The organism is Hydrocarboniphaga sp. FW305-C-57 (assembly GCF_058783045.1).
In genome coordinates, this window is sequence record NZ_JBYSYG010000006.1 from 1 (window position 1) to 113644 (window position 113644).

At 65.3% G+C, this 113644-nt stretch carries 104 protein-coding genes and 4 tRNA genes (1 of these 108 cut by a window edge); 78 read left to right on the forward strand and 30 right to left on the reverse strand.

The window, feature by feature from the left end:
* Window positions 1-385 (forward strand): hypothetical protein (locus AC3WUM_RS13265; protein WP_492410800.1); only part of this gene is annotated, 385 nt, incomplete at its 5' end.
* A 104-nt stretch (window positions 386-489) separates the two neighbouring features.
* Here the strand turns inward: AC3WUM_RS13265 and AC3WUM_RS13270 are convergent.
* Window positions 490-565 (reverse strand) — tRNA-Glu (locus tag AC3WUM_RS13270).
* Between the two features lie 85 nt (window positions 566-650).
* Here AC3WUM_RS13270 and pcnB point away from each other — a divergent pair.
* The 9 genes from pcnB (at window position 651) to AC3WUM_RS13315 (ending at window position 8712) form a co-directional block, all read left to right on the forward strand.
* Window positions 651-2012 carry a polynucleotide adenylyltransferase PcnB gene (pcnB, locus tag AC3WUM_RS13275; RefSeq protein ID WP_492410801.1) on the forward strand — a complete coding sequence of 454 codons (1362 nt, stop codon included), beginning with the start codon at window positions 651-653 and terminating at the stop codon, window positions 2010-2012.
* Between the two features lie 35 nt (window positions 2013-2047).
* Window positions 2048-2530 (forward strand): 2-amino-4-hydroxy-6-hydroxymethyldihydropteridine diphosphokinase, encoded by a 483-nt coding sequence (folK, locus tag AC3WUM_RS13280; protein ID WP_492410802.1) that lies wholly within the window; start codon window positions 2048-2050, stop codon window positions 2528-2530.
* 66 nt (window positions 2531-2596) lie between these two features.
* A complete protein-coding gene (panB, locus tag AC3WUM_RS13285; RefSeq protein WP_492410803.1) occupies window positions 2597-3415 on the forward strand; it encodes a 3-methyl-2-oxobutanoate hydroxymethyltransferase in 819 nt (272 codons plus the stop codon).
* Window positions 3412-4263 carry a pantoate--beta-alanine ligase gene (panC, locus tag AC3WUM_RS13290; RefSeq protein ID WP_492410804.1) on the forward strand — a complete coding sequence of 284 codons (852 nt, stop codon included), beginning with the start codon at window positions 3412-3414 and terminating at the stop codon, window positions 4261-4263. The genes panB and panC overlap by 4 nt, the downstream gene beginning before the upstream one ends.
* A 258-nt stretch (window positions 4264-4521) precedes the next feature.
* On the forward strand, window positions 4522-4902 hold the full coding sequence (gene panD / locus AC3WUM_RS13295; RefSeq protein ID WP_040455684.1) for an aspartate 1-decarboxylase: 381 nt from the start codon (window positions 4522-4524) through the stop codon (window positions 4900-4902).
* A 35-nt stretch (window positions 4903-4937) separates the two neighbouring features.
* Window positions 4938-5552 carry a TIGR02466 family protein gene (locus AC3WUM_RS13300; protein WP_492410805.1) on the forward strand — a complete coding sequence of 205 codons (615 nt, stop codon included), beginning with the start codon at window positions 4938-4940 and terminating at the stop codon, window positions 5550-5552.
* 47 nt (window positions 5553-5599) lie between these two features.
* Window positions 5600-7222, forward strand: a complete 1623-nt coding sequence (pgi, locus tag AC3WUM_RS13305) for a glucose-6-phosphate isomerase (RefSeq protein WP_492410806.1) — start codon at window positions 5600-5602, stop codon at window positions 7220-7222.
* Window positions 7223-7302: 80 nt separating this feature from the next.
* Window positions 7303-7689: a PA2779 family protein gene (locus AC3WUM_RS13310; RefSeq protein ID WP_492410807.1), complete on the forward strand. Its 387-nt coding sequence runs from the start codon at window positions 7303-7305 to the stop codon at window positions 7687-7689.
* 78 nt (window positions 7690-7767) lie between these two features.
* Window positions 7768-8712, forward strand: a complete 945-nt coding sequence (locus AC3WUM_RS13315) for a PA2778 family cysteine peptidase (protein WP_492410808.1) — start codon at window positions 7768-7770, stop codon at window positions 8710-8712.
* Here the strand turns inward: AC3WUM_RS13315 and queG are convergent.
* Entirely contained in the window at window positions 8709-9785 is a 1077-nt protein-coding gene (gene queG, locus AC3WUM_RS13320) for a tRNA epoxyqueuosine(34) reductase QueG (protein WP_492410809.1), read from the reverse strand. The two genes, AC3WUM_RS13315 and queG, sit on opposite strands and share 4 nt — an antisense overlap.
* On the opposite strand from queG, the gene AC3WUM_RS13325 reads away from it, so the two are divergent.
* The 14 genes from AC3WUM_RS13325 (at window position 9784) to AC3WUM_RS13390 (ending at window position 24980) form a co-directional block, all read left to right on the forward strand.
* On the forward strand, window positions 9784-11319 hold the full coding sequence (locus AC3WUM_RS13325) for an NAD(P)H-hydrate dehydratase (RefSeq protein ID WP_492410810.1): 1536 nt from the start codon (window positions 9784-9786) through the stop codon (window positions 11317-11319). The two genes, queG and AC3WUM_RS13325, sit on opposite strands and share 2 nt — an antisense overlap.
* Window positions 11319-11813: a tRNA (adenosine(37)-N6)-threonylcarbamoyltransferase complex ATPase subunit type 1 TsaE gene (tsaE, locus tag AC3WUM_RS13330; protein WP_492410811.1), complete on the forward strand. Its 495-nt coding sequence runs from the start codon at window positions 11319-11321 to the stop codon at window positions 11811-11813. Before AC3WUM_RS13325 ends, tsaE begins: the two co-directional genes overlap by 1 nt.
* Window positions 11814-11909: 96 nt before the next feature.
* A complete protein-coding gene (locus tag AC3WUM_RS13335; protein WP_492410812.1) occupies window positions 11910-13211 on the forward strand; it encodes an N-acetylmuramoyl-L-alanine amidase in 1302 nt (433 codons plus the stop codon).
* 84 nt (window positions 13212-13295) lie between these two features.
* Window positions 13296-15152 carry a DNA mismatch repair endonuclease MutL gene (gene mutL / locus AC3WUM_RS13340; RefSeq protein WP_492410813.1) on the forward strand — a complete coding sequence of 619 codons (1857 nt, stop codon included), beginning with the start codon at window positions 13296-13298 and terminating at the stop codon, window positions 15150-15152.
* Window positions 15153-15200: 48 nt separating this feature from the next.
* Complete coding sequence (locus tag AC3WUM_RS13345; protein WP_492410814.1) at window positions 15201-16394, forward strand: YjgN family protein; 1194 nt, start codon at window positions 15201-15203, stop codon at window positions 16392-16394.
* Complete coding sequence (locus AC3WUM_RS13350) at window positions 16391-17500, forward strand: M48 family metallopeptidase (protein ID WP_492410815.1); 1110 nt, start codon at window positions 16391-16393, stop codon at window positions 17498-17500. The genes AC3WUM_RS13345 and AC3WUM_RS13350 overlap by 4 nt, the downstream gene beginning before the upstream one ends.
* An 8-nt stretch (window positions 17501-17508) precedes the next feature.
* Window positions 17509-18441 (forward strand): tRNA (adenosine(37)-N6)-dimethylallyltransferase MiaA, encoded by a 933-nt coding sequence (gene miaA, locus AC3WUM_RS13355; protein WP_492410816.1) that lies wholly within the window; start codon window positions 17509-17511, stop codon window positions 18439-18441.
* Window positions 18442-18522: 81 nt separating this feature from the next.
* Window positions 18523-18783 carry an RNA chaperone Hfq gene (gene hfq, locus AC3WUM_RS13360; RefSeq protein WP_007187603.1) on the forward strand — a complete coding sequence of 87 codons (261 nt, stop codon included), beginning with the start codon at window positions 18523-18525 and terminating at the stop codon, window positions 18781-18783.
* A 26-nt stretch (window positions 18784-18809) separates the two neighbouring features.
* A complete protein-coding gene (hflX, locus tag AC3WUM_RS13365) occupies window positions 18810-20141 on the forward strand; it encodes a ribosome rescue GTPase HflX (protein WP_492411089.1) in 1332 nt (443 codons plus the stop codon).
* A 149-nt stretch (window positions 20142-20290) separates the two neighbouring features.
* Window positions 20291-21427: an FtsH protease activity modulator HflK gene (hflK, locus tag AC3WUM_RS13370; RefSeq protein WP_492410817.1), complete on the forward strand. Its 1137-nt coding sequence runs from the start codon at window positions 20291-20293 to the stop codon at window positions 21425-21427.
* Window positions 21427-22296 (forward strand): protease modulator HflC, encoded by an 870-nt coding sequence (gene hflC / locus AC3WUM_RS13375; RefSeq protein ID WP_492410818.1) that lies wholly within the window; start codon window positions 21427-21429, stop codon window positions 22294-22296. The genes hflK and hflC overlap by 1 nt, the downstream gene beginning before the upstream one ends.
* 33 nt (window positions 22297-22329) lie before the next feature.
* Window positions 22330-22533 (forward strand): DUF2065 domain-containing protein, encoded by a 204-nt coding sequence (locus AC3WUM_RS13380; RefSeq protein ID WP_492410819.1) that lies wholly within the window; start codon window positions 22330-22332, stop codon window positions 22531-22533.
* Window positions 22534-22642: 109 nt separating this feature from the next.
* Window positions 22643-23623 carry an ATP phosphoribosyltransferase regulatory subunit gene (locus tag AC3WUM_RS13385; protein ID WP_492410820.1) on the forward strand — a complete coding sequence of 327 codons (981 nt, stop codon included), beginning with the start codon at window positions 22643-22645 and terminating at the stop codon, window positions 23621-23623.
* 64 nt (window positions 23624-23687) lie between these two features.
* Window positions 23688-24980 (forward strand): adenylosuccinate synthase, encoded by a 1293-nt coding sequence (locus tag AC3WUM_RS13390; protein ID WP_492410821.1) that lies wholly within the window; start codon window positions 23688-23690, stop codon window positions 24978-24980.
* Window positions 24981-24995: 15 nt separating this feature from the next.
* On the opposite strand, the gene AC3WUM_RS13395 is transcribed toward AC3WUM_RS13390, so the two are convergent.
* Window positions 24996-26258 (reverse strand): transglutaminase-like domain-containing protein, encoded by a 1263-nt coding sequence (locus AC3WUM_RS13395; protein ID WP_492410822.1) that lies wholly within the window; start codon window positions 26256-26258, stop codon window positions 24996-24998.
* A 174-nt stretch (window positions 26259-26432) separates the two neighbouring features.
* A tRNA-Leu gene (locus AC3WUM_RS13400) sits at window positions 26433-26517 on the reverse strand.
* 75 nt (window positions 26518-26592) lie between these two features.
* Between AC3WUM_RS13400 and rnr the strand changes: the two genes are divergently transcribed.
* The 8 genes from rnr to alr all read left to right on the forward strand — a co-directional run bounded on the left by rnr (window position 26593) and on the right by alr (window position 34266).
* The gene (gene rnr, locus AC3WUM_RS13405; protein ID WP_492410823.1) at window positions 26593-28932 is read left to right on the forward strand and encodes a ribonuclease R; all 2340 of its coding nucleotides are present in this window, start codon (window positions 26593-26595) and stop codon (window positions 28930-28932) included.
* Window positions 28929-29633, forward strand: coding sequence for a YiaD family glycine zipper/OmpA-like lipoprotein (locus AC3WUM_RS13410; protein ID WP_492410824.1), 705 nt, complete (start codon window positions 28929-28931; stop codon window positions 29631-29633). The genes rnr and AC3WUM_RS13410 overlap by 4 nt, the downstream gene beginning before the upstream one ends.
* 71 nt (window positions 29634-29704) lie before the next feature.
* Complete coding sequence (gene rlmB, locus AC3WUM_RS13415; protein ID WP_492410825.1) at window positions 29705-30445, forward strand: 23S rRNA (guanosine(2251)-2'-O)-methyltransferase RlmB; 741 nt, start codon at window positions 29705-29707, stop codon at window positions 30443-30445.
* A gap of 152 nt (window positions 30446-30597) precedes the next feature.
* A complete protein-coding gene (rpsF, locus tag AC3WUM_RS13420; protein WP_007187592.1) occupies window positions 30598-31011 on the forward strand; it encodes a 30S ribosomal protein S6 in 414 nt (137 codons plus the stop codon).
* On the forward strand, window positions 31011-31277 hold the full coding sequence (gene rpsR, locus AC3WUM_RS13425) for a 30S ribosomal protein S18 (protein ID WP_007187591.1): 267 nt from the start codon (window positions 31011-31013) through the stop codon (window positions 31275-31277). Before rpsF ends, rpsR begins: the two co-directional genes overlap by 1 nt.
* Before the next feature lie 14 nt (window positions 31278-31291).
* Window positions 31292-31744: a 50S ribosomal protein L9 gene (gene rplI, locus AC3WUM_RS13430; RefSeq protein WP_492410826.1), complete on the forward strand. Its 453-nt coding sequence runs from the start codon at window positions 31292-31294 to the stop codon at window positions 31742-31744.
* Between the two features lie 81 nt (window positions 31745-31825).
* Window positions 31826-33178, forward strand: a complete 1353-nt coding sequence (gene dnaB, locus AC3WUM_RS13435) for a replicative DNA helicase (protein ID WP_492410827.1) — start codon at window positions 31826-31828, stop codon at window positions 33176-33178.
* Entirely contained in the window at window positions 33175-34266 is a 1092-nt protein-coding gene (gene alr / locus AC3WUM_RS13440) for an alanine racemase (RefSeq protein ID WP_492410828.1), read from the forward strand. Before dnaB ends, alr begins: the two co-directional genes overlap by 4 nt.
* Window positions 34267-34281: 15 nt before the next feature.
* Here the strand turns inward: alr and AC3WUM_RS13445 are convergent, their stop codons facing one another.
* Window positions 34282-35103 (reverse strand): Stp1/IreP family PP2C-type Ser/Thr phosphatase, encoded by an 822-nt coding sequence (locus AC3WUM_RS13445; protein ID WP_492410829.1) that lies wholly within the window; start codon window positions 35101-35103, stop codon window positions 34282-34284.
* Window positions 35104-35283: 180 nt separating this feature from the next.
* Here AC3WUM_RS13445 and radA point away from each other — a divergent pair, with 180 nt between their 5' ends.
* Window positions 35284-36651: a DNA repair protein RadA gene (gene radA / locus AC3WUM_RS13450; protein ID WP_492410830.1), complete on the forward strand. Its 1368-nt coding sequence runs from the start codon at window positions 35284-35286 to the stop codon at window positions 36649-36651.
* A gap of 61 nt (window positions 36652-36712) precedes the next feature.
* Here the strand turns inward: radA and AC3WUM_RS13455 are convergent, their stop codons facing one another.
* From AC3WUM_RS13455 to AC3WUM_RS13470, 4 genes are all read right to left on the reverse strand, one after another.
* Complete coding sequence (locus tag AC3WUM_RS13455) at window positions 36713-37045, reverse strand: hypothetical protein (RefSeq protein ID WP_492410831.1); 333 nt, start codon at window positions 37043-37045, stop codon at window positions 36713-36715.
* 31 nt (window positions 37046-37076) lie between these two features.
* Window positions 37077-38528 carry a PhoH family protein gene (locus tag AC3WUM_RS13460; protein ID WP_492410832.1) on the reverse strand — a complete coding sequence of 484 codons (1452 nt, stop codon included), beginning with the start codon at window positions 38526-38528 and terminating at the stop codon, window positions 37077-37079.
* A gap of 99 nt (window positions 38529-38627) precedes the next feature.
* Window positions 38628-39095 carry a peroxiredoxin gene (locus tag AC3WUM_RS13465; protein ID WP_492410833.1) on the reverse strand — a complete coding sequence of 156 codons (468 nt, stop codon included), beginning with the start codon at window positions 39093-39095 and terminating at the stop codon, window positions 38628-38630.
* 38 nt (window positions 39096-39133) lie between these two features.
* The gene (locus AC3WUM_RS13470; protein WP_492410834.1) at window positions 39134-39673 is read right to left on the reverse strand and encodes a glycine cleavage system transcriptional repressor; all 540 of its coding nucleotides are present in this window, start codon (window positions 39671-39673) and stop codon (window positions 39134-39136) included.
* Between the two features lie 205 nt (window positions 39674-39878).
* On the opposite strand from AC3WUM_RS13470, the gene dapA reads away from it, so the two are divergent.
* The 7 genes from dapA to AC3WUM_RS13505 all read left to right on the forward strand — a co-directional run bounded on the left by dapA (window position 39879) and on the right by AC3WUM_RS13505 (window position 46962).
* Window positions 39879-40760 (forward strand): 4-hydroxy-tetrahydrodipicolinate synthase, encoded by an 882-nt coding sequence (gene dapA, locus AC3WUM_RS13475; protein ID WP_492410835.1) that lies wholly within the window; start codon window positions 39879-39881, stop codon window positions 40758-40760.
* Window positions 40757-41071 (forward strand): hypothetical protein, encoded by a 315-nt coding sequence (locus tag AC3WUM_RS13480; RefSeq protein ID WP_492410836.1) that lies wholly within the window; start codon window positions 40757-40759, stop codon window positions 41069-41071. Before dapA ends, AC3WUM_RS13480 begins: the two co-directional genes overlap by 4 nt.
* Window positions 41072-41144: 73 nt before the next feature.
* Window positions 41145-41236 (forward strand) — tRNA-Ser (locus tag AC3WUM_RS13485).
* Window positions 41237-41315: 79 nt separating this feature from the next.
* Window positions 41316-41392: transfer RNA gene (locus AC3WUM_RS13490), tRNA-Arg, on the forward strand.
* Between the two features lie 186 nt (window positions 41393-41578).
* Window positions 41579-41824, forward strand: a complete 246-nt coding sequence (locus AC3WUM_RS13495; protein ID WP_492410837.1) for a hypothetical protein — start codon at window positions 41579-41581, stop codon at window positions 41822-41824.
* Between the two features lie 158 nt (window positions 41825-41982).
* Complete coding sequence (locus tag AC3WUM_RS13500; RefSeq protein WP_492410838.1) at window positions 41983-44802, forward strand: SLBB domain-containing protein; 2820 nt, start codon at window positions 41983-41985, stop codon at window positions 44800-44802.
* Between the two features lie 6 nt (window positions 44803-44808).
* Window positions 44809-46962 carry a YjbH domain-containing protein gene (locus AC3WUM_RS13505; RefSeq protein WP_492410839.1) on the forward strand — a complete coding sequence of 718 codons (2154 nt, stop codon included), beginning with the start codon at window positions 44809-44811 and terminating at the stop codon, window positions 46960-46962.
* A gap of 18 nt (window positions 46963-46980) precedes the next feature.
* On the opposite strand, the gene AC3WUM_RS13510 is transcribed toward AC3WUM_RS13505, so the two are convergent.
* The gene (locus AC3WUM_RS13510; protein WP_492410840.1) at window positions 46981-47661 is read right to left on the reverse strand and encodes a YjbF family lipoprotein; all 681 of its coding nucleotides are present in this window, start codon (window positions 47659-47661) and stop codon (window positions 46981-46983) included.
* A 193-nt stretch (window positions 47662-47854) separates the two neighbouring features.
* On the opposite strand from AC3WUM_RS13510, the gene AC3WUM_RS13515 reads away from it, so the two are divergent.
* Together AC3WUM_RS13515 and AC3WUM_RS13520 are read left to right on the forward strand one after the other, a co-directional pair.
* Window positions 47855-48643 carry an SDR family oxidoreductase gene (locus AC3WUM_RS13515; RefSeq protein ID WP_492410841.1) on the forward strand — a complete coding sequence of 263 codons (789 nt, stop codon included), beginning with the start codon at window positions 47855-47857 and terminating at the stop codon, window positions 48641-48643.
* A gap of 2 nt (window positions 48644-48645) precedes the next feature.
* Entirely contained in the window at window positions 48646-49560 is a 915-nt protein-coding gene (locus tag AC3WUM_RS13520; RefSeq protein WP_492410842.1) for a 5'-nucleotidase, read from the forward strand.
* A 3-nt stretch (window positions 49561-49563) separates the two neighbouring features.
* Here AC3WUM_RS13520 and AC3WUM_RS13525 read toward each other — a convergent pair whose 3' ends face one another.
* The 5 genes from AC3WUM_RS13525 to map form a co-directional block, all read right to left on the reverse strand.
* The gene (locus tag AC3WUM_RS13525) at window positions 49564-50559 is read right to left on the reverse strand and encodes a YheT family hydrolase (protein WP_492410844.1); all 996 of its coding nucleotides are present in this window, start codon (window positions 50557-50559) and stop codon (window positions 49564-49566) included.
* Window positions 50559-51704, reverse strand: coding sequence for a succinyl-diaminopimelate desuccinylase (gene dapE, locus AC3WUM_RS13530; RefSeq protein WP_492411090.1), 1146 nt, complete (start codon window positions 51702-51704; stop codon window positions 50559-50561). The genes AC3WUM_RS13525 and dapE overlap by 1 nt, the downstream gene beginning before the upstream one ends.
* Window positions 51705-51715: 11 nt before the next feature.
* Window positions 51716-52531, reverse strand: a complete 816-nt coding sequence (gene dapD, locus AC3WUM_RS13535; protein ID WP_492411091.1) for a 2,3,4,5-tetrahydropyridine-2,6-dicarboxylate N-succinyltransferase — start codon at window positions 52529-52531, stop codon at window positions 51716-51718.
* 18 nt (window positions 52532-52549) lie between these two features.
* Window positions 52550-55234 carry a [protein-PII] uridylyltransferase gene (gene glnD / locus AC3WUM_RS13540; RefSeq protein WP_492410845.1) on the reverse strand — a complete coding sequence of 895 codons (2685 nt, stop codon included), beginning with the start codon at window positions 55232-55234 and terminating at the stop codon, window positions 52550-52552.
* A 116-nt stretch (window positions 55235-55350) separates the two neighbouring features.
* Complete coding sequence (map, locus tag AC3WUM_RS13545; protein WP_492410846.1) at window positions 55351-56160, reverse strand: type I methionyl aminopeptidase; 810 nt, start codon at window positions 56158-56160, stop codon at window positions 55351-55353.
* 181 nt (window positions 56161-56341) lie between these two features.
* Between map and rpsB the strand changes: the two genes are divergently transcribed.
* The 13 genes from rpsB to lpxA all read left to right on the forward strand — a co-directional run bounded on the left by rpsB (window position 56342) and on the right by lpxA (window position 69046).
* Window positions 56342-57151 carry a 30S ribosomal protein S2 gene (gene rpsB / locus AC3WUM_RS13550; RefSeq protein WP_492410847.1) on the forward strand — a complete coding sequence of 270 codons (810 nt, stop codon included), beginning with the start codon at window positions 56342-56344 and terminating at the stop codon, window positions 57149-57151.
* 98 nt (window positions 57152-57249) lie between these two features.
* Window positions 57250-58155, forward strand: a complete 906-nt coding sequence (tsf, locus tag AC3WUM_RS13555) for a translation elongation factor Ts (protein ID WP_492410848.1) — start codon at window positions 57250-57252, stop codon at window positions 58153-58155.
* A gap of 115 nt (window positions 58156-58270) precedes the next feature.
* Complete coding sequence (gene pyrH / locus AC3WUM_RS13560) at window positions 58271-58993, forward strand: UMP kinase (protein WP_492410849.1); 723 nt, start codon at window positions 58271-58273, stop codon at window positions 58991-58993.
* Window positions 58994-59003: 10 nt separating this feature from the next.
* Complete coding sequence (gene frr / locus AC3WUM_RS13565; RefSeq protein WP_492410850.1) at window positions 59004-59561, forward strand: ribosome recycling factor; 558 nt, start codon at window positions 59004-59006, stop codon at window positions 59559-59561.
* 55 nt (window positions 59562-59616) lie between these two features.
* Window positions 59617-60336, forward strand: a complete 720-nt coding sequence (uppS, locus tag AC3WUM_RS13570; protein WP_492410851.1) for a polyprenyl diphosphate synthase — start codon at window positions 59617-59619, stop codon at window positions 60334-60336.
* Between the two features lie 58 nt (window positions 60337-60394).
* Window positions 60395-61231, forward strand: coding sequence for a phosphatidate cytidylyltransferase (locus AC3WUM_RS13575; protein WP_492410852.1), 837 nt, complete (start codon window positions 60395-60397; stop codon window positions 61229-61231).
* Window positions 61231-62436: a 1-deoxy-D-xylulose-5-phosphate reductoisomerase gene (locus tag AC3WUM_RS13580; RefSeq protein WP_492410853.1), complete on the forward strand. Its 1206-nt coding sequence runs from the start codon at window positions 61231-61233 to the stop codon at window positions 62434-62436. Before AC3WUM_RS13575 ends, AC3WUM_RS13580 begins: the two co-directional genes overlap by 1 nt.
* The gene (gene rseP, locus AC3WUM_RS13585; RefSeq protein WP_492410854.1) at window positions 62429-63781 is read left to right on the forward strand and encodes an RIP metalloprotease RseP; all 1353 of its coding nucleotides are present in this window, start codon (window positions 62429-62431) and stop codon (window positions 63779-63781) included. Before AC3WUM_RS13580 ends, rseP begins: the two co-directional genes overlap by 8 nt.
* A 31-nt stretch (window positions 63782-63812) precedes the next feature.
* Window positions 63813-66119: an outer membrane protein assembly factor BamA gene (bamA, locus tag AC3WUM_RS13590; protein ID WP_492410856.1), complete on the forward strand. Its 2307-nt coding sequence runs from the start codon at window positions 63813-63815 to the stop codon at window positions 66117-66119.
* A gap of 64 nt (window positions 66120-66183) precedes the next feature.
* Window positions 66184-66693 (forward strand): OmpH/Skp family outer membrane protein, encoded by a 510-nt coding sequence (locus AC3WUM_RS13595; protein ID WP_492410857.1) that lies wholly within the window; start codon window positions 66184-66186, stop codon window positions 66691-66693.
* A gap of 9 nt (window positions 66694-66702) precedes the next feature.
* Window positions 66703-67758: a UDP-3-O-(3-hydroxymyristoyl)glucosamine N-acyltransferase gene (gene lpxD / locus AC3WUM_RS13600; protein WP_492410858.1), complete on the forward strand. Its 1056-nt coding sequence runs from the start codon at window positions 66703-66705 to the stop codon at window positions 67756-67758.
* Entirely contained in the window at window positions 67736-68218 is a 483-nt protein-coding gene (fabZ, locus tag AC3WUM_RS13605) for a 3-hydroxyacyl-ACP dehydratase FabZ (RefSeq protein WP_492410859.1), read from the forward strand. Before lpxD ends, fabZ begins: the two co-directional genes overlap by 23 nt.
* 18 nt (window positions 68219-68236) lie before the next feature.
* Entirely contained in the window at window positions 68237-69046 is an 810-nt protein-coding gene (lpxA, locus tag AC3WUM_RS13610; RefSeq protein ID WP_492410861.1) for an acyl-ACP--UDP-N-acetylglucosamine O-acyltransferase, read from the forward strand.
* A gap of 177 nt (window positions 69047-69223) precedes the next feature.
* On the opposite strand, the gene AC3WUM_RS13615 is transcribed toward lpxA, so the two are convergent.
* On the reverse strand, window positions 69224-71989 hold the full coding sequence (locus AC3WUM_RS13615; RefSeq protein ID WP_492410862.1) for a TonB-dependent receptor: 2766 nt from the start codon (window positions 71987-71989) through the stop codon (window positions 69224-69226).
* A 233-nt stretch (window positions 71990-72222) separates the two neighbouring features.
* Between AC3WUM_RS13615 and lpxB the strand changes: the two genes are divergently transcribed.
* The 4 genes from lpxB (at window position 72223) to AC3WUM_RS13635 (ending at window position 78854) form a co-directional block, all read left to right on the forward strand.
* A complete protein-coding gene (gene lpxB / locus AC3WUM_RS13620) occupies window positions 72223-73419 on the forward strand; it encodes a lipid-A-disaccharide synthase (RefSeq protein ID WP_492410863.1) in 1197 nt (398 codons plus the stop codon).
* Between the two features lie 65 nt (window positions 73420-73484).
* Window positions 73485-74171 (forward strand): ribonuclease HII, encoded by a 687-nt coding sequence (rnhB, locus tag AC3WUM_RS13625; protein WP_492410864.1) that lies wholly within the window; start codon window positions 73485-73487, stop codon window positions 74169-74171.
* Window positions 74168-77752 (forward strand): DNA polymerase III subunit alpha, encoded by a 3585-nt coding sequence (gene dnaE / locus AC3WUM_RS13630; protein ID WP_492410866.1) that lies wholly within the window; start codon window positions 74168-74170, stop codon window positions 77750-77752. Before rnhB ends, dnaE begins: the two co-directional genes overlap by 4 nt.
* A 139-nt stretch (window positions 77753-77891) precedes the next feature.
* Window positions 77892-78854, forward strand: coding sequence for an acetyl-CoA carboxylase carboxyltransferase subunit alpha (locus AC3WUM_RS13635; protein WP_492410867.1), 963 nt, complete (start codon window positions 77892-77894; stop codon window positions 78852-78854).
* Window positions 78855-78922: 68 nt separating this feature from the next.
* Here the strand turns inward: AC3WUM_RS13635 and AC3WUM_RS13640 are convergent, their stop codons facing one another.
* On the reverse strand, window positions 78923-79375 hold the full coding sequence (locus AC3WUM_RS13640) for a thioredoxin family protein (RefSeq protein ID WP_492410868.1): 453 nt from the start codon (window positions 79373-79375) through the stop codon (window positions 78923-78925).
* Window positions 79376-79484: 109 nt separating this feature from the next.
* On the opposite strand from AC3WUM_RS13640, the gene tilS reads away from it, so the two are divergent.
* From tilS to pyrG, 3 genes are all read left to right on the forward strand, one after another.
* Window positions 79485-80729, forward strand: a complete 1245-nt coding sequence (gene tilS, locus AC3WUM_RS13645; protein ID WP_492410869.1) for a tRNA lysidine(34) synthetase TilS — start codon at window positions 79485-79487, stop codon at window positions 80727-80729.
* Window positions 80730-80759: 30 nt separating this feature from the next.
* Window positions 80760-82394, forward strand: coding sequence for a 3-(methylthio)propionyl-CoA ligase (locus AC3WUM_RS13650; protein ID WP_492410870.1), 1635 nt, complete (start codon window positions 80760-80762; stop codon window positions 82392-82394).
* Window positions 82395-82487: 93 nt separating this feature from the next.
* Window positions 82488-84146 carry a CTP synthase gene (gene pyrG, locus AC3WUM_RS13655; protein WP_492410871.1) on the forward strand — a complete coding sequence of 553 codons (1659 nt, stop codon included), beginning with the start codon at window positions 82488-82490 and terminating at the stop codon, window positions 84144-84146.
* Window positions 84147-84297: 151 nt separating this feature from the next.
* On the opposite strand, the gene AC3WUM_RS13660 is transcribed toward pyrG, so the two are convergent.
* From AC3WUM_RS13660 to AC3WUM_RS13670, 3 genes are all read right to left on the reverse strand, one after another.
* A complete protein-coding gene (locus tag AC3WUM_RS13660; protein ID WP_492410872.1) occupies window positions 84298-86301 on the reverse strand; it encodes a prolipoprotein diacylglyceryl transferase in 2004 nt (667 codons plus the stop codon).
* Window positions 86298-87956 carry a hypothetical protein gene (locus AC3WUM_RS13665; protein WP_492410873.1) on the reverse strand — a complete coding sequence of 553 codons (1659 nt, stop codon included), beginning with the start codon at window positions 87954-87956 and terminating at the stop codon, window positions 86298-86300. The genes AC3WUM_RS13660 and AC3WUM_RS13665 overlap by 4 nt, the downstream gene beginning before the upstream one ends.
* Before the next feature lie 426 nt (window positions 87957-88382).
* Window positions 88383-91277 carry a M4 family metallopeptidase gene (locus tag AC3WUM_RS13670; RefSeq protein ID WP_492410875.1) on the reverse strand — a complete coding sequence of 965 codons (2895 nt, stop codon included), beginning with the start codon at window positions 91275-91277 and terminating at the stop codon, window positions 88383-88385.
* Between the two features lie 260 nt (window positions 91278-91537).
* Between AC3WUM_RS13670 and eno the strand changes: the two genes are divergently transcribed.
* The 5 genes from eno (at window position 91538) to AC3WUM_RS13695 (ending at window position 95102) form a co-directional block, all read left to right on the forward strand.
* Window positions 91538-92824 (forward strand): phosphopyruvate hydratase, encoded by a 1287-nt coding sequence (gene eno, locus AC3WUM_RS13675; protein WP_492410876.1) that lies wholly within the window; start codon window positions 91538-91540, stop codon window positions 92822-92824.
* A gap of 12 nt (window positions 92825-92836) precedes the next feature.
* Window positions 92837-93112, forward strand: a complete 276-nt coding sequence (locus AC3WUM_RS13680; protein ID WP_492410878.1) for a septum formation initiator family protein — start codon at window positions 92837-92839, stop codon at window positions 93110-93112.
* A gap of 15 nt (window positions 93113-93127) precedes the next feature.
* On the forward strand, window positions 93128-93844 hold the full coding sequence (gene ispD / locus AC3WUM_RS13685; RefSeq protein ID WP_492410879.1) for a 2-C-methyl-D-erythritol 4-phosphate cytidylyltransferase: 717 nt from the start codon (window positions 93128-93130) through the stop codon (window positions 93842-93844).
* Window positions 93845-93863: 19 nt separating this feature from the next.
* Window positions 93864-94349, forward strand: a complete 486-nt coding sequence (gene ispF / locus AC3WUM_RS13690; RefSeq protein WP_492410880.1) for a 2-C-methyl-D-erythritol 2,4-cyclodiphosphate synthase — start codon at window positions 93864-93866, stop codon at window positions 94347-94349.
* Window positions 94350-94442: 93 nt separating this feature from the next.
* Window positions 94443-95102 (forward strand): TetR/AcrR family transcriptional regulator, encoded by a 660-nt coding sequence (locus AC3WUM_RS13695; RefSeq protein WP_492410881.1) that lies wholly within the window; start codon window positions 94443-94445, stop codon window positions 95100-95102.
* On the opposite strand, the gene AC3WUM_RS13700 is transcribed toward AC3WUM_RS13695, so the two are convergent.
* Window positions 95078-95614: a Smr/MutS family protein gene (locus tag AC3WUM_RS13700; protein WP_492410882.1), complete on the reverse strand. Its 537-nt coding sequence runs from the start codon at window positions 95612-95614 to the stop codon at window positions 95078-95080. The two genes, AC3WUM_RS13695 and AC3WUM_RS13700, sit on opposite strands and share 25 nt — an antisense overlap.
* A gap of 94 nt (window positions 95615-95708) precedes the next feature.
* Here AC3WUM_RS13700 and surE point away from each other — a divergent pair, with 94 nt between their 5' ends.
* The 6 genes from surE (at window position 95709) to murI (ending at window position 101423) form a co-directional block, all read left to right on the forward strand.
* Window positions 95709-96455, forward strand: coding sequence for a 5'/3'-nucleotidase SurE (surE, locus tag AC3WUM_RS13705; protein WP_492410883.1), 747 nt, complete (start codon window positions 95709-95711; stop codon window positions 96453-96455).
* Window positions 96456-96505: 50 nt separating this feature from the next.
* Entirely contained in the window at window positions 96506-97132 is a 627-nt protein-coding gene (locus tag AC3WUM_RS13710) for a protein-L-isoaspartate(D-aspartate) O-methyltransferase (protein WP_492410884.1), read from the forward strand.
* Complete coding sequence (locus AC3WUM_RS13715; RefSeq protein WP_492410885.1) at window positions 97132-97740, forward strand: DedA family protein; 609 nt, start codon at window positions 97132-97134, stop codon at window positions 97738-97740. Before AC3WUM_RS13710 ends, AC3WUM_RS13715 begins: the two co-directional genes overlap by 1 nt.
* Window positions 97740-98666 carry a peptidoglycan DD-metalloendopeptidase family protein gene (locus AC3WUM_RS13720; RefSeq protein WP_492410886.1) on the forward strand — a complete coding sequence of 309 codons (927 nt, stop codon included), beginning with the start codon at window positions 97740-97742 and terminating at the stop codon, window positions 98664-98666. The genes AC3WUM_RS13715 and AC3WUM_RS13720 overlap by 1 nt, the downstream gene beginning before the upstream one ends.
* A 65-nt stretch (window positions 98667-98731) precedes the next feature.
* On the forward strand, window positions 98732-100621 hold the full coding sequence (sppA, locus tag AC3WUM_RS13725) for a signal peptide peptidase SppA (protein ID WP_492410887.1): 1890 nt from the start codon (window positions 98732-98734) through the stop codon (window positions 100619-100621).
* A gap of 7 nt (window positions 100622-100628) precedes the next feature.
* On the forward strand, window positions 100629-101423 hold the full coding sequence (gene murI / locus AC3WUM_RS13730) for a glutamate racemase (RefSeq protein WP_492410888.1): 795 nt from the start codon (window positions 100629-100631) through the stop codon (window positions 101421-101423).
* A gap of 7 nt (window positions 101424-101430) precedes the next feature.
* On the opposite strand, the gene nadC is transcribed toward murI, so the two are convergent.
* The 7 genes from nadC to AC3WUM_RS13765 all read right to left on the reverse strand — a co-directional run bounded on the left by nadC (window position 101431) and on the right by AC3WUM_RS13765 (window position 107029).
* Complete coding sequence (gene nadC / locus AC3WUM_RS13735; RefSeq protein WP_492410889.1) at window positions 101431-102303, reverse strand: carboxylating nicotinate-nucleotide diphosphorylase; 873 nt, start codon at window positions 102301-102303, stop codon at window positions 101431-101433.
* 110 nt (window positions 102304-102413) lie between these two features.
* Window positions 102414-103217 (reverse strand): EAL domain-containing protein, encoded by an 804-nt coding sequence (locus tag AC3WUM_RS13740; protein ID WP_492410890.1) that lies wholly within the window; start codon window positions 103215-103217, stop codon window positions 102414-102416.
* Window positions 103218-103272: 55 nt separating this feature from the next.
* Window positions 103273-103680 (reverse strand): hypothetical protein, encoded by a 408-nt coding sequence (locus tag AC3WUM_RS13745; RefSeq protein ID WP_492410891.1) that lies wholly within the window; start codon window positions 103678-103680, stop codon window positions 103273-103275.
* Entirely contained in the window at window positions 103677-104306 is a 630-nt protein-coding gene (locus AC3WUM_RS13750; protein ID WP_492410892.1) for an acyl-homoserine-lactone synthase, read from the reverse strand. Before AC3WUM_RS13750 ends, AC3WUM_RS13745 begins: the two co-directional genes overlap by 4 nt.
* Before the next feature lie 200 nt (window positions 104307-104506).
* On the reverse strand, window positions 104507-105292 hold the full coding sequence (locus tag AC3WUM_RS13755; protein ID WP_492410893.1) for an autoinducer binding domain-containing protein: 786 nt from the start codon (window positions 105290-105292) through the stop codon (window positions 104507-104509).
* Between the two features lie 94 nt (window positions 105293-105386).
* The gene (gene argF, locus AC3WUM_RS13760) at window positions 105387-106310 is read right to left on the reverse strand and encodes an ornithine carbamoyltransferase (RefSeq protein ID WP_492410894.1); all 924 of its coding nucleotides are present in this window, start codon (window positions 106308-106310) and stop codon (window positions 105387-105389) included.
* 143 nt (window positions 106311-106453) lie between these two features.
* Window positions 106454-107029: a superoxide dismutase gene (locus AC3WUM_RS13765; protein WP_492410895.1), complete on the reverse strand. Its 576-nt coding sequence runs from the start codon at window positions 107027-107029 to the stop codon at window positions 106454-106456.
* A 291-nt stretch (window positions 107030-107320) separates the two neighbouring features.
* Here AC3WUM_RS13765 and grxD point away from each other — a divergent pair, with 291 nt between their 5' ends.
* From grxD to AC3WUM_RS13790, 5 genes are all read left to right on the forward strand, one after another.
* On the forward strand, window positions 107321-107647 hold the full coding sequence (grxD, locus tag AC3WUM_RS13770; RefSeq protein WP_492410896.1) for a Grx4 family monothiol glutaredoxin: 327 nt from the start codon (window positions 107321-107323) through the stop codon (window positions 107645-107647).
* A gap of 101 nt (window positions 107648-107748) precedes the next feature.
* On the forward strand, window positions 107749-108516 hold the full coding sequence (locus AC3WUM_RS13775; RefSeq protein WP_492410897.1) for a competence/damage-inducible protein A: 768 nt from the start codon (window positions 107749-107751) through the stop codon (window positions 108514-108516).
* 138 nt (window positions 108517-108654) lie between these two features.
* Window positions 108655-109110, forward strand: a complete 456-nt coding sequence (locus AC3WUM_RS13780) for a response regulator (RefSeq protein WP_492410898.1) — start codon at window positions 108655-108657, stop codon at window positions 109108-109110.
* Entirely contained in the window at window positions 109107-110852 is a 1746-nt protein-coding gene (locus AC3WUM_RS13785; RefSeq protein WP_492410899.1) for a putative bifunctional diguanylate cyclase/phosphodiesterase, read from the forward strand. The genes AC3WUM_RS13780 and AC3WUM_RS13785 overlap by 4 nt, the downstream gene beginning before the upstream one ends.
* A gap of 94 nt (window positions 110853-110946) precedes the next feature.
* Window positions 110947-112140, forward strand: a complete 1194-nt coding sequence (locus AC3WUM_RS13790; protein ID WP_492410900.1) for a sensor histidine kinase — start codon at window positions 110947-110949, stop codon at window positions 112138-112140.
* A gap of 7 nt (window positions 112141-112147) precedes the next feature.
* Here the strand turns inward: AC3WUM_RS13790 and AC3WUM_RS13795 are convergent, their stop codons facing one another.
* Window positions 112148-112801 (reverse strand): ribonuclease T2 family protein, encoded by a 654-nt coding sequence (locus AC3WUM_RS13795; RefSeq protein ID WP_492410901.1) that lies wholly within the window; start codon window positions 112799-112801, stop codon window positions 112148-112150.
* A 6-nt stretch (window positions 112802-112807) separates the two neighbouring features.
* Window positions 112808-113644 carry the 3' portion of a phosphoenolpyruvate synthase gene (ppsA, locus tag AC3WUM_RS13800; protein ID WP_492410902.1) on the reverse strand. Its footprint extends 1539 nt past the window's final position, so only the last 837 of its 2376 coding nucleotides appear in the window; its start codon lies off the right edge, out of view; the stop codon is at window positions 112808-112810.

Genomic DNA, 113644 nt, shown 5'->3' on the forward strand with positions numbered 1-113644 from the left:
CTCAGCGCCGATGATAGTGTGGCTAGACCATGCGAGAGTAGGTCACTGCCAGGCTCTTAATCCAAACCCCCTCCGGGTTCCCCGGTGGGGGTTTCTTCTTTTGCGCCTCAGTTTCGTGGTCGATAACAGATGCAGTTGCCTGCATACTGGATCGGACGAAATCCCGCTTTCAATTCTCCGAGCGGAATTGCGCATCGCTGCATCCCACGCCCTGATCGTCGCGTATACGACTGCACCGACCAGACGAGACGTTCAGATGTTATTGCTCACAGGCAATTTGATGCGATTGGTACTTTCGCCTGAGGGCGAAGATATTCGCCTAGGACTCGCAGGATTCCTCGGGGGGCTTGCGATGGCCTTCTTCATCGGCTTGGAACTGCTCTGAGCCCAACGCCAAGAACGCTCGGACAATGAGCGCTTGTTTTGTCGATCGAGTTCTTAGTGATAAGCGCTGAGTAACGCGCCTGACAGCCATCCGCAGACGTGGGATGGCGCTCCTACCGGGATTCGAACCCGGGTTTAAGCCTTGAGAGGGCTCCGTCCTAGGCCTCTAGACGATAGGAGCACAGCTGAGAGTCGCGTATTATACGGATACCTAGACGCCATTCAACGCGCCTCCCTAAAGTATTTCTGCAACGGATTTTGTTCGCTTGACCTTGCCCAGACGCATTCTCCGCGCCGAGCATCCGGTGTCCCGCTCGATGATTTCCAGCGGCACTCTCAAGACGCTCTACACACTCAAGGACGCTGGCTACGAAGCCTATATGGTGGGTGGCGGCGTGCGTGATCTGCTTGCCGGCATCGAACCCAAGGACTTCGATGTCGCAACGAACGCCCATCCCGAACAGGTCAAGCCGCTGTTCCGCTCGTGCCGCCTCGTTGGTCGTCGCTTCGTGATTTGCCACGTGCGCTTTGGCGACGAGATCGTCGAAACGACGACGTTCCGCGGTCCGATAACCGATTTGCACAAGCGCGACGAAACGGGTCGCATTCTGTCGGACAACGAATACGGCACGCTCGAGCAGGACGCGCTTCGCCGCGACTTCACGATCAACGCGCTGTATTACGACATCCGCGATTTCTCGATCGTCGATTTCACGAGCGGCATCGAGGATATGAAGCAGGGCGTGATTCGCCTGATCGGCGATCCCGAGCTGCGTTACCGCGAGGACCCGGTGCGGATGCTGCGCGCCATTCGTATCGCGAACAAACTTCGCTTCCGCATCGATGAAGCGACTGCGGCGCCGATCGCACGTCTGGCTCCGTTGCTCAAGGAAATCCCGGCGGCACGTCTGTTCGACGAAGTACTCAAGCTGCTGCTTTCGCGCGAAGCCGAAGACAATCTGTATGGCTTGCGCGTCTATGGACTATTTCGCCAGTTGTTCCCGGCGCTCGATCGGTTGCTGAGCCAGCCGGACAAGCTCAAGTTCGTCAACGCCGCGCTGCGCAACACCGCAGATCGTATCGACAAGGATCTGCCGGTCAGCCCCGCGTTCTTGTATGCGTCTTTGCTGTGGCCCGCGGTTGAAGCGCGAGCCAAGGAGATTCGACTCGAACAGGCGTGCGAATCCGTGCCTGCGATTCAGCAGGCTGGAGACGAAATCATCGCGCGCACGATCGCTTGCGTTGCGATACCCAAGCGTTTTTCGTTGCCGATGCGCGATATCTGGGATTTGCAGCCGCGCTTCGAGCAGACCACGTCGAATCGCGCTCGGCGCCTGATGACGCATCCGAAGTTTCGGGCGGCGTACGATTTCCTGCTCGTTCGCGCCGAGAGCTCCGGCGATGCGGCACTCAAAGAGCTCGCGCACTGGTGGACCGAGGCGCAGAAAGGCGGCGATCTGCCGCCGGTGCCGGCGGAAGAGGCGATCGAAGCGGCGAGTGACGGTAGCGCCATGCCGGAGCGCAAGAAGCGCCGTCGCCGTGGCGGCCGCAATCGGCGCTCGGGCACTTCGAATGGCGAGCACGCCGACTCCACGTCCGGAGCCGACATGGCGCCGGATGCAGGCTGATCGCCAGCGGCATCGCGAAGACAGCGGATCGGGTCATGCCCAAGGCATACATCGGGCTCGGCAGTAATCTCGACGATCCGGCGCGGCAGGTCTTGTCTGCTCTGCAGGCGATTTCGACGCTGGACGGCGTGAGGCTGCTGCAGCGTTCCAGGCTGTATCGCACGCCGCCGATGGGCCCGGCCGATCAGCCCGATTACTGCAACGCGGTTTGCGTCGCCGATATTCAGATCGAACCCGGTGAACTCATGCAGTCGCTGCTCGCGATCGAACTGCAGGCGGGACGGGTGCGCGGCCTTCAGCACTGGGGGCCGCGACGCATCGATCTCGATTTGCTGCACGTCGACGGTGTCGAACTCGATACACCCAAGCTCAAGCTGCCGCATCCGGGTATCGCCAAGCGCAACTTCGTCGTCGTTCCGCTGGCCGAAGTCGCGCCGGATCTCGTGATTCCGGGACTCGGCCGCATCGCGCAGGCCGCACGCGATATCGACACGGCCGATCTCACGGATTGGAACTGAGGATTTGAATTAGCTCTGCGGGCGTCTTTGCTATAGTCGCCGCGCCAAAACTACCGCGTGCGCACCATGGAGCCGATCAAGCCCGTCAACATCGCCGAATTGCGCGCCATGCGGGCCCGCAACGAGAAGATCGCCTCGCTGACGTGCTACGACGCGAGCTTCGCTTTGATCGAAGATCGCGCCGGCGTCGACATGATTCTGATCGGCGATTCACTCGGCATGGTCATGCACGGCGGCAACACGACGACACCGGTCACGGTGAGCGATATCGTGTATCACTCGCGCTGTGTCGCTCCGCATCTGAAGCGCGCGTTTCTCGTCGCGGACCTGCCGTTTCTTTCATATGCGACGCTCGATCGCGCACTCGATTCGTCGATGCGGCTCATGCAGGAAGGCGGCGCCAAGATGGTCAAGCTCGAGGGCGGTCGCGAGCAGGCGAGCATCGTCGAGTATCTCGCCGTGCGCGGCGTTCCGGTGTGTGCGCATCTGGGTTTGCAGCCGCAGTTCGTGCACAAGATGGGCGCGTTCAAAGTGCAGGGACGCGACGACGCCGCAGCCGAAGCGATGATCCACGATGCGCACGTACTCGCCGAAGCCGGCGCCGACCTGTTGCTGCTCGAATGCATTCCGGCCGAACTCGGACGCCGCATCACCGAAGCCAGCCCGGTGCCGGTCATCGGCATTGGCGCCGGCGCGAACGTCGACGGCCAGATTCTGGTGCTGCAGGACATCCTGAACATTTCGCCGCTGGTCACCCTGGGCCGCCGGCCGCGCTTCGTGAAGAACTACATGCAGGGCGGCGTCGACATCGAGGGCGCGATCCGCCATTACGTCGGTGAAGTGAAGAGCGCCGCCTATCCGGCACCGGAGCATTGCTTCGGATGAAGACGGTTCACACCGTTGCGGAGCTGCGTCGCGAGATCGCGCAGTGGCGCAGGAACGGCGAGCGCCTGGCCTTCGTGCCGACGATGGGCAACCTGCATGCGGGTCATCTCGAACTCGTCGCACGCGCGCGCAGCGAAGCCGATCGCGTCGTCGCGAGCGTGTTCGTGAATCCGCTGCAGTTCGGTCCCAACGAAGATTTCGATCGCTATCCACGCACGCTGCCGGACGATCGCATCAAGCTCGAAGCCGCCGGCTGCGATCTGCTGTTCGCCCCGAGCGTCGATGAAATGTATCCGCACGGCCGCAACGGCATTGCACGAGTCAGCGTGCCGGGACTCTCCGAAATGCTGGAAGGGCAGTTCCGCCCGGGCTTTTTCGAAGGCGTGGCGACCGTCGTGAGCATCCTGTTCCATCAGGTGCAGCCCGATGTCGCCGTGTTCGGTCGCAAGGACTATCAGCAGTATCTCGTCGTGCGACGCATGGCGGCCGAGCTGCACATGCCGATCACCGTGCTGGCCAATCCGACGCAGCGCGAGCCGGACGGCCTGGCGATGTCGTCGCGCAATCAGTACCTGAGCGGCGACGAGCGCAAGCTGGCGCCCGGTCTTTATCGCGCGCTCAGCGCGGTCGCTCAGCGGCTGCGTTCGGGCGAGCGCGATTTCGAGGCATTGGAGCGTGAAGCCAGCGGCGTGCTCGATCGCCAGGGCTTCAGGACGCAGTATCTGGTCATCCGCGATCCCGAGAGCCTGGGCCCGGCCAAGCCGGACGGCGCCGGCTGGGTGGTGCTCGTCGCCGCCTACCTGGGCCGGACCCGACTCATCGATAACCTGGAAGTGCCTGCTGCATAAGCGCTTTTTGCCTGCGCTCCGGGGGCGGCATGTCGATATGACCGAATGGTTGCCGATCGGGGTCGCGATGGTTAAACTCGCGCGCATCCGACACGCTAGAGTTCCTTTTCGTACATAAGAGGCCGTACGAGGAACCCACGGTTAATGTCAGAACGGGTGTCTGTCTTTTTGGGCCGCCCGCCTTTGCCGAAAACTTGATGTCCGGGTGCATGTCTTGGTGGGCCACCCGGAATCGCTAGCCAGTTGGACTATCCAGCCATGCAACTGACCATGCTCAAGTGCAAGCTCCATCGTGCGCGTGTTACGCATGCCGAGCTTGATTACGACGGTTCCTGCGCCATCGATTCCCGTCTGCTCGATCTCGCCGGCATCCTCGAATTCGAACAGATCCAGATCTACAACATCAACAACGGCGAACGATTCACCACCTACGCCATTCGCGCCGAAGCCGGCTCCGGCATCATCTCGGTCAATGGCGCCGCCGCCCACAAGGCCCGCGTCGGTGACCGCGTGATCATTTGCGCCTACTCCGAAATGGAAGAAGGCGCCGCCCGCGCGTTCAAGCCGCGCCTGGTCTACTGCGACGAAACCAACCGCGTCGTTCGCACCGCCAACACCATTCCGGTCCAAGCGGCTTGAAGCGAGCTTCCGCCGGCCCGAGAGTTTCTCGGGCCGTGCAGCCCTGGTTCCCCACCCTGATCTACAGCGCCCCGCTGGCCGCCGCCGGCGGGGTTTCGACGTTGAATCGCGAGCTGCTGCGCGAAGTCTCGCAGCTTCGCGAGTTCGATCAGGCCGGGCAGAAGTGGTCGCTCAGGAATTATCCGGGCGGCTACACGAGCTACGGCTCGCTCGATCGCCTGCATCAGTTTTCGTCGACCTTCGATGACCTGCGTCGCCGAATCGATCGTCACGTGCAGCGCTATGCGCGCGAGCTGCGCTGGGATCTGCGCGGAAGTGCGCTGACGATGAGCGATTGCTGGCTCAACGTGATGCCGCGCGGCACCGCTCATTCGTTCCATCTGCACCCTCAGTCGGTCGTCAGCGGAACGTACTACCTCAAGGTTCCGAAAGGGGCGCCTGGGCTCAAGTTCGAAGATCCGCGGCTTGCGCACATGATGGCCGCACCGGGTCGTCTGCCGGATGCAGGGCCCCAGCATCGCTCCCACATCGAATATCCGGCCGCCGCCGGCCAGCTGATCCTGTTTGAAAGCTGGCTGCGCCACGAAGTGGCCACGAATCTCGCGGCGTCCGAGCGAATCAGCGTCAGTTTCAATTACCACTGGGGTTGATTGGCCGCTAAGCTTGGGTTCGATCTCCAAGCACTCTGATAGGCCCCATGCACTCGCCCATTTCCAGTCCAGCGTGGTCCGAACTGGCTCTGCTCGCCGACGCTGCCCGTTCCCGCTCGCTGTCGTCCCTGTTCGCGGCCGATCCGAATCGCGCAAAGGCCCTGGTGATCGAGGCCTGCGGACTGTACTTCGACTATTCGAAGCAGCCGGTCGATCAGGCCATCGTCGATGCACTGCTGGCCCTGGCGAACGAGCGCGACGTCTCCGGCTGGATCGCGCGCATGTTCGCGGGCGAGCACATCAATCACACCGAGAATCGCGCGGTTCTGCATACGGCGCTGCGCGCTCCGCGCTCGGAGGCGCTCGTCGTCGATGGTCAGAACGTGAGCGCCGACGTGCACCGCGTGCTCGATCGCATGGCGGCTTTCGCGGAGTCGGTGCGCGAAGGCAGCTATCGCAGCGCGACCGGCGAAACCTTCACCGATGTCGTCAACATCGGCATCGGCGGCTCCGACCTCGGGCCGCGCATGGTCAACGAGACGCTGATCGATTTCACCGACGGCCCGAATATCCACTACGTCGCCAACGTCGATGGAGCCCAGCTTGAAGCCGTGCTCAAGACGCTGGAGCCGGCGCAAACGCTGTTCATCGTGACATCGAAGACGTTCACGACGCTCGAGACGATGGCCAATGCGAATGCGGCCAAGCGCTGGCTCACGGTGGCGCTCGGCGACAGCGCGGTGGCGCATCACTTCGTCGCGGTGTCGACCAATACCGCCGAAGTGCGTCGCTTCGGTATTTCGGCCGATTGCACCTTCGAATTCTGGGATTGGGTCGGCGGCCGTTATTCGGTGTGGTCCGCGGTCGGTCTCGCGCTCATGATCGCGCTCGGGCCGGAACGTTTCCGCGCCTGGCTCAATGGCGCGAATGCGATGGATCGCCACTTCCGCGATACACCGCTGCAGTCGAACCTGCCCGTGATGATGGCGCTGATCGCGGTCTGGAATCGCAACTTTCTCGGCACCGCGACGCAGGTCGTCGCCGCCTATGCGCAGAAGCTCGAGCGCTTCGTGGCTTGGCTGCAGCAGCTCGAGATGGAATCGAACGGCAAGAGCGTGCATCGCGACGGCAGCGCCTTGCAGGCTCACAGCACGCCCGCGCTCTGGGGTGATGTCGGAACCAACGGCCAGCATGCGTTCTTCCAGATGCTGCACCAGGGCAGCGAAGTGCATCCGGTCGATTTCATCCTGCCCGTGCTCGGCACCCATCCGTGGCCCGAGCAGCAGCGCATGCTCGTCGCGAACTGCCTTGCGCAGAGCGCGGCGCTCATGCGCGGCAAGACTGCCGATGAAGTGCGCCAGGAGTTGCAGGGCCAGTTCGCAGGCGAGGCGCTCGAAGCGGCCATTCCGCATCGCGTGTTCCCGGGCAATCGTCCGAGTAGCACGCTGCTGATGCCGCAGATCGATCCGTATCACCTCGGCGCCTTGATGGCGCTCTACGAACATCGCACCTTCGTGCTGGCCATCCTGTGGGACATCAACGCCTTCGATCAGTGGGGCGTGGAGCTCGGCAAGAAGCTCGCGCAAACGGTCATGAAGGCGATGGATGGGCAGGCCGTCGAGCTCGATCCGTCCACGGCCGAGCTGCTCAGAAAGGTCTCGGCATACTGAGCCGGGAGGCTGTCTGAATCCGTTCAGGTTCCGGCGGTAGCATCGCGGGGTGTCATCCATACTTTTACAAGGGAGCCTCCATGCGTAGACAAAAAACTTTCCTGAGTGGCCTGCTGGTGGCCGCGATGCTGTCGGTGACCTCCTGGATGCCGGCGCATGCGGCGATGGTGACGACCGAGCAGATGGTGTCGGTGCAGACCGAGCAGACGCGTGATGCGCAGCTCGCGCAGGTTCAGGGCTTTCTCGCTCGCGCCGACGTCAAGCAGCAGCTCGAGGCACTCGGCGTGGCGTCCGAGCTCGCCGACCAGCGCGTCGCGGCCCTGAGCGATGCCGAGCTGCAGCAGCTGTCGAAGACCATCGGCGAGCAGCCGGCCGGCGGCGACGTGATCGTGGTGCTCGGCGTGATTTTCGTCGTGCTGATCGTGCTCGAGCTGCTCGGCGTGACGCACGTGTTCTCGCGCTTCTGACGCTTGCAAGCTTTGCTGACTCGCAGTGAAGCCGAACGGCGGGCCGCAAGGTCCGCCGTTTCGTTTGCGCGGCTCCTGGTGCTGGCGCTGCTCTCGTCGCTGAGCGCCTGCGCGCTGCCGTCCTTGCAAAAGGCGCAGCTCAAGCCGGTGGTCGCGCAGCCGGTCATGGAGCTCACGCAAACGCCGTTTTTCCCGCAGGAAATCCATCAATGCGGCCCCGCAGCGCTCGCGACCGTGCTCAACGCCGATGGCGTTGCGGTCACGCCCGAAGCGCTCGCCGATCAGGTCTACATTCCGGGCCGAGAAGGCAGCTTGCAGGCCGAGTTGATTTCGGCGAGCCGGCGCAACGGGCGCATGGCGGTGCGGCTCGCGCCGTCGACCGAAACGCTGCTGCAGACCATCGCCGATGGCCGGCCGGTGCTGATGCTGCAGAACCTCGGACTCAAGTCGATGCCGGCCTGGCATTACGCAGTGCTGATCGGCTGGAACGGCCCTAAAAACGAGCTGATCCTGCGATCGGGACGAGAGCAGCGGCAGCGCCTTTCGCCGGCGCGCTTCCTGCAGACCTGGGAGCTCGCGGATCGCTGGGCCGTGGTGATCGCCGATCCTTCGCAGCCTCCGCCCGCGACGGTCACGTCGGCCGACTGGATCGCGGCGGCTGCGCCGTTCGAATCGATCGGCCAGATCGCGCGTGCCGAGCAGGCTTATGCATCAGCGACGCAACGCTGGCCGCAGGAGCCGCTCGGTTGGACCGCACTCGCGAATGCGCGTTATGCGCAGCAGAATCTCGAAGGCGCCGAGCAGGCGCTCGAAGCGGCGGTCGCGATCAAGCCCGAGGCGGCGGCGCTCAACAATCTCGCGCAAGTGCGGATCGAGCGCGGCTGCGGCGCCGCTGCGCTCGCGGCGCTCGATCGCATCGAATCGATACCAGCGGCGCTGCAATCCGCGATCGACGATACGCGCGCGCAGGCGCGCAAGCTCGGTGCGGATCGCAAGGACCATTGCAGCGCTGCTGCGCCTTAGCTCACCTCGGCGTCCCGCAGCTGGCGATCGAGCGCCCAGCGCACATGCTCGCGCACGGTTTCGTCTTCGTCGTCGAGGCGCGCACGCAGCGAGGTGACGGCAGCTTCGCTACGCGGAGCATTTCCAAGCGCGATCGCGAGATTGCGTTTCCATCGCGAATAACCCGCACGCCGCAAGGCCATGCCTTCGGTCTTCCGCAGCCACTCGTGTTCGCTCCAGGCGAACAGCTCGACGAGCTTGGGGGCGTCGAGCCCGTTGCGCGCCGCGAAATCGGGCTCCTCGCTAATGCGCGCGTAGCGGTTCCACGGACACACGAGCTGGCAGTCGTCGCAGCCGAAGATGCGATTGCCCATCAGCGGCCGCAGTTCTTCGGGAATGCTGCCGTGATGCTCGATCGTCAGATACGAAATGCAGCGCCGCGCGTCGAGTTGCCGAGGTCCGATGAAGGCCTGTGTCGGGCAGATCTTGAGACAGGCGCTGCAGCGTCCGCAGCGGTCTTCCGCCTCGCCTCGCGTGGAAACTGGCAGCGGTAGATCGGTGTAGATCTCGCCGAGAAAAAACAGCGAGCCGGCCTCGGCGTTGAGCACCAGCGTGTTCTTGCCGATCCAGCCGAGGCCCGCGTTGCGCGCGAGCGCTTTCTCGAAGGCTGGCGCGCTGTCGGTCAGCACGCGATAGCCGTGCGGCCCGATGTCGGCTTCGATGCGGCGGCCTAGCCTGAGCAGGCGCGCGCGCATGGTGCGGTGATAATCGCGGCCCAATGCATAGCGCGCGATGTACGCGGCCTCGCCGTCTTCGAGCACGCTGCGTGGATCGATGCCGGGCGGTTTGTAATCCATGCGCAGGCTGATCACGCTGAGCGTACCGGGACGCAGCTTCGCAGGATCGGCGCGCAGCTGAGCATCGCGGCCCATGTAGGCCATGCCGCCGTTGCGGCCCTCGGCGACCCAGCGCTGCAGATGCGCGAGGTCTTCGTCGAGCTGCAGATGCGCGACCTCCGCATCGGCGAAGCCGAGTTCGAGCGCCCACTGCCGGATGCGGGCGACGAAGTCGGTCGGGATGGCGGCGGCTATCATGGTTGCAGACGAGGCGACGACGAAGGGTTCAAGCAAGGTGATGGCGGTGCGCGATCTTCCATTGTATTCGGCGGCGCAAACGCGCGAGCTCGATCGCCGGGCGATCAAAGGCCTGCCGATCGCGGGCTACGCGCTCATGTGCCGCGCGGCGGCTGCGGCCTGGGACGAGTTGCGCTGGCGGCGCCCGAACGTGCGGCGCATCGACATCGTCTGCGGGCCCGGCAACAACGGCGGTGACGGCTACGTGCTCGCGCGTCTGGCGCAGGCCGATGGCGCCTGCGTGCGCGTCTGGTCGCTCGGCCAGCCGCAGGCCGGAACCGAAGCCGCGCAGGCGTTCGGCGATTGGTCTGCGGCCGGCTCGACGCAGCCCTACGAGCGAGGCTGCCTGCGCGAGGCGACCGTCGTCGTCGACGCGATCTACGGCACTGGCTTGTCGCGTGCGCCATCCGGACTCGCGGCCGAGGCCATCGAAGAAATTCGCGCCTTGTCGGGCCGAGCCTTCGTGCTCGCGATCGATCTTCCGAGCGGACTGTCGGCCGATACCGGGCAGCCGCTCGGGGCCGTCGTCAAGGCCGATCTGAGCGTGAGCTTCATCGGCCGCAAGCTTGGGCTCTACACCGGCGCCGGGCCGGAGCTTTGCGGCGAGAAAGTGTTCTGCGATCTCGGCGTGCCGCATGACGCAGGCGTCGAGCCGCTCGCCACGCTGCTCGACGCATCCTCGCTCGCGATGCGCCTGCCGAAGCGGGCGCGCACAGCGCACAAGGGCAGTTCGGGTTTCGTCACGCTGGCCGGCGGCGACGAAGGTTTTACCGGCGCGATCCTGATGGCGACGCGTTCCGCGCTGCGCGCGGGAGCCGGCATGGTGACCGTGGCGACGCGCGGCACCCATGCGGCCGTGCTCGCGGCGGCGCAGCCTGAAGCGATGTTCCGGCCGACCGCATCGGCCGACGACTTCGTCGCCCGCATCGACAAGGCCAAGGTCGTCGCGATCGGCCCGGGACTCGGCCAGGGCGATTGGGGCAGGGCGCTCTGGCGCGCCGCGCTGCGCAGCGACAAGCCGCTGGTCGTCGACGCCGACGCGCTGAACCTGCTCGCCGCCGAACCGCAGTCCTGCGATCGCCGCGCCGCGCCATGGATACTGACGCCGCATCCGGGCGAAGCCTCGCGACTGCTCGGCTGCATGGTCGCCGAAGTCGAGGCCGACCGCATCGCTGCGGTGCGTGAACTCGCGCGGCGCTACGGCGGAACCGTGGTGCTCAAGGGCGCCGGAACGCTGGTGTGCGGGCAGCGGCTCGTGGTCTGTCCTTACGGCAATCCGGGCATGGCCGTCGGCGGCATGGGCGACGTGCTCACGGGCATCATCGCGGCCTTCGTCGCGCAAGGGCTCGAACTCGAGGCGGCCGCGCAAACCGGCGTGATGGTGCATGCGCTCGCCGGCGATGCCGCCGCCGAGGTGGGCGAGCGCGGCCTGTTGCCGAGCGACCTGATCGAGCGGCTGCGGCCGATCGTCAATCCGAAGCCGGAGGCGAACTGATGGCCGGGCATCGTCTGGATTTGCGGCTGCACCTGGCCGATTCCGCGGCCTCCGAAGCCTTCGGTGCGCGGCTCGCAGCGGCTTTGCGCGAGGCGGATGGCGGCGTGATCTACCTGATCGGCACGCTCGGCGCCGGCAAGACCACGATCGCACGGGCGCTGTTGCGCCATCTCGGCGTCACCGGCGCGATCAAGAGCCCGACCTACACGCTCATGGAGCCCTACGAGGTCGCCGGCCGCCGGCTGCTGCACATGGATTTCTATCGCATCGAGGCGGCCGACCTCGAGCAGCTCGGGCTCGACGATTACCCCACCGACAGCACGCTCTGGCTCGTCGAATGGCCCGAGAAAGTCGCCGGCGCGCTGCCGCCGGCCGATCTCGAACTGCATCTGATGGCCGAAGCCGAAGGCCGCAGCCTGCTTCTCAAGGCGCCCGACAACGCGAAAAAGTGGGTCGATACGCTGTCAGCTGCGATTCATCGAGACTCCACCTGAGAAATGTCGTGTATCTGACTGGTTCTTAAGGATAAGAATCTTGCTTTGAATAAAAACTCAGGCTATCTTCGCCACCATCTGTAGGCGGGGTCTGCCATGCGCGCTCTCATTCTGGGTTTTCTGGTCCTGTGTTCGTTCTGCGCGAGCGCGACGGATCTGCGCGACCTGCGCGTCTGGGATGGGCCCGAAAGCACCCGCGTGGTGTTCGATCTCAGCGGCGCCACGAGCCACAAGGTTTTCACGCTCTCGAACCCCGATCGCATCGTCATCGACATCGCCGGCATCGGCGAATCGGGCATCAAGGTCGCCAACAAGGCCACCGGCAGGGGCGTGGTCAAGACGGTCCGTTCGGGCCCGCGCGATGGCGCCTTGCGCGTAGTGCTCGACGTCTCCGAGCCGGTGACCCCCAAGAGCTTCGCGATGGCGCCGACGGAGCAGTACGGCGATCGCCTGATCGTCGATCTCTACGGCCGCACGCCGACGCTCGATGAACTCGTCGAGGCCACCGCCGGCACGAAAGCCGAGACCAAGGCCGAGGCTAAAGCCGAGATCCGGGTCGAGGCCGATCCGAAGTCCGAGCCGAAGCTCAAGGTCGCGCCGACGATCAAGTTCGCCGAGAAGCCCATCATCATCGCGGTCGACGCCGGCCACGGTGGCGAAGATCCGGGCGCGATCAGCAAGCGTGGCTTGCAGGAAAAGGATGTCGCCCTGTCGATCGCGCGCAAGCTCGCCGCGCAGATCAATGCGCAGCCCGGCATGAAGGCCGTGCTGACGCGCGACGGCGATTACTACATCGGCTTGCGCGAGCGCACGGTCAAGGCACGCAAAGCCCAGGCCGACATGTTCGTGTCGGTGCACTGCAATGCGTACAAGGACACGAGCCTGCGCGGTAGCGCGGTGTACGTGCTGTCGAATCGCGGCGCGACCAGCGAACACGCGCGCTGGCTCGCGCACAAGGAGAACTCGGCCGATCTGGTCGGCGGCCTCGAACTCGGCGGGCGTGACAACGAACTCGCCGCGGTGCTGATCGACCTGTCGCAGGCCTCGTCGATGGAGGCGAGCTTCGACGTCGGCGCCCGGTTGCTCAAGTCGCTCGGCGGCATCAACACGCTGCAGAAGGCCGAGGTGCAGCAGGCCGGCTTCATGGTGCTCAAGTCGCCGGACATTCCGTCGGTGCTCGTCGAAACCGCTTTCATCACCAACGAGCAGGACGAGAAGCTGCTGCGCGACCGCGCCTATCACGACAAGATCGCGCGCTCGCTGCTTGAAGGCATCCAGGGCTATTTCAAGAGCTATCGCCCGCAGCAGCAGATCGTCGAGGAGACGCCGCGCCTGCAGAAGGTGAAGACCTCCAGTACCGACGGTTTCGGCGGCGAACAGCTGGCCGCGTTGCGCTAGACAGCTCGCGGCCCAGGCGCCGCTCGGCCGGCCGGCGCCGCATCCCGTATCCTTGGCGGCCTGGCTTTTCGTCCAAGTGCCGCCGTGGCTATCCCCGCTGTTTCGATCCGCGTTCTGTCCGATGTGCTCGTCAACCAGATCAAGGCGGGCGAGGTCATCGAACGCCCCGCCGCCGTCGTCAAGGAGCTCGTCGAGAACAGCCTCGATGCCGGTGCGCGCCGCATCGAAGTGGAAGTGGAGCAGGGTGGCCTCGGCCTGCTGCGCATCCGCGACGACGGCCACGGCATTGCGCGCGACGAGCTGATCCTCGCGCTCGAGCGCCATGCGACGAGCAAGATCAGCAGTCTCGACGATCTCGAAGCGGTCGGCAGCCTCGGTTTTCGCGGCGAAGCGCTCGCGAGCGTGCTGTCGGTTTCGCGCCTGAGCCTCGCGTCGAAGCAGGCCGATGCGGAGCATGGCTGGATGCTCTCCGGCGACGGGGCGCTCGCGAGCCGCGAGCCGCAGCCTTCGGCGCAGCAGCAGGGCACCTGCATCGAAGTGCGCGACCTGTTCTTCAACACGCCGGCGCGCCGCAAATTCCTCAAGGCCGAGGCGACCGAGTTCCGCCATATCGATCTGGCGCTGCGCCGGCTCGCGCTCGCGCGCTTCGACGTCGCCTTGAGCTGGAAGCACAACGGTCGCCGCGTTGCCGAGCTGCGGCCCTGCCTGAGCGAGGCGGGCTTCGAAGACCGCGTGCGCGAAGTCTGCGGTGACGAGTTCACCGACAACGCCTTGTTCCTCGACGAGACGCGGCTCGGCACGCGGCTGTGGGGCTGGGTGGCGCTGCCGACGTTCTCGCGGCCGCTGCCGGACTTGCAGTATCTGTACGTCAACGGCCGCGCGGTGCGCGATCGCCTGCTCGGCGGCGCGCTGCGCCGCGCTTTCGCCGACGTGCTGCATTCGACGCGCTATCCGGCTTTCGTGCTCAACGTCGAGATCGATCCGCGCGGCGTCGACGTCAACGTGCATCCGCAGAAGACCGAAGTGCGATTCCGCGATTCGGCGCGTGTGCACGATCTGCTGTTCGGCGCGGTGCATCAGGCCTTGCGCAAAGTGCGCCCCGACCCTGAGCAGCATCATCGCGTGGCGATGGCCGAGCCGTCGGCGTCCGCGGCGCCGCAGCGTCCGGAGCTGCAGACGCAGACCCGCATGGCCTACGAGCCCCGATCGGCGCCGGCCTCGTGGGTGGTGCAGGAGCGTTCGGTCGAATCGACGGGCTGGCCGTTGATCAAATCCGCCGAGCCGCAAACCCGCGTCGAGCCGCAGACGGCAGCGCAGGCGATCGCCGCCGAGCTTCGCACGCAGGCGCCGCCACCGACCGAGCAGCCGCTCGGCCAGGCCGTCGCGCAGCTGCACGGCATCTTCATCCTCGCGCAGAACGAGCACGGCCTGGTGATCGTCGATGCGCATGCGGCGCACGAGCGCGTGCTCTACGAAAAGCTCAAGGCCCAGCTCGCGCAGGGCGCCCTGCCGTCCCAGCAGCTGCTCGTTCCGGTGGTGCTGCAAATGCCGGAGGATCAGGCCGACCGCATCGAGGAACGTCGCGATGGCCTGAGCCGTTTCGGGCTCGTGGTGGATCGCGTGAGTCCGACGTCGGTGGCCTTGCGTGCGGTTCCGCCGTTGCTCGCGAGCGGCGATCTCGAAGCGCTGCTGCGCGATCTCGTCGACGACGAGGCACAGGGCCACGTCGAAGAAGTGCTCAACGCCCAGGAACGCGTGATGGCCGACATGGCCTGCAAGGCCGCGATCAAGGCGCATCGCGTGCTGACGCTGCCCGAGATGAATGCGCTGCTGCGCGACATGGAGCGCACCGAATTCGCGAGCCAGTGCAACCACGGACGGCCGACCTGGGTGCAGCTCACTTCTCAGGAACTCGATCGCCTGTTCCTTCGCGGCCGCTGAGTCGCCGATTAGACTAGGGCGGCCATCCGCCCCAGAGCCCCTTTTCGAATGGAAACCGATCCGAGCCTCGTGTCCGAGGCGCCGCAGCCCGCCGCTGCCGAGAGCCCGCAGCGTTTTCGCTTCACGGGCAGCGGCGGCGAGTACTTCCGCATCTGGATCGTGAACCTGCTGCTGACGATCCTCACGCTCGGCATCTACTCGGCCTGGGCCAAGGTGCGGCGGCTGCAGTATTTCTACCGACACACCGAAGTCGCCGGATCGAGCTTCGACTATCACGGCAGCCCACTGTCGATTCTGGTCGGCCGCGCGGTGGCCTTCGTGCTGCTGATCGCCTACAACGCATCGGGGAAGATTTCGTTCACCGCGACGTTCATCGCGCTCGCGGTGATGGTCGTGGTGCTGCCCTGGCTGCTGCGCAATTCGTTCCGCTTCCGCCTGCGCTATTCGAGCTATCGCGGCCTGCGGTTCTCGTTCAAGGCCAGCAATGCGCAGGCTTACGCCACCTTCGTGCCCTACGGCTTTTTCGCCTTGCTGTTCCTCGGGCTGACGGCTTGGGTATTCGGCGGGCAGATGCCGACCGATCCCGAGGGATCGATGGACCCGCAGAAGGCCCGCATCTTCCTCGGCCTCATGGCGACGGCCGGCGTGGCTTACGCGCTCGTGATTCCGCTGCTGCATCAGCGGCTCAAGCGCTTCCAGCATGGCAACGCCTGGTTCGGCCTCACGCCGTTTTCGTTCGACGCCAAGGCTGGCCGCTTCTATTCGATCTATGCGTTGACCGGGCTGATCTGGATGGGCTCCGCACTGGCCGTCGGCCTCATCGTGGCCACCGCGGCGGGCATCGGCGGCCTGTTCGGCGATGAGGTCCCGGCGGTGCCCCGGGGCCTGCTGATGCTGATCTCGCTGGGTTCTCTGGCGTTGCTCGCCATCGCGGGCGCCTACTTTTCGGCGCGCATCGCCAACCTGGTCTGGAACGCGACGCGCCTCGGCGAGCATCGCTTCGAAAGCCGGCTGCGCGTGCTGCCGCTCATGTGGATCCTGCTCACCAACATGCTGCTCGTGCTGATCACGCTCGGGCTCTACATGCCGTGGGCGGCCGTGCGGCTGGCGCGCTACCGCGCCGAGAACCTCGTGCTGCATCCGGCCGGGTCGCTCGAAGCCTTCCTCGCCGGCGCCGAAGGCGAAGTCGGCGCCGTCGGCGAAGAAACGCTCGACATGTTCGACTTCGACATCGGCCTGTGAGTCTGCAGGCGGACTATTTCGACGGCCGCAGCGCGCGTCGCCATCGCGTCACGCTGGCGACGGTGCCTGGAGAGGTCCGCTTCTCGGGCGAGGCCGAGCGCCAGGTTCCGCTCGCACAGGTGCGCATTTCCGAGCAGCTCGGCACGGCGCCGCGCACGCTGAGCTTCGCCGACGGGGCGCATCTCGAAGTGCGCGATCACGTCGCGTTCGATCGCTGGCTCGCGGCGACGGGGCATCGCGAGCGGCACGTCGATCTGCTGCAGCGTAGCTGGATCGCGACCGGCCTGAGCGTGCTGCTGATCGCGGCCTTCGCGTTCGCCGCCTATCGCTGGGGATTGCCGTTTGCGGCGGACAAGGTCGCCGAGCGCATGCCCGAGTCGGCTCTTCGCCTGATGTCGGAGCAGACGCTCAAGCTGCTTGATCGCCATCTGCTCGAAGACAGCCGGCTGCCGGTGCAGCGCCAGAGCGAGCTGCGTGAACAGTTCGAGGCGCTCGCCGACGACGGAGACGATGGCGACGACGTGCAGGCCGTCATCGAATTCCGCCGCTCGCCCAAGCTCGGAGCCAACGCGCTCGCGCTGCCCGATGGCCGCATGGTGCTGCTCGACGAACTCGTCGAGCTGGCCGACAACGACGAGCAGGTGCTCGCGGTGCTCGCGCACGAACTCGGCCACGTGCGCCATCGTCACAGCGTGCGCCTGCTCGTGCAGGGCACAGCGGTTGCTGCGGTGCTGGCCTGGTGGATCGGCGATTTCAGCTCGGTGATCGCGGCCGCACCGGCTGCGCTCATGCAGGCGCGGTTCTCGCGTGAACTCGAAGCCGATGCGGATCACTACGCCGCCGTGCGTCTGAGGGCGCACGCGATATCGCCGACGCGGCTGGCCGAGATGCTCGAGAAATTGCAGGTCGAGCAGGCCCGGCTGCGGGCCGACAAGGCGAAACCCAAAGCGGAGGCGTCGGGCTCATCGGCAGAAGCCGAGCCGCCGCCAGATGCTTCCAAGCCGCAGGCCGATAATGATCCCGATGACACCAGTCGGCTCATGCAGTACCTGGCGTCGCACCCGGCGACGCAGGAGCGCATCCGCAGCCTGCGCGAAATGCAGTGAGCGAGGCCATGCTGCCTGCCGTTCTGATCATGGGCGCCACCGCCTCGGGCAAGACCGGTTTGTCGCTCGCGATCGCCGAGCGCATCGATTGCGAAATCATCAGCGTCGATTCCGCGCAGGTGTATCGCGGCATGGACATCGGCAGCGCCAAGCCCGATCGCGAAACGCTGGATCGCGTTCCGCATCATCTCGTCGACATTCTCGATCCGCTGGAGCCTTACTCGGCCGCGCGTTTCGCCAGCGACGCGCTGCGGCTCATCGACGAAATCCGCAGCCGCGGCCGGCTGCCGCTGCTCGTCGGCGGCACCATGCTGTACTACCGCGCGCTGCTGCACGGGCTCAGCGATCTGCCGTCGGCCGATGCCGAGGTGCGCAAGCGGCTCGAACGGCAGGCCGATCGCGAAGGCTGGCCGGCGATGCACCGCAGGCTCGCCGCGCTCGATCCGGTCACGGCGGCGCGCCTGCACCCGAACGATCAGCAGCGCATCCAGCGCGCGCTCGAAGTGATCGAACTCAGCGGCAAGCCGCTCGGCGAGCATTTCGCCTCGCGATCGAGCGTGCTTGCGCAACCCTACTTAAGCGTGGTGCTCGAGTCGCCCGATCGCGCGCGGCTGCACCAGCGAATCGAGCAGCGATTCCATCTGATGATGGAGCAGGGCTTTCTGGCCGAAGTGCAGCGCCTGCGCGATCGCGGCGATCTGCATCTGGAACTCCCCTCGTTGCGCGCGGTCGGATACCGGCAGCTCTGGCTGCACCTCGAAGGGCACTATGGTTTGTCCGAAGCGGTCGACCGAGGAATCGCCGCGACCCGGCAGTTCGCCAAGCGCCAATTGACCTGGCTGCGGAACGAAACCGTTGCACAGCGGCTCGACCCGGACGATCCTCATTTGTTCGACCAGTTCTGGACTTCCTTGAATTGTTTATTGCCCAAGACCGCGTGATAGACTTTTGTCAAGCCTATGGGTGTGCCATGGGCCAGGGGTCTACCCGCAAGGGATGTATAAAAAACTAAGGAAGCAGAGATGTCCAAAGGTCATACGTTACAAGAACCGTTTCTTAACGCTCTTCGCAAAGAGCGCATTCCGGTCTCGATCTACCTGGTGAACGGCATCAAATTGCAGGGCCAGATCGAATCATTCGACTCCTTCGTCGTGTTGCTGAAGAACAGCGTCAGCCAGATGGTGTACAAGCACGCCATTTCCACGATCGTTCCGGCCCGCCCGGTTCGCGTGTATGACGCCAGTGAAGCTGGTGACTCCGCCGAGGACGTCGGCAACAAATAAAGTGAGCCTCATTGGCACTCAGCAATCTGTTTGACAGACCGCCTTCGGGACAGAAGGCGGTACTAATCCATCTGGATGTGCGCGGCGTCGCTAGCGCCGCGAGTAGCGATTACGAGAGCGACCGGCGCGAATTCGAAGACCTGGCCCGTTCGGCAGGCGCGGACGTGCAGGTGCTCATCGGCGGTTCGCGGCAAAGGCCCGATGCGGGTCTCTACATCGGCAGTGGCAAGGCCGATGAGGTGGCCGCGGCCGTGGCTGCCGGCGGCGCCGAACTCGCGATCTTCAATCACGACCTGTCACCGAGCCAGGAGCGGAATCTCGAAAAGATTCTGCGCTGTCGCGTGCTCGATCGGGCGGGCTTGATTCTCGACATCTTCGCGCGCCGTGCGCGCTCCCACGAAGGCAAGCTGCAGGTCGAACTCGCACAGCTGCGCCACCTGCGCACGCGGCTGGTTCGCGGCTGGACGCACTTGGAGCGCCAGAAGGGCGGCATCGGCATGCGTGGCCCGGGTGAAACCCAGCTCGAAACCGATCGTCGGCTGATCGACGACAAGATCGTCACGCTGCGCCGGCACCTCGAGGAAGTGCGGGCTCGCCGTGCGCAGAACCGCAATTCGCGCAAGCGCAACGAAGTGCCTTCGGTGTCGCTGGTCGGCTACACCAACGCCGGCAAGTCGAGCCTGTTCAATGCGATGACCGGCGACGACACCTACGCATCGAGCAAGCTGTTCGCGACGCTCGATACGACGGTGCGCCGGCTCGATCTGCCCGAAGGCGAGCCCGCGGTTCTGGCCGACACCGTCGGCTTCATCCGCGATCTGCCGCACGACCTCATCGCTGCGTTCCGCGCCACGCTCGAAGAGTCGCGCGAATCCGATCTGCTGCTGCACGTCACCGATGCCTCCGATCCGGAGCGCATGGCGCGCATCGAGCAGGTCAACGCGGTGCTGCACGAGATCGGGGCCGACGAGGTTCCGCGCCTGCAGGTGTTCAACAAGATCGATCTGCGCGAGGACGAAACCGCGCGCATCGAACGCGACGACCGCGGCGTGGCCGTGCGGGTCTACGTGTCGGCGCAGACCGGGGCGGGGCTCGATCTGCTCAAGGCCGCGATCGCCGAGCGGATTCGCCCGGGCCTGCCGGAGTTCCGTATCCTCGTGCCGCCGCGCGCGGCCCGTCTGCGCGCCCAGCTGTTCGAGTTGCGCGCGGTCCGCCGCGAGCAGATCGAGGAGGACGGCAGCGTTCATCTGACCGTGAGCCTGGCGTACGAGCGTTTGCGCGGACTCTGCGTGGCGGCCGGTATCGAGCCGCCAGCCGAGCCGCGCGTGCTGGAGGACTGGGAGTCGTCGAGTCCCTAGACCGCATCGCCAGCCGGTACGCTGAGCGGGGTACTGGGGCCAGTAAATCGGCAAGCGAATCAATCAACCGGGTAGAATCGCGGTCCGCCGGGCGGATCAAGGCTGTCCCGCATCCGCCCACACAATGAATTGGCATCTCTGGAGCAGCAATGGCTTGGAATGAGCCTGGGCCGAATCGCGACCCTTGGAATCAAGGGCCCGGTGGCAACAAGCGCGGCGATGGTCCGCCCGATCTCGACGAAATGCTGCGTCGGCTCAAGGCCAGACTCAGTGGCAGGGGCCCGCGTTCTCCGGGCGGCTCGCCAGCCGGGGCGCCGAAAGCGCTGATCGGTCTCGTGGTCGCGGTCGTGGCGGGCCTCTGGCTCAGCACCGGTTTCTACGTAATCGACGAACAGGAGCGCGGCGTGGTGATGCGCTTCGGCGCCTACTCGCGCACCACCGATCCGGGCTGGGGCTGGCATGCGCCGTGGCCGGTCGAGAAGGTGGAGATCGTCAACGTCACCCAGGTTCGCCAGGCCAACGACCGCGCGACCATGCTGACCAAGGACGAGAACATCGTCGACGTCGAGCTGACCGTGCAGTACCGCGTGTCTTCGGCCGAGCAGTATCTGTTCTCGGTCGCCGATCCGGACATGACTTTGCGCCAGGCCACCAAGTCGGCCGTGCGCGAGACCGTCGGCCGCAGCGAGATGGACTTCATCATCACCGAAGGCCGCCAGGCCGTCGCCGATCGTACCAAGCAGCTGTTGCAGGACCGCCTGGACATGTACAAGTGCGGCTTGATCGTGACCGAAGTGAACCTGCAGCAGGCGCAGCCGCCTGAAGCCGTGCAATCGGCCTTCGCCGATGCGATCAAGGCACGCGAGGATCAGCAGCGCGTCAAGAACGAGGCCGAGGCCTACGCCAACGATCGCCTGCCGCGCGCTCGCGGCGCGGCTGCTCGCCAGCTCGAGGAAGCCTCGGCCTACCGCGACCAGGTGATCGCGCGCGCCGAAGGCGATGCCTCGCGCTTCTCGCAGCTCGTCGCCGAATACCGCAAGGCGCCGAAGGTCACTCGCGATCGTCTTTATCTGGACACGATGACGCAGGTGCTCTCGCAGAGCAGCAAGGTGCTCATCGACGTCAAGCAGGGCAACCCGATGTTCTATCTGCCGTTGGATCAGCTGCTCAAGAATTCACCCAAGGTCGATGAGTACGACTTCTCGAATTCCTCGGGCTCGGGCGCCAACCGCGCCGCGCCGAATGCGCAGGATTCGGGCCGCACGCGTGATCGGGGGCGCCAGTAATGAAGAACGCTCAAGTTTTCTGGCTCGCGATCGTGGTGCTGGCCGTCTTCCTGGTTTCGGGTTCCTGCTTCGTCGTCGACCAGCGCGAACGCGTGGTGCTGTTCCAGTTCGGCGAGATCCAGGGCACGGATTACCCGCCGGGTCTGCACTTCAAGCTGCCGGTCGTGCAAACGGTGCTGCGCCTCGACAACCGCGTGCTGACGCTCGACAACCAGACCGAGAACTTCCTGACGGTCGAGAAGAAGAACGTCGAAGTCGACTACTTCGTGAAGTGGCGCATCGCCGACACCACCACGTACTACCGTGCGACCGGTGGCCAGGACATCGTCGCCATGGATCGTCTGTCGGGCATCATCAACCGCGGCCTGCGCGACCAGTTCGGTTCTCGCACGGTGCAGCAGGTGGTCTCGGGTGAGCGCGACGAGATTCTGCAGTCGCTGCAGAAGGGGGCCGACGAGCGCGTGCGCGATCTCGGCATCCAACTCGTCGACGTGCGCGTGAAGCGCGTCGATCTGCCCAAGGAAGTCAGCGATTCGGTCTACGAGCGCATGCGCGCCGAGCGCACGCGCACCGCGATGGACCTGCGGGCCCGCGGCGCCGAAGAGGCCGAGAAGATCAAGGCCGAAGCCGATCGCGAGGCCCAGATCACGCTCGCCAATGCCTACCGCGACGCCGAAAAGCTGCGCGGCGAGGGCGATGCCAAGGCCTCCGAGATTTATGCGGCGGCTTACGGCCAGGACCAGGAGTTCTACAACTTCTACCGCTCGCTCGACGTTTATCGCGAGGCTTTCGGCAAGAAGCAGGACGTCATGGTGCTGCAGCCGGACAGCGAGTTGTTCAAGTACTTCAGAAAGGGTTCGGCTCCGTAATCGGCTGCATCAGTCGATACCGGCCAGACCCTCATGTGGATCGATATCGTCCAGGCGCTGGCGCTGCTGCTGATCCTGGAGGGCATCCTGCCCTTCCTGTCGCCGCGCCGGTTCCGCCAGTCCCTGCTCAATTTCGCGAGCCTGGAAGACAAATGGATGCGGCTGCTGGCCCTGGTCAGCATGGTGGCCGGGCTCGTCCTGCTGCAGATCATCGGCGCCGACCTCGTTCCCAGATAAGCGCGTGAAAGGCCCTGAAAAGGGCCACCGAGCCCGAGGTGGCGAAAGACATCGTCGCCTAGGACAATAGCGCCCCCAAAGCACCCTCACCCCCAGGACTCTCGCGAAGATGGCCATCAAACGCTGGATGCTGCCCGATGGCATGGAAGAAACGCTGCCGCCGACGTCGTGGCAGCTCGAAGACCTGCGCCGCAAACTGCTCGACCACTACCGCCAGGCCGGTTACGAGCTGATCTTCCCGCCGCTGGTCGAGCATCTCGACGCCCTGCTGACGGGTGCCGGCAGCGATCTGGAGCAGCAGACCTTCAAGTTCACCGATCCGGCCAGCGGCCGGCTGCTGGGGCTGCGTGCAGACATGACCCCGCAGGCGGCGCGCATCGCCGCCCGCCGGTACACCGAGGCCGAGACCGTGCGACTGTGCTACCTCGGCACCGTGCTGCGCACCTCGCCGGACAGCCAGGGTGGCCCGCGTTCGCCGCGCCAGGTCGGTTGCGAGCTGTTCGGCCGATCGGAGCTCGAGGCCGACCTCGAGGTGCTGAGCCTCATGCTCAAGACCCTGGAACTCGCCGGTGTCGGTCCGGTGCACCTCGATCTGGGCCATGTCGGCATCTATCGGGCGCTGTCGGCCAGGCTCGGCCTCGACGCGGACGACGAGGCGGTGCTGTTCGAGATTCTGCAGCGCAAGTCGCATCCGGATCTGGCCGAGTTCGCGGCCAGCAGCCGGCTCAATGGCGTTTCCGAAGCGCTGTCGGCGCTGATGGACCTCAATGGCGATGTCGGCGTGCTCAAGCGTGCCCGCGAAGTGCTCGCCAAGGCGGGCGAGGGCGTGGTCGAGGCGCTGTCGACGCTCGAGCGCGTCGCCGCCGAGCTGCAGCGCAGCTTCCCCGAGGTGGTCATCCACGTCGATCTCGCCGAGCTGCGCGGGCTGCGCTATCACACCGGCCTGGTGTTCGCGGCCTTCGTGCCCGGATCCGGCCGCGAAATCGCCCGAGGCGGCCGCTACGATGGCGTCGGCAGCGAGTTCGGCCGGCCGCTGCCGGCGACCGGCTTCTCGGCCGACATGAACGAGCTGCTGAAGCTGGGTTCCTGAAAGTCCTGAAGCTCATTTTCCCTTTCAACCGGGCGACGTGGTCGCCGCACAGTCGAGAACAAGCATGGGTAAGTCAGTCGTCGTCATCGGCGCTCAATGGGGTGACGAAGGAAAGGGCAAGGTCGTCGACCTGCTCACCGATCGTGCACAGGCCGTGGTCCGCTTCCAGGGCGGCCACAACGCCGGTCACACGCTCGTCATCAACGGCATCAAGACCGCGCTGAACCTGATTCCGAGCGGCATTATGCGTCCTGACGTCGCCTGCCTGATCGGCAACGGCGTGGTGCTGTCGCTGCCCGACCTCGTCAAGGAAATCGAGAAGGTGGAGGCCACCGGCGCCACCGTGCGCAACCGCCTGAAGATCTCCGAAGCCACGCCGCTGGTGCTGCCGGTGCACGCGGTGCTCGACAAGGCGCGCGAGCTCGCCCGCGGCGAAGCCAAGATCGGCACCACCGGCAAGGGCATCGGCCCGGCCTACGAAGACAAGGTGGCGCGTCGCGCGATTCGCGTCGGCGACCTGTTCCATCGCGAACAGCTCGCGGCCAAGCTCGGCGAGCTGCTGGCGTATCACAACTTCGTGCTCGTCAATTACTTCAAGCTCGAGCCGGTCGACTTCCAGCAGACGCTCGACGAGCTGCTCGGCTATGCCGACATCATCAAGCCGATGGTCGCCGACGTGACCGAGCTGCTGCGCCTGCACCTCAAGAAGGGCGACAACGTGCTGTTCGAAGGCGCGCAGGGCGCGCTGCTCGACGTCGATCACGGCACCTATCCGTTCGTGACCTCGAGTAACACCACGGCCGGCGGCGCGGCGACGGGATCGGGCGTCGGCCCGCGCAACCTCGATTACGTGCTCGGCATCGTCAAGGCCTATGCGACGCGCGTCGGCGCCGGCCCGTTCCCGACCGAGCAGGAAAACGACATCGGCCAGCACATCCGCGACAAGGGCGCCGAATACGGCACCGTGACCAAGCGCCCGCGCCGCTGCGGCTGGTTCGATGCGGTGGCCGCGCGCCGCTCGATCTTCAACAACAGCGTCACCGGCCTGTGCGTCACCAAGCTCGACGTGCTCGACGAACTCGACGCGATCCGCATCTGCACCGGCTACCAGCTCGACGGCAAGCCCGTGGAAGTGCCGCCGATCGGTGCCGAGGGCTTCTCGAAGATCGAGCCGATCTACGAGGAACTGCCGGGCTGGAAGACCAGCACCTACGGTGTGACGCGCTACGAAGACCTGCCGGAAGCCGCGCGCCTCTACCTCGAGCGCATGCGCGAAGTGACCGAGACCGAGATCGCGCTGATTTCCACCGGCCCGGATCGCGAACACACCATCGTGCTGCGCAATCCGTTCGAATAAGGCTTCGCCCCGCGATCAAGGCGTCTGCGATTCGCTCATGGTCGAGGCGCGCCCCGGCCGCGGGTTTGGCAAGGAGCTGCCGATTGCCGTCGCCTGCGATGTCCTGAGGCGCTCGAACTTGCTGCGGTAACGCGCCTGCTGGCCGGCATCGCCGGCGCTCAGGCGCAGGGCGGTGTCGAGACTGCGCTGGGCTTCGCGCGGCTTGTCCAGCCGGCGAAGAATCATGCCCTGCAGGAAGTAGAAGCGGTGGTCGTTCGGGTTGAGCTCGATCGCGCGATGCATCGCCTCGCTGGCCGCCGACAGCTGCGAGAGCCTGAAGGCCCGCTGTGCGAGCCAGTAATGGTGGTAGGGATTGCGTTCGAGCAGGGCCTGCTCCCGCTGATGCAACTGCTGCGCGCGGGCCTGATCGCCGAGCCGCCGGTAGACGCGGGCGGCCGCGGCGTAGGCCATCAAGTCCCCGGCATCCAGCTGCAGCGAGGTGCGAGCCGCCACCTCGGCGGCCCGGAGCTCGCCCAGGCTCAGATAGCGCTGCGCCAGATTGGTCCACAGGAAGGCCTGGCTCGGCGCCAGGCGCAGCGCTTCGAGCTGGTCGCGCAGGGCCTGTCGCGGATCGGCGCTCGCCGCCTCCCCCGCGAGGTTGTTGTAGAACTGCGCCAGGGCCTCGTCGTCCGTGATCACGCTTTGCGGATAGCTCGGGCTGTACTCGGCGCTCGCCACGTCGACGATCATCGCACGCGAGTGGGCGGCGCCCGTGTTGTTTTTTCGGGGAACCGTTTCGTCGATGCGCGCATTGATGTGCTGGTACAGCAGCGCCTGATCGCCGCGCAGATCCCAGACCGGCGGAATCCGCACGTGGTTGAAGCGGGCATCGATGCCGATCTCGCGCGCGAGCGCGACGACCAACAGGGTGTACGAAAGGCAATTGACGCGCCGTTGGGTGAAGGCTTCGGCGGCCGTCAGCGTCGCCCCGGCCTCGTAGCGCAACTCTATTCCGTCTTCATCGAGCAGCGCGTGGCTCAGCGCGTGGATCTGGTCGGCGCGACTGCCCGCGCGGGCGGTCACGCGCCGGACGAACTCGCGCATCGGCTCGTTGACGACGAGCGGGCTGGCGGGATCGATCGACGGCCGTGCATCGGCTGGCAACTGGCCGGCACCGGACAGTACCCATGCACGCTCGTCGGCGGTGCTCGGCGGCAGGGCAGGCATCGAGGTGCAGGCGACCAGCAGGGCCGGGAACATCGGCAAGGCAAGCCAATTGGAACGGAATCGCTTCGACACGATCATCGCAGTCCCCGACGCGCCCCTGGGGCGGCGGTCCGAGTCTACGCCTGCGCGTTCCAGCGCTCTATCGGCCTGTTGCCCATCGAAGCGCCTGCTGTTTGGGGACGCCAGAAAGCAAAAACCCGCGAGTCATCGCGGGTTTCTTACTTCATGCTGTGCATTCAATTGGCTTGGTGCCGAGAAGAGGACTCGAACCTCCACGATTTTACTCGCTAGTACCTGAAACTAGTGCGTCTACCAATTCCGCCATCTCGGCCCACTTGAAGCTCCCGCTGCACGCGTTGAGGCGTTGCGAGGGCGCGAATTGTGGCGATGAGCGTATGCTTTGTCAATGAAACCAAAAAACAAAAGCAACACGACCGACTGGCAAAGTCGGGATCCCAATTTCAGTGCCGAGCAGGGACGCTACGAAGACCCCGTCCCGTCGCGAGCCCTGATCCTCGAAACGCTCAAGGCGCACGACGGTCCGCTCAATGTCGACGAGCTGATCGGCGCGTTCCAGCTCACCAAGCTCAACCAGCAGAGCGCCCTCGAAAAGCGCCTCGCGGCGATGATCCGCGACGGCCAGCTCGTGCAGAACCGCAAGGGTGCCTACGGGCCGGTCGCGCAGATGAACGCGATCCCGGGCGTGATCCAGGCGCATCGCGATGGCTTCGGCTTCCTGATTCGCGACGAGGGCGGGCCGGACATCTTCCTGCCGCCGCGGCAGATGCGCTCGGTCATGAACGGCGACCGCGTGCTCGTGCGCATCACCGGCACCGACTTCAAGGGCCGACCCGAAGGCACGCTCGTCGAAGTGCTCGAGCGCGGCTCGCGCGAAGTGGTCGGCCGGCTGCACGTGGAGCAGGGCATCAGCTATGTGATTCCGGACAACCCGCGCGTGCAGCAGGATCTGCTGATTCCGCCCGAAGCGCGCGGCGGGGCCAAGCAGGGCCAGATGGTGGTGGCCGAAATCACCGCGCCGCCGGGACATCGCACCCTGCCGGTCGGCAAGGTCATCGAAATCCTCGGCGACCACTTGGCGCCCGGCATGGAGATCGAGGCGGCGATCCGCGCGCACAACCTGCCGTACGTCTTTCCGCATGAGGTGGAGGCGCAGGCCGCGCGCATCCCCGACACCGTGCAGGCTTCGCAGATCGCGGGGCGCAAGGACCTGCGCGATCTGCCGCTCGTGACGATCGACGGCGCCGACGCGCGCGACTTCGACGACGCGGTCTACGCCAAGCCGATGCGCAAGGGCCCGTTCGGCGGCGGTGGCGGCTGGACGCTGTGGGTGGCGATCGCCGACGTGGCCGCCTACGTCACGCCCGATTCGCCGCTCGACGTCGAGGCGCTGCTGCGCGGCAACTCGGTGTACTTCCCGCAACGCGTCATTCCGATGCTGCCCGAGAAGCTGTCCAACGGCCTGTGCTCGCTGAACCCGAACGTCGACCGGCTCTGCATGGTCTGCGAGATGCGCGTGATGCCCGACGGCGAAGTCGCCAAGTCGGTGTTCTACGAGGCGGTGATGCGCTCGCAGGCACGGCTGATCTACGAGGACGTCGCCGCCATTCTCGACGACCCCAAGGGGCCCGAGGCGCAGAACGTGCCGCACGTGGTGCCGCATCTGCTCGTGCTCAACCAGGTGTTCGAGGCCTTGCTCAAGGCGCGCGAGAAGCGCGGGGCGATCGACTTCGAGACCACCGAGACCAAGATCGTCTTCGACGGCGATCGCAAGATCGATCGCGTGGTGCCGATCAAGCGCAATCGCGCGCACCGGCTCATCGAGGAATGCATGGTCGCGGCCAACGTCGAATCGGCCCGCCGCGTCGCCAAGGCCAAGATCGCGGCTCCGTATCGCGTGCACGAAAAGCCCGACGCCGTGAAGGTGCAGGCCCTGCGCGAGTTCCTGACCGAGCGCGGGCTCAAGCTCGGCGGCAGCGACCGGCCCGATACGCAGGACTACGCGGCCATGCTGAGCCGCACCAAGGGTCGCCCCGACCAGCCGCTGATCCAGACGGTGATGCTGCGCTCGCTCATGCAGGCGCGTTACAGCGCCGAGAACCTCGGGCACTTCGGCCTCGCGCTGACGCATTACTCGCACTTCACCTCGCCGATCCGCCGCTATCCCGACTTGCTGCTGCACCGGGCGCTCAAGCACCTGATTTTCAAGAAGCCGGCCAAGGAGTTCGCGTATTCGGTCGATGCGATCGAGAAGCACGGCGCGCATTGCTCGATGACCGAGCGCCGGGCCGACGAGGCGACGCGCGAGGTCACCACCTGGCTCAAGTGCGAATACATGAGCCACCATGTCGGCGAGGAGCACGATGGCCTGGTGTCCGGCGTGGCGCCGTTCGGGCTTTTCATCGAGCTCTCCGGGCTTTACGTCGAAGGGCTCGTGCACGTCAGCCAGCTCAAGAACGACTACTACCAGTTCGAAGCCCGCCATCACCGGCTCATCGGCGACCGCAGCGGCCAGACCTACAACCTCGGCGACTCGGTCAGGGTCAAAGTGGTTCGCGTTAATCTCGACGAGCGCAAGATCGATCTCGAGCTGCTCGCGGTGAAGACGGCCAATGGACGTTCACTGAAAATTAAGGACGTCCCCAGAGAATCGCGCGCGCAGCACGAGCCCAAATCGGGCCCGGGTCGCAATTCCAAGAACTCCAAGTCGAGGCGCAAAGGACGATGAAACACATCAGAACAGCGGTCAAAACAACGGTAGTCGCGGCCGCCATCATCGGCCTCGCGGCCTGCGCGGAAGATCCGAACCGCAATGCCAAGCGCGGCGCCGGCATCGGCGCGGTGACGGGCGCGGTGCTCGGCAACCAGGTCAGCCATGCGCGCGGCGCCCCGATCGTCGGCGCCATTGTCGGCGCGATCGCCGGCGGCGCGGTGGGCAACTACATGGACAAGCAGCGCAAGGAAGTCGAGCAGCAGATGGCGCCCGAAATCCAGCGCGGTGACCTCAGCACGACGACGCTGTCGGACGGTTCGCTCAAGGTCGCCATCGCCAGCGACGTCAGCTTCGATCTCGGCAGCGCGACCCTGCGCCCGGATGCGATGGACGCCTACGGCCGCATCGCGGCGATCCTCAAGACCTACGACAAGACCGTGATCCACGTCGTCGGCCACACCGACACCAGTGGCTCGTCCGATTTCAACCAGGGCCTGTCGGAGCGTCGCGCCGCGGCGGTCGGCACCTTCCTGGCTTCGCAGGGCGTGCCCGGAACGCGCCTGCGCGAAGAGGGCCGCGGCGAGCGCGAGCTGATCGTGCGCACGGCCGACAACGTCAAGGAAGCGCGCAATCGCCGTGTCGACATCGTCATCAAGCCGGTGGTCGAGGGCAACGAGCAGGCCGCCTGGGCGCCGCCTCCGTATCTCGGCAGCTGATCCGCAGCTTCCGCGAGGCAAAGAAAAAGGCGCATCTGCGCCTTTTTCTTTGCGCGTAGAATTCCGCGCCTATGTCAGATCAATACATCGGCGGCTTCCACGCCGTCATGGCGGCGCTCGAAGACGGCGCTACCAAGCCCTACGAAATCCTGCTTGCCGATACGCGCCAGGACGATCGTGCCCGGCGCCTGCTCGCGCTGGCCCGCGAACATTCGGTCCCGGTGCGCACGGTGTCGCGCTCCGATCTCGACATCAAGGCCCCCGAACTGCGGCACCAGGGCGTGCTCGCCTTGATTCCGGCGCGCGAGTTCACGGGCGAGGATGCGCTCGACGCCCCGGCCTCGCCGGAGCGGCTGTTCCTCGCGCTCGACGGCGTGCAGGATCCGCACAACCTCGGCGCCTGCCTGCGCACGGCCGAAGCCGTTGGCGCGACGGCGGTGATCATCCCGAAGGACCGCGCCGCGAGCCTGACGGCCGTCGCCCTGAAGGCCGCCGCCGGCTCCGCCGAGCGCGTGCCGGTGATCGCGGTGACCAACCTGTCGCGCACGCTCGAGAAGCTTAAGGAGCGCGGCTACTGGCTCACCGGCCTGGCCGGCGAAGCCGAGGAAACGCTCTACGAAGCCGACCTGACCGGCCCGCTCGTGCTGGTCATGGGCGCCGAAGGGGCCGGCATGCGCCGGCTCACGCGTGAGACCTGCGACCGGCTCGTCAAGATTCCGATGCTCGGCAAGATCGAAAGCCTCAACGTCTCGGTGGCCGCCGCCGTCTGCCTTTACGAAGCCTTTCGCCAGCGCAGCGGCAAGAAGCGCTGAGCATTGCCGCGCCAGCGGCTTTCCGTTAGGATTCGCGCCCCTCGTCGCCGCCCGCGGCCGCGAGGTGCTGTCCCACCGCATTCTGCGGGGGACTGTCCCGGCCGGAAGTGCAGCGGTTTCCGGCCGACATCCATAGTCAGGAGTACAAACGAATGCGTCACTACGAAATCGTAGTCATGGTGCATCCGGACCAGAGCGATCAGGTTCCGGCCATGACGGAGCGTTACAAGGCGATGGTGGAAGGCGATGGTGGCCAGATCCACCGTCTCGAAGACTGGGGCCGCCGTCAGCTGGCCTACCCGATCGCCAAGCTGCACAAGGCTCACTACGTGCTGCTCAACGTCGAATGCTCGGAAAAGGTCCTTGCCGAACTCGAGAGCGCGTTCAAGTTCAACGACGCCGTGATCCGCAAGCTGATCATCAAGAAGGATGCCGCCGAGACCGCGCAGTCGCCGCTGTTCAAGGCTCCGGAAGAAGACAAGAAGCCCGAGTACAAGTCCCGCCGCGACGACACCGTGAACCCGCTGGCGACCGAAGATGCTGAAGCCACCGAGGAGAGCGTCTAATGGCTTTCGAACGTAAAGAAGGTGGTGGCGGTGGCTCCGGCGGCCGTTTCTTCCGTCGCAAGAAGTCCTGCAAGTTCAGCTCCGACAAGGCCGCGCCGATCGACTACAAGGATCTGGCGATGCTCAAGGGCTACATCGGCGAGAACGGCAAGATCGTGCCGGCCCGCATCACCGGCACGCGCACGCGCTACCAGCGCCAGCTCGCGGTTGCGATCAAGCAGGCCCGTTTCCTGGCCCTGCTGCCGTACACCGACAAGCACGAATAAGAGGCACGACAACCATGCAAGTCATTCTGCTTGAGAAGGTGAAGAACCTCGGCGACCTCGGCGACGTGGTCAAGGTCGCTCCGGGCTATGGCCGCAACTTCCTGCTGCCCAAGGGCATCGCGCTGTCGGCGACCGAGAGCAACCGTAAGGTGTTCGAGGAGCGCAAGGCCGAACTCGTCAAGAAGTCGCAGGATTCGCTCAATGCCGCCAAGCTGCGCGCCGAAAAGCTCGCGGGCAAGACTATCAAGGTCAAAGCCCTGGCTTCGGACGAAGGCAAGCTCTACGGCTCGGTCGGCCCGGCCGAAATCGTGCGTGCCGCCGAGCTGCTCGGCCTGGACGTCGAGAAGAGCGAGCTGGATCTGGTCGAAGGTCCGATCCGCCAGACCGGCAGCTACGACATCGCCGTGCGCCTGCACAGCGAAGTTGAAACCAGCCTGACGGTCGTGGTCGAGGAAGAAAAGGCCTAATCGGCTTTTTCCGGCCAACGGCTAGTAAACTAAACGGCCCGCTCAGCGGGCCGTTTTTATTTGTTCTGGTGCACAAGCGCGATGCCCGATCCCAAGCAGCCCCCGTATTCCATCGAGGCTGAGCAGTCCGTACTCGGCGGCCTGCTGCTGGACAACCGCGCCTGGAACGAACTCGCCGATCGCCTCAGCGAGGCCGATTTCTACCGTGTCGATCACCAGCTGATCTACAAGGCGATCTGCGATCTGATCGGCTTCGGCAGGCCCTGCGATTTCGTGACGCTGGCCGAGCATCTGCGCATGCAGGAGAAGCTCGAGGAAGCCGGCGGGCTGTCGTATCTCGGTACGCTCGCGGCCGATACGCCGAGTGCGGCGAACATCGTGGCTTATGCCGACATCGTGCGTGAGCGCTCGGTGCTGCGCAGCCTGATCGCGGCCGGTCAGGACATCAGCGACCTGGGCTTTCGCGCCGAAGGGCGCGAGCCGCAGGAACTCATCGACATCGCCGAGCAGAAGGTCTTCAAGATCCGCGAGCGCGGCACCCGCGCGCAGAGCAGCTACTTCGACATGCCGGCGATCATGGCGGGCGTGTTCGAACGCATTTCGTCGGTGCGCGACAACCCGCAGGGCACCGCGGGACTGCCGACCGGCTTCGTCGAGTTCGACAACAAGACCAGCGGCCTCGGCGAGGGCGACCTCATGATCCTCGCGGCGCGTCCGTCGATGGGCAAGACCACGCTGGCTGTGAACATCGCCGAGTACGTCGCCTTCGAACGCAAGGAGGGCGTGGCGATCTTCTCGATGGAAATGTCGGCCGAGCAGATCGGCTATCGCGTGATTTCCTCGCGCGGCGGCATTCCGATGCAGAAGCTGCGTTCGGGCGAGCTGTCGGACCAGGAGATGGACCAGCTCACCTGGACCATCAACCGGCTGCGCGAAGCGCCGATGTTCATCGACGAGACCGGCGCGCTGTCGCCGAACGACCTGCGCGCGCGTGCGCGGCGCCTGGCGATGCGCACGAACCTCAAGCTCATCGTGGTGGACTACATCCAGCTCATGCAGGTGCCGGGCACCAAGGACAACCGCACCGGCGAAATCTCGGAGATTTCGCGCAGCCTCAAGGCGCTGGCCAAGGAGCTCAAGCTGCCGATCATCGCGCTGTCGCAGCTCAACCGCGGCGTCGAACAGCGCGACAACAAGCGCCCGCGCATGGCCGACCTGCGTGAATCGGGCGGTATCGAGCAGGACGCCGACCTGGTGGTCTTCATCTATCGCGACTGGGTCTACAACAAGACCAGCGACGAGACCCAGGCCGAAGTCATCATCGCCAAGCAGCGTAACGGCCCGCTCGGCACCGTGCCGCTCGAATTCCACGGCCAGTACACGCGCTTCGAGAATCCGCGGCAGGGCTTCGCGGTCGCGGATTACGAGGAATGAACCAGCGCGCCGTGGCGACGGTGAATCTCGCCGCCATCCGCCACAACCTCGCGCAGGTTCGCCACTACGCACCGAACTCGCGCGTGATGGGCGCCGTGAAGGCCGACGCCTATGGCCACGGCGCGGTGCCGATCGCGCGCACGCTCGAAGCGGCCGGCATCGATGCGCTCGCGGTCGCCTGCATGCAAGAGGCCCAGCAGCTGCGCGAGGCGCACGTGCGCGCGCCGATCGCGCTGCTCGAAGGCATCCTGAGCGCCGAGGAAGCCACGCTCGCGGCCTACGAAGGCCTGCAGATCGTCATCAACGATTTCTGGCAGATCGAGCTGCTCGAACGCATGCCGCAGGGCGCGACGCTGAACGTCTGGTTCAAGCTCGACAGCGGCATGCACCGGCTCGGTTTTCCGCTGTCGGCGGTTCCGAAACTGCGGCAGGTGCTCGAACGTAATCGCAGCTGGCGCTTCTGCGGCTGGATGACGCACCTGGCGCGTGCCGACGAAGCCGATGATTCGGCCACGGTCGAGCAGATCGCGGCTTTCGACGCCGTGCTCGCGGGCGTCGCCGGCGCGCGTTCGATCGCCAACTCGGCCGGCCTGCTGGCCTGGCCGCAGGCGCGCCGCGACTGGGTGCGCCCCGGTCTGATGCTCTACGGCGCGAGCCCGCTGCCCGGCAAGACCGGGCGCGACCTCGGCCTGCGTCCGGCGCTGACGCTGACGAGCCGGCTCATCGCGATCCGCGAATATCCGGCCGGCAGCGCGATCGGCTATGGCGCGGCGTATCGCTGCCCCGAGACGATGAAGATCGGCGTCGCCGCGGTCGGCTACGCCGATGGCATCCACCGCAGCCTCGCGAGCGGGGCGCCCGTGCAGGTCGCGGGCCGCCCGGCGACGATCGCGGGCCGCGTGTCGATGGACATGATCACGCTCGACCTGCGCGCCGCCCCGAATGCCCGCATCGGCGATGAAGTGGTGCTCTGGGGCGAGGATGCTCCGGCCGAAATCGTCGCCGAGCACGCCGGTACGCTGGCCTACGAGCTGTTCTGCGGGCTGACCAATCGCGTGCAGTTCGAGTACGTCGATCCGGCGGCCTGAGCGCCGGGGCGCCGGCTAGAACCAGTCCTTGAGCTTCTGCAGCAGCGGACGGTTCGACGGCGAACCGGGTTCGAGGCGGGCGAGGGCGACCGAGATGTTGTCCTTGCCGCCGCCTTGCAGCGCCAGGTTCACGAGCGCGCGCGACAGCAGTTCGAGCTTGAAGCCGCGAATTTCCATGATCTGCTGAATCTGCTCGTCGCTCGTCATGTCGGTGAGACCGTCGGAGCAGAGCAGGTACAGATCGCCGATCTGCGCGGGCTCCTCGATGATGTCGATGTTGATCTCGGCGTCCACGCCGAGCGCGCGCGTGACGATGTTCTTGCGTACGAACCTCGACGCATCCTCGCGCGAATACTGGCCGCTCGCGACGAGCTCTTCGAGCAGCGAATGATCGCGCGTGATCTGCGCGAGCCGGCCCGCGCGGTAGCGATAGGCGCGCGAGTCGCCGACGTGCGCGATCGTCACGAGCCCGCGATGAATCAGCAGCGCGACCACCGTGGTGCCCATGCCCGCGCAGCTCGGGTCGATCGAGGCACGCGAGAGCACGGCCTGATGCGCGGCTTCTACCGCGCTCTTGAGCAGCGCCGATTCGCGGCGGTATCCGGTGACCGGATCACGCTCGCCCGAGGCCACCCTGGGCAACTGGGCGCGCATGACCTGCAGGATGGTCGCCGTGGTGATCGAGCTCGCGACTTCGCCGGCGTTGTAGCCGCCCATGCCGTCGGCGAGTACGAGCAAGCCCAGCGAGACGTCCTGGGTGAGTGAATCCTCGTTGTTGGTACGGACGTTCCCGACCTCGGTGGCCAGATGGGTCGTGAGCTGGTAGTTCAGCGGCATCGACTCGAGGTTCTCGTCCTTGGGAAGGGGATGTCGTCAACGGCGGCGGGGCAGGGATGGCCGAAGCGCTTCGAGGTCGGCGGCCGCCAGACCGCGCCATACTACAAAATCCATCGGGGCCGGAATACGTGAAGATCACCCACGCGCGCAGTCGACCGGCCAACAAAATCAGGGGTTAGCGTGACCAAGCTTTCGAGCAGGAAGAACAACGTTCGATACATCTGCCAGTCCTGCGGGGCGCAGACGACCAAATGGGCCGGGCAGTGCGCCGAATGCGGGGCCTGGAACACGCTCGTCGAAACCGTCGCCGAGGCCAGTTCGCCCGCGCGACGGGCCGCGATCGCCGGTGAAGTGCGCATCGAGCGTCTGCACGAGGTCAGCGCCGACGACGCCCCGCGCGTGTCGTCGGGGCTCTCGGAAATGGATCGCGTGCTCGGCGGCGGCATCGTGCCCGGCGCGGTGATCCTGATCGGCGGCGATCCGGGCATCGGCAAATCCACGCTGCTGCTGCAAGTGCTCGCCGCTGTCGAGGGCCGGCTCGACACGCTCTACGTCTCGGGCGAGGAATCGCTCTCGCAGGTCAGCCTACGCGCGAGCCGGCTCGGGCTGCCGCGGCTCGATCTGCCGGTGCTCGCCGAGACCAGCGTCGACCTGATCCTCGATCAGCTGACCAAGCACCGCCCGGGCTTCGTCGTCATCGACTCGATCCAGACGCTCTATACCGAGGCGCTCGATTCCGCGCCCGGTTCGGTTTCGCAGATCCGTGAATGCGCGGCCCGCCTCGTGCGTTTCGCCAAGGCCAGCAACACCACGGTGATTCTCGTCGGCCATGTGACCAAGGAGGGCGCCATCGCCGGGCCGCGCGTGCTCGAGCACATGGTCGACACCGTGCTGTATTTCGAGCACGACGCCGGCAGCCGCTATCGCATCGTGCGCGCGGTCAAGAATCGCTTCGGGGCGGTCAACGAGCTCGGCGTGTTCGCGATGACCGACGGTGGCTTGAAGGAAGTCAGCAATCCGTCCGCGCTGTTCCTGTCACGCCACGAGCAACCGGTTTCGGGCTCGGTGATCACGGTGACGCGGCAGGGCAGCCGGCCGCTGCTCGTCGAGGTGCAGGCGCTCGTCGATGCGAGCCATATCGGCAGCCCGCGGCGCGTAACGCTCGGTTTCGAAGGCAACCGGCTCAACATGCTGCTCGCGGTCCTGCACCGCCACGCGGGCATCGCATTGTCCGATCAGGACGTGTTCGCGAACGTGGTCGGCGGCATGCGCATCCAGGAGCCGGCGGCGGATCTGCCGCTGCTGCTCGCGACGCTGTCGAGCTTTCGCGGCCAGCCGGTGTCGGGCACCACCATCGTCTTCGGTGAAGTGGGGCTGGCCGGTGAAATCCGGCCGGTCCAGGCCGGCGAGGAGCGGCTCATCGAAGCTGCCAAGCACGGCTTCAAGCGCGCCATCGTTCCGGAGGCGAACAAGCCGCGCAAGAACGCCAGGCTCGGCATCGAAGTCACGCCGGTCGCCCGGCTGGAGCAGGCGATCGACGCGCTTTGATGTCGCTCAGCTATTTGTCATTCCCGCGAACGCGGGAATGACAATAAGGTGCGGCTCTAACTCAGAGGAAGCTCGAAACGGCCGCCGGCAGTTTGAACTGCTTGTCGGTGAGCCGATCGTAGAGCAGCACCGTGAGCCACTCGCGTGAACTCGAGAACGACTTCAGGCGTATGTAGCGATCATCGCCATTGCGTTCGAGCTCGTAGCGCTCGACCGCTGCGGTGACGGTGTCTTTTTCGCCCTTGAGCAGCGCGGTGAGCTGCACGCGGCTGTTGGCGGTGTCGATCTGCACGTCGATGATTTCGCCGTAGCGCCCGAGCTTTTCGTTCAAGTAGCTTTTGAGCGCGAGGCCCATCGCTCCGTCTTTCATGCCTTTGGCGAGTTTGCCGAGCATTCTGTTGGCTCCTGAGAGTTTGCGAGACGGTTCAGAGCACGTCGGAAGCGTGCGCCGCCAGGCGCGAGCGCTCGCCGCGAGCCAAGGTCACGTGACCGCCGTGCGCCCAACCCCGGAAGCGATCGACCACGTAGGTCAGGCCCGACGTCGTCTCCGACAGATAAGGCGTGTCGATCTGCGTCAGGTTGCCGAGGCAGATCATCTTGCTGCCCGGGCCGCAGCGCGTGATCAGCGTCTTCATCTGCTTGGACGTGAGGTTCTGCGCCTCGTCGATGATGACGAAGCGATTCAGGAAGGTGCGGCCGCGCATGAAGTTCAGCGAGCGGATCTTGATGCGCTTGGACAGCAGATCGTTGGTCGCCGCGCGCTCCCAATCGCCCGCGCTGCCTTGCTGCGTGAGCACTTCGAGGTTGTCCATCAGCGCGCCCATCCAGGGCGTCATCTTTTCTTCCTCGGTACCCGGCAGGAAGCCGATGTCGTCGCCGAGCGGAACCGTCACGCGCGTCATGATGATCTCGCGATAACGCGGCTCGTCGAGCACCTGGGCGAGGCCCGCGGCGAGCGTCAGCAGCGTCTTGCCGGTGCCCGCGGTGCCGAGGATGGTGACGAAGTCGATGTCCGGATCGAGCAGCAGGTTCAGCGCGAAGTTCTGCTCGCGGTTCTTGGCGTGGATGCCCCAGACCGGCGTCTTGCCCGCGCGATAGTCGCGGATCACGCGCAGCTTGGCCTTGTCGTCGTCGATCGATTGCACGCTCAGTTCGAGCCCGCGATCGTCGCCATCGGCCATGTAGAGGAATTCGTTCGCGTACCAGTCCTTCACGCCGGGGCCTTGCAGCTTGTAGCAGGCGCGGCCGCGCTCGTCCTGCCAGCTTTCCATCTTGTCGCCGTGCGTCTGCCAGAAGTCTTCGGTCAGCTCGGTGTAACCGGCCGGCAGCAGATCGAGGTCTTCGAGAACCTGGTCGTTGTGATAGTCCTCGGTGTGCACGCCGACGATGGCGGCTTTCAGGCGAAGGTTGATGTCCTTGCTGACCAGCGCGACCTTGCGTCCCGGATTCTTCTGCTGCACCGCGAGCGCGGTGAGCAGGATGCTGTTGTCCGGCTTGTTGCCGGGCAGGATGCCGGGCAGGCTGGTTTCGGTCGGCGTGGTCTGGAAGAACAGGCGGCCACTCGCCGGCTCGCCGATCTTGCCGCCGCCGAGCGCCGGATTCTTGCGGATGCCGCTCGGAATCGGCAGGCCTTTCTCGATCTGCGCGTGGTTCTTGTTGGCGACCAGATCGTCGAGCTGGCGGCTGACCTGGCGCGCGGTGCGTGCGGTGTCCGAAGTGCCTTTCTTGAGGCCGTCGAGTTCCTCGAGCACCACCATCGGAATGAACAGGTCATGTTCCTCGAAGCGGAACAGGCTGCTCGGATCGTGCATCAGCACGTTGGTATCGAGAACGAAGATTTTTTTCTTCACGAGTGTCCGTTTGGATTGGAACCGCATGGACGACCGTCGCCGGTCGTGAGAGAGGGTGCTGCGAGCTGAGGCCGGTTTTTCAAAAACCCGGCTCGATCAAAAACTGCATCGGCTGGAGCGGCGTCTTCAGAGTGCCTTAACCGCTGCGAGCACCGCGTCGGCGTGCCCCTTGGTCTTCACCTTGCGCCACTGCTGCACGAGTTTGCCCTTGGTATCGAACAGGAAGGTGCAGCGGTCGATGCCCATGTATTTTCGGCCGTAGAGGCTCTTTTCGACGATGGCGCCGAAGGCCTCGCAGGCTTTTTCTTCCATGTCTGAAATCAGCGCGAACGGAAAGCCGAACTTGGCGCAGAAGTTGTCGTGCGACTTGACGCTGTCCTTGGAGATGCCGACGACGTCGGCTCCCGCCTTCTTGAAATCCGCGTAGAGCCGGGTGAAGTCCTGGCCCTCGAGCGTGCAGCCCGGCGTGTTGTCCTTCGGGTAGAAGTAGACGACGAGCTTCTTGCCCGCGTACTCCTTCTTGAGGCTGATGGTGCGGCCGCCGTTGGCGGGCAGGTTCAGGTCGGGAAGGGAGTCGCCGGCTTGGATGCTCATTGGCTCTCGGATTGGGCTCTCGTCGTGTCGGGTGCTGATCAGGTCTTGATCGGGTCGAGCATGCCGTCGGCGTTGAGATCGTCGCAGAGATCCATGAACGATTCGCGCAGGGCTTGCGGATGCTGGTTCACCGGCACGTGCAGCACCATCTGCACGCTGCACATCTCGGCGCCGGTGTAGTTGGAGGCGTACTTCTGCGTCGAGATCTCGGCGACCTCGACGTCCTGGCTGCCGAAGAACTCGAGCAGGTGCACGAGCAGATCGGGCTGCTGCGGCGCGATCACGTCGGCCGCGTAGGGACGGAATTCCGGGTTCTGCTCGCGCGGGCCGCAGCGTTCGAAACGGACTTGCAGATCGAGCTTCTGGGCGATGCCGGGGAGGGCGGTTTCGAGTCTTCCGAGTGCGCTCCAGTTCCCGGAGACGACCAGATTGGCGGCGAGGCGGTCGCCGATGGGGGCGATGCGACAGTCCTCGACCTCACAGCCGCGTTCGCGAATGGCGCGAAACAGCTCAAGGGGAATGTTCGGACGGGCGCGAGCGAGTACGGATATGGAGAGCAGGCTGTCTTGGGAGGACATCGTGTCGCTGGCAAAGAGAATGGGGCGAGTGTAGGCAGGCATCCTCGAAAAGTCGAACCCGAATTTCCCGCGTCCGGCCGCCCCCGAAACGGGATGGGCCGAAACGATGTCGCAAGGCCCTCACACGCTATACTCGCGCCCGCTTTCGGACGGCTGCGCCGCTCGAACCACTCGAATCCAACTCCCGAATTCACCTCAAAGCGCCATGATCAAGGGCAGCCTGGTAGCACTGATTACACCCATGAGCGCCGATGGCGGCGTGGACTACGCCAGCCTGGACGCCCTCGTGGAATGGCACATCGCCGAGGGCACCGACGCGATCGTGGCGGTGGGCACCACGGGCGAATCGGCCACGCTCGACGTGGAAGAGCACATCGAAGTCGTCCGCCGGGTCATCGATAAAGTGGCCAAACGCATTCCGGTGATCGCCGGGACCGGCGCCAATTCGACGGTCGAGGCGATCGAACTCACCGAAGCGGCCCGCAAGGTCGGCGCCGACGCCGCCCTGCTGGTCACCCCGTACTACAACAAGCCGCCGCAGGAAGGCCTGTACCGGCACTACCGCAAGGTCGCCGAAAGCGTCGAACTGCCGCTGATCCTCTACAACGTGCCGGGCCGCACCGGCGTCGACATGCTGCCGGCCACGGTTGGCCGTCTGGCCCAGGTGCCGGGCATCGTCGGCCTCAAGGAGGCCAAGGGCGACCTCGGCCGCGTTCGTGACCTGCTCGCGCTCGGCCTGCCGGAAAGCTTCGCGCTCTATTCGGGCGACGACGCCACCGCGCGCGAATCGATCCTGCTGGGTTTCCACGGCGATATCTCGGTCACCGCCAACGTGGCGCCGAAGCTCATGCACGAAGTTTGCGTCGCTGCGGCGAGCGGTGATGCGGCCAAGGCCGCTCAGCTCGACGAGAAGCTCGCCCTGCTGCACAGCGACCTGTTCATCGAGCCGAACCCGATCCCGGTCAAGTGGGCGCTGCACCGCATGGGCCGCATCCCCGAGGGCATCCGCCTACCGCTCGTGCCGCTGGAATCATCTTCTCATTCGCGTGTCGAAACGGCTCTTCGTGCCGCTGGAGTGCTTTCATGAGGTTTTGCTTGCCGTCCGCCGCCTTGGGCCTTGCCGTGCTGGCGACGGGCTGTGCTTCCAACAGCTACTGCCTCGGCCAGCAGGACTACGACAACGCCGAGGATCGCATGCCGCTGCAGTCGGTGAACGGCTTGAAGCTGCCCGAATCCCCGACCGCGCTGCGCGTGCCCAAGCGCACTCCCGACGGCATTCCGTACGGCGTGGCTGACGCCAACGGCGACGGTGTTTGCCTCGACAAGCCACCGACGCTGACCTCGGCCGCCGCCACCGAAGCCGTTGCAACCCCGGCCAAGCGGGCCAAAAAAAAGTAGAGCCGCCCCAGGCGGTCGCCGCTATAATGCGCGCCGGTTATCGGCAAGACCTGTTGTATTAGTGTCGCTTCCCGGAGAGATGTCCGAGTGGTTTAAGGAGCACGCCTGGAAAGCGTGTATACGGGTCAAACCGTATCGCGGGTTCGAATCCCGCTCTCTCCGCCAATTCTTGTGAGGCCGGATTCATCCACGATCTGGTTTCCAGCCTTCGCCGAACCCGCTCGGTGACGCCGCCCCAAGCAACGCGCCCGTAGCTCAGTTGGATAGAGCAACGGCCTTCTAAGCCGTGGGTCGCAGGTTCGACTCCTGCCGGGCGCGCCATTTCCGAGCTGAAAGCCCACGACCTCAATTCGCGCGCCAAGTCACATTGTCCGGCTTTCGTTCAGCTTGAACTTATGTCTCGACCGTGTAAGCTCGCGCTATACGATTTTCGTTTTGTCGGACTGACATTCTCTTGTTATGCTTCGGCGCATCGCACTGCAACATTGCATTCTTTCGGAGATTTAGATGAAAAAGCTTATCGCTGTTCTGGCCAGCACTTTGGTGTTCAGCTCGATGGCGTTTGCCGCCGAAGAGGGTGCTGCAGGTTCTGCCGGCGCTGATGGTGCGGGCGCGACGAACGTTCCGCTGACGGTCGGCGTGACCGCTGCTGTCGCCGGCGCGATCGGTGCGATCGTCAATGCCGCGGCTGGCGATGACGAAGCCAGTAGCTCGACCAGCACAAGCACCAGCACCAGCACCGCTACCCACTGAGCTTAATCACGCGACGCTGTTGTTTCGGTTGTAAGGAAGGCCAGCTTCGCTGGCCTTCTTCGTTTGCGCCTGATATTCGATAATTGTTGTCGAATCATTGCCTTAATGCCGGTTTTCATCGGCCGAGAATCAATCCTGGGGTGAGAATGAAAACGGGAGTGGAACGGCTCCGCCTCGTCATTGCGCTGGTATCGATGCTATGGATGGGCACTGGCGCTGCCCAGGTTTCGACGATCGATCCTTCGGTGCTGTCCAGCCTGAGTCCTGAGGAGCGCCAGCAGCTCATCAGTGGGTTCGGGGGAGGCGACGGTAGTGGGAGCACGAGCAATCAGGATCAGACGCTCTCCAATCCTCGTGTCGTCGATTCGCGGAGCCGGGATGCCGACAACTTCGAGCGACGCCCGGGCTCGCCGAATCCAGACGATGCTCGGTACTACGGTCCGGCAGTCGGCGATTGGGATGAGGCCCAGGGCTCACGGGGGGCGCGCTATCCGCTGGATGGATTGAGCAGTGCTTCGCCCTCTGGCCGCAACCGGGGCGACGACGACTTCGTCGGTTCGATGACTCCGCGTTCCGAGCCGCGTGCGCTCCCGCAGAACCCCTACGAACTGCCGTATCGGGATGCTCGCCGCAATCGCTCGCCCCAGCCTTTTGGCTACGAGCTGTTTTCGGGGGTTCCGAATACGTTTGCTCCGGCGACCGACATTCCGATCCCGGCCGATTATGTGATCGGACCCGGAGACAATGTCCGCGTTCAGCTGTTCGGCAATCAGAACCAGACGTTCACGCTGCTGGTTTCGCGGGATGGGACCATCAATTTCCCTAAGCTCGGGCCGATCGTCACGACCGGGCTGCGCTTCGACGAGTTGCAGTCGATGCTCGAGGAGCGCGTCGGTCGCGAGATGATCGGCACCACGGCGAGCATTTCGCTGGGACGCCTGCGTTCGATTCGGGTCTTCGTGCTCGGCGACGTCACTCGACCGGGCTCCTATACGGTGTCGTCGCTGTCGACGATGACGCACGCCCTGTTCCTGAGCGGCGGTGTCAGCAATGTCGGCTCCTTGCGCCGTGTCGAGCTCAAGCGCTCCGGCCGGCTCGTGCAAACGCTCGATCTCTACAAATTCCTGCTCGCGGGCGATTCGAGTTCCGATCTGCGACTGCAGCCGGGCGACGTGGTGTTCGTGCCGCCCGTCGGTGCGCGAGTAACGGTGGAAGGCGAGGTCAAGCGCCCCGCGATCTATGAGATCACGCAGGAGCGCTCGCTGGCCGATGCGCTCGCGCTCGCGGGCGGGCAGATGGCCTCGAGCGACAAGACCTACGTCGAGGTCGAGCGCATCGCGGCGGGCTCTGAGCGCACGGTGCTCAACTTCGATGTCGCCAAGCCGGCCGACCTGCGTGCCACGATCCAGGATGGCGATATCGTGCGCGTACGCCGTGTATCGCGGCAGATCTCGAACGAGATCAAGGTGACGGGCTACGTGAAGTATCCGGGCACCTATCCGTGGTCGGAGAATCGCGACTTGAGCACGGTGCTCAAGCAGGCGGGGCTCAAGGCCTCGGATTCGGATGCGGAAATCTATCTGCCGGTCGGGCTGATCCAGCGCACCGACAAGACCTCGGGCGTGCGCGAGTTCATCGATTTCAATCTCGCCGATTACGCGAGCGAGACGCCTTCATCGTTGCTGCCGCTCGAGCCGAACGACCTGGTGATCGTGTTCAGTCGCTCGGACATTGCATACATGAGCTCGTTCGAAGTCGAAGCGACTTTGAACGGAAGCCGCGTCAACGCGACGAACAACTGCTCGGCGCTGCTCGATCTTCGCCAATTGGTCAACAGCCAGCGCGCGGCGCGTTTCCTGAAGGTGCTGTCGTCCGAAAGCCTGGTGCGCACGGCCGATTCCACGCGTGCCCGCCTGCGTTGTCCCGAGATTTTCCAGGAGGTTCCCGGTGCGCTTCCGGCTCTCCTCGATCGCGGTGTCGGCGTCTATGGCGAGGTGTTGCGGCCCGGGCTTTATCCGGTCGCCAAAGGGGCGAGCTTGCCGCTCGTACTGCAGGCCGCAGCGGGGCCGACGGCGGAAAGCGATCCCAAGAACGTCGAATACGTTTCCTACGAGGAGACGGTCGCCAAGGGTCGTGCGCGCTACCAGAAGATCGATCTGACGAGCGCGGACCTGCAGTCGTATCGCATTTCATCGGGTGACACGCTGAACTTGCGCCCGATCTATCTCGATCAGGAAGTGGGTTCCATTCGCCTGATGGGCGAGGTCAAATTCCCGGGAACCTACGGCGTGGTGCGGGGTGAAACCTTGTCGCAGGTGCTCGCGCGTGCCGGTGGGCTCACGGACAACGCCTATCCGTACGGAGCGGTGTTCACGCGCGAGAGCGCTCGAAAGGCCGAATCGGCTTCGTTCAAGCGCGCGGCCCGTGATCTGCAGGAAGCAGCGGTCACCGCGATCAGCACCAGTAACCAGAGCGGCGATGCCTCGTCGACCGCGGCATTCTTCGATGCGGTGGTGAAGCGGCTCGAGAACGCGACGCCGGTGGGTCGTGTCGTCGTGCAGGCCGATCCGGCCATGCTCAAGGTCAGGCCGGAACAGGACGTGATCATCGAGCCGGGCGACGTGCTGATGATTCCGAAGCGCCCGACCTCGGTAGCCGTGGCGGGTCAGGTATTGAATCCGGGTTCGCTGGCCTTCGAATCAGGCTTGTCGGCCTCCGACTACATCGAGCGCGCGGGTGGTGTGGCGCAGGCGGCCAAGAAGAGCCGGGCCTTCATCGTGTTCCCGGACGGCTCCGCCAAGCAGCTCAACATTTCGAGCTGGAACTTCTCGCGCCAGGACGTGCCGCCAGGCAGCCTGATCATCGTGCCGCGCGATGCGGCGCCGTTGAACAAGTGGATGTTGTCGGAGCGCCTGCTGAGCATTTTCTCGAACCTCGCCATCTCGGCCGCGGCCCTGGTCACGATCAACAACAACTAGCCCGCAATGAAAGTCGGAAAGCCCGGGCTGTTGATGCTTGGGTTGCTGATGAGTGGACAGGCCAGCGTTCGCGCCGAGCCTGTTCACTCGTCGAGCGACTATGGCGGCGTTGGCCTGCTGCAGGTGCCCACGGCGCGATTCGCCGACGATGGACAGATCACGGCCGGCATTTCGATCGTGCATCCGTATCATCAGGCCTTGCTCGGCATGCAGCTGCTGCCCTGGCTCGAGACGCAGTTGCGCTATGTCGACGTGCGCAATCGTCTCTATGGTCCGGAAGATTTCAGCGGTGACCAGACGTACAAGGATCGCAGCGTCGACTTCAAGATCCGGCTTTTGAAAGAGGGCGATGCCTGGCCGGCGCTCGCGCTGGGCGTCATGGACATCGGCGGCACCGGCCTGTTCTCGAGCGAGTATCTGGTCGCGACACGGCGTGTGTGGAACTTCGATTTCACTCTGGGCCTAGCCTGGGGCAGGCTTGGTTCCAGAGGCGGAATCAAGAATCCGTTTACGCTTATATCGTCCAGAGCGGAAGAGCGAGAGGAATTGAGTTCCGCAGGCGGTATTTCGGCGGGCAAGTGGTTTCGCGGAGGAGAAGTCGGCTTGTTCGGTGGATTGGAATGGCAATCACCCGTGAGAGGTTTAAGCTTCAAGCTCGAGTACGACGGGAACGATTATCGACACGAAGCGGCCACATATGACGCGCTTCCTAACAACCAGGAAATCCACTTCCCGGTCAACGCGGCCCTGAACTGGCGCCTCGCCAACGCCGTGGATCTTTCGGCTGGCGTCGAGCGCGGCGACACCGCCATGTTTCGCATCTCCGCCTTCACGAATCTGGTCCAGCAAAAAGGCCCGCCGAAAATCCTCGATCCGGTTCCGACTCCGACGTATGCGAGCGAGCAGGCCAGCAAGGGCGATCCGATCAAGCGCGAGGAGAGCGTCGATACGAGCTTCCTGGCTCAGCTCGAACAGGAACTCGCGCGCCAGCGCATCACGCTGATCGCGCTCGATGCCGACGACGACAAAGGCGTGCTGACGGTCTGGTTCACGCAAAAGCTCACGCGAGATCCGCACCGGGCGATTGGGCGTGTCTCTCAGACGCTCGCAGTACTGGCTCCGCCACGCTACGGCGCGTTCACGCTGGCCAACGTGGACGGCGAGCGCGAAAGCTACCGCGTCACCACCTTGCGCAAGGACATCGCGGCAGCGGTCGATTTCAAGGGCAGTGTCGAAGAGATCCGCGCCTCGAGCCTCGTCGATACGCCGTCTGCCCGGGCTTACGCCGGCGCCGATTTCCAGCAGCCACCGAAGATGCCGGCTTTCAGCTGGAGCATGGGGCCCGCGCTGCGCCAGCACATCGGCGGGCCCGACGATTTCTATTTCGGCCAGCTCTGGTGGCGCGTCGGCGCCAATCTCGATCTGACTTCACGCTGGTCGATCAATGGCTCGGTCGGCGCCAACATCTACAACAACTTCGACGGTCTGAAGGTCCGCGACACCAGCGAACTGCCACACGTTCGCAGCGACATCGTCCAGTACATGAAAGAGGGCGAGAACAATATCGTTCGCCTCGAGACCAACTACGTCTGGCCGATCTCGCAGTCGTGGACCGCGCGAGTGTCCGCGGGCATCTTCGAGGAAATGTACGGCGGCGTCGCCGGCGAAGTGCTGTACGCCAAGCCGTACCAGCCCTGGGCCGTGGGCTTCAACGTCAACCGCGTCCGCAAGCGTGATTTCGACCAGCGCTTCGGCTTCCAGGACTATGAAGTCACGACCGGACACCTGACCGGCTACTTCGATCTGCCGCTCTGGAATCTCGAAATGACGGTCAGCGTCGGCCGTTACCTGGCCGGCGACTATGGCGGAACCTTCCAGCTCGCGCGCGTTTTTCCGAGCGGCGTGAAGGTGGGCGCCTTCGCGACCAAGACCGACGTCTCGGCCGAGCAGTTCGGCGAGGGCAGCTTCGACAAGGGCCTGTTCCTGTACCTGCCGCTGGATCTGTTCTCGCTGCGGTCGAGCCAGCGCGGTGCGACGCTCGTCTTCAAGCCGCTGACGCGCGATGGCGGCCAGAAGGTGCGTGACGGTGCCGCGTTGTACAGCCGCTTCGAGGCCAACGCTTACGATCAGGACGCGTCCTGGGTCGATGTCCTCAAGTGAGGCTGAGCGGCGCGCCGCTCAGGCCGGCGGCCGCTTCAGGACCTGAATTTCGATCGCCGGGCTGCCGTCGGTGATGAACTGCTTGCTTTGCCAGATCAGGGCGCTGCGCTTGCTGAGCCAGTGCAGGTTCGTCGCCTTCCAGCGATCGGCTCCGTAACGGGCTTCCTCGCGCACGCGCAAGGTTTCGAACTGGCGGTCGAGAATGCTGATCGTCTCGCTGCCTTCGACGCGGAAGCGGGCGCGCACCGTTTCGCCGTGAGCCGCCGCCGTGTCGACGCTCCTGGAGGTTTCCAGGCCATCGATCTGCGGATGCTCGTAGTCGTAGGCATCGAGCAGGTCCTGCCCGAACAGGCGCGTGCCGAGCAGGTCGGACGGCAATCCCACCGATCGCACGATGCGGCCCTTGCGCGTGACGAGCAGGATGCGGTTCGCCGAGATCCAGTACAGATCGTCGCCCCTGACCTCGTTGAGCACCATGATGCCGCGCCCGCCGCGACCGATGCGTACGCCGAGCTGGGCGAAGGCGAGGTCGTCGACCTGCTGGCGCGTGCGTGCATACGCGTCGCTGCCGCCCAGGGTGGCGCTGAAGCTGTCGTGCAGCATGCCGAGCGTCGAATCCTGGGTGCAGCCGGCCAGCATCAGCGGCAGGGCTCCGAGCATCAGGCGCCGGCGAGCCGGATCGTGAGGGCGGTTGAGCATGGATAAGGTCGATGTTCGCGGGAAGCGAGTCGACTTTATCACTCGATCGTGAATCCCAAGGTGCAAACTCGAATGCTTGTCGGTTTGCCGTTCCGGCAGCCAGTCCTCGCCGTATTGCATTGAAACCCTGGGCGGGGCGCGACAGACTCGTGGCCCGCCCGGCATTTTCATTCGAGGCGAAACAGGACGAGACATGACGGACATTGCAGGCAAGGTGGTTTGGATCACCGGCGCATCGAGCGGCATCGGCGAGGCGATGGCTTACGAGGCCAGCGCCGCCGGGGCCAAACTCGTACTGAGCGCGCGCCGGCAGGCCGAGCTCGAGCGCGTGCGCTCGGCCTGCGCGCATCCGCAGAACGTCGCCGTGCTGCCGGCCGACCTGACCGACTTCGACGCCGAAAGCCTGCACGAACGCGCCGTCGCATGCTTCGGTCCGATCGACGTGCTCGTGAACAACGCGGGCATCTCGCAGCGCAGCTCGGTGATCGACACCGGCATGGCGGTCTACCGGCGCATCTTCGACCTCGATTTCTTCGCGCCCGTGGCGCTGACCAAGGCGGTGCTGCCGGCCATGAGCGCGCGCGGCTTCGGGCACATCGTCGCCATCTCGAGCGTCGTGGGCTATCTCGGAACGCCGCAGCGCTCGGGCTATGCGGCCGCCAAGCACGCGATGCAGGGCTTCTTCGATTCGGTGCGCGCCGAGTCCTGGCGCAGCGGCGTGAAAGTCACGATCGTCTGCCCGGGCTACATCCGCACCAATGTCTCGATCAACGCGATCACCGCCAGCGGCGAGAGCCACGGCCTGATGGATCGCGGCCAGGAAAAAGGCATGGATGCGCGGCTCTGCGCGCGCAAGGTCTGGAGTGCGGTTGCGGCCGACCGCGAAGAAATCGTCATCGGAAAGGAAGCGCTCGCGGTGCTCGTCAAACGCTTCGTGCCGCGGCTCGCGTCGTTCGCGCTCAAGCGCGCGAAGGTGACCTGATCGTGGCCGTAAGCCTGCAGAACAAGCTCGTCGTCGCACTCTCCTCGCGCGCGCTGTTCGACTTCGAGGAAGAGAACCGGGTTTTCGAAAGCAGCGACGATCGCGCCTATATGAGCGTGCAACTCGAGCGCATCGACCAGGTCGCCAAGCCTGGCGCCGCGTTTCCGCTCGTGCGCAAGCTGCTCGCGTTCAACACGGCCGAAGCGAGCCGTGTCGAAGTCGTGATCCTGTCGCGCAACGATCCGGTGTCGGGCTTGCGCGTGTTTCGCTCCTCGCGCGCACACGGGCTTTCGATCGAACGCGGCGTGTTCACGCGCGGGCGCTCGCCGTATCGCTACCTGAAGCCGCTCGGCGCCGTGCTGTTCCTGTCGACCAACGATGCGGACGTACGCGATGCGCTCGAAGCTGGCTTTCCGGCGGCGCGTGTCTATCCGAATTCCGTGCGCGCCGCCGAGCAGTATCCCGATGAAGTGCGCATCGCCTTCGACGGCGACGCCGTGCTGTTCTCGGACGAAGCCGAGCAGGTGTTCCAGCGCGATGGCCTGCCGGCTTTCATCGAACATGAAACCCAGCGCGCAAGCACGCCGTTGCCGCCCGGGCCGTTCAAGCCCTTGCTCGATGCGCTCGATCGTCTGCAAAAAGCCGGTGAGGGCCACGCACCGATGCGCCTGCGTACCGCGCTCGTGACGGCGCGCAGCGCGCCCGCGCATGAGCGCGCGGTGCGCACGCTCATGCAATGGGGCCTCGAGGTCGACGAGGCGATGTTTCTCGGCGGCCTCGACAAGGGCGCGTTCCTGCGCGAATTCGAGCCCGATTTCTTCTTCGACGACCAGACGCGCCACTGTGATTCGGCGGCGCTGGTGGCGCCGACCGGTCACGTCGCGGCTGGCATCGCCAACCTGCTGAAGATCGGGTGAAGATCAGATGGCGCGCTCGAGCAGTTCGAGCACGCGCGCTTCGGTCCAGGTGTTCAGGCGCCAGTCCTGAATGAAGCCGCAATGGCCGCCGCGATCGGTGGCCTCGTAATGCAGCACCGAGCCGCGTGCCGAAAGCCCGGTGAAATCGGCGATCGGAACCACCGAGTCGTCGCGCGCGGTGAGGATCGCGAGCGGCGAGGGCGAGTTCACGAGCATCTCGGGCGTGAGCGTGTAGCGCTCGAAGTAGTCGTCGAGCCTGTCGTATTCGGTGTAGTCCTCGACGAAGCGCTGCGTCATCTCGATGAAGTTGCGCAGCTGGCGGTGGCTCGTGAAATCGTAATGGCCGGGCCAGGCTTCGGCCTTGAGCTGTTGGGTCAGCAGCCATTTCTGCAGGAAATAACGCTGGAAAACCTTCGGCCCGTTGTCGATCGCCTCCAGCGTGTGACGCGGATGGATGGCGGGCGAGATGCCGATCGACAGGCTAGGCCGCAGCCCGACGGCGGGGCCTTGCAGGCTCACGCGCAAGGCGAAGTTGCCGCCCAGCGAAAAGCCGATCATGGCCAGCGGAATCGCGAGCGTCTGCCGGTCGAGCGCCTGTGCGGCGCGCACCGCGCCGAGCACTTCGTCCATGCGGGCGGAATGGAACATCGCCTGGTTGAGCGCGTGCGATCCGCCGTGGTCGCGCAGGTTCAGCCGGAACACTGCATAGCCCGCGCGGTGTAGTGCGCAGGCCATCGAATAGAGGTAGGCCGAATCGTGGCTGCCTTCCCAGCCGTGAATCAGCACGACGAGCGCACGCGGCGATCGCTGCGTCTGCGGCGTGTAGCGCCCGGTCAGCCGGACGCCGTCGCCGCAATCGAGTACATGGCTCGAAGAGCTCTTGTCGAGATCGATGCCGCGCTTGCGCCAGAGCCTGGCCGCGGGCCGCTTGGAGGCGAGCACGGTCTGCGCGAGTGCACTGCGCAGACCGAACGGCGGATCGAATGCAGCGCCGTGCATCAGCGCATCAGGCGTTCGAGAATGCTCTGGTAGATCGCCGACAGCGGCTCGAGATCGGCGATGCGCACGTGCTCGTTGATCTTGTGGATGCTGTCGTTGATGGGCCCGATCTCGACGGTTTGCGCGCCCCAGGGCGCGATGAAGCGCGCGTCCGAAGTCCCGCCGCCGGTGAAGGACTCGGGCTTGCGCCCGGCCACTGCGAGGCAGGCCGCTTCGGCGGCCTCGATGAGCGCGCCACGGCGCGTCAGAAACGGCTCGCCCGACAGCCACCAGTCCGCTTCGTATTGCGGGCAGTGACGATCGAGCACCGCGTGCACGCGCGCCTTGAGCGAGTCGGCCGTCGACTCGGTGCAGTAGCGGAAGTTGAAGATCGCAGTGGCCTCGCCCGGAATGACGTTGTTCGCTCCGGTGCCGCCATTGAAGTTCGAGACCTGTAACGAGGTCGGCGGAAAGCTCTCGTTGCCCGCGTCCCACGCGATCGCGACGAGTTCGGCCATCGCGCTCGCGAGCCGATGCACGGGATTGTCGGCCTTGTGCGGATAGGCGACATGGCCTTGCTTGCCGATCACGCGCAGGTTGCAGCCCAGCGAGCCGCGGCGACCCGTGACGATGCGATCGCCGAGCGTCTCGTTCGACGAAGCCTCGCCGACGATCGCGTAATCCGGTACGACGCCACGCGCCTTGAGCACGTCGACGACGTGGCGCGTGCCGTGCCTGGCCGCGCCTTCCTCGTCGCTCGTGATCAGGAACGCGAGCGTGCCTTTGACGGGGCCTTGAGCGAGCAGGCGCTCGACCGCGCAGACCATCGCCGCGATGCCCGATTTCATGTCCGCCGCGCCACGGCCATAGAGCAGGCCGTCGCGCACGGTCGGCACGAAAGGATCGCTGCTCCATTGCGCGAGCGGGCCGGTCGGCACCACGTCGGTGTGGCCGGCCAGGATCATCAGCGGTGCGCCGCTGCCGAGCGTGGCCCACAGGTTGGTCACGCCACCGGCGTCGATGTACTCGAACGAAAAGCCCAGCGGCGCGAGCCGCGATTCGAGCAGCTTGCAGCAGCCGGCGTCGTCGGGCGTCAGCGAGCGACGCGAGATCAGCTCGCTGAGCAGATCGAACACCGCTCCGTTCGAAACACGACCGTCGGCCACGAAACTCGAACTCACTCGTCGCGCAGCAGCGCGTTGATGCCGACCTTGGAGCGTGTCTGCAGATCGACGCGCTTCACGATGATGGCGGCGTTCAAGTTGTAGCGGCCGCCGTCCTTGGGCAGCGAGCCCGGCACCACCACGGCGCCCGACGGCACGCGGCCATACGTGATCTCGCCGCTCGCGCGATCGTAGATCGGCGTGCTCTGGCCGATGAACACGCCCATCGAAATCACCGCACCCTTCTCGACGATGACGCCTTCGACGATCTCGCTGCGCGCGCCGATGAAGCAGTCGTCCTCGATGATCGTCGGCGAAGCCTGCAGCGGTTCGAGCACGCCGCCGATGCCGACGCCGCCCGACAGGTGCACGCGCTCGCCGATCTGCGCGCACGATCCGACCGTGGCCCAGGTATCGACCATCGTGCCCTTGCCGACGTAAGCGCCGATGTTGACGTAGCTCGGCATCAGGATCGCGCCGGAGGCCACGAAGGCGCCCTTGCGAACCGCGGCCGGCGGCACCACGCGCGTGCCGGCCTTCTTGAAGTCATCGGCGGTCCAGCCGTCGTACTTGAGCGGCACCTTGTCGTAGCCGCCGAGCTGGCCCATTTCGATCGGAATGTTGTCGTGCAGGCGGAAGAACAGCAGCACGGCTTTCTTGAGCCAGTCGTTGACCTGCCAGCCGGTTTCGGTCGGCTCGGCGACGCGGGTCTGCCCGCTGTCGAGCAGGGCGATTGCGGCAAGCACGTTCTCGCGCGTCTTGGCATCGCTGGAGTTGAGGCTGTCGCGGCGTTCCCAGGCGTGTTCGATGGACACGCGCAGATCAAGCAGATTCATCGTTTATGAGCTTTAGTGAGTGCTGTTGTGATCGAGAGTGCGGACGAGCACTTCGCGCAGCTCGTCCAGCTGTGATGCGTCGCTGATCGGTTGGTGATCGGCGCCGGTGATGAAGAAAACGTCCTCGGCGCGCTCGCCGATGGTGCCGATCTTGGCGGCGTCGAGCAGCAGCCCGCGCTTCTGGAAGATGCGACCGATCATCGACAGCAGGCCAGGGCGGTCGGCCGTCACGAGTTCGAGAATCGTGCGGTTGCGCACCTTGTCGAGCGAGAAGCTCACATCGGTCGGCGTATCGAAGTGCTTGAGCTTCTGCGAGGTGCGGCGATTGACGTCGACGACCGAGATGTTCGGATCGGCGAGCACGCGATGCAGTGATTCGCGAATCTCTTCGAAGCGATGCCCCGGCGCGATCGCGGTGCCGTCGCCTTCCATCACCACGTAGGAGTCGAGCGTGAAGCCGTCGGCCGTGGTGTTGATGCGCGCATCGAGAATGTTGAGCCCCAGGCGAGCGAGCACGCCGGTCGACAGGCCGAACAGATGATCGCGATCGGGCGTGTAGACGAACACCGTGGTGCCACGGCCATCGAGCGTGCTGACTAGGATTAGCGGCAGCTCACCGGGCTTGGCGTTGATGATCTCGGGCAGGTGCCAGGCGAGCTCCTGCGGCGAATGGCGCAGGAAGTAGTCGTTTTCGAAGCGCGCCCAGACCGTGCGCGCCTGCTCGGGAGTGACCCCCGAATCCTTGAGGATCTCGAGCGCCGCAAGCTGCGCTTCGGTGGCGATGTCGCTGGCTTGCAAGGGGTTGTCGAGACCGCGTTCGAGCGCGCGCGCAGTCGAGCGATAGAGATCGGTCAGCAGCGTCGCGCGCCACGAGTTCCAGAGCGCCGGGTTGGTCGCGCGAATATCGGCCACCGTCAGCAGGAACAGATAATCGAGCCGGTCGCGCGCGGCCACTTTCCTCGCGAACGCGGTGACCACTTCCGGATCGCTGATGTCGGCGCGCTGAGCGGTCAGCGACATCGTCAGGTGATTCTTCACGAGCCAGCCGACGATCTCCGCGTCGGCGTGCGACAGGCCATGATCGAGGCAGAACTTCCTGGCTTCGATCAGGCCGAGTTCGGAGTGATCGCCGCCGCTGCCCTTGCACATGTCGTGGAAGAACGCGGCGATGTAGAGCAGCTTGGGCTTTTCGAGCTTGGCGAACAGCTCGTTGCAGAACGGCAGCTCGTGCGCGAAGCGCGGCAGCGCCATGCGACGCACGTTGCGCACCACGTAGAGCGAATGCTCGTCGACCGTGAGCGTGTGGAACAGGTCGTACTGCATGAGGCCGACGACCTTGCCGAACGCGGGCAGGTAGCGGCCGAGCACGCCGTAGCGGTTCATGCGCCGCAGATTGCGCGTCAGGCCTGCGCCATGGCGGAACATTTCGATGAACAGGCCGCGCGCACGCGAATCCTCGCGCACCGCCTGCGTGAGCAGGCGGTTGTCGCGCAGGATCAGGCGCACCGTCGCCGCCGAAATGCCGGCGAGCTTGGGGTTCTGCTGCAGCAGCAGGAAGATCTCGATCAGCGCCGCGGGCTGCTTGCGGAACACCTCTTCGTCGCGTGCCTCGATGTAGGCGCCGCGTGTCTGGAAGCGTGCGTTGAGCGGCACCGCGGGCGGCTGCTGATCGCCGTGCAAGATCGCGTCGTCGAACAGCTGCAGCAGCATGTCGTTGAGGCAGGACAGCGACTTGATCGTGCGGTAGTACAGCTGCATGAACTGCTCGACCGCGCGGTTCTTGTCGGTATCGACATAACCGAACAGGCCGGCGACCTTGATCTGGTGATCGAACAGCAGGCGGTCTTCGCGACGACCCGTGATCATGTGCAGCGCGAAGCGCACACGCCACAGGAAATCCTGGCCCGCGAACAGCTCGTCGCACTCGTTCTTGGTCAGGAAGCCGCGTTCGCGCAGCTCGTGCAGCGTCTGTGCGCCGAAGTGACGCTTGGCGACCCAGCCGATGGTGTGGATGTCGCGCAGGCCGCCCGGGCTTTCCTTGACGTTGGGCTCGAGCTTGTAGCCGGTGTCGTCGTACTTGCGGTAACGCGCGGCCTGTTCTTCGCGCTTGGCGCGGAAGAATTCGCCGACCGGCCAGACCTTGTCGGGCGTCAGCGCGGACTGCATCTGCGTGTAGAGGCTCGCATCGCCGATCAGCCAGCGCGACTCGATCAGATTGGTGATGACGGTGATGTCCTTGGCCGCTTCGCTGACGCACTCATCGACGGTGCGCACGCTCTGGCCGACTTCGAGGCCGATGTCCCACAGGAACGCGGTGAAGCGCTCGAGCGCGCCACGGTGCTGATCGAGCGCATCGCCGGCGTGCAGCAGCAGGATGTCGATGTCCGAATGCGGCAGCAGCTCGCCGCGGCCATAGCCGCCGACGGCGACCAGCGTCACGCCGGCCAGCGTCTCGGGCAGCGCGCGCAGCCAGGCTTCGCGCAGCACTTCGTCGACGATGTGCGCTCGTGCGTGCACGAGTGAATCGGCCGGCTGGCCTTCGTCGAACAATCCGTAGAGCCGGTCGCGTCCCCAGGTGAGGGTGTCGCGGAAAGCGGCGACAGGTTTGACGGTGTCGGCGCGCAGGCGCGCGCGGATCTTGCGCGCCGAAAAAACGGCGGCGGCTTCGTCTTCGGCTAGGTCGAGTTCTGCGCCCATATCGTGATCAATCGCTGAGCCCCGATTGTCTCACGGCTGGCCGGACAAGGGGGCGAAAAAACAAAACGGCCGCCGTCGGCGATTGCCGACAGGCCCGCTTCGTCAGGCGCGATGATTCAGATGGTTTCGTTGCTGCGCTGCGTCAGCACTTCGACGCCGGTTTCGGTGACGAGCACGGTGTGCTCCCATTGAGCCGACAGCGAATGATCCTTGGTGACCGCGGTCCAGGCGTCCGGCAGCAGCTTGGTCTCGGGGCGGCCGGCGTTGAGCATCGGCTCGATCGTGAAACACATGCCGGCCTTGAGCTCGATGCCCGTGCCCGGACGGCCGTAGTGCAGCACCTGCGGATCTTCATGGAAGATCCTGCCGATGCCATGGCCGCAGTATTCGCGCACCACCGAGAAGTTGCGCTGCTCGGCGTAACGCTGGATCGCCGCGCCGATGTCGCCCAGGCGAGCGCCCGGGCGAACCAGGCGGATACCCTCGATCATCGATTCGCGCGTGGTCTCGACGAGGCGGCGGGCGAGAATGCTCGGCTCGCCGGCGAAGAAGGTCTGGCTCGTGTCGCCATGCCAGCCATCCTTGATGACGGTGATGTCGATGTTGATGATGTCGCCGCGCTTGAGCAGCTTGGACCCCGGAATGCCGTGGCAGACGACGTGGTTGATCGAGGTGCAGATCGACTTCGGGAAGGCCGGGCGTCCCGGGGCGGCGCCATAGCCGAGCGGGGCGGGGATGCAGCCAAGCTCGTCGACGATGAATTCGTGGCAGATCCGGTTGAGTTCTTCGGTCGAGACGCCCGGTTTGACGTGCGGGGCGATCATCTCGAGCACGCTCGCGGCGGCGCGGCCGGCGGCGCGCATGCCCTCGATGGCCTCGGGCGTGGACTTCAGGGAAATGCTCGAATTGTTGCCGGTGGAATCCACAACCTGACCGTCCAGCTCGTTGTTCAGCGGAGCGGCGCATGGTATAAAGCCGGGCTTTTTTTTGCAAAGCCAGGGCATTCGAGGCCACTCGACACCCTGAAATTTCATCCGCGCCGATCTTGGGTGAGCTCTTCGGAGCCTTTTTGGGCGGCGCGGTCTGACCAACCCAAGGAGTCATCTAGTGTCCAACATCACCATGCGCCAGCTTCTCGAAGCCGGCGTGCATTTCGGTCATCGCACCCGTTACTGGAACCCGAAGATGGAGTCCTACATCTTCGGCAGCCGTAACAAGATCCACATCATCAACCTCGAGCACACGCTGCCGATGCTCAAGGACGCCTGCAATTACGTGGGCAAGATCGCCGCCAACGGTGGCCGCGTGCTGTTCGTCGGCACCAAGCGCGCCGCTCGCGAGGCCGTCGAGGCCGAAGCCGCTCGCGCCGGCATGCCGTTCGTCTCCCAGCGCTGGCTCGGTGGCACCCTGACCAACTTCAAGACGGTCAAGGGCTCGATCAAGCGCCTGCACGAGATGGAGAAGCAGGTCGAGGACGGCACCGTCAACCGCCTGTCGAAGAAGGAACAGCTGATGTTCTCGCGCGAGCTCGAGAAGCTCCGCAAGTCGCTCGGCGGCATCAAGAACCTGCCGACGCTGCCGGACTGCCTGTTCATCGTCGACACCGGCTACGAAAAGATCGCCGTCGCCGAGGCACGCAAGCTCGGCATTCCGGTCGTCGCCGTCGTGGACTCCAACAACGACCCGCAGGGCATCGACGTGGTGATCCCGGGCAACGACGACGCCACCCGCGCGATCAAGGTCTACGCCCAGTGCGTGGCCGACGCCATCATCGAGGCCCGCGCCTCGAGCTCGGTGCCGTTCCGCGAAGCTCCGCCGGAACCGGTCGCCCGCGAAGAGCGTCCGCGTGGCCCGCGTCGCCCTCCGCGTGACGGCAAGCCCGGCGGCGGTGGCCGTCGCGAGCGCGCCGACGCCTAAAGCTTGATCGGTGCCGGCTTTCTGACCGGCCCGATGTGTCCAAACCGACCCCGTGCGCGGCGACGTTCACGGGGTCGTCAGTCATAGGAAGATTATTCATGAGCACCCCCATTACTGCTTCACTGGTTAAAGAGCTGCGCGACCGCACCGGCGCCGGCATGGGCGACTGCAAGAAGGCTCTCGAAGCCACCGGCGGCGACCTCGACAAGGCGGCCGAAAAGCTGCGCATCGACGGCATGGCCAAGGCCGACAAGAAGGGCGCCCGCACGGCGGCCGAAGGCATCATCGCCGTCGCCTCCAACGATTCCGCCGTGGCGCTCGTCGAAGTGAACTGCGAAACCGATTTCGTCGCCAAGGGCGACGATTTCAAGGCGCTCGGCGAAGCCGCCGCCAAGCTCGCGCTGGCCCACAAGCCGGCTACTCTCGAAGCGCTGCTCGCGCTGACCGAGGGCGGCAAGACGCTCGAGGAGAAGCGCCGCGAGTTCGTCGCCAAGGCCGGCGAGAACACCACCATCCGCCGCTTCGAAGTGATCGAGAAGTCCGGCGGCGCGCTCGCCACCTACCTGCACGGCTCGCGCATCGGCGTGGTCGTGGCGCTGTCGGCCGGTGACGAGGAACTCGCCAAGGACATCGCCATGCACGTGGCGGCTTCCAGCCCGCGCTACCTCGACGCTGCCGCGGTTCCGGCCGAAGTCCTCGACGCGGAGCGCAAGGTCATCGAAGCCAAGATCGCGCGCGACGACGAAGAAGCCGTCGCCAATGGGAAGCAGGCGACCAAGCCGGAGTTCCTGCCCAAGAAGGTCGAGGGCAACATTCGCAAGTTCCTCGAGGAAGTCACCCTGCTGGGCCAGAAGTTCGTCAAGGACGACAGCGTGACGGTGGACAAGCTGCTGCAGTCCAAGAAGGCCGGCGTGGCTCGCTTCGTGCGACTCGCAGTCGGTGAAGGCATCGAGAAGAAGCAGGTGGACTTCGCGGCCGAAGTCGCCGCGGCCAGTCAGGTCTGAGCGGCCAGCTGAGCTACAATCGAAGCCGTCAGGAAGGCCCCGGAAACGGGGCCTTCCTTCAAATGAAGCCCGCTTCCCAGCCCCGCCCGACTCCGAACACGCCCAGCCCCAGCACATGGCCAATCAACCCGCCTACAAACGCATCTTGCTCAAGCTCTCCGGCGAAGCCCTCATGGGGCGCGAGGATTTCGGCATCGCCCCGGACGTGATGCGTTTCCTGGCGGCCGAGCTCAAGGCCGTGATCGACGCCGGCGTGCAGGTGGCGCTGGTCGTCGGCGGCGGCAACATCTTCCGCGGCGAAGGCCTGGCCAAGGCCGGCATGGACCGCGTGACCGGCGACCAGATGGGCATGCTCGCCACCTGCATCAACGCGCTCGCGATCCAGGATGCAGTCGAGCGCGTGGGCCTCGAAGCCCGCGTGCAGTCGGCGATCCGCATCAACGAAGTCTGCGAGGACTACATCCGCCGCCGCGCGGTCCGTCACCTCGAGAAAGGCCGCGTGGTGGTGTTCGCCGCCGGCACCGGCAACCCGTTCTTCACCACCGACTCGGCCGCCGCGTTGCGGGCCGTCGAAATCAATGCCGATGTGATGCTCAAGGCGACCAAGGTCGATGGCATCTATACGGCTGACCCGAAGAAGGATCCGACCGCGACGCGCTACGACGAGCTGACCTACGATGAGGCGCTCGACAAGCGCCTGGGCGTCATGGACCAGACCGCGATGGTGCTGTGCCGCGACCACAAGATGAAACTGCGCGTTTACGACATGGACCGCCCGGGCGCCCTGATGGGCATCGTCATGGGCGACGAAACCATCGGCACGCGCGTGCACCGCTAAGGAAACGACAATGCTCAACGACATCAAGAAAGACGCCACCGAGCGCATGAACAAGAGCGTGGATTCGCTGCGCCACGAGCTCGCCAAGCTGCGCACGGGCCGCGCCAACGCCGCGCTGCTCGACCACATCCGCGTCGACTACTATGGCTCGGAAGTGCCGCTCTCGCAGACCGCGCAGATCACGGTCGAGGACGCCCGCACGATCTCGATCACGGCCTGGGAAAAGAACATGGTGTCGGTGATCGAGAAGGCGATCATGAAGTCCGATCTCGGCCTGAACCCGAACACCGCGGGCACGATCATCCGCATCATCATGCCGCCGCTCACCGAAGAGCGTCGCCGCGATCTGGTCAAGGTCGTCAAGAGCGAGGCCGAAGGCGCGCGCGTGGCCATTCGCAGCGTGCGTCGCGACGCCAATCAGGACATCAAGGAACTCGCCAAGGAAAAGCTCATCAGCGCCGATGACGAGAAGCGCGGCGAAGCCGATATCCAGAAGCTGACGGACCAGTTCGTCGCCAAGATCGACGAAGTCGCCGCGGCCAAGGAAAAGGAACTGATGTCGATGTAGAACGGGCGTCTCCACGTCTTCGTTCGAGCATCGGCCTCCATCGTCGGACTCTCCCGTGACCCGGCTTCCGCCCAGCGTTCCGCAGTCTTCGGTTCCCGCCCACGTCGCCATCATCATGGACGGCAATGGCCGTTGGGCCCAGCAGCGCCACCAGCCTCGCGCGCTAGGCCACCGGGCCGGCGTGCGCTCGGTTCGCAAGGTCTTGCGGGCCGCGCACAGCGCCGGCGTGCAGTACCTGACGATCTTCGCGTTCAGCCAGGAGAACTGGAAGCGCCCGGAACTCGAAGTGAAGCTGCTCATGCAGCTGTTCGTCGCGACGCTGGGTCGCGAAGTGGCCTCGCTGAACCGCAACAACGTGCGGATCCGCTTCATCGGCAGTCGCGAGGGCTTCGCGCCCAAGTTGCAGGAAGCGATGCAGCAGGCGATCGAGCTCACGAAGGACAACACCGGGCTGACGCTGCTGGTGGCCGTCGATTACGGCGGGCAGTGGGACATCGTCCAGGCAGCGCGGCGGGTGCTCGCCTCCGGCGGCGAAATCACTGCCGAAAGCCTGGAGTTACAACTCGATACCCAAGGCGTGCCGCCGCCCGATCTGCTCGTGCGCACCGGCGGCGAGCAGCGCATCAGCAATTTCATGCTTTGGCAGCTCGCCTATACCGAGCTGTACTTTTGTGACACCCTCTGGCCCGATTTCGGTGATGCCGAGTTCACCCGCGCGCTCGAGTGGTTCGCCTCGCGGGATCGTCGTTTCGGACGCTTGCCCGAATCCGCCTAGCTCGAACGCTCAGGCCCGGATTCTCTCCTCTTTTTCGCGGATCGCAGATCGAATTTCAATGCTGATGCAGCGAGTCGCCACCGCCCTGGTCCTGTTGCCGTTGCTGCTCGCGGCGATCTGGTGGCTGCCGACGCCGGCGCTGTATGCGGTGTTTTCGCTGATCGGCGTGCTGATCGCCTGGGAATGGGCCGGCCTGATGCGGTTTTCGTCGGCGTCGCCAAAGCTGGCCTATGCGGCGCTGACGGGCCTGCTGCTCGCCGCGGTCTGGTGGCTCGTTCAGCAAAGCCCCGGGCTGTGGCTCGCGATCGCGATCGTATCGCTGCTCTGGTGGCTCTACGCGTTCACGCTCGTGCGCGGCTATCCGAAGAATTTCGAACGCAGCGCTCCGGGCACGCTCACGATGGGCCTGATCGGGCAGGTGCTCGTGCTGCCGACCATCGTCGCGCTCGCCGTACTGCATGCCGGTGGAAGCGGGCAGCCGCACGAAGGCACCTGGCGCCTGCTGTACGTTTTCTTCCTGATCTTCGTGGCCGACACCGGCGCCTATTTCGCCGGCCGCCGCTTCGGCAAGCGCAAGCTCGCGCCGTTGGTGTCGCCCGGCAAGAGCGTCGAAGGCGCCATCGGCGGGCTGTTGCTTTGCGCGGTCTGGGCCTGCACGGCCGGCATCGCGATCTTCGAGCCGGGCCACAAGACGGTTCCGTTCGTGCTCGTATCGATGGCGGTCGCGGCGGTTTCGATCCTGGGTGATCTGACCGAGAGCCTGTTCAAGCGAGCCGCCGGCGTGAAGGACAGCGGCACGCTGCTGCCCGGCCACGGCGGCTTTCTCGACCGGGTCGACAGCCTGCTCGCCGCCGCGCCGATGATGGCGCTCGGCTTGCACCTGCTGAAACTTTGATGCGCCGTCTGCTCATCCTCGGTGCGACCGGCAGCATCGGTCGCAGCACCCTGGAAGTGGCCGCGCTGCACGCGGACGAGATCGAGGTCCATACGCTGACCGCCTTCCGCGACGCCGGCGGCATGCTCGAACTTTGCCGGCGGTTCTCGCCCAAACGCGTCGTGCTCGTCGAAGCATCGGCCGCCGACGCGCTGCGCGCCGCTCTGGCTGCCGAACGATCGAGCTGCGAGGTGCTGTCCGGTGTCGAAGCGCTCAACGACGTCGCCGGCGCGAGTGAAACCGACCTGGTGATGTCGGCCATCGTCGGCGCCGCCGGCCTGCTGCCGACGCTGGCCGCCGTACGCGCGGGCAAGCAGGTGCTGATCGCCAACAAGGAGCCGCTGGTGATGGCCGGCCGCCTGCTCATGCGCGAAGCCGCCGCAAGCGGCGGCGCCTGCATCCTGCCGATCGACAGCGAGCACAACGCCATCTTCCAGTGCCTGCCGCCGGCCTATCGCTGCGGCGATGCGCCCAAGGGCGTGCGCAAATTGTTGCTGACCGCTTCGGGCGGGCCGTTCCGCGAATGGAGCCGCGAGCGCATCGCCGCCGCGACGCCGCAGGAAGCGGTCAGGCATCCGAACTGGAGCATGGGCCAGAAGATTTCGGTCGACTCGGCCACGCTCATGAACAAGGGGCTCGAACTGATCGAGGCCTCGGTGCTGTATCAGGTCGGCGACGATCAGCTCGACGTCGTCGTGCATCCGGAAAGCATCATTCATTCGCTCGTCGAATATGTGGATGGCTCGATGCTCGCGCAACTCGGCCAGCCCGACATGCGCGTGCCGATCGCCCATGCGCTGGCCTGGCCGCAGCGCTGGGAATCGGGCGTCGGCGGACTCGATCTGGCCGCCGTCGGACGGTTTCGTTTCGAGGCCCCGGACCTGAACCGCTTTCCGTGCCTGGGTCTTGCAAGGGCGGCCCTGCGGGAAGGGCAGAATGCCCCAAATTTATTGAACGCCGCCAACGAAGTCGCGGTCTCAGCGTTTCTCGACGGCCGCCTCGGCTTTTACGACCTCTCCTCCATGATCGAAGCCTGCATCGACGCTGGCCTGCGGACGCACAAGGCCGCAGCCGACGACCTCGAATCCATTCTGGCGATCGATGCCTGGGCGCGCCGCTGGTGCGCCGGCCGTCTGTCCACGCAGGAGCAGCGGGTCCATGCCTGAAATCGTCTGGCAGGTCGGCGGCTTCATCGTCGCCATCTCGGTGCTGGTGTGCTTCCACGAGCTCGGGCACTACTGGGTCGCGCGCCGGCTCGGCGTGAAGGTGCTGCGCTTCTCGCTCGGCTGGGGCAAGCCGTTCAAGACCTTCCGTGCGCGCGACGGCGTCGAATGGTCGATCGCTCCGTACCCGATCGGGGGCTACGTCAAGCTGCTCGACGAGCGCGAAGGACCGGTCGCTCCGCATGAGCGCCACATGGCCTTCAACAACCAGTCCGTGCCGGTGCGCATGGCGATTCTGGCAGCCGGCCCGATCTTCAACTTCATGCTCGCGATCGCGCTGTACTGGGCGATCTTCGTGGTGGGCGTGCAGGGCATCAAGCCGGTCATCGGCGAACCGCCGGCCGGCAGCGCGGCGGCGAGCGCAGGGCTCAAATCCGGCGAGCAGATCCTGTCGATCAAGGACCAAACCATCGACACCTGGGCCGAGCTCAGCACCGATCTGATCGAAGGCAGCCTCGACGGCGGACGCCTCGATCTGACGGTCAAGGGTGCGGACGGCCTGCCGCGCGAAGTGCATCTCGATCTGGCGCGTGTGCGCGTCGACCCCGAGTTCCTGTTCGACGATCTCGGCCTGGTGCCCTACGAGCCCAAGGCTCCGCCGGTGCTGACCCAGCTCGAAGCCGGCATGCCGGCCGCGGTGGCCGATCTGCGGGAAGGTGACCGGGTGATCTCCATCGACGGCGAGCCGATGACGAGTCCGCGCGCCCTGGTCCAGTTCGTGCGGAAGCATCCGGGCGCGATCGTGAAAGTGCAGGCCGAGCGCAACGGAACGCCGATCGAGCGGACCGTCGTGCTGGCGCGCGTCGAGAACGACGGGCAGGTGACCGGGCGCCTCGGCGCCGGATTAGCGACGCCCCCGGACTTGTGGCAGGATTTGCGCGCCGAACGCCGGCTGAATGCCTTGGATGCGGTGCCGGCAGCGGTCGCGCAGACGTGGCGAATGAGCTGGATGACGCTGCGGATGCTGGGCCGGATGGTGATCGGGGACGTGTCGGTGAAGAACGTCAGCGGTCCCATCTCGATTGCACAGGTGGCCGGGGATTCCGCCCAGATCGGGCTCGTATCGTTCCTGAGCTTCATGGCCATCGTCAGTATCAGCCTCGGTGTTTTGAACCTGCTGCCGGTGCCGATGCTCGATGGCGGGCACCTGCTGCTGTATGCGATCGAAGGAGTGAAGGGTCGGCCGTTGTCCGAGCGCTTCGTCGCGGCCAGTCAGTACATCGGGTTTGCCTTCATCGGCACGATGATGGTGCTGGCTTTCTACAACGACATCATGCGGTTGATCTGACACTTTCTCGACAAGAGCACAGACCCACGAAATGGGCTCCAATCAAGCACGCTTCAAACTGAAGATCATTGCCGGTGCCGCTGCCATGATGTGGCTGCCGGCCGCTTTCGCCTTCACGCCGTTCACGATCAAGGACATCAAGGCCCAGGGCCTGCAGCGCCTCGAGATCGGCACGGTGCTCACGTACCTGCCGCTCGCGGTCGGTGACCAGCTCAACGAGCAGACTTCGCGGGCGGCGATGCGTGCGCTGTACGGCTCGGGCCTGTTCGACGACGTGCGCCTCGAGCGCGACGGCGATACGCTGATGATCGTGGTCAAGGAGCGTCCGGCGATCTCGGGCTTCAAGATCGAGGGCAACGACAAGATCGGCGGCGACGAGCTCAAGAAGTCGCTGGCCGACGCCGGCATGGCCGAGGGCGAACTGTTCAAGCGCGACCTGCTGTCCGAAGTGCAGCAGGAACTGCAGCGTCAGTACTTCGCCAACGGCTACTACGACGTCCAGATCGACACCGAGGTCAAGCAGGAGCCGAACAACCGCGTCAACATCGAGATCCAGGTGACCGAGGGCAAGGCCACCAAGATCAAAGAGATCAATATCGTCGGCAACCAGGCGTTCTCGAAGGACGAGCTGCTCAAGGCCTTCCAGCTCAAGAAGACCAACTGGATGCCGTTCCAGAAGACCGACAAGTACTCCAAGCAGCAGCTCGGCGGCGACCTCGAAGCGCTGAGCTCCTATTACCAGGATCGCGGCTATCTGAAGGCCAACATCTCCTCGGTGCAGGTGCAGCTGTCGCCCGACAAGCGCGATCTGTACATTACCGCCAACATCGAGGAAGGCCAGGTCTACACGATCAAGTCCAACCGCATCAGCGGCGACACGATCCTGCAGACCGATTTCCTCGAGCGCTTGCTGTCGACCAAGTCCGGCGACATCTTCTCGCGCAAGCTCGCCACCGAAAGCGCCGATCGCATCGAGGCTGCGCTGTCGGACATCGGCTACGCGTTCGCCGAAGTCACGCCGCTGCCCGAAGTCGACGAAGAGAAGCGCGAAGTCGCACTGAACTACGTCGTGCGCCCGGGCAAGCGCACCTACGTGCGCCGCATCAACTTCAGCGGTCACGGCGATACGCACGACGAAACGTTGCGCCGCGAAATGCGTCAGCTCGAAGCGGCTCCGTTCTCGAAGAGCGCGGTCGAGCGTTCGCGCGTGCGTCTCACGCGTCTGCCGTTCGTCGAGGAAGCCGAAGTCGACACGCAGCCGGTGCCGGGCACCGACGATCTCGTCGACGTCAGCTTCAAGATCAAGGAGCGTGCTCCGGGTTCGGTGCAGTTCGGTGTGGGTTACTCGGGCTCGGCGGGCTTCCTGGTGTCGGGCAGCCTCACGCACACCAACTTCCTCGGCACCGGCAACCGCGTCAGCTTCGAAGTCAACAACAGCCAGATCTCGCGCGTCTTCAACGTGAGCTGGACCGATCCGTACTTCACCAACGACGGCATCAGCCAGACCGCTTCGGTGTTCTACCGCAAGTCGGAGTCGGTGATCCGCTACAGCTCGGGTTTCAACTCGAACATCGTCGGCTTCAACCTGACCTACGGTATTCCGCTGTCCGAATACACGAGTCTGCGCGCCGGCTTCGGCATCGAGGAAACCTCGCTCGAGGCATATGCCAATGGCACTTCCGACGAAGTGCTCCAGTTCATGCGCGACAACGGCTCGCGCTTCTCGACCTACCAGTTCCGTACCGGTATCGCGCGCGATACGCGCAACAAGACCTTCTTCGCGACGCGCGGTTCGTTGAACCAGTTCTTCGTCGATGCGGCACTGCCGGGCAGCGATCTGGGCTTCTACAGCGCCACTTACCGCAGCGAAGTCTACGTGCCGCTCCCGTTCAAGTTCATTTTCAGCACGAGCACGAACGTCGGCATGGTGGACGACTACGGCGGTGGGCCGAGCGAAGTGCCGCCGTACGAGTATCTGTTCGCCGGTGGTCCTCGTACCGTCCGCGGCTACAACGACGGTCGCCTGGGCCCGCGCGATTCGCTCGGCTATGCGCTCGGTGGCCAGTTGCGCACGACCATGCAGAACGAGCTCATCGTTCCGTTGCCGATCGAAAGCGATCAGAAGTCGACGCGCATGAGCCTGTTCTACGACATCGGCCAGGTTTACCTGCGGCCTTCGGATTTCGATGTCAACGAACTCAGGACCGCCGCAGGTGTCGGCTTCCAGTGGTTCACCCCGTTCCTCGGCCTGCTGCAGATGAGCTACGCGTTCCCGCTCAACGACAAGCCGGGTGACAATACCAGGGGCTTCCAGATCACCTTTGGTAGCGGCTTCTGATCGCAGTTCCATCTGAAGGTCAGTAAACTCCTCCCGGAATCACCACCAGTACTACAAGAACGCCATGCGTAACGCCCAAAAAATCTTTGCTGTCGCGATCGCCACGACCCTGATGTTCACGAGCGCCGTTGTCCAGGCGCAGTCGAAGATCGCCACCATCCGCGCGGCCGAACTCGTGCAGAGCTCGCCGCAGTTCAAGTCCGGCCAGGCTCAGATGAAGTCCGAGTTCGACAAGCGCAAGAGCGATCTCGAAGCCGAAGCCAAGAAGCTCGGTGAGGATTTGCAGAAGTTCAAGCGCGAGCAGGACGTCATGAGCGCCGACGCGCGCTCGAAGATGGAGAAGGATCTCAATACGCGCCGCATCGATTTCGACTACAAGCAGCGCCAGTTCGGCGAAGACTTCCAGAAGCGCGATCGCGAGCTCAGCGAAAGCATGATGGCCAAGATCAAGGACGTCGTCGTGACCGTCGCCAAGGAGAAGGGCGTCGACGTGGTGGTGCAGGATCCGGTGTACGTGGGCCCGGGCATCGACATCACCGACGAAGTGCTCAAGAAGCTGCAGGCCACCAAGTAAGGTCTGCAGATGACTTACTCGCTGGGCGAACTCGCACAGCGTTTCGGGCTTGAAGTCGTAGGCGACGCCGCCGTGTCCATCGGCGGCGTTTGCACGTTGAGCCCTGGCGTTTCGGGGCGGATCGGCTTTCTGGCCAATCCGCGCTACAAATCGACGCTTGCGCAGACGCAGGCTTCCGCCGTCATCGTCGGCCGCAAGGATGCCGCTGCGCTGACCGGCAATGGTCTGGTCGCGCGCGATCCGTACTACGCGTTCGCGCAGGTCGCGCGCCTGTTCGATGCGAGCAAGCGCTTCGAGCCCGGCGTCCATGCGACGGCTGTCGTCGCGGCCGATGCGCAGATCGGCGAAGGCGTCTACATCGGTCCGCTCGCGATCGTCGAAAGCGGCGCTCTTATCGGCGCCCACAGCTATATCGGTGCGGGCAGCTTCGTCGGCGCGGGCGCGACGCTCGGTGCCGCTTGCCGGCTTGAAGCGCGCGTGCATTTGAATGCGGGCGTCACGCTCGGCGATCGTGTGCAGATCCAGCCCGGAGCGGTGATCGGCTCGCGCGGCTTCGGCAACGTCATGGGGCCGAAGGGCTGGGAAGAGGTGCCACAGCTCGGCAGCGTGGTGATCGGCAGCGACGTCGAGATCGGCGCCAACACGACGATCGATCGCGGCGCGATCGACGACACCGTAATCGCCAACGGCGTGCGCCTCGACAACCTCATCATGATCGCGCACAACTGCCGCATCGGCGAGCACACCGCGATCGCGGCGATGACCGGCATTGCCGGCAGCACCAAAATCGGTGCGCGCTGCATGATCGGCGGGGCGGTGGGCATCAACGGGCACATCGAAATCGGCGACGACGTCTTCATCCTCGGTCGGGCGATGGTGACGCAGTCCTTGCCGGACAAGGGGGTTTACGGCTCGGGCCTTCCAATCGCACCGGCGAAGGACTGGCGCAAGACCGTGGCGCGCGTGCGCCGCCTGGGCAAACTCGAAGACCGCGTGCGCGCGGTCGAGCAACACGTGGGAATCAAGGGACAAGATCAAAACGATGACGACGGCCACAACGACTGAACCGCAGCTTCCGTTTGACATTCGCGACATCATGAAGCTGCTGCCGCACCGCTACCCGTTCCTGCTGGTGGATCGCGTGATCGCGCACGAGCCGGGGCAGTCGATCACCGCGATCAAGAACGTGACCTACAACGAGCAGTTCTTCGTCGGTCATTTTCCGGAGCTGCCGACGTTTCCGGGCGTGCTGATGCTCGAGGCGCTTGCTCAGGCCAGCGGCATCATCGCGGCGCTCAAGTCGGGCCTGCGTCCGGACTGCGGCATGATTCTGTACTTCGCGGGCATCGACAACGCGCGCTTCAAGCGCCCCGTGGTGCCGGGCGACCAGCTCACGCTGCTGTCGACGCTCGACAAGCAGAAGCGCGACCTCTGGAAGTTCAACGCCAAGGCCATGGTCGGCAACGAACTGGCCTGCGAGGCCGAGTTGCTTTGCGTGCTCAAGGACGCGCGCAAGTCGGCGTAATCTTCCCAAGGACAGGCGATGAGCACTGCAAGCGAACCCAAGCTGCACCCGACGGCCATCATCAGCCCCAAGGCGCAGCTGCACGAGTCGGTGCGCGTCGGCCCTTACTCGGTGATCGGTGAGGGCGTCACGATCGGCGAAGGCAGCGTCATCGGTCCGCACGTGGTGCTGTCCGGACCGATGACCATCGGCCGCGACAACCAGATCTTCCAATTCGCCTCGATCGGCGAGATCTCGCAGGACAAGACCGCCAGGCAGGACGATCCGACCAGCGTCGTGATCGGCGACGGCAACATCATCCGCGAGTATGTGAGCATCCAGCGCGGCACGATGAAGGAGTTCGACGCCAAGCGCGGCGAAACGCGCGTGGGCAGTCGCAACCTGATCATGAACTACTGCCATATCGCGCACGATTGCGTGATTGGCAGCGACACCATCTTCGCGAACAACGCGAGCCTCGCGGGTCACGTCGAGATCCAGGACTGGGTGATCCTCGGCGGCTACACGCTGGTTTATCAGTTCTGCCGCATCGGCGCGCATGCGTTCACGGCTTTTTCCGCCGGCGTCGCGGGCGACATTCCGCCGTACGTGATGGTGCAGGGCAACCCGGCCGAGCCGCGCACGATCAACAAGGAAGGCCTGCGCCGTCGCAACTTCGCGCCCGAGGCCATCGCTGAGATCGATGCGGCGTACAAGCTCATCTATCGCTCGGGCAAGGTCATGGCCGACGTGAAGGCCGAACTGGCGGAGATGGCCAAGACTTCGTCTCACGCCCAGCTCATGCTCGATTTCATCCTGAGCGGCAAGCGCCCGCTCGCGCGCGGCTGATTCGCGGCCGCAGTCGCCGATCGTTGGTGTCGGCACACCGAGCGATCGCGCAATAAAAAACGGCAGATGGCGCTTAGGGAGTACGCCATCTGCCGAGTGTTCCAACCGGGACTTGTCGTCAGACGCCGTCCCTGATCGAAAGGTTTGAAGCCGGTTCTCGTCTCGGTGCAGGCTCGATCAGAACGTGTAGCGCAAGCCCAGCGTGACGAAGCGGCCGACTGCGCCCGACTGATGAAACGACGGGTTGTAGTTGAGCCCGCCGTAGGTATACGGATCGAACGGAGCCATGCGGTTGAACAGGTTGAGCGCCGAGGCCGTGAACTCCCAGTGCTCGTCGAAGCCGACCTTGCTGTATAGATCGACGGTCGTGAAGGAAGACAGTGAGCAGCCGTTGTAGGCCGAGCCATCGGGCCGATAGACGCCGCAGACCTTGCCGTCCGGATCGACGTTGTAATACGCGCCCTCGTAGGTGTCGCTCGACCAGGTGCCGTCCTCGTTGTCGACGAGCTGCGAACCCTTGTGGTCGATCATGTCCATGCTGCCGACGTAGTTGACCGAGCCGGTGACCGAAATTTGCGCGCGTTCCCAGGTCAGCTCCAGGCGCGCGCGATCCTTCGGCGTGCCGCCGGCCGAACTCAGCACGTAGGGCCCATGTGTGCCCGCGTATTCGAAGCTCTCACCACTGTCGAAGCTGCGCTCGAAGCTGATCACGTGCGTGAGCAGCAGTCCGCCGCTGATGCGGCCGAAATGGCCGAGGTCGAGCTTCTGCCGATATTCGAAATCGAAGCCCGACGTCGTGGTCTTGTTGGCGTTGACGTAAGGCGCCGAGACCGCGCTGAGGTCTCCATCTTCGTTGTAGTAGATCGTCGAGTTCGGCAGCTCGCCGGGACGCTGCGAATTCGGCGTCTGACCGCTTTGCGGAGCGTCGCCGATGATGAGCGCCTGATCGGCGCCGACGATCTCGTCGCGGCGTTCGATGCGGTAATAGTCGAGCGTCGCGCTGGTTCCGCGAAGCGGCTCGAACACGATGCCCGCCGTATAGCTCTTGGCGCGCTCGGGCTTGATGTCCGGATTGCCGATCGTCAGCAGGCCGATGCCGGTGAAGCCATACGTGGAGCTGTTGCCGCTCTCCGACGGTCCCGGGGCGCGAAACGCTTCGGCGTAAGTGGCGCGCAGCGCGAGCTCATCGAGCGGCTTGATCTTGATGCCGACCTTGGGCGTCGTCGAGTGGCCGTAATCCGAGTAATGGTCGTAGCGCAGCGCCGCGCTGAGTTCGACGAAGGTCGCCACCGGCGCATTGACTTCGGTATAGCCGGCGACGACATCGCGATCGGCTTTGAACGAGGAGTAACCCAGGCCGATGATGTCGCCCGTCGCGGTGAACGGCAGTGGCGGCGTGTCGGTTTTCTCGTTGCGCGCCTCGGCACCGAAGGCGATGCCGAAATCGCCGCCCGGTAGCTCGAACAGCGAGCCCGACAGCTTCGCATCGACGAGCGCGATCGAGCTCTTGGCCTTGCGCTTGAGCGTCGGCGAAATGTCGTCGAGCACGCTGCGATCGACGCTCGGATCCTGGATGCGATAGCTGCCGTCGTTTAGATGCGCCTGCAACCGGTCGGCGACGATGTAGCCGGTGTGCTCGTCGTCGAGTTCGCTGCGGATGTAGCCGAGGCCGACGTCCCAATCCCAGTCCGACAGCTTGCCCTGCACGCCGGTGATCGCGCGGATCACGTTGCTGGTCTGCTCGCCGTTGCGGCCGCCGAAGTCGGTCGTCAGCAAGCGAAAGCCGCGTGCGACGCCGTACGGATTGTCCGGATGGTTCGCCGGCATGATCGTCGTGTGGACCTTGAGGTTGCCCGGATCGGCTGCGTTGTAGACGCCGCTGTCGATGACGTCGCCCGGCGTGCCAATGCTCCGGGTCTTGGCGAAGAACCAGCCGAGTTCGGAATAGGCCTGGGTGTCGTCGTTCAGGAACAGGCTGCCGCGACTGAACAGATTGATGCGATCCTGCTCGGGCTGGATTTGCGAGTACGCCACCGGGTCGAACAGGCAGACGCCGGTGTCGCCCGAAATTTCGGGGCAGGCCTTGAGGTTGATGCGATGGCTCGGGTCGGGATCGGTCGCGCCGTTCACGAGCGGACGCATCGTGCCCCACGGCGTGGCCGACAGCAGCGCGGGTGAGTGCGCGATCTCACCGTCGGCGTCGATGTACGTGAAGGCGCCGGCGCCGGCCGGGCGGCCACCCTGGCGATTGTCGTACCAGCCGTAGCGGCGCAGATCGTTGGTGCCCAGATAATCCTCGCGATCCGCATTGCCGATCGCCTGCGTGGTCGAGCCTTCGATCGTCGCGAACAGGTTGTAGCGCTCGTCGCCGGTGCCGAAGCTGCCGTGGAAGCGCTTGTAGTCGCCGTCGTCCATATACGAGGTGCCGAAGTTGCCGCCCATTTCCGCGCCCTGGTAATTGCGGCGCAGGATGATGTTGACGACGCCGCCGACCGCGTCCGAGCCATAGATCGCCGAGCCGCCGTCCTTGAGCACTTCGACGCGCTCGACCGCTTCGAGCGGAATCGAATTGAGATCGACGAAGCTGCGCTGGCCGTCGTCGGCCAGCCCATACGTCGCCATGCGCCGGCCGTTGACGAGCACGAGCGTGGAATTGAGGCCCAGGCCACGCAGCGAAATGCCCGATGCGCCTGAGGCGAAGCCGGCGCTGAAGGCACTCGACAAGGAGCCCTGGTTGTCGGCCGAAACGCTGCGCAGCACGTCGGCGATGTTCTGCTTGCCCGAGCGATCGATGTCCTCTCGCGTGAGCACCTGGACCGGCGAGGCGGTCTCGGCGTCGGTGCGGCGGATACGCGAGCCGGTGACGACGATGGTTTCGATTTCGGCCGACGAATCGACCTCGGCGACCGGCGCTTCGGTCTGCGCTGCGGCCAGTGGTGGCAAGGCCGCGGCGCCTGCTCCCAACAGGCACCCGGCCAGCCGACGACGACTCCGTTGCTCTTGCTTCATGGACATCCCCCTGGATTGGTTTCGACAGGCCAACCCTACCGCCGAGGTCCGCGCCGCTCTTTGAGTCGGGCTGAGGAATTGATGAGGTTTTCGTGAGGCCGCCGATGCGCCTTGCTAAACAAGCGCTTGCGAACGCGCAGACGCGGACGGCTGGCATACTCGCAGACATGACGGCCTCTTCCAAACCCACCATCGCGCTCGTCGCCGGCGAGCTCTCGGGCGACCTGCTCGGCGCCGCGCTGATCCGCGCGCTGCGCGAGCGCCTGCCGCAGGCGCGCTTCTACGGCGTGGCCGGGCCGCGCATGATCGCCGCCGGGTGCGAGGCGGTCGACAGCATCGAAACGCTCTCGGTCATGGGCATCGCCGAAGTGTTGCCTGCGCTGCCGCGGCTGTTCAAGCTCAGGGCGCGGCTTATCGAAGGCTTCGCGGCCGACCGCCCGGACGTCGTCATCGGTATCGATGCGCCCGATTTCAACCTCGGCCTCGAACGCCGGCTGCGCGATCGCGGCCTGCGCACCGCGCATTTCGTCAGCCCGACGGTCTGGGCCTGGCGCAGCGGGCGAGTGAAGGGGATCGTCCGCTCGGTCGATCTGCTGCTGTGCCTGTTTCCGTTCGAGCCGGCGTTCTACGCCGAGCAGATTCGCCAGCGCGCACTCGACACGAAGCGGCCGTTCGACGCCGCCTACGTCGGCCATCCGCTCGCCGACGAGCTCGATGCGCGCACCACGCCGGAGCAGGCGCGCGCCGGACTCGGGCTGGACGGGCAAGGGCCGCTGCTCGCGGTGCTGCCCGGCAGTCGCGGCAGCGAGCTGCGTTACCTCGGCGAGCCCTTCGTGCGGACCGCCCAATGGCTGCGTGCGCGCCTGCCGGGCCTGCGCTTCGTCACCCCGATCGCCAAGCCCTCGCTGCGCGCGGGCCTGGAAAAAACCATCGCCGAATTCGCGCCGGAACTCGACTGGACGCTCGTCGACGGCCGTTCGCGCGAGGTCATGCAGGCCGCCGACGCGGTGCTGATCGCCTCGGGCACGGCGACGCTCGAATGCCTGCTGCTCGGCCGGCCGATGGTGGTCGCCTACAAGGGCTCGCCGTTGACCGCCTGGCTGATGCTCAAGGCCGGCCTGCTCAAGGTCGATCACGTGAGCCTGCCGAACCTGCTCGGCGAGACACCGACGGTGCCTGAGCTGTTGCAGGACGAGGCGGTGCCCGAGAAGCTCGGTCAGCAGCTGTTGCCGCTGCTGACCGACGCGGCCGCGCGGGCGCGCCAGCTCGACGAATTCGATCGCATCCGCGAGCGCTTGCGCTGCGACGCCGCGGCCCGCGCGGCCGATGCCGTCGTCGGGCTGCTGGCCCGCACCGGCATCTAGCCGCCGATGCGTCCGGCCGGCCTAACACAAGCACGGGCCGGGCGCAGACCCGTAAAATGCCGGCCATGAGTTCCGCCGTTTCGCCTCCCGTTTCGCCCGCCGTTTCGACTGGCCCCGCGCAGCCCTTGCGCCTGGTGGCCGGGCTCGACGAAGCCGGCCGCGGCTGCCTGGCCGGGCCGGTCTACGCGGCGGCGGTGATTCTCGGACCGCGCCACGGCATTCGCGGACTCGATGACTCCAAGAAGCTCAAGCCGCTCGAGCGCGACAAACTGTTCGACAAGATCCAGCAGCGCGCGGTGGCGTTCGCGATCGCGCATGCGACCGTCGAAGAGATCGAGCGCCTCAACATCCTGCACGCCTCGATGCTCGCGATGCAGCGCGCGGCCGAAGCACTGAATCCGGCGCCGCATCACTGTCTCGTCGACGGCAATCGCCTGCCCAAGCTGTTCTGCAGCGCCGATGCGGTGATCGGTGGCGATGCGATCCACAGCTCGATCATGGCCGCCTCGATCCTCGCCAAGGTGGCGCGTGATCGCGAGATGGAGCGGCTCGACGCCGAGCATCCGGGCTACGGCTTCGCGCAGCACAAGGGCTATGGAACGCCGATGCATCTGCAGGCGCTCAAGGCGCTCGGCGTCTGCGTGCAGCACCGCATGGGTTTTGCGCCGTGCGCGCAGCGCGATCTGTTCGCATCGGGTCTGGTCGACCTCACCGCCGAAGGCGGCGACGTGCTCGACGGAGCCTACGCTTGAGCTTCGTCCACCTGCGCCTGCACAGCGAATTCTCGCTGACCGATTCGATCGTCCGCATCGAGCCGCCCAAGCGCAAGGGCGGCGGCAGCGGCGGCACCTTGACCAAGGCCGTCGCCGCGCACCAGCAGCCGGCCGTGGCGCTGACCGATCGCATGAACCTGTTCGCGATGGTCAAGATGTACAAGGCCGCGGAAGGCGCGGGCATCAAGCCCATCGTCGGTGCCGACCTGTGGCTCGCCGAGCGTCTGAAAGGTGAAGGCCCCGAGCGGCTCACGCTGCTCGTACAGAACGAAACCGGCTATCGCAATCTGACGCTGCTGATCTCGCGCGCGTACACCGAAGGACAGAGCAAGGGTTATCCGCTCGTCGAGCGCGATTGGCTCGCGACGACCAGCGACGGACTCATCGCGCTGACGGGTCGCGACGGCACCACGTTCCGCGCCTCGCAGAACGACAACGTCGAGCTCGCCCTGTCCGCGCTCGACGAATTGCAGGCGATTTTTCCGGATCGCCTGTACCTGGAGATTTCACGCTGCCAGCGCCCCGGCGACGATGCCTGGGTCGACGCCGCGGTGGCGCTCGCCAAGCATCGTTCGCTGCCGCTTGTCGCGACCAACGACGTGCGCTTTCTGACGCGCGCCGAGTTCGCCGCGCACGAGGCGCGCGTGTGCATCGCGCAGGGCCGCGTCATCAACGACGACAAGCGCCCGCGCGATTACACCGAGGAGCAATACCTCAAGAGCAGCGAAGAGATGATCGCGTTGTTCGCCGATCTGCCCGAGGCGATCGAGAACACGCTCGAGATCGCGCGCCGCTGCACGCTGTCGATGAAGTTCGGCACCTATCACCTGCCCGAATATCCGGTGCCCGAAGGCCACGACAGCAACAGCTGGCTGCGTCTGCAGGCGCACGAAGGGCTCACGCGTCGCCTGCAGGTGATCACGCCGGCGACGACCGAGGAGGAATACCGCAAGCGCCTCGATTACGAGCTCGGCATCATCGAGCGCATGAAGTTTCCGGGCTACTTCCTGGTGGTGGCCGACTTCATCCAGTGGGCCAAGAACAACGGCTGTCCGGTCGGGCCGGGCCGTGGTTCCGGCGCGGGCTCGCTCGTCGCGTATTCGATCGGCATCACCGATCTCGATCCGCTGCCTTACAACCTGCTGTTCGAGCGCTTTTTGAATCCCGAGCGCGTGTCGATGCCCGACTTCGACGTCGACTTCTGCATGGACAACCGCGATCGCGTGATCGCCTACGTGACCGAGAAATACGGGCGCGAGCGCGTGGGCCAGATCGTCACCTACGCGACGATGGCGGCGCGCGGCGTGGTGCGCGACGTCTGCCGCGTGCTCGGCCACGGCTATGGTTTCGGCGATCGCCTAGCCAAGCTCATTCCGGGCACGCCTGGCGCGACGCTCGCCGACGCGGTCGACGAAGTGCCCGATCTCAAGCAGGCCTACGAGAACGAAGAAGACGTGCGCGCGGTGCTCGATCTGGCGCTCGAACTCGAAGGCGTGACGCGCGGCGTCGGCGTGCATGCGGGCGGCGTCATCATCGCGCCGAATCCGCTGACCGATTACGCGCCGCTGCTGTGCGAACCGGGCGGCGCCGGCATGCGTTCGCAGTTCGACATGAAGGACGTCGAATCGATCGGCCTCGTGAAGTTCGACTTCCTCGGTCTGAAAACGCTGACGGTGATTCAGGAGGCTGTCGAGAACATCGCCAAGAGCACGGGCGACGAAGCCATCGACGTGCTCAAGCTGCCGATCGACGACGTCGAGACTTACAAGCTCTACGCGAGTGGCGACACCAGCGCGGTGTTCCAGATGGAATCTCCGGGCATGCAGAAGGCCTCGCGCGATCTGAAGCCCGACACCTTCGAAGACATCATCGCGCTCGTGTCGCTGTATCGACCGGGCCCGATGGACCTGATTCCCGAATACTGCGCGCGCAAGCGTGGCGATTCGCCGGTGGATTATCTGCATCCCGAAATGGAGCCGGTGCTGCAACCCACCTACGGCATCTTCGTGTACCAGGAACAGGTCATGCAGATGTCGCAGCGGCTGGCCGGCTACACGCTCGGCGGCGCCGATCTGCTGCGTCGCGCGATGGGCAAGAAGAAGGCCGACGAAATGGCGCAGCAGCGCGCCATCTTCACCGAAGGTTCGCAGAAGAACGGCATCGACGAAGGCATCGCGACCCAGGTCTTCGACCTGATGGAGAAGTTCGCGAACTACGGCTTCAACAAATCGCACGCTGCCGCCTATGCGCTCGTCAGTTATCAGACGGCCTGGCTCAAGACGCATTATCCGGCCGAGTTCATGGCCGCGGTGATGTCCTGCGACATGGACCACACCGACACCGTTGTGGCGATGCTCGACGAGTGCAAGCGCATGAAGCTCAAGGTGCATTCGCCCGACATCAATCGCAGCTTCCTGCGCTTCACGGTGCCGGCGAAAAACGAAATCGCCTACGGTCTCGGCGCGATCAAGGGCGTCGGCGAAGGTGCGCTCGAAGGCATCCTCGCCGAGCGCGCGGCCAACGGGCCTTATCTGGACCTGTTCGATTTCTGCCGTCGCATCGATCTCAAGAAAGCCAACAAGCGCGTGCTCGAAGCGCTGATCTGCTCGGGCGCGCTCGACAGCTTCAAGCTCAATCGTCCATCGCTGATGGCGACCTTGCCCAAGGCGCTCCAGGTTGCCGAAAAAGCGGCTGCGAGCCAAAGCTCCGGCATGTTCGACATGTTCGGCCTCGGCAGCAGCGAGCCGACACCGCACGAGCAGGTGCAAGCCGAGATCGTGCCGGACTGGTCGCGTCAGGAACTGCTCGAAAAAGAGCGCGACACGCTGGGCTTCTATCTGTCGGGACATCCGATCGAAGCCTGGGCCGAGGTCATCGACCAGGTCTGCTCGGGCAACCTGCGTGACCTGATCCAGCAATACGCGACGCCGACGCCGGTCTCGGCCGACGGCAAGCCGCAATGGACGCCGCGCACCAAATGCCTGTTCGGTGCCTGGGTGACCGATCTGCGCTTCTTCAAGGGCGACGGCAAGTTCGGCCGATCGAGCTACAAGATCACCATCGGCGACGGCAGTCGCCAATTGTCGACCTGGATCGACATCGACAAGTGGCCGAAGCTGCAGGGCTTCATGAAGACCGATACGCTGGTTTTCGTGATCGCCGAAATCGGATTGTCGCCGGGCAAGGACGGACGCGAACCCGAGCCGCGTCTCTACAACCCGGAGTTCATGTCGCCTGCGCAGCTGATGGCCGAATACGCGACGCGTATCTGGCTGGCCTGGAAGCGCCCGCCGCGCGACGTCATCGCACTACGCAACGCGCTCGGGCCGTTCCGCTCCGAGAGCGGAGCGGCGGTGACGATCGACTACGTCAACGGCCGCGCGCGCGCGACGCTCGATTTTCCGCACGAATGGCGCGTACGCATCGAGCCCGCGAGCCTCGATGCGATCGGCAAGCTGTTCACCGCCGACCAGATCAAGGTCAGCTACAAGAAGTACGTCGCGCCGCAGCCCGAACGCAAGGCCAAGTTCGCGAGTGCAGGGGCCGGCGACGACGAATGAGTCGCGCAGACGCTCTTTCGGTGCGATGCAGCATGCGCCGGCGTAGGGCGCGTGGCCGTTCAGCACCGATTCGAAACTCGGCGCCACTCGTTGTAGCATCGGCACATACGGGAACTGTCTCCACCGGCCGGATTGCCGCATGAACCTGAACTACCTCGATTTCGAACAACCCATCGCCGATCTGCAGCAGAAGATCGAAGAGCTGCGCTACGCCACCGCGGGCAGCGAGGTGAACCTCACCGAAGAGATCAGCCGCCTCGAGCTCAAGAGCAAGGAACTCACGCGCCAGATCTTCTCGAACCTGAATCCCTGGCAGGTGGCCCAGCTGGCCCGCCACCCGCAGCGTCCTTACGCACTCGATTACATCAAGACCCTGTTCACCGACTGGGAAGAGCTGCACGGCGATCGTCATTTCATGGACGATCCGGCCATCGTCGGCGGCATGGCGCGGCTCGACGGCCGTGCGGTGATGGTCATCGGCCAGCAGAAGGGCCGTGACGCCAAGGAGCGCGTGCATCGCAACTTCGGCATGCCGAGGCCCGAGGGTTATCGCAAGGCGCTGCGCCTGATGCAGATGGCCGAGCGCTTCAACCTGCCGATCCTCACCTTCATCGACACGCCGGGCGCGTTTCCGGGCATCGACGCCGAAGAGCGCAACCAGTCCGAAGCGATCGCGCGCAACCTGTTCGAGCTGTCGAACCTGCGGACGCCGATCATCGCGACGGTGACCGGCGAAGGCGGTTCCGGCGGTGCGCTCGCGATCGGCGTCGGCGACCACGTGATGATGCTCCAGCACAGTATCTACTCGGTGATCTCTCCCGAGGGCTGCGCCTCGATTCTGTTCAAGTCGGCCTCGCGCGCGAGCGAAGCGGCCGAAGCCATGCGCATGACGGCCAAGGATCTCTACGAGTTCAAGCTCATCGACGAGATCGTGCCCGAGCCGCTGGGCGGCGCGCATCGCGATTACGAAGCCACCATGGCGGCGGTCAAGAATCGCCTGGTCGCCCACCTCGAGCGCCTGCGCGCGGTGCCGATGACCAAGCTGCTCGCCGATCGCTACCAGCGCCTGATGTCCTATGGCGCCTACGACCAGCGCCACTGATCAGGGCACATCGCCGCTCAACGAAAAGGCCCGCTTTCGCGGGCCTTTTCGTTGAAGCGTTCTGGCGGTCAGGGCGACAGTCCCTCGACCGGCGCGGCGGAGTCGGGCGTCGCCGGCGTGCTCGTCGGCAGCGCGATCTTCGAAAGCTCCTTGCGAATCTGATCGACCGTCATCTCCTGGTGCAACTCGCCGACCTTGTTGCCGGACGAATCGATCAGCGCGAGCCAGCCGGTGGCCTTGTTGCTCATGTAGAGCGAGTAGAGGCCGAGCTTCTGCGCGGTTTCACGCGATTTGAGCTTGCGCTCCTCGTTGGTCACGTCGAGCTTTACGAACTCGACGCTGCGCTCGAAATCGGGCTTCACCTCGGCGATCTTCGGCGCGATGAGTTTGCAGTTCATGCACCAGTCCGCATAGAACCAGACCGCCATCGGCTTGGTCGGCAGCGGTTTGTTGTCGGCGGCTTGCGCCAGGCCGGCGAGACCGAGCAGCAGTGCCAGCGTCGTGATCGTGATCAACCGCATCGTGTTCTCCCTTGCCACGTGTCTTCGGGTGACGGTGTTTTCACAAGCTTAGCGGCGCCTGGGTGAACCGCAGCGTGAAGTCGCGGGAGCGCTCGCTATGATGCGTCACATGGCATTCGATCCCGCCCGATTGCGGCTCACAGTCCCGGCAGGGGCGACACGGTTCTGCGTCGCCTACAGCGGCGGCGGCGATTCGACGGCGCTGCTCGCGGCCTTGTCGAGGCTGGATCTGCCGGCGCTGCGTGCCGTGCACGTGCATCACGGCCTGCAGGCGGTCGCGGACGACTGGCTGCTGCACTGCGAGCGCCGCTGCGGGCAGCTCGGAATTCCGCTGCAGGTGCTGCACGTGAAGATCGCGCCCGACGACCCGCTCGGCCCCGAGGCGGCGGCGCGCGAGGCTCGATATCGGGCACTCATGCAGGCATTGCAGCCGGGCGAAGTGCTGGTGACGGCGCATCACCAAGACGATCAGGCCGAGACCTTCCTGATGCGTGCCTTGCGCGGCTCGGGCGTTCGCGGGCTCGCCAGCATGCGGGCGCTGCGACGCTTCGGCGAGGGCCAGCTCTGGCGGCCGCTGCTCGAGCTGCGGCGTGCCGAACTACTCGACTGGGTAGCGGCGCAAGGTCTCGATTGGGTCGATGATCCGCACAATGGCGAGCTGCGTTACGAGCGCGTGCGCCTGCGTCGCGAGCTGCTGCCGCTGCTGACCGAGCGCTGGCCCCGTGCGACCGAATCGCTCGCGCGATCGGCGAGCTGGTGCGCGGAGGCCGACGACTTGCTCGACGAACTCGCGGCGCTCGACGCGGCTAAGATCGTCGAGCCGCAAGGCCTGTCGCGGTGTAGCCTGGAGCGGCTCAGTGCTGCGCGTCGAAACAACCTGCTGCGCTGGCATCTCGAACAGCGGTGCCTGCCGCCCGCGCCACGGACAGCGCTCGCGCGCTTGCCAGAATTGCTGGACGCGCGGGCCGATGCCGAGCCGATGCTGAGCTGGCCCGGAGTCGAGCTGCGACGGTATCGGGAGCATCTGTATCTGATGCCGCCGCTGCCGCCGGAGCCCGAAGGCTTCGAAGTGCAGTGGAGTGGTGCCGCCGCGCTGAGCCTGCCGCCGGGCTGCGGTGAGTTGAAGGCTTCGGTGCCGGGACGCTACACAGTGCGCTTCGCGAGCGGAGGCGAGCGGTTCCGGCCGGTGGCCGGGCAGCCGAGCCGCAGTCTCAAGAATCTGTTTCAGGAGCATGGCATTCCGCCGTGGAGGCGGCGCCGGACTCCGCTGGTGTTCGAAGACGGTGAGCTGGTCTGGGTTGGCGGGCTGCCCTGGCAGCCGGACCCGGTCCGGATCGAGTGGCTGCACCCATAACAACGACGATCGAAAAGGACGGAGAGAAGCATGAACGGATTGATGATGGATGCGCCGCTGCTGATCAGCACGCTGCTTGAGCACGCCGAGCGCTGCCACGGCGATGTCGAGATCGTTTCGCGGCGCGTCGAAGGCGGCGAGGGCGATGCGCGTTTCCACCGCTACACCTGGCGCGATGCGGCCAGGCGTTCGCGCCAGCTCGCCAACGCGCTGGGCCGGCTCGGAGTGAAGTCCGACGATCGCGTCGGCACGCTGGCCTGGAACGGCTATCGCCACCTGGAGCTCTACTACGCGGTCTCCGGTTCGGGCGCGATCATCCACACGGTGAATCCGCGGCTGTTCCCGGATCAGGTCGCCTGGATCATCAACCACGCCGAAGACACCGTGCTGTTCTTCGACATCAACCTCGCTCCGCTGGTCGAGAAGCTCGCTCCGCAGTGCCCGAGCGTGAAGACCTGGGTGGCGATGACCGACGCCGCGCACAAGCCGACGCAGGCCATCCCGAACCTGGTCTGCTACGAAGACCTGGTCTCGGCCGAGAACGACGACTACGTGTGGCCGCAATTCGACGAAAAACAGGCCGCCGGTCTTTGCTACACCTCGGGTACCACGGGCAACCCCAAGGGCGTGCTGTATTCGCACCGCTCCTCGCTGTTGCACGCCTACGGCTCCTGCCTGCCCGACGCGCTGAACATCTCCTCGCGAGACGTCGCGCTGCCGATCGTGCCGATGTTCCATGTCAACGCCTGGGGCATGCCGTATTCGGCGGCCCTGGTCGGCTGCAAGTTCGTGCTGCCGGGGCCGGCGCTCGACGGCGCCAGCCTCTGCGAGCTGTTCAATCGCGAAGGCGTGACCTTCTCGGCCGGCGTGCCGACGGTCTGGCTCGGCATGCTCCAGTACGTCCGCGAAACCGGCATCAAGCCGGCCGCGCTCAAGCGCTGCATCGTCGGCGGATCGGCCTGCCCGCCGTCGCTGTTCGAGGCCTTCGAGAAGGAGCTCGGTGTGCTGCTGAAGCCGGGCTGGGGCATGACCGAAATGTCGCCGCTCGGCTCGGTGAATTCGCTCGCGCCCAAGCACGAGGCGCTGCCCGCGGCGCAGCGCCAGGCGCAGGCGCTCAAGGCCGGCAAGCTCGTGTTCGGCGTCGCGGCCAAGATCGTCGACGGCGACGGCAAGCTGCTGCCGAACGACGGCGTGGCCTTCGGCGACCTGCTCGTGCGCGGTCCCTGGGTCATCGAGCGTTATTACAAGGGCGAGGGCAGCCCGCTGGTCGATGGCTGGTTCCCGACCGGCGACGTCGCCACCATCGATGCGGACGGCTTCATCGGCATCACCGATCGATCGAAGGACGTGATCAAGTCCGGCGGCGAATGGATCAGCTCCATCGATCTCGAGAACATCGCCATGAGCCATCCGGCCGTGGCCGAGGCCGCGGTGATCGGCGTCGCGCACCCGAAGTGGGACGAGCGCCCGATCGTGGTCGCGGTGCTGCGCCAGGGCGCCACGCTCACGCGCGAGGAGCTGCTGGCCCACTTCGACGGCAAGATCGCCAAGTGGTGGCTGCCGGACGACGTCGCCTTCGTCGACGAATTGCCGCACACCGCGACCGGGAAAGTGCAGAAACTCAAGCTTCGCCAGAGCTTTGCGGACTACAAGCTGGCGAGTTGAGAGCCGATATGACGGCCGGCGTGGGCGCTTTGTCCGTGGCGAGCAGAGGGCCCATGCCGTAAAATTCGCGAAACCCCCAGCCTGACCCTATCCATGCCGAACGCCAGTTCGACGCGTTTTCTGTTTGTGACGGGCGGCGTGGTGTCCTCGCTCGGTAAAGGTATTGCCGCCGCCTCGCTCGCCGCGATTCTCGAATCGCGCGGGTTCAAGGTGCGCATGATCAAGCTCGATCCTTACATCAACGTCGACGCCGGAACGATGAGCCCGTTCCAGCACGGCGAGGTGTTCGTGACCGAAGACGGCGCCGAAACCGACCTCGACCTCGGACACTACGAACGCTTTCTGCGCGGTAAGACCAACCGCCATTCCAACCTGACCACCGGCCAGGTCTACCGCAACGTGCTCGAAAAAGAGCGCCGCGGCGACTACCTGGGCCGCACCGTGCAGGTCATTCCGCACATCACCGACGAAATCCAGGCCGCGATCCGCCGTGGCGCCGAAGGCGCCGACATCTGCATGGTCGAGATCGGCGGCACCGTCGGCGACATCGAATCGCTGCCCTTCCTCGAAGCCATCCGCCAGATGGGCGTCGAGCTCGGCCGGCGCAATGCGATGTACATGCACCTGACGCTGGTGCCGTTCGTGAAGGCGTCCGGCGAGCTCAAGACCAAGCCGACGCAGCACTCGGTCAAGGAACTGCGCGGCATCGGTATCCAGCCCGACATCCTGGTCTGCCGTTCCGAGCGTCCGCTGCCGGATGCCGAGAAGCGCAAGATCGGCCTGTTCACCAACGTGCCGTACAACGCGGTGATCTCGGCGATCGACCTCGACGACATCTACAAGATTCCGAACTGGCTGCATCAGCAGGGCCTGGACGATCTGGTCGTCGAGCACTTCGGTCTCGAGGCGCGTCGCGCCGACCTGTCGAGCTGGGAGCGCGTCGTCGAGGCGCGCGACCAGCAGGACGTGGAAGTGCAGATCGCCATGGTTGGCAAGTACGTCGACCTCGCCGATGCCTATAAATCGCTCAACGAGGCGCTGTCCCACGCCGGCCTGCACGTGCATACGCGCGTGAAGATCCGCTACATCGAATCCGAAACCCTGGAACACCAGGGCACGCGCGTGCTGCAGGGCGCCGATGCGATCCTGGTTCCGGGTGGCTTCGGCGAGCGCGGCATCGAAGGCAAGATCATGGCGGCCCGCTATGCGCGCGAGAACAAGATTCCGTATCTCGGCATCTGCCTCGGCATGCAGGTGGCGGTCATCGAGTTCGCGCGCAATGTCGTCGGCCTGGCCGGCGCGCATTCCACCGAGTTCAACCCGGCCAGCCCCCATCCGGTGATCGGCCTGGTCACGGAGTGGATCGACGCCACCGGCCGCATCGAGCGCCGCGACGACAAGTCGGACCTCGGTGGAACGATGCGCCTGGGCATCCAGAACTGCCGCCTCAAGGCCGGCAGCAAGTCGCGCGCGCTCTACAACGCCGAAACCATCGCCGAGCGTCACCGCCACCGCTACGAGTTCAACAACAACTATCGGAAGACGCTGACCGAGAAGGGCCTGGACATCGTCGGCGTGTCGGAAGACGAAGAACTCGTCGAAATGGTTGAGCTGCCCGAGCACCCGTGGTTCGTCGCCTGCCAGTTCCACCCGGAGTTCACCTCCACGCCGCGCGACGGCCATCCGCTGTTCGAAGGCTTCGTCAAGGCGGCGCGCGAGCAGCACCTGGTGCATCAGCTCAAGACGGCCTGAGGCTTGTTTCCCTCTCCATTACGGCGGGGAGGGGACGAACAACAGCGGACAAGGCTTCTGTTCCTGCTTTGCAGGCTGTGTAAAAAGCCCTGGCCCCTAGGCCGTCTGCATGGGGGCTACTGCAACGGTCTCGCTCCGCGAGGGACGGCAATCACCGGTCGTCGTTCACGCAGCCTGGGGTGCAGTCAACGACAGGGCCGCCGTAGCGGGCGCAACCGCCGGGTTCACTGCAGCAAAACGGAAGAACGCGGCTGTAGCAGCCTGGATCGTTACCGCTGTTCTGCCCCCCGGCGCCTGATCTGCCGCCTTTCGAAAGACGGTCGAATACCTTGAACTCGGCCGCCATCCCGGCCCCCTTTTCGAGCAGCGTCTGGCTGCTGGCGCGCAGGGAATCGGCGGTTTCGGTAGCCTTTTCCTGCGCTTGCAGTCGCGAGTGCTGGGCTTTTTCGATGGCGTCCTGGTAGCGCCCGGGGTCGCGCTGCTGGTTCGCAGTGTGTTCGGCATCCCTGGTCTGACGTTGTTCCGCCGCATCGTTTTCTGTTTCGCTCGCGGCCTGCTGCTTGTCCTGATTGCTCTGGTTCCAGTGCTCGAGTGCGTCGGTGTCCAGGTGCGGCGCTGAAGGATTGCCGCCTGTCTGGATACCGTCTTCGTCAGGCCCTTGAGGGGTGCACTGCGAGTGCTTGCCCGTCTCCGAGATGCAGGCGTGTTCAACGGTCTGGAAACGGCTGTCGAGTTGGGCGACCTCGGCCTGCCAACCCGCGCACTGGAAGCGCTCATGGATCGCTTTGGCCTGCTGGATCACCCATAGCGCAAGGCGGGTGTGATCCAGGGCGCTGTCCGCCTCGTTCTCGGCCGAGACGCTGCGGCTTTTGAGGATGTCCAGTTCGGAGTCGCGCAGGCTTTCGGTTCCGCCGCCCGTGCACAAGGCGTCTTCCCCATCGTTTTCCTCTCCTGCAGCCGCGGCAGATTGCAGCGTCTGCTCAGGTCTTTCTGTCTCTGCCTGGGTGGATGGGCCTGCTGGTGCAGGAGCCTGCGAGTCGAGTTGTTCCTTCCAGCGCCGCGCCAGCTTGGCATCGGCCGCATCGGATGGCGCACATTCGGTCTCGAAGAATTGCAGGAGCGCGCGCGCATCGCCGGCCTTGCTGTCGGCCATGGCGGCAGGAATGTCCCGGCGCAGGCGGCTACAGTCCGCCGCCGTCACATAAGGCGGTGCCACAGTCGCGTTTGCCGCGGGGAATACGGCTGCCGCCGATAGGCCGGATGCGCTAGCGGCTGAAGTGACACCGGCGGGTTCCGCGAAGCCATTGCGAAGCTTTTCATTCAGATCGCTCGCGGTCTGGGCATACCTACGGCGGAGGTTGCCGCAGGCGTTGTCGAAGGGCTGCAAGCCTCGCTGGACAGTGGCGGCGTCGCGGGCCTTGCCGGCTGCCATCAGATCCAGTTGTTGGCTGTCGCATTGGGCGATGGTCGTAGCCAGCTTGGTGTTGGTCCAGAAGTCACCGTGGTCGCTGGGTGCCCAGCCGAGCTGTCGGGCACGGGTTTCGCTGCTGGTCAGTAGCGGTGGAAAGTGCGCGGTGAAGCCCACGTCTGTATTGAGACGCTCGGTGCTCTTGAGCAGGAGCTGCAGTCCATTGATGGCGGAGCGGCAGGCATCGTAATCGCCGTTGCAGAATTGGTTGATGGCCGCCAGCGTTTCGCGGTCGGTCTTCTCGACGCTGTCGCGGCTGCGCTGCGCAACGCTGAGGGGCATCCTGTCGAGCTTGGCTGTCGCGCCGCTCGGCGTGTCGCTGCTGCTTGCCGGCGTACCGGTGAGGTATTGCCGGCAGGCCGCCAGCTCCAGCGAAATGCAGGCGGCAAAGCCCTCGCGTTTGCCGGTGTAGTCCACCAGCGCGGCTTCGACCTGCGGCGTGGTAATGATCTGGCTCTGTGCAGGCCGATTCAGAAAGCTCAAAAAGCGCTTGGTTTCTTCGCAGCCGCGAATCATCGCCGCGATCTTCTTGCATATCTTGCTGGTATCGCAGAACCCCTGCTGCTCCCTGGCGATCTCGTCGTCGTTGCCGTCGCAGGCCAGGATGTCATCGGCGAGTACAACGGTGGGCATGATGCCGGTCGATGCCAGCAGCAGGCAGGCGAAGAAAGCGCGGAACGGGATCATGAGCCCTGCTCGTACTGCGTCAGCACCTTCTCGATCAGGGTGTCGTAGCGGTCCACGAAGTTCATGGACTCGAAGCGGCGGATGGCATCGAGGGTCTTGCTGCCGGCGACAAGGCGCTCATGGTCTGGGTCCAGCGGATGGACACCGTCGAGTACGGTGAAAGATTGGTTCGACTCCCGCAGGAGCTCGCCGCTCTTGGTTGTTCCGGCGCCCGGGTCGATCACCAGATAGGCCACGGTCGAGCTTTGGCTCACCTTCACCGTGTCCTGCCGATAGGTGTAGGTGGAGTAAAGCGTTTCGATCATGGTGGGCGGTGTTTCCTGCAAGCTTGTCTCGGCCCGGCGCAAGCGGTTCTCGGCCGCGATTTCGGTCGCTGCCGAAATCGTGCCCGCCAGCAGGTCGTAGCGGCTGTTGCCCGAGATGGTGGTGTTCTCTGCAGTTTTCTGAACCTCGCGCATCTGCCTTTGCGCCTCCCGCAACTCATCTTCTGCGTTGGCGTAAGCCGGATTGACGATGCTGCGAGTGCCGGTTTCATAACGGGATGAAATCGTGCTGCTCTGCGTATTGCGCTGGCTTTCTACAGGGCCGTAGCGGAACAGGATGATGAGATCCCTACCGCTGTCGGCGCCTTGCAGCAGGTTCGCGGGCGTGACTTCGTTTGGCAGGCGGCGGAACTCGAAGCGGGTCGGTTCTTCGACCACAGCCTGGGCCGTCGCGGACTGGGCGATGGGCCAGGCGGCGACGAGGATGTTGCGCCCCAGGGGGCCCGGCTCCCATCCCGCCTGCTGCATCTCGCGAATGATTCGCTGCTTGTCAGCATAACTGGGGGCGGAGCGCTCCTTGAGCCGCTCCGCGTAATACAAGCGCGTCAAGTAGCTGTGCTGCGTGGCGTTCAGCCCCTTGCCGTACAGGTCCCTGAAGCGCTGCAGCGAAGCCGAGGGAGCCCCTTCGACCAGGGGGCTCATCGTGGGGATATCGGGAACGATCTGAGTGATCGTCAGATCGATCGGATACTCCAACAGGAACGATGGCTGTGCGAACACGCCGTAAGCCGCGAACTCCTGTGCCGCGCTGCTGGTGAGCTGCGTGGTGATCTCGCGGGTCAAGCGGTCCAGGCGGCCCGCCACAACGTTCTTGCAACTGGAGCGGAAATCCACGTTGACGGCGACGAGCGCCGTCCTGGCATCGCCCAATCCGCTGCGCAACTGCTGCCAGCGTTCGCGCCGGGCCGTCACGGCGCTGGCTTGCAGCAGGGCGTCTTCGATCTCGGCCAAGCGTACGCACTCGTTGGCCTCGACATCCGCGAGTGACGTCAGGTATTGCTGTCGACGCTCGCCCGTCAGCGACTCGAACTGCGGACGGAATTTTACCGACAGCGCGAGGGCCGCGCGGCTATCGCCGCTCTTCTGCAAGCTCAGGAATTTTTCGATCAAGCGTTTCTGTCGAAAATCTTCTACCAGCGCTTGTTTGTCGCCATCCAGCTTTCCGAAGTAGTTCGCTTCCTTCAGCAGCAAGCGCTCGGCGGCCTCGTCCTGACCTCGCTCAACCAGCTTCTTGAAATCAGAGAACTGCGAAGTGAAAAGCCCGGCCCGGGTATCGATCGGGACGAGGAGTAGCCCCAGTATCAACAGGGCGCCTCGCAAGCTCGTTTGCACGGCAGACCCTACTGATTCTGCGAACGCATGGAGGCGAACAAACCGCGCGCTCGATGCGCTCGTCCGGCATGCCGCTCCTGATCGGTAAAGCTGTTCAACGGATGGCCGCCCATGGTTCTCCCAATGACTTTTTCAGCGCTTGACGAGGAACACATCAATCTCTTCGTGCCAAGCTACGGCCGCTCGTGGGACGGTGACATCCTCCAATTGGAGGGAACTCCGAGTTTGTAAGTCCTTATCTTGTGTTGAGGCGTAAAGGAGCTTGTCTGAGCATGGGGGATCGCAGCCGAGTGGCTCGGACCAATAGCCTTCACTTTTCACTGCGAGCGAGGGAGTTTGAATCGCTCGGGTGCATTCGCTTGATCAAGTTCCAGTAAAAAAATAAGGCGGCTTGGAAGCCGCCTTATTCGTGAGCCGCTGTGGCTCTCAGCGCCTGCGTCGGCGCAGCAACGCCACCATGCCCAGTGGAGCAAGCAACAATCCGCTCAGCGCACCGCCGCCCGAACCGCCACCGCCACCACCAGAGCCGCTGCCCGAGGCGGTGATCGCGCGAGTGGCCACCGCACTGACACCCCCGTGGCTGTCCTTCACGGTGAGCTTGGCGCTGTAGCTGCCGGCCTTGGTGTAGGTGTGCGCCTCGGTGGCCGAGCTGCCGCTGACGAAGGCCTTGTCGGTCAGCTTGCTGCCGTCACCGAAGTCGAGCGTGTAGCTGACTGCGCGGTCGCCGATGTCGGCATCGGCGCCGGCGATCGTGAAATTCACGTTCAGCGGTGCGGTGCCGCTGTTGACCGAGGCCGTCAGCGTGGCGGTCGGCAGCTTGTTGACCGGGGCGGTGGCCGAGCAGTAGCCGACGCTCAGGTCGTCGACGAACCAGCCGACGTTGCCGCCGCAGCCGTCCTGGCCGAACCCCCAGCGGAACTGGACCTTGCCGCCCTTGGCCGCGCCCGCGAGCTTGCTGATGTCGACGATGGTGGTGCCCCAGCTGCCGGTCGCTTCACCCTGGTCCGAGCCGGTCCAGGCCGCTTCGCCGGCCAGCGGGCTCGTGTTGTTGCCGCCGAGGCCGAGCGGGTCGGGCACGCCCGGAACGAGCGGGGCGTCGTTGAAGACGCCGCTGTGGGCGTTGAAGAAGAACGCATCCTGCGGAACCAGCGTCCAGGTGGTGCCGCCGTCGACGCTGAACTTGAGGTTGCCGCCGTCGAAGCCGGCTTCGGACTGCATGAAGTGCGTGAAGCTCAGGTAGCTCTTGTCGCCCGGAATCTCGATCTGCGGAGAATCGAGGCGGAACGAGCCCGAGTGATCGCCGCCTTCGGCACAGGTGCCGCCCGTGAAGTCCACCGCATAGGCGGCCTTGCCGCTGTGCGGGGCGGGCAGCTCGCTGCTGGCCGTCCACACCATCAGCTCGGCGCCGGAATCGCCGGTCAGATTGACGCTCTGCGTCCACGCCGCCGGGATGCCGCTTTCCCAATTTTCAAAGAAGGTCGGCGTCTGGTAGGTGCCCGTAGCGCAGAAGTTGGTCGGCGTGCTGGCTTCGGGTTCGAGCACCGGTTTGTACTCGCACTTCTGCGCCACGCTCATGTCGGGCTTGCCGCGGAATTCGACGGCCTGGATCACCTTGGCCACGGCCGCACAGTCGGCCGCGCCGATGACGTCGGTCGAGACCTTGCCGAAGACATCGTTGAGCGGCTTGCCGATCAGGTCGGCGCAGGATTGTTCGAGCGCGTCGGCGTGCTGGGAGAAGTTGGTCGTCGGCGTCTGGTAGACGGTTTCGGCCTGGAAGTAGATGCGCAGCGCCTTGTTGAGGCCGATCGCCGGAATCGTGACGCCGTTGAACTCCTTGCCGTCGACGAGCATCGCGAACGCATGGTTGGCGACGCCAGAGTTCGTGTGCACACCGCCGTTGTCGCCGGTGCTGCAGTAGTAGTTTTCGGAAGTGATCACGCTGCCCGGCGAGGGCGATGGGAAGCTGTCCGGATCCCACATGTCGCGCAGCAGCAGGGCGGCACCGGCTTCGCTGAGGTCTTCACCGACGACCCAGCGGCTGCCGGTGGCCGGACCGGTGTAGTACTGGCCTTCGGTCAGCGTCACGCCGAGCGGGCCTTCGAGTCCGTTGATGAGGTCGTAGGCCTCGCCGAAGATGTCCGAATACGCTTCGTTGAGCGCGCCGGACTGGTACTGGTAGACCAGACCGTGGGTGTATTCGGTGTAGGCGTGGCTCCACTCGTGGCTGACGACGTCGTCGGCGTCGAAGCCCGGGCAGTAGTTGGTCGAGGTGCCGTCCCAATACGCGTTCGGGCAGTTCTCGTTGATCAGGTAGACGCTGCGCTGCACCTGCTTGGAGGCTTCGACCGCGCCGTCGTCATAGCCCTCGCGGCCGAACAGGTTCTTGTAGAGGTTGTAGGTGCCGCCCGCGAAGATGTAGAGGTTGTTCAGGAACACCGTGGCGGGCACCGGCAGGATGTTCGGTGCGCGCGACGACGCCGGGCTGCCCTTGGTATCGCCCTGGAAGGCCGGATCGGCCGGGGCCAGCGCGCTGCCTTCGGTCAGGAGCGGCGGCAGGTCCATGGTCGGCGTGTAGATCTCACGGTTGAGCACCGCGTGGACTTCGTTGATGCGATTGAGGATCGCGCCGGTATTGGCGTTGAGGATGAGGCGCTCGCGCACGGCTTCGCCGGCGGCGCCCTTGACCATCACCTCGTAGGCGAGGAAGTTCTTGCCCTCGATGCCCTTGAGCAGGCCGGCGCGGTAGATCATCAGGCGACTCGATTCGATCGCCAGATGCGCCTTCGGATGCAGCTTGCGGGCCGCGGCGAGGCCGGTGGCGCGCAGTTCGGCGACGGTCTTCTTCGCTGTCGTCGACAGGCCGGCCAGGTCCTTGACGAACACGCCGTTGGTGCCCGTGATGCCCTGCGAATTCATGTGCACCACGACGCGCGCGCCGAACACCGGCAGTCCTTCGTAGAACTGATCGAGGTGGACGTGGGTGCCGCCGTAGCCGTCGCGCGTCTGCCGTTGCTGCTGCAGCTCGGTCAGCGGCGAGCTCACGCCGAGCACGCTGCCGTAGATCGACAGGAAGTTCTGCGCGCGGTCGAGCGCCGGGCCGGCGCCGCCGTCGAGCATCAGCACGCTACTGCCAAGCGCATGCACGTTCGCATAAGCCTGCTCGCTGACGAGCGTGCTCTTGATCCGGCCGCCGGCGTTGCTGCTGAGCTGCGCGAGCGCTTCCGGCAGCGAGACGACCGGACGGTCGACGGCCGCGAGGCTGGTGGCCGGAATGGAGAGGGCCGCGATCGCGGCAGCGAGCAGCGTGGGCTGGACCAGCAAGCGGAAAGCAGACGGCTGTGCAACGGGGCGGGCGAGCATGGAAGGCGGAAGGTAGGGAGAAAGGTGATTCGAGTATCAGATTTTTCCTACAACTCCCGTAGGGGGAGAAATACCTAATCCGATCACCGGGAACTACTCGCCGGCTCGATCGCCGATCCGCTTCCGTTCTTTGGCGGTACAGGGAGCCCACCGCTACAATTCACCGGTTATTCGGGTTTCAACCCTCCTTCTCGTCCCAAACAACCAGGAAAGCCTGACGCATGTCGAAGATCGTCCAAATCTCCGCACTCGAAATCATCGATTCCCGCGGCAACCCCACGGTGGAAGCCGAAGTGGTGCTGGAGTCCGGCGCGGTCGGCCGTGCGGCGGCGCCGTCGGGCGCTTCGACCGGCACGCGCGAAGCGGTCGAACTGCGCGACGGCGACAAGAAGCGTTACCTCGGCAAGGGCGTGCTGCAGGCCGTCGACAACGTCCACACCGAAATCGCCAAGGCCGTGCTGGGCCTCGACGCGCAGGACCAGGGCGTGCTCGATCAGGCGCTGATCGAGGTCGACGGCACCGAGAACAAGGAACGTCTCGGCGCCAACGCGCTGCTCGCGGTCTCGCTCGCCAACGCACATGCCGCGGCCGCCGAAAACGACCTGCCGCTGTTCCGCCACCTCGGCGGCATCCAGGCCGACACGCTGCCGGTGCCGATGATGAACGTCATCAACGGCGGCGCCCATGCCGACAACAACATCGACATCCAGGAGTTCATGATCCTGCCGGTGGGCCTGCCGAGCTTCGGCGAAGCCCTGCGCGCGGGCGCGGAAATCTTCCACACGCTCAAGAAGGTGCTGAAGGAAAACCGCCACAACACCGCCGTCGGCGACGAAGGTGGCTTCGCCCCGAACCTGCCGTCGACCGAAGCCGCGCTCAAGGTGCTCGTCGAAGCGATCGACAAGGCCGGCTACAAGGTCGGCAAGGACATCTATCTGGGCCTCGACGTCGCCTCGAGCGAGTTCTTCAAGGACGGCAAGTACGACCTCGAAGGCGAGCGCAAGAAGCTCAGCTCGGCCGAGTTCGTCGATTACCTCGCCGACCTCGTGAACCGCTATCCGATCATCTCGATCGAAGACGGCTGCGCCGAGAACGACTGGGAAGGCTGGGCGCTGCTGACCAAGAAGCTCGGCAACAAGGTGCAGCTGGTCGGCGACGATCTGTTCGTGACCAACACCAAGATCCTGTCGCGTGGCATCACCGAAGGCATCGCCAACTCGATCCTGATCAAGCCGAACCAGATCGGCACGCTCAGCGAAACGCTCAACGCCATCCGCATGGCGACCGACGCGGGCTATTCGGCAGTGGTGTCGCATCGCTCGGGTGAAACCGAGGACGCGACGATCGCCGACATCGCCGTCGGCACGGTGGCCACGCAGATCAAGACCGGTTCGCTGTGCCGCAGCGATCGCATGGCCAAGTACAACCAGCTGCTGCGCATCGAGCGTTCGCTCGGCAACCGCGCGCGTTATCCGGGTGCTGCTGCTTTCCCGGTGAAGCTGGGCTAAGCTCGCGTCCAAATGCGCAAAACCGTCGCCATCGTCGCGCTGTCCGCGCTGCTCACTGCCCTGCAGTGGCGGCTATGGGTGGCCGACGGTGGCGTCGCGCATACGAGCCGTCTCAAGGCTCAGGCGGCCGTCGCGGCCGCGGAGCTGCAAACCCTGCGGGTGCGCAATGCCTCGCTGGAAGCCGAAGTGCAGGATCTCAATTCGGGCAAGGCCGCCATCGAATCACGCGCGCGCGTGGCGATGGGCATGATCCGCCCCGATGAAACCTTTTATCTCGTCGTCGAGTAAGCGTCCGCAGCCCTCATGAGCGGTCGTCCCCAGCGTTACTGGGCCGTCGTTCCCGCTGCCGGTGGGGGCTCGCGCATGGGCCTCGCGCGGCCCAAGCAGTATCTGCCGCTGCGTGGTCGCACGCTGATCGAATGGAGCCTGGCGCCGTTTCTCGACTGCGGCTGGATCGATGGCGTCGTCGTCGCGCTCGCCAAGTCCGACAACGAGTTCTCGCGCCTGCCGGTGGCCCGGCACCCGAAGATCGTCATCGCCCAGGGCGGCGGTGCGCGGGCCGATTCGGTGATGGCCGGCCTCGAGGTGGTGGCCGAGAAAACCCGAACCCTGTCCGCGGCCGTGCAGGTACTCGTGCACGATGCGGCGCGGCCCTGCCTGGACTGGGCCGATCTCGATCGCCTGCGTGACGAGGCCGACGACCAGCACGGCGGCCTGCTCGCGCTGCCGATGAGCGATACGCTCAAGAGGGCCAAGCAGAACAAGGTCAAGGAGACGGTCGACCGCGCGTTCTACTGGCGCGCGCAGACCCCGCAGCTGTTCCGTCTCGATCTGCTGACCTCGGCGCTGCGCGAATGCTCCGAGCGCTCGCTGCAGGTGACCGACGAGGCCAGCGCGATGGAATGCGCCGGCTACGAGCCGCGTCTCGTGCGCGGTCGCGAGAGCAACCTCAAAGTCACCTATCCCGAAGACCTCGTGCTGGCCGATTTCTGGCTGCAACGGCAAGAGCTGCAACCCTAAGTTTTCTGCTAACTAGACCATGAGCATGCGCATCGGACACGGCTTCGATTCCCACCGGCTCGAAGCGGGCGAGGGCATGCGCCTCGGCGGCGTCTGGATCGCCTGCGATTGGCGGCTCGTGGCGCACTCCGATGGCGATGCGCTGATCCACGCGCTCTGCGACGCCCTGCTCGGAGCGATCGGCGGAGGCGACATCGGCCGGCTGTTCCCGGACAACGATCCGCAGAACAAAGGGCTCGATTCGCGCATCTTCCTGCGCGAAGTCATGCGCCGGGTTCGCGAGCAGCACTACGAGGTCGTCAACGCCGACATGACCCTGATCGCGCAGGTGCCGCGCATGGCCCCGCACGCGACGGCGATCCAGGAAACGCTGGCCGCCGAACTCGGCGTTCCGGCCGAGCGCGTAAACCTGAAGGCCAAGACCAACGAGGGCATGGGCCACCTCGGCCGGCGTGAAGGCATCGCCGCCCATGCGGTCGTTTTGCTGCAGTGCGTCAAGAAATGACGATCAAAATCAGCGTGCTGGCTCTGCTGCTATAGGCCTGCCTATAATCCCGGGATGCAGACTGCGCCCACCAAGCCGGCACGGCGTCGCCCGATGAGGGGAGGTCGTGACACCCGCGAGGAGATCCTGGCCTCGGCCGAGGAACTCCTGCTCAAGCGCGGTTTCAACGGCTTCAGCTACCAGCACATCGCGGTCAAGCTGGGCATTCGCAACGCAGCGATCCACTACCACTTCACGACCAAGGAAGACCTCGGCGTGGCGCTCGTGCGCCGGTATCGCCTGCGGTTCCTGTCCTGGACCGACGAAGCGGCGGCGACGCAGGCTAGCGCATTCGAGAAACTCGTCTCGTATCTGCAGACCTACATCGACTACCTCGAAGGCCACTGGCGCATCTGCCCGGTCGGCATCTTCGGCGCCGAATTCGATGCCATTCCCGATCTCATGCGTCGCGAAGCGCAGATGCTCATGCGCGACGTCTACGAGTGGATGGTGATGACCCTGCAGGAAGGCCGCCGCGACGGCTCGATCGCCTATCAGGGCGATTCGCGCGACAAGGCGATGGAAGTCGCTGCGGCGCTGCAGGGCGCCCTGCAATTCGCGAGCATGGCGGGTCGCGAGCGCTTCGAGCAGGTGTTCCGCCAGATCGCCCTCGGCTTGCAGCCGTCCCCAGCCCCGTCCAAGCAGAGCGGCGCAGTCAGCCCAGGCCGCCTGAGCTCTGGCGGCGCGCCTCAGCTGGCGCGCAGCAACACGTAGATCGCCCCGGTTCCGCCGTCGTGCGGCCTCGCGCTGCAGAAGGCGAGCACCTCGCGCCGCTTGCGCAGCCAGCCGTCGACCAGCCCCTTGATCACCGGCCCCGAATTCGGCGAGCCATTGCCCTTGCCGTGGATGATGCGCACGCAGCGCCAGCCGCGATCCTGGCAGTGCGCCAGAAAGCCCGCGACCGCCGCCTTTGCCCTGTCGCGATTGAGTCCGTGCAGGTCGACCTCGCCTTCGAGCCGGTAGCTGCCGCGGCGCAGCTTGCGGAATACGCTGTCCTGAATGCCCTGCGAGCGGTAGCTCAGGGTGTCGCCGCTTTCGAAGGTTTCCGGGTCGGGGCCGTCGAGCATTTCGGCGAGCACCGCGAGTTCGTCTAGCCGCGTCTGCCTGGGCTGGGCCGAAGGCAGCGGTTTTTCGACGGCCACGTGCGCGGCCTCGGGCGAGCGCTGCACGCCTTGCATCGCCTCGCGGAAGGCTTTGAGGTCGTCGTCATCGTCGTGGGCGCTCATGGCGTCGGCTTGCGGAAAATGTGATGCGGAGAAGGTCAGCGGATCGACACGCTCGGTTGGTACACTAGCCGAACTTCTGACCTCCATCGAGGCCATGCGGATCCTCCTTTCGAACGACGACGGCTGCACCGCGCCGGGCCTGCTGGCCCTGCGCAAGCGGCTCGCCGAACAGCACGACGTCACCATCGTCGCCCCCGACCGCAATCGCAGCGGAGCGAGCAACTCGCTGACCATCCTGAACCCCCTGCGCGTGCACCGGCACGGCGACGACGTGATCTGCGTCGACGGCACGCCGTCGGACTCGGTGCACCTGGCGCTCAACGGCCTGCTCGACGAGCGCCCGCAAATGGTCATCTCGGGCATCAACGCGGGCGCCAACCTCGGCGACGACACGCTCTATTCGGGCACCGTCGCCGCGGCGATGGAAGGGCGCTGGCTCGGCTTTCCGGCCATCGCCATCTCCAACGTCTCGATCGCGCCGAAGCACTGGGAAACCTCAGCCGAAGTGGCGGCGCTGCTCGTCGAGCGGCTGGGCCGCGAGGCGCTGCCGAAGGACACCATCCTCAACGTCAACGTGCCGGATCTGCCGTTCGAAGAACTCAAGGGCTTCGAAGTCTGCCGGCTCGGCCATCGGCACCGGTCCGAATCGGTGACCAGGGCGGCCGATCCGCGCGGCCGCACGATCTACTGGATCAACGCCGCCGGCCCGGGCGCCGACGCCGGTCCGGGCACCGATTTCCATGCGGTCGAAAACGGCCGCGTCGCCATCACTCCGCTGCTCGTCGATCTCACGCGTCACTCGGCGCTCGAATCGCTGTCGACCTGGGTGCGCGGTCTGTGACAGTGCCGCGCCACCATCACGCCCGCGGTCTGGGGCTGACCTCGGCATCGATGCGCAGCAAGCTGCTCAACGAACTGCGGCTGTCCGGCATTCACAACGAAAAAGTGCTCGAGGTCATGGGGCGCATCGCGCGCCACGAGTTCGTCGAGGAGGCTTTCTCTTCCGAGGCCTACAAGAACCGTTCGCTGCCGATCGGCCACGCGCAGACCATTTCGCAGCCCTACATCGTCGCCCTGATGACGCAGGCCGCACTCGGTGCGCCGGGCACCGTCAAGCCGCGGCGCGTGCTTGAAGTGGGCACCGGCAGCGGTTACCAGACCGCGGTGCTCGCCGAACTCGTCGAGGCCGTCTTCACGGTCGAGCGCATCCGTCCGCTGACCGAATCGGCCCGCCAGCGCCTGCAGCGGCTCGGCTATCGCAACGTGCACTTCGGCTATGCCGACGGCATGCAGGGCTGGATGCCGTATGCGCCCTACGACGCGATCGTCGTCACCGCGGCGGCGCAGACGGTACCGTCGAGCCTGCCGGATCAACTGGCGCCAGGTGGCCGGCTGGTGATTCCGGTCGGCGCCGGCAAGGCGCAGAAGCTGCTGCTGATCGAGCGCCACGCGACGTATTTCAGCGAAACCGTGCTGTCCGACGTGACCTTCGTTCCGCTGCTGGCCGGGCGCATCTGATGGAACAGTTCGGCGTCTGGCTGCAGGAGCTCGTGAGCCGGCTCGGTTATTTCGAGATCGCCCTGTTGATGGCCCTCGAATCGAGCCTGTTTCCGGTGCCTTCGGAGCTCGTGATGATTCCGGCCGGCTATCTGGCCGCGCGCGGCGACCTGAACCCCTGGCTCGCGGCGCTGTGCGGGGCGGGCGGCTCGCTGGTCGGGGCGAGCGTCAATTACATGATCGGCCGCTACGTCGGCCGGGCTTTCCTGCTGCGTTACGGGCGCTACCTGCTGATCGACCAGGCCAAGTACGCCGAGGCCGAGGCGATGTTTTCGGCCAATGCCAGGCTCGCGACCTTCGTGGGACGCTTCATTCCGGTGGTCCGGCACCTCATTTCGCTGCCGGCGGGCGTGTTCAGCATGGGGCTGGTACCGTTCGCCGTGCTGACGACGGTCGGCTCGGGGCTCTGGTGCGGCTTTCTGGTGGCTCTGGGCTATTACTTCGGCGAACCCGTGGTCGCCGTCGTGAAGACCTATACGCACGAGGCGACCCTGGTCGCGGTGGCTGCGATGGCCGTTTTCATCGCGTGGTTCCTGCTGAAGCGCCGAGCCCCGGCGCCTAGAGACTGATGATCGAGATTGGCAAGTCGCTGCGCCTGATGGCTTTGACGTTCGTGCTACCGCTGGCTGGCTGCGCCGGCATGGCGAGCTGGGAAACCGATGGCGGACCCGAGCAGCAGAGCTACAACAACGAGCTTCCGGCGCCGGTGCAGCGCGAAAGCCAGCCGATCCCGCAGCGCCCGGTCGGCCCGACGGATCATCTGGTCAAGCGGGGCGACACGCTGTACTCGATCGCGTTTCGCAACCAGCTCGACTACCGCGAGCTCGCGCGCTGGAACAACATCGGCTCGGACTACACGATCTACACCGGCCAGGTGCTGCGGCTCACGCCGCCGGGCGCGCTCGCGCCGACCGGTACGCGCGTGGCGGTGCAGGGCGTCGACCTCAACGAGACGGCCAGGCCGCAGGCCTTGTCGACCCAGCGCACGCCGGTCACCGCGTCGGCGATGCCGGCGCCGAGTTCGGCGCCGGTGCCGGTGGCTTCGCCGGCCGAGCCGTTCCCGATGCCGACCCCGACGCAGCCGGCGACCACCCCGATCATCGCGACGCCGGCCGGAACCGGCGGCCAGCCCGGCTGGCGCTGGCCGGTCGACGGCGTCGTCGCGCGCGGTTTCAACCCGAGCGCCGGCTCGCGCGGCCTGGATTTCACCGGTACCGTCGGTCAGCCGGTGGTCGCGGCCTCGGCCGGCAAGGTGGTCTACAGTGGCAGCGCGCTCAAGGGCTATGGCGAACTCGTCATCATCAAGCACGACGATCTGCACCTGTCGGCCTACGGCTACAACCGCAAGCGCCTGGTCAAGGACGGCGATGTCGTGGTCGCCGGCCAGCAGATCGCGGAACTTGGCGTCGGGCCCGAGAACAAACCGGTGCTGCATTTCGAGATTCGCGAGCGTGGCCGGCCGATCGACCCGGTTCCGTTCCTGCCCAATCGCTAGCCGATCGCCGGCCGTCACCCCCATCCCGGCATCACCCGACCGTCATTCGTCCTATCCAGGTGCCCATGAGCGACAACCAGCCCGAGCGTAAATCCTTCATCCGCCGCGCTTTCGGCGGCCTGTGGTCACTGATCGTCAACCTCTACCGCGGCGTGATCATCATCAGCTTCCTGTTCTCGCTCTATCTGATCTGGAGCGCGGTCACGGGCGGCGGCGGCAGGAAAGTGGAGGACAACGTGGCGCTCGTGCTGTGGCCGAGCGGGGCGCTCGTCGACCAGCTCGACAGCGATCCGGGCCAGCGCCTGCTCGAACAGTTCAACGGCGAGCCGCCGTCGCAGACCCGCCTCGGCGATCTGGTCGAGGCCATCGAAGCGGCGGCCGACGACAGCCGCATTCCGCTGGCCGTGCTCAAGCTCGACAACCTCACGGGCGCGAGCATGCCGCAGCTCGAGGAGCTCGGCGCCGCGATGAAGAAATTCCGCGACAAGGGCAAGCCGATCTACGCCTACGGTCCGTCCTACGATCAGACCGGCTATTTCGCCGCATCGCTGACCGACGACATCTCGATGGACCCGTTCGGCAGCGTGATGCTCGAAGGCCTGTCGGTCTACCAGAACTATTTCAAGGAAGGCCTCGACAAGCTCGGCGTCGAAATCAACGTGTTCCGCGTCGGCGAGTACAAGTCGGCGGTCGAGCCGTTCTTGCGCAACGACATGTCGGAAGAAGCGCGCGCGGCCAATCGCGAATGGCTCGGCGATCTCTGGAAGAACTACGACCAGGTGGTGGCGACCCACCGCCAGTTCGAGCCGGGCTTCTCGGATCGCTACGTCGCCGGCTTTCGAGATGCGCTGAAGGCCCATGAGGGCGACACCGCCAAGCTCGCGCTCGACGCCAAGCTCGTGACGCGGCTCGAAACCCTGTCCGAATTCCGCCGCCGGGTCGCGGAGCGCGTCGGCGAGGACGAGGAGCACGGCAGCTTCCGCCAGATCCACTACGGCGAATACCTGCGCTCGGTCCGCTCCGATCGGCGCAGTGCCGAGGCCAGCGGCAAGAACAGCGAGGTGGCGCTCATCGCGGTGCAGGGCGAGATCGTCGACGGGCTCGGCGAGGCGGGCCAGGCCGGCGGCGACACCATCGCCGATCTGCTCGACGAGGCGCGTCGCGACGACAAGGTGGCCGCCGTGGTGCTGCGCGTCGATTCGCCGGGCGGCAGCGTCTGGGCTTCGGAGCAGATTCGCCGCGGCGTGCAGGAGCTCAAGGCCGGCGGCAAGCCGGTGGTGGTGTCGATGTCCTCGATGGCCGCTTCGGGCGGCTACTGGGTCAGCATGGACGCCAACCGCATCTTCGCGCACGAATCGACGATCACCGGATCGATCGGCATCTTCGGCCTGATTCCGACGCTCGACAAGCCGTTCGCCAAGCTCGGCATCCACACCGATGGCGTCGGCACCACGGCGCTGGCCGGCGCGTTCCGTATGGATCGTCCGCTGTCCGACGACGTCAAGGCCATCATCCAGTCGCAGATCGACAAGGGCTATCACAACTTCATCGAAGGCGTGGCGGCCGGTCGCAAGCTCGAAGTGGCGAAGGTCGACGAGATCGCGCGCGGCCGCGTCTGGAGCGGCAAGCACGCCAAGGAGATCGGGCTCGTCGACGAATTCGGCGGCCTCGAGCAGGCGGCGGCGTCGGCGGCGCTGCTCGCCGGCCTGACCGAAGGCAACTGGAAGCTCAAGCCCTTTGAGCAGCGCGCCGGCGGCCCGCTGTCGATGATCGCTCAGTTCTTCGGCTCGGCCGGCGTGCGCCTCGACTGGCTGCCGAACGGCATCCGCCTGCCGCTGCAGGGCTGGCTCAAGCACGCGGATGTCAACCAGGCGCTCGCACTGCTCAGCGATCGGCGCGGCATGTATGCCTACTGCTTCTGCGAACCCGCGCTGAGCAGCCAGACGCGGCACTGAGCCGGTGGTGAGCCCAGCGCCGAGCGCGGGTCCGGGCGTCGCCCCGATTGGCGTCTTCGATTCGGGCGTCGGCGGACTGTCGGTGCTGCAAGAGCTGCGCCGGCAGCTGCCGGCCGAATCGCTGCGCTATTTCGCCGACAGCGGCCACTGCCCCTACGGCGGCAAGTCGCAGGCGCAGATTCAGGCGCGCGCCTGCGAAATCACCGAGCGTTTTCTCGATCAGGGCGCCAAGCTCATCGTCGTCGCCTGCAACACCGCGACGATCGCGGCGGTCGAGCATTTGCGCGCGACCTATCCGGTGCCGTTCATCGGCATGGAGCCCGCCGTGAAGCCGGCCGTGGCGGCGACGCGCAGCGGCGTGGTCGGCGTGCTCGCCACCGGTGCCGCGCTGGCCGGGCAGAAATTCCACACGCTCATGCAGCAGCACGCGAGCAGCGTGCGCGTGATCACGCAGCCGTGTCCGGGGCTCGTCGAGCACGTCGAACGCGGCGACATCGACAGCGACGAGGTTCGCGCGCTGTTGCGACGCTACGTGAATCCGCTGATCGCCGCGGGTGCCGACGTGCTCGTGCTCGGCTGCACGCACTATCCGTTTCTGCGCAAGGCGATCGCCGAGATCGCGGGCGAGGGCGTGCCGCTGATCGACACCGGCGCGGCGGTGGCGAGGCAGACCGCGCGCGTGCTCGCGCGCGAGGGCCTGCAGAATGCGGACGATACGGTCGGCGACGTGAGCTTCGGCACCAGCGGCGATGCGTCGCTCGTGATGCCGGTGATCGAGCGGCTCTGGAATCTTTCCGTCTAGCCGACGATCACGCAAAGCGCATCGACAGGTCGACCGCGCGTACGTGCTTGGTCAGGCTGCCGATCGCGATGCGATCGATGCCGGTTTCGGCATAGCTGCGCGCGGTGGCCAGCGTCGCCCCGCCCGAATATTCGAGCTGCGTCTTGCCCCCGCCGCTGCGATGCGCGCGCACGAGCTGCACGGCCTCGCGCAGCATGTCGAGCGAGAAATCGTCGACGAGCAGCAGATCGACGTTCTCGGCGATCGCGATGCGCGCTTCATCCAGGGTTTCGGCTTCGGTCATCAGCGGCACGCCCGATTCGAGCGCGCGCGCCTGCGCGATCGCGGCTTTGATACCGCCCGCCGCGGCGATGTGGTTTTCCTTGATCAGGATGCCGTCGTAGAGCCCGATGCGATGGTTGTAGCCGCCGCCGCAGACCACGGCGTATTTCTGCCCCTGGCGCAGTCCCGGCAAGGTCTTGCGCGTGTCGACGATGCGGCAGCCAGTGCCGGCGACGGCATCGACGTACTGGCGCACGCTGGTCGCGGTGCCCGAGAGCGTCTGCAGGAAGTTCAGTGCGGTGCGTTCACCCGTCAGCATTGCGCGGGCCGGACCTTGCAGCGTGAACAGCACTTGGTCGGGCGCAACCTGCTCGCCGTCGGCGACGCTCCATTGAACGCGCACGCGCGCATCGAGCTGGCGGAACACTTCATCGACCCAGTCGCGGCCGCAGAGGGTGGCGGCTTCGCGCGAGATCACGCGGGCGCTGGCCTGCTTGTCGGCGGCGATCAGGCGCGCGGTCACGTCGCCCGTGCCGACGTCTTCGGCAAGCGCTAGGCGCACGCTGTCGGCGATGCCGGCTGCGCAATCGGAGCTGATCGAGGGGCCGCTGTTGGACATGGGGCATGAACGTCTGGCGAAAAGGGCGCTTAGTTTAGTCGCCTCCCGCCTGCTCACGTCGCGACGATGTCCGGCCGCGCGTCGACCCGCTGAAACCATTCAAAGCCGCTTCAGAACCTCTGTTCGAACTCGACAGCCGCAAGTCCTTCCGAATACAGGAAGCCCTGCAGCTTGGCGACGCCACGGGCGACCACGATGCGCGCGTCCTCCTGCGTCTCGACCCCTTCGGCGATCAGGTCGAGACCGAGTTCGTGGCCCAGGCCGACCACCCAGCGCATCACCGCCTGGCCGCGCGGATCGTGGCTCAGGTTGTGGACGAAGCTGCGATCGATCTTGATGCCCGTGAACGGCAGGTGCCGCAGATTGCCGATCGACGAGAAGCCGGTTCCGAAATCGTCCATGTAGAGGCCGATGCCGAGCGAGGCCAGGTGATGCAGGCGCTCGATCACATGGCTGTCATGGCCGATCAGCACGTTTTCGGTGATCTCGAGTGACAGCGCACCGGGCGACAGCCCGCTGACGTTCAGCGCGTCCATCACCCGGTTGACGAACGCGGCGTCGCGCAGCTGCACCGGCGAGACGTTGACGTTGAGGCGGAAATCGCGCCGGGTCCTGCGCCATGCGCGGGCCTGCTTGCAGGCCTCGGTGAGGGCCCAGGCGCCCAGGTGATGGATCAGCTCGCACTGCTCCATCGCCGGAATGAACAGCGCCGGCGATTGCGCACCCATCGGATGCGCCCAGCGCATCAAGGCTTCCGCGCCCCAGATCCGGCCGTGCATGTCGATAATCGGCTGATAGGCGAGCCAGAATTCGCCCAGGCGCGCGCCCATGCGAATCTCGCTCTGCAACTCCCGGCCCGCGAGCAGGTTCGGCGAGAGTTCCGCGCGTTTGGGGCCTGGCGGCTGGTCGCTCATGGCGGCGACACGCTCGCGCCTCGCGGCGCTGACCGAACCGGGTCGGCGGTCTGCATTAGTCGGCGCCATACTCGAAACTCAGCACGTCGTCGCTGAAGCTCACCTGCACTTTCGGCAGCGAGGTGCTCATCAGCGCGGCGGCTTGGTCGGTGGATACATGCGGTTTTCCTTCCGCGTCTTCGGTCGCCAGGGCGCGCGCAAGCGTCTGCGCATCGCCGTGGCCGGTGTCGGACTCCTGTTCGACGAGATTCAGAACCGCCACCGACAGCCCGGGCTGTCGGCGGCGCAGCTGCAGGGCGTGGCGCAGGCTGTGCACGGCCGCCGCCGAATGATCGTTGACGACGACCAGCGCGTCGCAGCCCGCGGCCGTGTTCGACTTGCGCCGGTTCGTGCGGCGGCCTTCGAGCAGGTTGCTCCAGCGCCTGGCCTGCTCGCTGTTGCCGAGGACCAGTAGCCGGCTCATGCGGCCACCTTGAGGTCTTCGATCGGGGCCGGCAGCGGGTGCCCCAGGATCACGTGGCGCGTATGCGCATCGACTTCGATGCGGCAGGCCACCGTGGTGACCTTGCCGATGCGCACGGCCGGGCCGTAGCGATGCAGGACAAGGCCGAGGTTCTTGAGCAGGCGTTCGATTGCCACGCTGACGACGATCACGTACTGGTCGATGCCATTGTCGATGGCGAGCTGGGTCGAGGCTTCGACGAGCGCGCGGGCGACGCGGTTGAGGCCGAAGCTGTTGCGATCGGCTTCATCGGCATCGACGGCGAAGCGGCTGATCTCCCAGACGCGCGGCGCGCGCGGGGCGCGCTGGCCGTGCAGCAGGGGTTCGAAGGCCGGCACGTCGGCCATCATGTACGGCAGGGTGGTGGGGCGCAGGCGCCAGCTGCCCTGGGCCTTGCCGTCTTCATCGGCGACGACGAGGTAGAGGCTGTAATTGTCGTCGAACTGGTCGGATTCCATGCCGTCGCTGCACTTCACTTCCCACTGCAGGCGCTCGTGGAAAACGCGATAGCGCATGCGAAACATCGACTGCGCGTGGGACTGGGCGAACTGCGGATCCTGCAGCGAGCCGGTGATGACCTGAGACATTGACGGTGACTCCGATGGGCGTGGAAGAGGCCCATAGGAAACCGCTTATCAACTAGGTCGTAGCCTGTAATTTCTTACAGTGATTCGTATTGCGTAGCCGTTTGGCAGACGAACGGTCGAAACGCCCCGAATATGAAAATTTCTTCATCGCCGCCGGCCCGGCGAGGCCCGCGAGCTTCCATCAATCCGCGCCCGACGCGCTAGTGGATGCGGTCTTCGAGCAGGCGCTTGGATTGCGAAAGCCGGTCCGGGTAGATGTTCGGGGCCACTTCACCGAGCGCGATCGCGCGCGCGATGGCCTGGCCGCGATTGCTGACGCTGAGCTTCTGCTGGCAGCGCGCGAAGTGGAACACCACGGTGCGCTCGGTGATGTTGAGCTCCGAGGCGATCTCGCCCGCGTTGTAGCCTTCCGCGGCGAGGCGCAGGCACTGGCGCTCGCGCTCGGTGAGCCGCTGCGGCGGCTCGCCGCGCAGCTCGGAACTCGGCGCCAGTGCGATCCGGCGGATGCATTCGTGCAAATGCATCGTGAACCACTGGGCCCGGCTGGCCAAGCGTCCCCGCTCGGCGCGGTCCTCGGGCAGCGGCGTGTCGCGCGCCAGGCTCAGCAGCGTCGATTCGCCCTGGGCCCCGTGCAGCGGGATCGTCAGGCCGTGCGCGAGGCCGTGCCCGGCCGCCTCCCGGAACAGCTGGCTCACGGCCGGATTGCTGCGATCGACCTGGTCCCACTCGATCGGCAGCGTCGAGGTCACCACCTGCTTGAGTACCGGATCGATGAGCATGTAGCGCTGCTCGTCGTAACGGGCCCGCCAGGCGGCCGGATAGCCGCTCAGGATCAGCTGCATCGGCTGGGTCAACGGGACCGGCAGCCGAAAACCGAGCAGGAAATGTCGGAAACCGAGCAGCTGGGCCACGCCCCGGCATTCGGCGTACGCCCGTTCAATGGTGTCGGCAGCCTTGATGGCTTCGGCAACTGCGAAATCTTGCATGGCTCGTGCTCGGATCGGCGGCGGGGGATCTGGCTTCGATTACCCGCAGTCAACCATAGCAAGCCTTGAACCAGTATTAGAAAATTTTGTCGGGTCAGGACGACCGCCCGCCGGTGCCCGGGTTCAGGAGCAGGAATTCCAGCAGCGCCATCTGTGCCCACATCCGGTTCTCGGCCTCGTCCCAGACCACCGACTGCGGGCCGTCGATGACCGCCGCCGTCACTTCCTCGCCCCGATGCGCGGGCAGGCAGTGCATGAAGATCGCATCGGGATGGGCCCCCTGCATGAGCGGCAGATCGACCTGATAGTTCGCAAACGCGCTGAGCCGGCGCTGCTGCTCGGCCTCCTGGCCCATGCTGGTCCAGGTATCGGTGACGACGAGGTCGGCGCCCGATACCGCTTCGGCCGCCGAACGGCAGATGCGCACCGAGTCCTTCGCCGCCGAAACGATCTGCTCGAGCGGCTCGAAGCCCTGCGGAGCCGCCACGTTAAGCGTGAAGCCGAACAGCTGCGCCGCCTCGATGAACGAATGGCAGACGTTGTTGTTGCCGTCGCCGACCCAGGCGGCGGTCTTGCCGCGAATGTCGCCGCGATGCTCCATCCAGGTCTGGATGTCGGCCAGCAGCTGACAGGGGTGATGGATGTCCGACAGGCCGTTGATGACCGGCACGCGCGAATGCAGTGCGAGCTCGGCCTGATCGGCCTGCGAGTTGTTGCGGATCATGATCGCGTCGCACATGCGCGAGAGCACGCGCGCAGTGTCGGCGATCGGCTCATCTCGCCCGAGCTGGGTGGTTCCGGCGTGCAAAAACAGCGCATGACCACCGAACTTGGCCATGCCCGACTCGAAGCTCACGCGCGTGCGCGTGGAGTTCTTGGTGAAGATCATCGCCAGCGTGCGGCCGATGAACGGGCGATAGCCGGGGTCGGGCGAGCGGCGCAGTTCCTGGGCTCGCTTCACCACCGAGAGCGCCTCGGCAGGGGAAAGATCGCTGAGCTTGAGGAAATGGCGCGTCATGTTCGTAGCCTGTTTGTAGCGGGAGTGGACCAAAGCGGGTGGGGCGACTGGAAATGCCTGCCAGCAGAAAAAACAAAAGGGCCGCGCCATCAAGCGCGGCCCTCAGTCGTTGCGGCGTGCCGCAGCGGCTGACGTCCTGGAGATTAGCCCAGATTCTTCTCGACGAATTCCCAGTTCACGAGCGCCCAGAAGTGCTCGAGGTAGGTCGGACGGGCGTTGCGGTAGTCGATGTAGTAGGCGTGTTCCCAGACGTCGGCCGTCAGCAGTGGCGTCTTGCCTTCGGTGATCGGGGTCTGGGCGTTCGAGGTGTTGACGATGCCCAGGCTGCCATCGGCGTTCTTGACGAGCCAGGTCCAGCCCGAGCCGAAGTTGCCGATGGCGGACTCGGTGAACTGCTTCTTGAAATCCTCGACGCCGCCGAAGGCCTTGACGAGCGCATCGGTGAGCTTCTTGCCCGGAGGCGTCTGCTTGGGCGTCAGCGAGTTCCAGAAGAAGTTGTGGTTCCAGACCTGGGCGGCGTTGTTGAAGATCTTGCCCGAGGATTTCTTGACGATTTCTTCGAGGCTCAGGTTTTCGAATTCGGTGCCGGCGATCAGCTTGTTGCCGTTGTCGACATAAGCCTTGTGATGCTTGCCGTAGTGATATTCCAGGGTCTCGGCCGACATGTGCGGCGCAAGAGCGTCCTTGGCGTAGGGCAGTTCGGGAAGCGTGAGGGCCATGATATTCCTTGTCTCTGGCGGGCCAATGATGCTTGGCAGCTGGCTCGATGATGGGGTTGATCTTGAGCGTCCGACTTCCATGGACGGCTAGACAGCGGGTGGACGCGCGGCGACACGATAAAGCCGCCTTCCATCAGTTTCAACATGCCCGCTTGACGCAGGCTTGCTGCGGCGGCGCGCAAGGAACGGTTCTTGCTCATGAGCGTTCCGGCGAGTTTTCAGCGGGGTTCGCCCAGGCCGCTTATAATCCGCGGCCGCAATTCCTCCCCTACGCACTCACTGGAGGGTGTCATGGATGCTCTGGAACGCATCAAGAAGCAAGTAAGCGACAACCCCATCATCATCTACATGAAGGGCACGCCGGATTTTCCGCAGTGCGGATTCTCGGCCCGCGCCACGCAGGCGCTCAACTCCTGTGGCGTCGAATACGCCTTCGTGAACATCTATGAGGACGAGGAGATCTACCGCGCCCTCCCTAAATTCGCCAACTGGCCGACCTTCCCCCAGCTGTACGTGAAAGGCGAGCTCGTCGGCGGCTGCGACATCACGCTCGACCTGCATCAGTCCGGCGAGCTGCAGAAGATGCTGCGGGAGGCCGCGACCGCCAAGGCCGCCTGAGCTTAGACGCTGAAAGTCGCCGATCCAGCCTACGATGCCCGCGCCAGTCGCGGGCATCGTCGTTTACGACACGCCGGAAGTCCGGCACATGGAGCAGCTCGATGGCCGTCACCCTGATGATCGTTGGCGACGAAATTTTGTCGGGCAAGCGCCAGGACCGTCATTTTTCGAAGGTCCGCGAGCTGCTCGCGGCTCGCGGCATGGAGCTCGACGAGGTGCGCATCGTTGGCGACGACGAGGCCCGGATCGCCGAAACCGTGAGCCAGCTGCTCGGACGCGGCGATGTGGTGCTGTCCTGCGGCGGCATCGGCGCGACGCCCGACGATCGCACTCGGCAGGCGGTCGCGCGGGCGCTGAACCTGCCCGTGGTTCCGCACGAGGAAGCGGTGGCGCTGATCGTCAACGAGTACGGTGAGCGCGCGTTCCCGAACCGCGTGATCATGGCCGAATTCCCCCAGGGAGCCGGGCTGATTCCCAATCCGATCAATCGGGTAGCGGGTTTTCACATCGCCGGCATCTATTGCGTGCCGGGCTTCCCCGAGATGGCCTGGCCGATGCTCGAGCAGGTGCTCGATACCCACCTCAAGCACCTGCATCGCGAGCAGCCGCGCGTCGAGTACACGCTCAGGGCGCTCGGCACTTCGGGCGAAGGCGACCTGCTGTATTTGATGGAGCAGGTGCTCGCCGAATTCCCCGGCGTGAGCCTGTCGAGCCTGCCGAGCCGCGGCGACGGCGAGCGTACGAGGCACATCGAATTCGGCATCAAGGGCCAGCCCGAGCAGGCGGCGCGGGCGTTTCGCTGGTTCCGGGAACGCCTGTTGCAACACCCGGGGGCCGTCGTCGAGGATTTGACGCTTCCGCCCTGCTGACTTGCTGGAATGGGGAAGCGGACTGACGGCAGGACCGGGCCGGCCGATGGTGATCCTACCGTCAGACGCTTGAAATACGATTCGTGCCGACGCTCGGTCAATTCTCCGAGCTCAGCCCGCAGATGAGGTTGAAAACACATGACGGGTCTCTCTCAAGTGGGCAAGCCGGTGATCCTGCTGGTGGAGGACAACCCGGCTGACGTGAGGCTGGCCTGCGAAGTGCTCGAGGAGGCGGGTGTCTCCGACGGCATGCTCGTGGCGCGGGACGGCGACCAGGCCATGCGCATGGTGCGCCGCGAAGGCGAGTACGCGAGCCTGCCGCGTCCCGACCTGATCCTGCTCGACCTGAATCTGCCGCGGCTGTCGGGCCACGAGGTGCTTGCGCAGATCAAGCAGACGCCGGGTTTGCGCCGCATCCCGGTGATCGTGCTGACCACCTCGCGCGCCGAAAGCGACATCACCGCCTGCTACGAGGCGCACGCGAACGCGTTCCTGACCAAGCCGGTCGATCTGCTCGAATTCTCGCGTCTGGCGACGATGATTCGCGACTTCTGGCTCGGAGCGGTGCAGCTGCCGCAGCGGAGCGCGGGGTGAGCGCCAGCGGCCGCTTGTCTCCGTTGGGCGTGTTGCTGGTCGAGGACAACCCGGCCGACGCGCGGCTGCTCGCGGAAAGCTTCAAGGAAGTCAGCGGCGTCGAGAACATCGTCATCCGGACGGTGCGCACGCTGGCCGAGGCCGTCGCCGAAATGAGCCGTTACAGCTTCACCTGCGTGCTCGTCGACCTGGGCCTGCCGGATGGCCGCGGCGTCGGCAACGTCGAGGTGCTGCGCGCCATCGACCGCAAGGCCGCGATCATCGTGCTGACCGGCAACGACGACGAGCATCTGGCCGCCGAAGCGATCCGGCTCGGCGCCCAGGAATACCTGATCAAGGGCCATCTCGATGGCGCCAAGATGGTTCGCCTGCTGCGCCACGCGATCGAGCGCAACAAGCATGTGCACGAGCTCGAGGATCAGCGCCATCGCGAATTCCATCGGGCCAGCCACGACAGCCTCACGGGCCTGGCGAATCGCGAGCTGTTCTACGACCGCGTGCGCCAGCTGCTCGCGCAGTCCCAGCGCGCCGGCCGCGCATTCGCGATCTGCTATCTCGATCTCGACGGCTTCAAGCGCGTCAACGACCAGCACGGCCACCAGATCGGCGATCAGCTGCTGATTCGCGTGGCCGAAGTGCTCAACGAATCGGTGCGCGCCACCGACACGGTGGCGCGCGTCGGCGGCGATGAATTCCTCGTGCTGCTGTGGCCGGTCGAGGACCATGGCGAGGCCGGCGTCATCGCGCACCGCCTGCGCGAGCGCGTGATGGCGATCCGCCAGATCGTCGATCACGTCATCGAGCTCGATGCCAGCGTCGGCGTGGTGTTCCACCCGCAGCATGGCGATACGCTCGACGAGTTGCTCGAGCGCGGCGATCGCGCGATGTACCAGGCCAAGCGCGGCGGCGGCGGGGTGGCCATTTACGATGCGCAGGACGTCGACAGTCCGGCGCGCGCGGCCGACATCAAGATCGAGCTCAGCGATGCGCTCGAAAACGATCAGTTCCTGTTGCTGTTCCATCCATGGGTCAACGCGGTCGAGCAGCGATTCGTCGGCGTCGAAGCCTTGCTGCGCTGGAATCGCGGTGATGGCGTGCAGCGTCCCGACGAGTTCCTGCGCAGCGCCGAAAGCAGCGGCTATCTCGGCGAGATCGGCCTGCATGTCGCGGTGAAGGCCTTCTATCAATGGCGTGCCTGGCGAACGCAAGGCATCACCGCCGATCAGATCGCGATCAATCTCTCCGCCGTCGAGCTCGCCGACGAGCGGCTCGTGCCTTCGCTGCTCGCGGTTGCCGAGGCCGCCGGTGTGAAGCCCGGCGAAGTGCGCCTCGAGGTGCCGATGCCGGTGCTCGAAGGCGAGGCCAGCCATCGCATCATCACGCATCTGCGGCGGGCGCGTGACCAGGGCTTCGGCGTGGTGCTCGATCAGTTCGGGCCGGACGGGCAATCGCTCAAATGGCTGACCGCGGTGCAATTCGACGGGCTCAAGCTTGGCCGCCATGTGCTGCGGGCGCTCAACGAAGAAGGCTTGCAAGGCTCGATGCGCCGATTCACCACCGCGGTGCTCGGCGCGGCCAGCGCGCTGGGAGTGCCGGTGATCGCCACGGGTGTCGAAAGTGTCGACGATCGTGTCATGCTGCAGATGATGGGTTGCGTGTTGATGCAGGGACAGCTCTTTTGCGGTTTCGAAAGTGCAGGCGATCTGCCGACGAGGCTCGCAATGAAGCCAGCCGGCTTTTAAGGAAGGCTCGCTGCGCAGGAGTGCATTGCTCAGTGCTCCGCCGCCACTCAGTAAAGAGTCGTACCCGAACACTAGACGCTAGAAGGACATCTGCATGCGAGCCCTGCTCGACACTGGCGCGTTTCTGCCGCACGGTATCTGCTACCTGCGGCAGCCCGACCTGATTGCCCTGCACGTGATCTCCGATCTGATCATCGCGCTTGCGTACTTCATGATCCCGATTTCCCTGCTGTATCTGGCGCGGCGCTCGCGCGCCAGCCTCTCGTTCAACTGGGCGATCGTGCTGTTCGCGGCGTTCATCATCCTGTGCGGTACCGGACACCTGCTCGACATCCTGGTGATCTGGAAGCCGGTGTACTGGCTGCAGGGCTGGGAACGCGCGCTGACGGCGCTGGTGTCGCTGGCGACCGCGATCGCGATCCTGCCGCTCGTGCCCAAGCTGCTGTCGATGCGTTCGCCCGAGGATCTCGAGGCCGCAAACCAGCGCCTGCGCGAAGAGATCAAGCTGCGCGAGGGCGCCGAGAACGACCTGCACCGGTCATTGGCCGAACTCAAGCGCGCGGTTCAGGAGCTCGAACAGTTCGCCTACATCACCTCGCACGATCTGCAAGCTCCGCTGCGCAACGTCTCGGGCTTTTCGCAGCTGCTCATGCGCCGTTACAAGGACAAGCTCGAAGGCGACGGCGTCGAGTTTCTCGAATTCATCGAGAAGGGCGTGCGCCAGATGCAGACGCTCATCAACGATCTGCTCGCGCTTTCGCGCGTCGGTCGCGGCGATGCCACGTTCACGGTCGGCCCGCTGAAGGCGCCGATCGATCGCGCCCTGGCTTCGCTCGAACCGGTGATTCGCAGCCGCGAGGCGGTCGTGAAAGTCGATGAAGGCTTGCCGAGCATCAAGGCCGATCACGGCCTACTCGCCCAGCTGTTCCAGAACCTCATCGACAACGCGACCAAGTTCCACAAGCCTGGCGTCGTCCCCGAGGTGCATGTGAGCGCCTGGCCGGAAGGTTCGCAGTGGCACCTGCTGGTCAAGGACAACGGCATCGGTGTGCCGAAAGACCAGCTCGAAACGATCTTCGCGGTGTTCCGTCGCCTGCATTCCGCCGACGACTACGAAGGCACCGGCATTGGCCTGGCGATCTGTCGCAAGATCGTGCGCCATCACGGCGGCGAAATCTGGGCCGATTCGTCCGGAATCGGCGAGGGCACCGAGTTCCACGTGCGCCTGCCGCGCGAGCCCATCATGCCAACCTCGCCGAGCGTGCCGCGACTCGCGGCGGTGCACTGATCGGAGTTCAGCGCAGCGGTCTGAACAAGGCCTGCGCGCCGCAACGATCGTCGAGATCGGGTCCGCAGTGGCGTGGAACGAGCTGGCGGTCGTAGCAGATGCGCAGCTCGGAAAAATAGCGGCCGCTGCATTGCAGGGCGATGCCGTCGGCCTGCAGGCCTGGATTGCTGCGCATCCATGCGGATTCGATCTGCCGCGGTGACTGCAGCAGCGGCTGCGCCAGATCGCGATACGCAGAAGGAATCGACAGCTTTTCGAAGGCCTGCCGCAGCGTGCCGAAATAATGCGGCGCATCGAGGCCGCTGCAGGTTCCATGCTTGCGCCACTCGTGCAGGATCAGCGGCTTGCTCGGCATGATCGGCAGCAGGCCGTCGATCAGCGCTTCGGGCACGTAGGCCGCCTTGCCGCAGCTGCTCGGAAAACCGCGTTCGTACTGCGGCCACAGGCCGTGCACGATGAAACCGTAGGAGCGCCGCGCGCCGCACTGCGTGGCATCGGCTCTCGGAGTCGTCGCGCAATGCTGCGGAGACCACGACAAGGCGAGCACCCAGTAGTCGAAGCGGCCCGGTTTTCCTTCCGCGCGCGCTGCATCAACGAAAACGGCGCTGCCGCAGAATGCGAGCAGCGCCGTCGCCACCAACGCGCCGAAGCGCATCGGCATCGGTCCCTAGCTGATGTTCTGGCCGGCCAGGAACAGCCAGGTCTCGACGACCGTGTCGGGGTTCAGCGACATCGATTCGATACCCTGATCGAGCAGCCACTGGGCGAGGTCCGGATGATCCGACGGGCCCTGGCCGCAGATGCCGACGTACTTGCCGTGCTTCTTGCACGCCGAGATCGCCATCGACAGCATCGCCTTGACCGCGTCGTTGCGCTCGTCGAACAGATGCGCGATGAGGCCGGAGTCGCGATCGAGACCGAGCGTGAGCTGGGTCATGTCGTTGGAGCCGATCGAGAAGCCGTCGAAGTATTCGAGGAACTGATCCGCGAGCACCGCGTTGCTCGGCAGCTCGCACATCATGATGACCTGCAGGCCGTTCTCGCCGCGCTTGAGGCCGTTCTCGGCGAGGATCTCGATCACGCGCTTGGCTTCGCTGATCGTGCGCACGAACGGAATCATGATCTTGAGGTTGGTGAGCCCCATTTCGTCGCGCACGAACTTGAGCGCTTCGCATTCCATGTCGAAGCACGGGCGGAAGCTCTCGCTGATGTAACGCGAGGCGCCGCGGAAGCCGATCATCGGGTTCTCTTCGTGCGGCTCGTAGCGCTTGCCGCCGACGAGGTTGGCGTACTCGTTGGACTTGAAGTCCGACATGCGCACGATCACGGGTTCCGGCGCGAACGCGGCGGCGATCGTCGCGACGCCTTCGGCCAGACGCTTGACGAAGTAATCCTTCGGCGAGGCGTAGGCGGCGATCATCGAATCGATCGTGCGCTTGACGTCGGCCGGCTGCTGGTCGAGCTCGAGCAGCGCCTGCGGATGGATGCCGATCTGGCGGTTGAC

What these genes read in the sequence shown, in the direction of transcription:
- rnr (WP_492410823.1), top strand. Translation starts at nt 26,593, where the DNA reads ATGAAACCAAAAAACAAAAGCAACACGACCGACTGGCAAAGTCGGGAT.
- AC3WUM_RS13515 (WP_492410841.1), top strand. Translation starts at nt 47,855, where the DNA reads ATGACGGACATTGCAGGCAAGGTGGTTTGGATCACCGGCGCATCGAGC.
- AC3WUM_RS13465 (WP_492410833.1), bottom strand. Translation starts at nt 39,095, where the DNA reads ATGAGCATCCAAGCCGGCGACTCCCTTCCCGACCTGAACCTGCCCGCC.
- dapA (WP_492410835.1), top strand. Translation starts at nt 39,879, where the DNA reads ATGATCAAGGGCAGCCTGGTAGCACTGATTACACCCATGAGCGCCGAT.
- AC3WUM_RS13715 (WP_492410885.1), top strand. Translation starts at nt 97,132, where the DNA reads ATGGAACAGTTCGGCGTCTGGCTGCAGGAGCTCGTGAGCCGGCTCGGT.
- AC3WUM_RS13740 (WP_492410890.1), bottom strand. Translation starts at nt 103,217, where the DNA reads ATGAGCGACCAGCCGCCAGGCCCCAAACGCGCGGAACTCTCGCCGAAC.
- pgi (WP_492410806.1), top strand. Translation starts at nt 5,600, where the DNA reads ATGCACTCGCCCATTTCCAGTCCAGCGTGGTCCGAACTGGCTCTGCTC.
- AC3WUM_RS13595 (WP_492410857.1), top strand. Translation starts at nt 66,184, where the DNA reads ATGCGTAACGCCCAAAAAATCTTTGCTGTCGCGATCGCCACGACCCTG.
- AC3WUM_RS13710 (WP_492410884.1), top strand. Translation starts at nt 96,506, where the DNA reads ATGCGCAGCAAGCTGCTCAACGAACTGCGGCTGTCCGGCATTCACAAC.
- AC3WUM_RS13310 (WP_492410807.1), top strand. Translation starts at nt 7,303, where the DNA reads ATGCGTAGACAAAAAACTTTCCTGAGTGGCCTGCTGGTGGCCGCGATG.
- panB (WP_492410803.1), top strand. Translation starts at nt 2,597, where the DNA reads ATGGAGCCGATCAAGCCCGTCAACATCGCCGAATTGCGCGCCATGCGG.
- rpsR (WP_007187591.1), top strand. Translation starts at nt 31,011, where the DNA reads ATGGCTTTCGAACGTAAAGAAGGTGGTGGCGGTGGCTCCGGCGGCCGT.
- AC3WUM_RS13660 (WP_492410872.1), bottom strand. Translation starts at nt 86,301, where the DNA reads ATGATCCCGTTCCGCGCTTTCTTCGCCTGCCTGCTGCTGGCATCGACC.
- AC3WUM_RS13345 (WP_492410814.1), top strand. Translation starts at nt 15,201, where the DNA reads ATGGAAACCGATCCGAGCCTCGTGTCCGAGGCGCCGCAGCCCGCCGCT.
- rlmB (WP_492410825.1), top strand. Translation starts at nt 29,705, where the DNA reads ATGTCAGATCAATACATCGGCGGCTTCCACGCCGTCATGGCGGCGCTC.
- AC3WUM_RS13505 (WP_492410839.1), top strand. Translation starts at nt 44,809, where the DNA reads ATGAAAGTCGGAAAGCCCGGGCTGTTGATGCTTGGGTTGCTGATGAGT.
- dnaB (WP_492410827.1), top strand. Translation starts at nt 31,826, where the DNA reads ATGCCCGATCCCAAGCAGCCCCCGTATTCCATCGAGGCTGAGCAGTCC.
- AC3WUM_RS13750 (WP_492410892.1), bottom strand. Translation starts at nt 104,306, where the DNA reads ATGTCTCAGGTCATCACCGGCTCGCTGCAGGATCCGCAGTTCGCCCAG.
- rseP (WP_492410854.1), top strand. Translation starts at nt 62,429, where the DNA reads ATGCCTGAAATCGTCTGGCAGGTCGGCGGCTTCATCGTCGCCATCTCG.
- pyrG (WP_492410871.1), top strand. Translation starts at nt 82,488, where the DNA reads ATGCCGAACGCCAGTTCGACGCGTTTTCTGTTTGTGACGGGCGGCGTG.
- panD (WP_040455684.1), top strand. Translation starts at nt 4,522, where the DNA reads ATGCAACTGACCATGCTCAAGTGCAAGCTCCATCGTGCGCGTGTTACG.
- AC3WUM_RS13390 (WP_492410821.1), top strand. Translation starts at nt 23,688, where the DNA reads ATGGGTAAGTCAGTCGTCGTCATCGGCGCTCAATGGGGTGACGAAGGA.
- AC3WUM_RS13325 (WP_492410810.1), top strand. Translation starts at nt 9,784, where the DNA reads ATGGTTGCAGACGAGGCGACGACGAAGGGTTCAAGCAAGGTGATGGCG.
- ispF (WP_492410880.1), top strand. Translation starts at nt 93,864, where the DNA reads ATGAGCATGCGCATCGGACACGGCTTCGATTCCCACCGGCTCGAAGCG.
- frr (WP_492410850.1), top strand. Translation starts at nt 59,004, where the DNA reads ATGCTCAACGACATCAAGAAAGACGCCACCGAGCGCATGAACAAGAGC.
- lpxA (WP_492410861.1), top strand. Translation starts at nt 68,237, where the DNA reads ATGAGCACTGCAAGCGAACCCAAGCTGCACCCGACGGCCATCATCAGC.
- AC3WUM_RS13775 (WP_492410897.1), top strand. Translation starts at nt 107,749, where the DNA reads ATGGCCGTCACCCTGATGATCGTTGGCGACGAAATTTTGTCGGGCAAG.
- tsf (WP_492410848.1), top strand. Translation starts at nt 57,250, where the DNA reads ATGAGCACCCCCATTACTGCTTCACTGGTTAAAGAGCTGCGCGACCGC.
- hflC (WP_492410818.1), top strand. Translation starts at nt 21,427, where the DNA reads ATGAAGAACGCTCAAGTTTTCTGGCTCGCGATCGTGGTGCTGGCCGTC.
- lpxB (WP_492410863.1), top strand. Translation starts at nt 72,223, where the DNA reads ATGACGGCCTCTTCCAAACCCACCATCGCGCTCGTCGCCGGCGAGCTC.
- AC3WUM_RS13640 (WP_492410868.1), bottom strand. Translation starts at nt 79,375, where the DNA reads ATGCGGTTGATCACGATCACGACGCTGGCACTGCTGCTCGGTCTCGCC.
- alr (WP_492410828.1), top strand. Translation starts at nt 33,175, where the DNA reads ATGAACCAGCGCGCCGTGGCGACGGTGAATCTCGCCGCCATCCGCCAC.
- pyrH (WP_492410849.1), top strand. Translation starts at nt 58,271, where the DNA reads ATGGCCAATCAACCCGCCTACAAACGCATCTTGCTCAAGCTCTCCGGC.
- glnD (WP_492410845.1), bottom strand. Translation starts at nt 55,234, where the DNA reads ATGGGCGCAGAACTCGACCTAGCCGAAGACGAAGCCGCCGCCGTTTTT.
- queG (WP_492410809.1), bottom strand. Translation starts at nt 9,785, where the DNA reads ATGATAGCCGCCGCCATCCCGACCGACTTCGTCGCCCGCATCCGGCAG.
- AC3WUM_RS13765 (WP_492410895.1), bottom strand. Translation starts at nt 107,029, where the DNA reads ATGGCCCTCACGCTTCCCGAACTGCCCTACGCCAAGGACGCTCTTGCG.
- ispD (WP_492410879.1), top strand. Translation starts at nt 93,128, where the DNA reads ATGAGCGGTCGTCCCCAGCGTTACTGGGCCGTCGTTCCCGCTGCCGGT.
- miaA (WP_492410816.1), top strand. Translation starts at nt 17,509, where the DNA reads ATGCTGCCTGCCGTTCTGATCATGGGCGCCACCGCCTCGGGCAAGACC.
- AC3WUM_RS13575 (WP_492410852.1), top strand. Translation starts at nt 60,395, where the DNA reads ATGCTGATGCAGCGAGTCGCCACCGCCCTGGTCCTGTTGCCGTTGCTG.
- AC3WUM_RS13755 (WP_492410893.1), bottom strand. Translation starts at nt 105,292, where the DNA reads ATGCAAGATTTCGCAGTTGCCGAAGCCATCAAGGCTGCCGACACCATT.
- nadC (WP_492410889.1), bottom strand. Translation starts at nt 102,303, where the DNA reads ATGTCCAACAGCGGCCCCTCGATCAGCTCCGATTGCGCAGCCGGCATC.
- panC (WP_492410804.1), top strand. Translation starts at nt 3,412, where the DNA reads ATGAAGACGGTTCACACCGTTGCGGAGCTGCGTCGCGAGATCGCGCAG.
- AC3WUM_RS13460 (WP_492410832.1), bottom strand. Translation starts at nt 38,528, where the DNA reads ATGCGGTTCCAATCCAAACGGACACTCGTGAAGAAAAAAATCTTCGTT.
- sppA (WP_492410887.1), top strand. Translation starts at nt 98,732, where the DNA reads ATGAGCGACAACCAGCCCGAGCGTAAATCCTTCATCCGCCGCGCTTTC.
- AC3WUM_RS13635 (WP_492410867.1), top strand. Translation starts at nt 77,892, where the DNA reads ATGAACCTGAACTACCTCGATTTCGAACAACCCATCGCCGATCTGCAG.
- AC3WUM_RS13795 (WP_492410901.1), bottom strand. Translation starts at nt 112,801, where the DNA reads ATGCCGATGCGCTTCGGCGCGTTGGTGGCGACGGCGCTGCTCGCATTC.
- AC3WUM_RS13695 (WP_492410881.1), top strand. Translation starts at nt 94,443, where the DNA reads ATGAGGGGAGGTCGTGACACCCGCGAGGAGATCCTGGCCTCGGCCGAG.
- rplI (WP_492410826.1), top strand. Translation starts at nt 31,292, where the DNA reads ATGCAAGTCATTCTGCTTGAGAAGGTGAAGAACCTCGGCGACCTCGGC.
- argF (WP_492410894.1), bottom strand. Translation starts at nt 106,310, where the DNA reads ATGACGCGCCATTTCCTCAAGCTCAGCGATCTTTCCCCTGCCGAGGCG.
- rnhB (WP_492410864.1), top strand. Translation starts at nt 73,485, where the DNA reads ATGAGTTCCGCCGTTTCGCCTCCCGTTTCGCCCGCCGTTTCGACTGGC.
- AC3WUM_RS13720 (WP_492410886.1), top strand. Translation starts at nt 97,740, where the DNA reads ATGATCGAGATTGGCAAGTCGCTGCGCCTGATGGCTTTGACGTTCGTG.
- AC3WUM_RS13780 (WP_492410898.1), top strand. Translation starts at nt 108,655, where the DNA reads ATGACGGGTCTCTCTCAAGTGGGCAAGCCGGTGATCCTGCTGGTGGAG.
- folK (WP_492410802.1), top strand. Translation starts at nt 2,048, where the DNA reads ATGCCCAAGGCATACATCGGGCTCGGCAGTAATCTCGACGATCCGGCG.
- rpsF (WP_007187592.1), top strand. Translation starts at nt 30,598, where the DNA reads ATGCGTCACTACGAAATCGTAGTCATGGTGCATCCGGACCAGAGCGAT.
- bamA (WP_492410856.1), top strand. Translation starts at nt 63,813, where the DNA reads ATGGGCTCCAATCAAGCACGCTTCAAACTGAAGATCATTGCCGGTGCC.
- lpxD (WP_492410858.1), top strand. Translation starts at nt 66,703, where the DNA reads ATGACTTACTCGCTGGGCGAACTCGCACAGCGTTTCGGGCTTGAAGTC.
- eno (WP_492410876.1), top strand. Translation starts at nt 91,538, where the DNA reads ATGTCGAAGATCGTCCAAATCTCCGCACTCGAAATCATCGATTCCCGC.
- AC3WUM_RS13680 (WP_492410878.1), top strand. Translation starts at nt 92,837, where the DNA reads ATGCGCAAAACCGTCGCCATCGTCGCGCTGTCCGCGCTGCTCACTGCC.
- fabZ (WP_492410859.1), top strand. Translation starts at nt 67,736, where the DNA reads ATGACGACGGCCACAACGACTGAACCGCAGCTTCCGTTTGACATTCGC.
- AC3WUM_RS13480 (WP_492410836.1), top strand. Translation starts at nt 40,757, where the DNA reads ATGAGGTTTTGCTTGCCGTCCGCCGCCTTGGGCCTTGCCGTGCTGGCG.
- AC3WUM_RS13525 (WP_492410844.1), bottom strand. Translation starts at nt 50,559, where the DNA reads ATGCACGGCGCTGCATTCGATCCGCCGTTCGGTCTGCGCAGTGCACTC.
- AC3WUM_RS13650 (WP_492410870.1), top strand. Translation starts at nt 80,760, where the DNA reads ATGAACGGATTGATGATGGATGCGCCGCTGCTGATCAGCACGCTGCTT.
- AC3WUM_RS13385 (WP_492410820.1), top strand. Translation starts at nt 22,643, where the DNA reads ATGGCCATCAAACGCTGGATGCTGCCCGATGGCATGGAAGAAACGCTG.
- AC3WUM_RS13495 (WP_492410837.1), top strand. Translation starts at nt 41,579, where the DNA reads ATGAAAAAGCTTATCGCTGTTCTGGCCAGCACTTTGGTGTTCAGCTCG.
- tilS (WP_492410869.1), top strand. Translation starts at nt 79,485, where the DNA reads ATGGCATTCGATCCCGCCCGATTGCGGCTCACAGTCCCGGCAGGGGCG.
- hfq (WP_007187603.1), top strand. Translation starts at nt 18,523, where the DNA reads ATGTCCAAAGGTCATACGTTACAAGAACCGTTTCTTAACGCTCTTCGC.
- AC3WUM_RS13335 (WP_492410812.1), top strand. Translation starts at nt 11,910, where the DNA reads ATGCGCGCTCTCATTCTGGGTTTTCTGGTCCTGTGTTCGTTCTGCGCG.
- hflK (WP_492410817.1), top strand. Translation starts at nt 20,291, where the DNA reads ATGGCTTGGAATGAGCCTGGGCCGAATCGCGACCCTTGGAATCAAGGG.
- AC3WUM_RS13700 (WP_492410882.1), bottom strand. Translation starts at nt 95,614, where the DNA reads ATGAGCGCCCACGACGATGACGACGACCTCAAAGCCTTCCGCGAGGCG.
- tsaE (WP_492410811.1), top strand. Translation starts at nt 11,319, where the DNA reads ATGGCCGGGCATCGTCTGGATTTGCGGCTGCACCTGGCCGATTCCGCG.
- AC3WUM_RS13380 (WP_492410819.1), top strand. Translation starts at nt 22,330, where the DNA reads ATGTGGATCGATATCGTCCAGGCGCTGGCGCTGCTGCTGATCCTGGAG.
- grxD (WP_492410896.1), top strand. Translation starts at nt 107,321, where the DNA reads ATGGATGCTCTGGAACGCATCAAGAAGCAAGTAAGCGACAACCCCATC.
- AC3WUM_RS13745 (WP_492410891.1), bottom strand. Translation starts at nt 103,680, where the DNA reads ATGAGCCGGCTACTGGTCCTCGGCAACAGCGAGCAGGCCAGGCGCTGG.
- surE (WP_492410883.1), top strand. Translation starts at nt 95,709, where the DNA reads ATGCGGATCCTCCTTTCGAACGACGACGGCTGCACCGCGCCGGGCCTG.
- AC3WUM_RS13445 (WP_492410829.1), bottom strand. Translation starts at nt 35,103, where the DNA reads ATGCCGCTGAACTACCAGCTCACGACCCATCTGGCCACCGAGGTCGGG.
- AC3WUM_RS13580 (WP_492410853.1), top strand. Translation starts at nt 61,231, where the DNA reads ATGCGCCGTCTGCTCATCCTCGGTGCGACCGGCAGCATCGGTCGCAGC.
- AC3WUM_RS13410 (WP_492410824.1), top strand. Translation starts at nt 28,929, where the DNA reads ATGAAACACATCAGAACAGCGGTCAAAACAACGGTAGTCGCGGCCGCC.
- AC3WUM_RS13455 (WP_492410831.1), bottom strand. Translation starts at nt 37,045, where the DNA reads ATGCTCGGCAAACTCGCCAAAGGCATGAAAGACGGAGCGATGGGCCTC.
- AC3WUM_RS13790 (WP_492410900.1), top strand. Translation starts at nt 110,947, where the DNA reads ATGCGAGCCCTGCTCGACACTGGCGCGTTTCTGCCGCACGGTATCTGC.
- AC3WUM_RS13510 (WP_492410840.1), bottom strand. Translation starts at nt 47,661, where the DNA reads ATGCTCAACCGCCCTCACGATCCGGCTCGCCGGCGCCTGATGCTCGGA.
- AC3WUM_RS13470 (WP_492410834.1), bottom strand. Translation starts at nt 39,673, where the DNA reads ATGTCCTCCCAAGACAGCCTGCTCTCCATATCCGTACTCGCTCGCGCC.